The 85,691-nt window shown below is 74.5% G+C and carries 53 protein-coding genes (1 of these 53 running past the window's edge); 24 read left to right on the top strand and 29 right to left on the bottom strand.

The window, feature by feature from the left end; translation table 11 throughout:
* The 9 genes from CHC11_RS30915 to CHC11_RS30875 all read left to right on the top strand — a co-directional run.
* Positions 1-370: alpha-glucosidase C-terminal domain-containing protein (locus tag CHC11_RS30915; protein ID WP_179279089.1), on the top strand; the 370-nt coding region annotated here is incomplete at its 5' end.
* A 2-nt stretch (positions 371-372) separates the two neighbouring features.
* The gene (locus CHC11_RS30910; protein WP_089315377.1) at positions 373-1,809 is read left to right on the top strand and encodes a maltokinase N-terminal cap-like domain-containing protein; all 1,437 of its coding nucleotides are present in this window, start codon (positions 373-375) and stop codon (positions 1,807-1,809) included.
* Between the two features lie 246 nt (positions 1,810-2,055).
* Positions 2,056-2,958, top strand: coding sequence for a C40 family peptidase (locus tag CHC11_RS30905; RefSeq protein ID WP_089315376.1), 903 nt, complete (start codon positions 2,056-2,058; stop codon positions 2,956-2,958).
* A gap of 169 nt (positions 2,959-3,127) precedes the next feature.
* On the top strand, positions 3,128-3,979 hold the full coding sequence (locus tag CHC11_RS30900) for an SAM-dependent methyltransferase (protein ID WP_089315375.1): 852 nt from the start codon (positions 3,128-3,130) through the stop codon (positions 3,977-3,979).
* A gap of 147 nt (positions 3,980-4,126) precedes the next feature.
* Positions 4,127-5,038, top strand: coding sequence for a metal ABC transporter solute-binding protein, Zn/Mn family (locus CHC11_RS30895; RefSeq protein ID WP_245919975.1), 912 nt, complete (start codon positions 4,127-4,129; stop codon positions 5,036-5,038).
* Positions 5,035-5,703 (top strand): metal ABC transporter ATP-binding protein, encoded by a 669-nt coding sequence (locus tag CHC11_RS30890; RefSeq protein WP_089315374.1) that lies wholly within the window; start codon positions 5,035-5,037, stop codon positions 5,701-5,703. The genes CHC11_RS30895 and CHC11_RS30890 overlap by 4 nt, the downstream gene beginning before the upstream one ends.
* Complete coding sequence (locus CHC11_RS30885; RefSeq protein WP_089315373.1) at positions 5,700-6,590, top strand: metal ABC transporter permease; 891 nt, start codon at positions 5,700-5,702, stop codon at positions 6,588-6,590. The genes CHC11_RS30890 and CHC11_RS30885 overlap by 4 nt, the downstream gene beginning before the upstream one ends.
* A gap of 183 nt (positions 6,591-6,773) precedes the next feature.
* On the top strand, positions 6,774-7,832 hold the full coding sequence (locus tag CHC11_RS30880; protein ID WP_089315372.1) for a rod shape-determining protein: 1,059 nt from the start codon (positions 6,774-6,776) through the stop codon (positions 7,830-7,832).
* A 57-nt stretch (positions 7,833-7,889) separates the two neighbouring features.
* Entirely contained in the window at positions 7,890-8,828 is a 939-nt protein-coding gene (locus tag CHC11_RS30875) for an MBL fold metallo-hydrolase (protein ID WP_089315371.1), read from the top strand.
* 7 nt (positions 8,829-8,835) lie between these two features.
* On the opposite strand, the gene CHC11_RS30870 is transcribed toward CHC11_RS30875, so the two are convergent.
* From CHC11_RS30870 to CHC11_RS30850, 5 genes are read right to left on the bottom strand one after another with little or no spacing between them, the layout of a single operon-like run.
* On the bottom strand, positions 8,836-10,785 hold the full coding sequence (locus CHC11_RS30870; RefSeq protein WP_089315370.1) for a hypothetical protein: 1,950 nt from the start codon (positions 10,783-10,785) through the stop codon (positions 8,836-8,838).
* Complete coding sequence (locus CHC11_RS30865; protein WP_089315369.1) at positions 10,782-11,945, bottom strand: VWA domain-containing protein; 1,164 nt, start codon at positions 11,943-11,945, stop codon at positions 10,782-10,784. Before CHC11_RS30865 ends, CHC11_RS30870 begins: the two co-directional genes overlap by 4 nt.
* A complete protein-coding gene (locus CHC11_RS30860; RefSeq protein ID WP_089315368.1) occupies positions 11,942-14,251 on the bottom strand; it encodes a DUF5682 family protein in 2,310 nt (769 codons plus the stop codon). The genes CHC11_RS30865 and CHC11_RS30860 overlap by 4 nt, the downstream gene beginning before the upstream one ends.
* The gene (locus CHC11_RS30855) at positions 14,251-15,405 is read right to left on the bottom strand and encodes an ATP-binding protein (protein WP_089315367.1); all 1,155 of its coding nucleotides are present in this window, start codon (positions 15,403-15,405) and stop codon (positions 14,251-14,253) included. Before CHC11_RS30855 ends, CHC11_RS30860 begins: the two co-directional genes overlap by 1 nt.
* Positions 15,402-18,707, bottom strand: a complete 3,306-nt coding sequence (locus CHC11_RS30850) for a DUF4132 domain-containing protein (protein WP_089315366.1) — start codon at positions 18,705-18,707, stop codon at positions 15,402-15,404. The genes CHC11_RS30855 and CHC11_RS30850 overlap by 4 nt, the downstream gene beginning before the upstream one ends.
* Before the next feature lie 192 nt (positions 18,708-18,899).
* Here CHC11_RS30850 and CHC11_RS30845 point away from each other — a divergent pair, with 192 nt between their 5' ends.
* Entirely contained in the window at positions 18,900-20,009 is a 1,110-nt protein-coding gene (locus tag CHC11_RS30845) for a cystathionine gamma-lyase (RefSeq protein ID WP_089315365.1), read from the top strand.
* A gap of 50 nt (positions 20,010-20,059) precedes the next feature.
* On the top strand, positions 20,060-21,301 hold the full coding sequence (locus tag CHC11_RS30840; protein ID WP_089315364.1) for a tetratricopeptide repeat protein: 1,242 nt from the start codon (positions 20,060-20,062) through the stop codon (positions 21,299-21,301).
* On the opposite strand, the gene CHC11_RS30835 is transcribed toward CHC11_RS30840, so the two are convergent.
* Genes CHC11_RS30835 through CHC11_RS30820 form a run of 4 tightly spaced genes read right to left on the bottom strand, consistent with a single transcriptional unit; the run spans position 21,298 to position 26,487 of the window.
* A complete protein-coding gene (locus CHC11_RS30835) occupies positions 21,298-23,457 on the bottom strand; it encodes a DUF4132 domain-containing protein (protein WP_089315363.1) in 2,160 nt (719 codons plus the stop codon). The genes CHC11_RS30840 and CHC11_RS30835 overlap by 4 nt on opposite strands.
* A gap of 14 nt (positions 23,458-23,471) precedes the next feature.
* On the bottom strand, positions 23,472-23,903 hold the full coding sequence (locus CHC11_RS41695; RefSeq protein WP_179279088.1) for a hypothetical protein: 432 nt from the start codon (positions 23,901-23,903) through the stop codon (positions 23,472-23,474).
* 37 nt (positions 23,904-23,940) lie between these two features.
* Positions 23,941-25,329 (bottom strand): FAD-dependent oxidoreductase, encoded by a 1,389-nt coding sequence (locus CHC11_RS30825; RefSeq protein ID WP_089315361.1) that lies wholly within the window; start codon positions 25,327-25,329, stop codon positions 23,941-23,943.
* Positions 25,330-25,371: 42 nt separating this feature from the next.
* On the bottom strand, positions 25,372-26,487 hold the full coding sequence (locus CHC11_RS30820; protein WP_245919973.1) for an amidohydrolase family protein: 1,116 nt from the start codon (positions 26,485-26,487) through the stop codon (positions 25,372-25,374).
* A gap of 98 nt (positions 26,488-26,585) precedes the next feature.
* On the opposite strand from CHC11_RS30820, the gene CHC11_RS30815 reads away from it, so the two are divergent.
* From CHC11_RS30815 to CHC11_RS30800, 3 genes are all read left to right on the top strand, one after another.
* Positions 26,586-28,031 carry a type I glutamate--ammonia ligase gene (locus CHC11_RS30815; RefSeq protein WP_218826318.1) on the top strand — a complete coding sequence of 482 codons (1,446 nt, stop codon included), beginning with the start codon at positions 26,586-26,588 and terminating at the stop codon, positions 28,029-28,031.
* A 260-nt stretch (positions 28,032-28,291) separates the two neighbouring features.
* Entirely contained in the window at positions 28,292-28,825 is a 534-nt protein-coding gene (locus CHC11_RS42955) for a CGNR zinc finger domain-containing protein (RefSeq protein ID WP_245919972.1), read from the top strand.
* A gap of 85 nt (positions 28,826-28,910) precedes the next feature.
* Positions 28,911-30,266: an FUSC family protein gene (locus CHC11_RS30800; RefSeq protein ID WP_179279087.1), complete on the top strand. Its 1,356-nt coding sequence runs from the start codon at positions 28,911-28,913 to the stop codon at positions 30,264-30,266.
* A 41-nt stretch (positions 30,267-30,307) separates the two neighbouring features.
* Here the strand turns inward: CHC11_RS30800 and CHC11_RS30795 are convergent, their stop codons facing one another.
* Positions 30,308-31,744 (bottom strand): LVIVD repeat-containing protein, encoded by a 1,437-nt coding sequence (locus CHC11_RS30795; protein ID WP_089315358.1) that lies wholly within the window; start codon positions 31,742-31,744, stop codon positions 30,308-30,310.
* A gap of 165 nt (positions 31,745-31,909) precedes the next feature.
* Between CHC11_RS30795 and CHC11_RS30790 the strand changes: the two genes are divergently transcribed.
* Genes CHC11_RS30790 through CHC11_RS30775 form a run of 4 tightly spaced genes read left to right on the top strand, consistent with a single transcriptional unit; the run spans position 31,910 to position 35,390 of the window.
* The gene (locus tag CHC11_RS30790; protein ID WP_089315357.1) at positions 31,910-33,439 is read left to right on the top strand and encodes a peptide ABC transporter substrate-binding protein; all 1,530 of its coding nucleotides are present in this window, start codon (positions 31,910-31,912) and stop codon (positions 33,437-33,439) included.
* Between the two features lie 17 nt (positions 33,440-33,456).
* Positions 33,457-33,999 carry an NADPH-dependent FMN reductase gene (locus CHC11_RS30785; RefSeq protein WP_089315356.1) on the top strand — a complete coding sequence of 181 codons (543 nt, stop codon included), beginning with the start codon at positions 33,457-33,459 and terminating at the stop codon, positions 33,997-33,999.
* 31 nt (positions 34,000-34,030) lie between these two features.
* On the top strand, positions 34,031-34,594 hold the full coding sequence (locus CHC11_RS30780) for a TetR/AcrR family transcriptional regulator (protein ID WP_089315355.1): 564 nt from the start codon (positions 34,031-34,033) through the stop codon (positions 34,592-34,594).
* A gap of 10 nt (positions 34,595-34,604) precedes the next feature.
* Positions 34,605-35,390 (top strand): MBL fold metallo-hydrolase, encoded by a 786-nt coding sequence (locus CHC11_RS30775; RefSeq protein WP_089315354.1) that lies wholly within the window; start codon positions 34,605-34,607, stop codon positions 35,388-35,390.
* Here CHC11_RS30775 and recD2 read toward each other — a convergent pair.
* On the bottom strand, positions 35,381-37,627 hold the full coding sequence (gene recD2, locus CHC11_RS30770; protein ID WP_245919970.1) for an SF1B family DNA helicase RecD2: 2,247 nt from the start codon (positions 37,625-37,627) through the stop codon (positions 35,381-35,383). The two genes, CHC11_RS30775 and recD2, sit on opposite strands and share 10 nt — an antisense overlap.
* A gap of 71 nt (positions 37,628-37,698) precedes the next feature.
* A complete protein-coding gene (mtnA, locus tag CHC11_RS30765; protein ID WP_089315352.1) occupies positions 37,699-38,745 on the bottom strand; it encodes an S-methyl-5-thioribose-1-phosphate isomerase in 1,047 nt (348 codons plus the stop codon).
* A 145-nt stretch (positions 38,746-38,890) separates the two neighbouring features.
* Here mtnA and CHC11_RS30760 point away from each other — a divergent pair, with 145 nt between their 5' ends.
* The 4 genes from CHC11_RS30760 to CHC11_RS30745 all read left to right on the top strand — a co-directional run bounded on the left by CHC11_RS30760 (position 38,891) and on the right by CHC11_RS30745 (position 46,644).
* Positions 38,891-39,682, top strand: a complete 792-nt coding sequence (locus CHC11_RS30760) for a hypothetical protein (RefSeq protein ID WP_179279086.1) — start codon at positions 38,891-38,893, stop codon at positions 39,680-39,682.
* A complete protein-coding gene (locus tag CHC11_RS30755) occupies positions 39,679-41,193 on the top strand; it encodes a DNA polymerase Y family protein (RefSeq protein ID WP_089315351.1) in 1,515 nt (504 codons plus the stop codon). The genes CHC11_RS30760 and CHC11_RS30755 overlap by 4 nt, the downstream gene beginning before the upstream one ends.
* 33 nt (positions 41,194-41,226) lie before the next feature.
* Positions 41,227-44,496 (top strand): error-prone DNA polymerase, encoded by a 3,270-nt coding sequence (locus tag CHC11_RS30750; protein WP_089315350.1) that lies wholly within the window; start codon positions 41,227-41,229, stop codon positions 44,494-44,496.
* A 129-nt stretch (positions 44,497-44,625) separates the two neighbouring features.
* The gene (locus CHC11_RS30745; RefSeq protein ID WP_089315349.1) at positions 44,626-46,644 is read left to right on the top strand and encodes a protein kinase domain-containing protein; all 2,019 of its coding nucleotides are present in this window, start codon (positions 44,626-44,628) and stop codon (positions 46,642-46,644) included.
* Between the two features lie 18 nt (positions 46,645-46,662).
* On the opposite strand, the gene CHC11_RS30740 is transcribed toward CHC11_RS30745, so the two are convergent.
* Positions 46,663-47,592: a Ppx/GppA family phosphatase gene (locus CHC11_RS30740; RefSeq protein WP_089315348.1), complete on the bottom strand. Its 930-nt coding sequence runs from the start codon at positions 47,590-47,592 to the stop codon at positions 46,663-46,665.
* A gap of 74 nt (positions 47,593-47,666) precedes the next feature.
* Between CHC11_RS30740 and CHC11_RS30735 the strand changes: the two genes are divergently transcribed.
* Positions 47,667-48,095 (top strand): PH domain-containing protein, encoded by a 429-nt coding sequence (locus CHC11_RS30735; RefSeq protein WP_089315347.1) that lies wholly within the window; start codon positions 47,667-47,669, stop codon positions 48,093-48,095.
* A 1-nt stretch (position 48,096) separates the two neighbouring features.
* On the opposite strand, the gene CHC11_RS30730 is transcribed toward CHC11_RS30735, so the two are convergent.
* Positions 48,097-48,972: a ribokinase gene (locus tag CHC11_RS30730; protein WP_245919968.1), complete on the bottom strand. Its 876-nt coding sequence runs from the start codon at positions 48,970-48,972 to the stop codon at positions 48,097-48,099.
* A gap of 69 nt (positions 48,973-49,041) precedes the next feature.
* The gene (locus CHC11_RS40695; protein WP_143227391.1) at positions 49,042-49,260 is read right to left on the bottom strand and encodes a hypothetical protein; all 219 of its coding nucleotides are present in this window, start codon (positions 49,258-49,260) and stop codon (positions 49,042-49,044) included.
* A gap of 117 nt (positions 49,261-49,377) precedes the next feature.
* On the opposite strand from CHC11_RS40695, the gene CHC11_RS30725 reads away from it, so the two are divergent.
* On the top strand, positions 49,378-50,181 hold the full coding sequence (locus CHC11_RS30725; protein ID WP_218826317.1) for an SAM-dependent methyltransferase: 804 nt from the start codon (positions 49,378-49,380) through the stop codon (positions 50,179-50,181).
* A 12-nt stretch (positions 50,182-50,193) separates the two neighbouring features.
* On the opposite strand, the gene CHC11_RS30720 is transcribed toward CHC11_RS30725, so the two are convergent.
* From CHC11_RS30720 to rhaI, 14 genes are all read right to left on the bottom strand, one after another.
* Complete coding sequence (locus CHC11_RS30720) at positions 50,194-50,985, bottom strand: aldo/keto reductase (protein WP_089315397.1); 792 nt, start codon at positions 50,983-50,985, stop codon at positions 50,194-50,196.
* A gap of 203 nt (positions 50,986-51,188) precedes the next feature.
* On the bottom strand, positions 51,189-54,380 hold the full coding sequence (locus tag CHC11_RS30715; RefSeq protein WP_089315345.1) for a family 78 glycoside hydrolase catalytic domain: 3,192 nt from the start codon (positions 54,378-54,380) through the stop codon (positions 51,189-51,191).
* An 86-nt stretch (positions 54,381-54,466) separates the two neighbouring features.
* Entirely contained in the window at positions 54,467-56,524 is a 2,058-nt protein-coding gene (locus CHC11_RS30710) for an alpha-L-rhamnosidase-related protein (RefSeq protein WP_089315344.1), read from the bottom strand.
* 92 nt (positions 56,525-56,616) lie between these two features.
* On the bottom strand, positions 56,617-59,562 hold the full coding sequence (locus tag CHC11_RS30705) for a glycosyl hydrolase (protein ID WP_218826316.1): 2,946 nt from the start codon (positions 59,560-59,562) through the stop codon (positions 56,617-56,619).
* Positions 59,563-62,736: a family 78 glycoside hydrolase catalytic domain gene (locus CHC11_RS30700; RefSeq protein ID WP_089315343.1), complete on the bottom strand. Its 3,174-nt coding sequence runs from the start codon at positions 62,734-62,736 to the stop codon at positions 59,563-59,565.
* On the bottom strand, positions 62,733-65,483 hold the full coding sequence (locus tag CHC11_RS30695; protein ID WP_143227390.1) for a family 78 glycoside hydrolase catalytic domain: 2,751 nt from the start codon (positions 65,481-65,483) through the stop codon (positions 62,733-62,735). The genes CHC11_RS30700 and CHC11_RS30695 overlap by 4 nt, the downstream gene beginning before the upstream one ends.
* Before the next feature lie 103 nt (positions 65,484-65,586).
* Entirely contained in the window at positions 65,587-69,309 is a 3,723-nt protein-coding gene (locus tag CHC11_RS30690; RefSeq protein WP_089315341.1) for a glycosyl hydrolase, read from the bottom strand.
* Positions 69,306-73,268: a family 78 glycoside hydrolase catalytic domain gene (locus CHC11_RS30685; RefSeq protein ID WP_089315340.1), complete on the bottom strand. Its 3,963-nt coding sequence runs from the start codon at positions 73,266-73,268 to the stop codon at positions 69,306-69,308. Before CHC11_RS30685 ends, CHC11_RS30690 begins: the two co-directional genes overlap by 4 nt.
* A gap of 64 nt (positions 73,269-73,332) precedes the next feature.
* Positions 73,333-74,748: an L-fucose/L-arabinose isomerase family protein gene (locus CHC11_RS30680; RefSeq protein ID WP_089315339.1), complete on the bottom strand. Its 1,416-nt coding sequence runs from the start codon at positions 74,746-74,748 to the stop codon at positions 73,333-73,335.
* A gap of 13 nt (positions 74,749-74,761) precedes the next feature.
* On the bottom strand, positions 74,762-76,966 hold the full coding sequence (locus tag CHC11_RS30675) for an alpha-L-rhamnosidase-related protein (RefSeq protein ID WP_089315338.1): 2,205 nt from the start codon (positions 76,964-76,966) through the stop codon (positions 74,762-74,764).
* Positions 76,967-76,977: 11 nt separating this feature from the next.
* Positions 76,978-79,521: an alpha-L-rhamnosidase C-terminal domain-containing protein gene (locus tag CHC11_RS30670; protein ID WP_089315337.1), complete on the bottom strand. Its 2,544-nt coding sequence runs from the start codon at positions 79,519-79,521 to the stop codon at positions 76,978-76,980.
* Between the two features lie 147 nt (positions 79,522-79,668).
* Positions 79,669-81,720 carry a bifunctional aldolase/short-chain dehydrogenase gene (locus tag CHC11_RS30665; protein ID WP_089315336.1) on the bottom strand — a complete coding sequence of 684 codons (2,052 nt, stop codon included), beginning with the start codon at positions 81,718-81,720 and terminating at the stop codon, positions 79,669-79,671.
* A 61-nt stretch (positions 81,721-81,781) separates the two neighbouring features.
* Positions 81,782-85,018: a family 78 glycoside hydrolase catalytic domain gene (locus CHC11_RS30660; RefSeq protein ID WP_143227389.1), complete on the bottom strand. Its 3,237-nt coding sequence runs from the start codon at positions 85,016-85,018 to the stop codon at positions 81,782-81,784.
* A protein-coding gene (gene rhaI, locus CHC11_RS30655; protein WP_089315334.1) for an L-rhamnose isomerase crosses the window boundary here: on the bottom strand, positions 85,015-85,691 show its 3' portion. Its footprint extends 490 nt past the window's final position; the window shows 677 of its 1,167 coding nt (coding positions 491-1,167); the start codon falls outside the window, past its right edge; its stop codon occupies positions 85,015-85,017. The genes CHC11_RS30660 and rhaI overlap by 4 nt, the downstream gene beginning before the upstream one ends.

Raw genomic sequence — 85,691 nt, 5'->3', positions numbered from 1 at the left:
CGAGATCCGCCAGCGCCACCCCGTCTTCGGCGTCGGCTCCTACGTCGAACTGTCCGCCTCCAACCCCTCCGTCCTCGCCTTCACCCGCGAGATCACCGAGGACGAGAGCCCGTGGGACGAGATGGACACGGTCCTGTGCGTCAGCAACCTGTCCCGGTTCCCCCAGCCGGTCGAGCTGGACCTGCGGCGCTTCGAGGGCTACTCCCCCGTCGAGTGCATGGGCGGCGTCCAGTTCCCGGCCATCGGCGAACTGCCCTACCTGCTCACCTTGCCCGGGCACGGATTCTTCTGGTTCCAGCTGGTTCCTCCCGAGGACGGCGATCCCGGCGCGGGCGCAGGGCCGGGCACGCGCGCGGGAAGGACCGTCTGACCGTGCTTCCTCCAGAGCAGGACCTCGTCCGGGACCTCGCCGAGTGGCTGCCGCGGCAGCGGTGGTTCGGCGGCAAGGACGGCCCCATCCACGACATCACCATCGGCACCGCCACCGACCTCCGGCACGGCGACCCCGCCCTGCACCACCTCGTCCTCGACGTCCGCCAGGATGGCACCACCGACCACTACCAGCTCCTCCTCGGCGCCCGCCGCGACCTGCCCGACCGGCTCCGGCACGTCGAGATCGGCGGGCCCTGCGGCGACCGGGCCGCGAAGGCCCGGCTGTACGACGCCGCGCACGACCCGGAGCTGACCCGGGTGCTGCTGGACGCCCTGGCGAGCGGGGCGTCCGCGGGCCCGCTGCGGTTCCACCACGCCGACGGCGCCCGCATCCGGACGGACCTGGCGAGCCTGCCCATGACCGCCGAGCAGAGCAACACCTCGCTGCTGTTCGGAGACGAGTACATCTGCAAGCTCTTCCGCCGCCTGTCCCCCGGCGTCAACCTCGATCTGGAGGTCAACCTCGCGCTGACCCGCGGCGGCTGCGCGCACGTCCCGGCCGTCCTCGGCTGGATCGAGCTGGACCCGGGGCCCGGGGCACGGGCTGGCGGGGGCGGGGAGCCGGTCACGCTCGCCCTCCTGTCGGACTACCTGCACACCGGAGTGGACGGGTGGAGCCTCGCGATCGCCAGCGTCCGCGACTGGTTCGCGCACACGCCGCCGCCCGGCGGCGGCGAGTGGGCGGAGCTGGACGCGAGCGCCGCCGGCGGCGACTTCGCCGCCGAGGCCGAACGGCTCGGCGCGGCCACCGCCGAGGTGCACCGGGCGCTCGCCGACGCGTTCGGCGTGACGGTCGTCCCGGCCGGGGAGGTCCGCGCGATGGCCGCGCGGATGAACGCCGAGCTGACCGCCACGTGCCGCGCGGTGCCCGGCCTCGCGCCCCACGCCAAGGCGCTCACCGAGGCGTTCCTGGACCTGGCCTCGCGGGCCGGGCCGCTGCCCGTCCAGCGCGTGCACGGCGACTACCACCTCGGGCAGGTCCTGCGCACCGAGTCGGGATGGACGGTGCTGGACTTCGAGGGCGAGCCGGCGCGGACGCGGAGCGAGCGCCGGGCCCTCGCGCACCCGCTGCGCGACGTCGCCGGAATGCTCCGCTCGTTCGAGTACGCCGCGCGGTTCCTCATCACCAAGGCGGGCTCGGTGCCGAGCGAGTCGGGGCCGCGGCTGGAGACCCGGGCGCACGCCTGGGCGGCGCGCAACCGCGCCGCGTTCTGCCGCGGCTACGCGGCCGGCGGCGGCCCGGATCCGGCCGCGCATTCGGTGCTCATACGCGCGTTCGAATTCGAGAAGGCCGTCTACGAAGTGCGTTACGAGGCGCAGAACCGGCCGGCCTGGCTCGCCGTTCCACTGAAATCCCTGGCCCATCTGACCGCATGATCAAAGACACTGAAGGCCGCCTCCATTTTCGCGCCATGATCACGTAAAATCGGCCCGCTCCCACAATTCCGTGCCGATCAACGGGTACCCGATCCCTCGGCGGGATGATGATCACCTGCCGAAACCCGAACGGAAACGGAGAGCAGAGGAATGTCCACCGCACGCCACTCGCAGGAGACCGGAAGCGCAAGCGGAGCGATCGCGGGCCATAGCGGCCGCGGCCGGGCGGCCGACCGAAAACGGGGCATGCTCCGAACGGCCGTCACGGCGACGGTGACCGGGCTCGCCCTGACGGTTCCGCTGGGTTCCACGGCCTTCGCCGCGCTCAACCCGACGGTGCTGAAGAGTCTGCACCTCGACGCGGCCACTCTGGAGAAGGTCCAGGCGTACGACAAGTACCGGACGCGGGAGACCGTCCAGCGCAAGCGCGCCAAGAAGGCTCTGCGGTTCGCCCGCAAGCAGGTCGGCAAACCCTACCGCTGGGGCGGGGACGGGCCGGGAGGCTACGACTGCTCCGGTCTCGCGATGGCCGCGTGGCGCAAGGCGGGCGTCAGGCTGCCCCGCGTCACCTACGCCCAGTACCGCCAAGTGGACCGGAAGGTGCGGATGGGGGAACTCCGGCCCGGGGACCTCATCTTCTTCCACGGCCGCAGCCACGTCGGCATGTACGTGGGGCACGGCCGGTTCCTGCACGCGCCCCATGCGGGGGCCAGCATCCGCATCGACAGGTTCGGCGCGGCCCGCAAGAGACAGTTCGCGGGCGCGGTGAGACCCGGCGCGCCCGCCTACAGGGAGTGGTCGCCGTCCGTGCGGGAGCTCGTCGAGAAGATCGACCGGATGGGCGCGGAAAAGCGAGCCGACCAGCCCCCTGATAGCGAGCGGACCCCCCAGATTCCGCCACACCGCAGCACATCTCCAAAGAAATCAGACAATCCCCCAATTACCGCCCCCGGACACATCCCGGCGGGAAAGGCCGCGCCACCCGGCGGCCACTCCGCGAGGCCGGACGATTCCGCGGCACAGGCTCCGCGAAGCGACGGACCGTCGAACGAGTCAAAGCCTGAGCCCCGGCCGAGAGCCGTGGCGCACCCGAAGTCCTTCTGGAACGGCCCCGGCATCGAGCCGTGGGCGAAGTACGTCGCTCCCTAGCCCCTTTCCGCCGCCCCGGCGCCGTGCGCGCCGCGCACGGCGCCGGGGGGCGCGTCACAGTCGACCTGGAGGGCCGTTCGCGCCGGAGGCGTTCGCCTGGTGATCCGCGGCCGCCGGTGCGGAGTGGACAGGCCCCCGGCCCGGGTCGCGGCGGGGTAGCGTTCCCCCTGTGAACGATCAAGACAGGCCGTCCCTGGCGGACATCCCCCACGACGTCCCGACGTCCGCCCGCGCCTATGGCTGGCTGCTCGGCGGCAAGGACAACTACGAGGTCGACCGGCAGTTCATCCGGGGGCAGCTCGAGCACCACCCCGCCGGGCTCGACATCACCCGGCAGAACCGCCTGTTCCTGTACCGCGCCGTCCGGTACCTGGCCGCCGAGGCGGGGATCCGCCAGTTCATCGACATGGGCTGCGGGCTGCCCACCGACGCGAACGTGCACCAGGTCGCCCGCGAGTTCGCGCCCGACTCGCGGGTCGTGTACGTGGACATCGACCCGATCGTCCTCGCGCACGGCAGGGCGCTGCTGGCCGGCGACTCCTCGACCACGGTCATCCAGGGCGACATGCGCGACCAGGACGCCATCCTGGAGGATGCCGAGGTCAAGCGGCTGATCGACTTCGACGAGCCGGTCGCGGCCCTGTTCCTGTCGGTCGGCCACCACCTGCCCGACGCCGACGACCCCCGCCGCGTCCTGAACACGATCATGGACCGGGCCGCGCCGGGCAGCCACCTCACCTTCTCCCAGGTCGCCTGCGACGACCCGGTGCGCAGCGCCGAGATGACCGCGCAGGTCACCGGGGCGGGTATCCCGTGGCAGACGCGGACGCCCGCCGAGATCGACGCGCTGCTGTCGGAGTTCGACCCCGTCGAGCCGGGCCTCGGCAACCTGGTCGACTGGCGCCCGCTGGACGTGCAGCCGCCGCTCGCCCCCGTCCCGCCCGAGCTGGAGCAGTACGAGGGCGCCTCCAAGCTGGACCGCGGCATCTACGAGTACGGCGGAGTCCTCCGCAAGCGCTAGAGCGACCGCCTCGAAGGCCGCCGTCCCGGGACCCGGGACGGCGGCCTTCTCCGTGCGAGGCGTTGCCGAAGCGGCAAGAGGACGGGACCAAGGGGACGAGTCATGCTAAGTTGCCACTGAAAATCGTTTTCATTTTCAGGAGCCTCCATGATGTCTGCTCAGCGCGCCCGCGTCCTCGGGGCGGGTGCCGCCCTCACCGCCTCGGCGCTCGGGGCCGCCGCCTGCGGATCGTCCTCCGGCGCCGGGGCCGCGGAGGCGGTCTCGGTCGTGGCCTCGACCAACGTCTACGGGGACATCGCGCGGCAGATCGGTGGTGACGAGGTCAAGGTGACCTCGTTCATCAGCGACCCCGCGCAGGACCCGCACTCCTTCGAGGCGGGCACGCGCACCAGGCTCGCGCTGTCCAAGGCCGGGGTGGTCATCGAGAACGGCGGCGGCTACGACGACTTCATGGACACGCTGCTGAGGGGGTCCGGGTCGAAGGCCCGGGTGCTCAACGCCGTCCAGATCTCCGGGAAGACCGCCCCGGCGGGCGAGGAGCTGAACGAGCACGTCTGGTACGACCTGCCCTCCGTCGCGCTGCTGGCCGACCGGATCTCCGCCGCGCTCGCCGAGGCCGACCCCGAGGACGCGCGGACGTTCTCGTCGAACGCCGCCTCCTTCAAGGCGAGGCTGAAGACACTGGAGGGGAAGGTGGCGGCAGTCAGGGCCGCGCACTCGGGGGACGGCGTGGCGGTCACCGAGCCCGTCCCCGGCCACCTGCTGGCGGCGGCCGGACTGGTCGACCGAACGCCGGAGGAGTTCAGCGAGGCCATCGAGGAGGGGGACGACGTCCCGCCGCGGGCGCTGCGCGACACACTGTCGCTGCTCACCGGCGGGAAGGTGCGGGCGCTCGTCGCGAACGTGCAGACGAGCGGCCCGCAGACCGACAAGGTCCGCGAGGCGGCGGGCGAGGCGGGCGTGCCGGTGGTGCCGGTCACCGAGACCCTCCCGGCCGGCCGGGACTACGTCGCCTGGATGGACGGCACCATCGCCGCGCTCCGGAAGGCGCTGTCGTGATCACCTTGCGCGGCGCGACGCTGTCCTACGGCGAGCGGACGCTGTGGCGCGGGCTGGACCTCGACGTGCGGCCCGGCGAGTTCCTCGCCGTCGTGGGCTCCAACGGGTCGGGGAAGACCAGCCTGCTCAGGGTGCTGCTCGGGCTCCAGCGGCTGTCGTCGGGAACAGTCGCGGTGGACGGGCGCCGCCCCCGGCGGGGCAGCGACACCGTCGGCTACGTCCCGCAGCACAGGGCCGTCCCGCCGCACACCCCGCTGCGCGCCCGCGACCTCGTGCGGCTCGGCATCGACGGCCACCGCTGGGGCCCCTGGCGACCGCGCCGGGACGCGCGCCGCCGGGTCGACGCCGTCCTGGCCGACGTGGGCGCCGCCGCGTTCGCCGACGTCCCGCTCGAACTCCTCTCGGGCGGCGAGCTGCAGCGCGTTCGCGTCGCGCAGGCCCTGGCCACCGGCCCGCGCGTCCTCCTGTGCGACGAGCCGCTGGCCTCCCTGGACGCCGAGCACCAGCGCATCGTCGCCGGGCTGGTGGAGCGGCGCCGCCGCGACCACGGCACCGCGGTCGTGTTCGTCACGCACGAGATCGACCCGATCCTCCCCTTCGCCGACCGGATCCTCGACATGGGCGCCGCCCACGGTGCGCAAACTTCCCTCCAGGAGACGGCATGAGCTGGCAGGAGGCATGGCACGAGATCTTCAACTTCCAGGACTACGGGGCGCTCCTCGGGCTGGTGCGCAACTCGCTCGTCGCGGGGGCCGTGCTCGGGCTGGTCGGCGGGCTCGCCGGGACGTTCGTCGTCATGCGCGACCTCGCGTTCGCCGTGCACGGCATCAGCGAGCTGTCGTTCGCCGGGGCGGCCGCCGCCCTGCTGGCCGGGGCGAGCGTGGCGGGCGGCTCGATCGCGGGGGCCCTGGTGGCCGCCGGGCTGATCGGGGCGCTCGGCGCGAAGGCGCGCGACCGCGGGTCGGCCATCGGCGTGCTGATGCCCTTCGGGCTCGGGCTCGGCGTGCTGTTCCTGTCGCTCTACCAGGGCCGGTCGGCCAACAGGTTCGGGATCCTCACCGGGCAGATCGTCGCGATCGACACGCCGCGGCTGTCGTGGCTGCTGGCGACGTCGGCGGTGGTGCTGGCGTGCCTCGCGGTCATGTGGCGCCCGCTGGCGTTCGCGAGCCTGGACCCGGACGTCGCGGCGGCGCGGGGCGTGCCGGTGCGGGCGCTGTCACCGGCCTTCATGCTGGTGCTCGGCCTGGCGGTGGCCGTGTCCGTGCAGGTCGTGGGCGCGCTGCTGGTGCTCGCGCTGCTCTGCACGCCGGCCGCGGCGGCGGTGCGGGTCACCGCGTCGCCGGTGCTGGCGCCGCTGCTGAGCGCGGCGCTCGCGACGGTGTCGGTGCTGGGCGGGATCCTGCTGTCGATCGGGTCCAGCATCCCGATCAGCCCGTACGTCACCACGGTCTCGTTCCTGCTGTACGGGGCGTGCCGCGCGGTGGGCGCCGTCCGGACCCGGCGGGGGTGGACGGCACGGCGGGGCGCGCGGCTCGGCACCGTCCCAACATGATCTTTTGGCGCCCGCCCGGGATTGCCTCCCGGTCGAGCGCCGCACCGTGCCCCGCGTTCCCGACATTTCGGATCCTGGATCGCCAGGTCGTTGCGATTCGCTTACCCGGGCGTGGGCATCGCCGCGACCTGCACGGGAATCATCTGGACTCTTGCGACGAACGGGGCGATTGGGAGGGGCGCGATGTGGGATTTCGCGGGCCGGGACACCGCTATCGACCTGGGCAGCGCGACCGTGCGGATGCATGTGAAGGGCCGCGGCGTCGTCTGCCGTGAACCGTCGCTGCTCGCCCGGTCCCGGGACACCGGACGCATCCTCGCCCTCGGCGTCCCCGCGCGGGAGATGGCCGGGCGCAACCCCGACGTCACGCTCGTGCGACCCATCCGCGAAGGCGCGCCGACCGAGACCGACGAGGCCGAGTACCTGATGCGGCACCTGGTGCGCCGCCACCACAGGCGCCACTACACCGCGCGCCCGCGCCTGGTCGTCACGGTCCCGAGCGGGCTGACCTCCGTCCACTACCGGGCGCTGCAGTTCTCCGCCTACCAGGCGGGCGCGCGGCGCCTCACGCTCGTGCCGACGCCGATCGCCGCCGCCATCGGGATGGGCATGACCTCCTGCGGGCGGCCCGACATCACGATCATCGCCGACATCGGAGCGGACGTCACCGACGTGGGCGTCATCGCGTTCGGCGGCCTGGTCACCTCGCACACCGCGCACGTCGGCGGGTCGGCGCTGGACCGCGCCATCGCCGCGCTCGTCCGGCAGGAGCACGGCATCGCGCTGTCGCTGGCGGGGGCGGAGGCGGCCAAGCTGGAGGTCGGCGCCGTGCCGCCGCTCGGCCGCCGCCCGGTGCGGCAGACCGTCGCGCACGGGCGCGACATCGCGACGGGCATGCCGCGCGGCGTCGTGCTGACCACCGTGGACGTCGCCCGCGCGATCTCCGGTCCGGTGGCGCGGATCGTGGACGCGATCGGCGCCGGCCTCGCCGGCTGCTCGCCCGAGATCTCCGGCGACCTGCTCGGCGTCGGCATCACGCTCACCGGCGGCTGCGCCCGGCTGCCCGGCCTGGAACGGCTGATCCAGGACCGGACGGGGCTGAGCGCGCGGGTCGGGGACGACACCGGCGACGCGGCCGTGCTCGGCGCCGGCGAGGTGCTGCGGTCCGCCGGGTCCCGGGAGCCGTCCGCCCGCGAGGTCTCACCGCGCCCGCACCTGCTGACGAGCCTGGCGGAGTACTGAACGCGGCCCGCCGCGCGCTGCCGAGGGCACTGCCGTGCCGGTTACACTCCCACTCCCATGAGCGACGCACCCGACCGCGAGGGACCGGGAAGCCCGCGGCTGCAGGAGGTCTCCGACGGGATCTTCGCCTACCTCCAGCCCGACGGCACCTGGTGGATCAACAACACCGGCTTCCTCACGGGCGCGCGGGGGGTGACGAGCGTCGACTCCTGTTCGACCGAGCGCCGCACCCGCGCGTACCTGGAGTCGATCCGGTCGGTCACGGACCGTCCCGTCCGGACGCTGGTCAACACCCACCACCACGGCGACCACACCTTCGGCAACTACCTGTTCTCCGGCGCGACCGTCGTCGGCCACGAGGGCACGCGGGAGGGCGCGCTCAGCTGGGGCATGCCGTTCGACGAGCCGTTCTGGACGAAGGTCGACTGGGGCGGCGTCGAGATCGAGCCGCCGTTCCTCACCTACACCGACGGTGTGACGCTGTGGGTGGACGACCTGCGCTGCGAGGTCCGGCACGTCGGGACGCCCGCGCACACCACCAACGACTCCATCGTGTGGATCCCGGAACGGCGGGTGCTGTTCTGCGGCGACCTGCTGTTCAACGGCGGCACCCCGTTCCTGATGCAGGGCTCCGTCGCGGGCGCGGTCGAGGTCCTGGAGGAGGTCGTCGCGCCGCTGGGCGCCGAGACGATCGTCCCCGGGCACGGACCCGTCGGCGGTCCCGAGCTCATCGATCAGGTGCTCGGCTACGCGCGGTTCGTCCAGGCGACGGCGGCCGAGGCCCTGCCGGCCGGGCTGTCGCCGCTGGAGGCCGCCCGCGAGGCCGACCTCGGCCCGTACGCGGAGCTGACCGACCCCGAGCGCCTCGTGGGCAACCTGTACCGCGCCTACGCCGAACTGGACGGGCACGCGCCCGGTGCGCCGATCGACCTGGCCGCCGCCCTGAACGACATGGTCGCCTTCAACGGGGGCCGCCCGCTCACCTGCCGCGCGTAGCGGCGCGTCAGCGCAGCTCGGCCGCGGTGACCAGGCGGATGTGGGCGCTGGCCCAGGCGCGGGTCATGCCCTGCGGGTCGTCGGCCCCGAGCGCGGCGGTGAGGGCGGCGAGCGTCCCGGCGGAGGTGCGGAGGCCGGCGCGTTCCAGCGTCCCGCCCGCGCGGGCGATGCGCTCCCGCGTCCCGGACGGCAGGCGCAGCAGGCCCCGGTGGGCCGCCTCCGCGCAGGCGGCGAGCGCCTCGTCCAGCGCCCCGGCCAGCGGATCGGGCGGGGCCGCGGGCGGGGCCCCGAGGGCGGCGGTGCCGTCGCCGGGGGCGAGGTCGGGGACGACGAGGCCGCCGTCGGTCAGCACGGCGAACGGGTCGATGACGAGGCCCCCGCGGTCCCTGCGGACGGCGCCCGAGACGAACCGGGGCTCCGCCGCGAGCGCTCCGGCCAGGGCGTCCAGCGCGGCGGGGCGGTGCGGGCTGTAGTCGGCGCAGACGCGCGCCGGGGTGCCCGCCGCGTCGGCGACCACGGCCTCCAGCCGCTGCGCCCCGGGATGGAAGCCGATGTCGCGGACCTCGGCGATCTCGACGACGCGGACCAGCTCCGCCTCCACGCGGGGCCGCACGAGGCGGGGCGGCAGCGCGTCCAGGGCCCGCCCCTCGGCGGCCAGGTCGCGCACGAGCAGCGCGGCGGGCAGGTTCTCCCAGGTGTCGCCGAGCGGGGTGACCGTCGTCCTGGCGATCCGCCCGGCGGCGACCCGGACGACCCGCCCGGCGCTGCGCGAGGCGCTCTCGGACACGATGTTCGCGGCGGCGAGGGACCGCAGCGCCGACCCGAGGACGCGGCGTCCGGCGAGGTCGGCGCCGGTGAGCCGGTCGCCGTCCGGGACGTCCCAGCGCCGTTTCAGCACGAGGACGATGCCGGTGCCGGTGTGCGCGAGGAAGACGTCGGCGGTGCGGGCCGCGGGCGTGCCGCCGACGCGGCAGCCGAGGGCGGCGAGGCGGACGCGGCGCAGCGGCGTGTCCGCGGCCTCCTCCGTGCCGAGCACCTGGGAGCGGGCGGCGCCGCCGCGCACGGCGCGGTGCCGGGCGTGGACCTCGGCGAGAAGCTCCGCGACGCGCGCCGGGTCGTGGTCGGCGCGGCGGTCGTGGTGGGCGGCCAGCTGTTCGGCCAGGTCGCCGAACGCGGCGGCCGGCCAGTGCCGGCCGGCCGCTGCGAGGTCGGCGGCGGTGCGTCCCAGCGCGGTCACGAGGACGGGCCCGGCGTGCGCCGCGCCCTCCAGGAGGACCTGGTCGGCGAGGTCGAGGGCGGCGTCGAGGCCGTCCCCGCCGGCCTCGGCCGAACCGCCGACCTCCAGCCGGACCTCCTCGCCCTCCAGGCCGCGCTCGTCGGCGGCGCGGAACGCCCAGACGGCCAGCACGGTGACCTCGCCGCGCACCGCCGCCACCGCGTCGGTGTGGACGTAGCCGAGCTCGCCCGGCACCAGGAACCGGACCGTGCAGGTCTGCAGCTCGACCCGCGCCACCGGATCCTGCGCGGTGGGACGGCGGATCTTCGCCGAGTACCCGGCGCGGAGGCCGCGGCGCGCGGCGGTGAGGGCGCGCCGCCCGAGGACGCGGGCGAGCGCGGCGTCGTCGAAGGCTCCCGGCGACCAGCCGGCGGTCGGCTCCGGGACCTCGGGGGCCTCCGGCCCGGCGGCGGTCCGCTGGTAGGCCAGCACGAGGCAGATGCGATGGCGGCACGTCCCGGTCGCCCCGCAGGAGCAGCGCGCGGCCTCCAGCCCCGCTCCGGCGGGCAGGGAGGCCGTGGTCCCGTCGGGGAAGGCGCCGTCGATCCCGCCGTCCGGGGAGACGGTGACCTCGGGACCGCCGCCGGCGTCCAGGTCCTTGGCGGCGCGCTTGACCAGCCCGCGGTTGGCGAGGGCGGCGAGCGCGTCCGGGGTCAGCGCGAGCAGGTCGGCGCGGGTCATCGGCCGATCCGTTCCGCGACGAACGCGGCGAGCCGACCCGGCGTCATCGCGCCGACGTGGGCCCCCTCGTCGGCGAGGCGCTGCGCCGTCCTCCGGTCGTAGGAGGGGTTGGCCTCCTCGTCGAGCGCCGCCAGCCCGAGCACGTGGGTGCCCTGCTGGACGAGCCGCCGCACCTCCTCGACGAGCCGGTACTCGTTCCCGCCCTCGAAGAAGTCGGTGATGACCGCGACGATCGACCGGCGGGGGTTCTCCACCAGGCCGGCGCCGTAGGCCACGGCCCGCGCGATGTCGGTACCGCCGCCGAGCTGCACCTTCATCAGCAGCTCGGCGGGGTCGGTCACGTCGGAGGTCAGGTCGACCACGGCGGTGTCGAACGCGACGAGGTGCGTCCTGAGGCCGGGCAGCCCCCACAGGCAAGCGGCGGTGACGGCGGCGTGCACGACGGACCCGAGCATGGAGCCGGACTGGTCGACGAGCAGGATCATCTGCCACTGCTCGACGTGCCGCCTGGTCCGGGACACGAACCTCGGGTTCTCGATGTACAGGCGGCGCTCGTCCGGCCGGTAGTGGGCGAGGTTGGCGCGGACGGTGCCGTGGAAGTCGAAGTTGCGGGAGTTCTTCACGCGGCTGGGCCGCCGCGTGCGGGTGCCGTGGAACGCCTGCCGGACCTCGGTGGCCAGCCGCTCCGTCAACTGCCGGACGACCGCCTCCACGATCTTCCTGGCCAGCGCGAGGACCTCGGGGTTCATCAGGTGCTTGGTCCGCAGGACGGCGCGCAGGAGCGCCTCGTCCGGCTCGATGCGCTCCAGGACGGCCGGGTCGGTGACGATCTCGTGGATCTCGTAGCGTTCGACGGCGTCGCGTTCGAGCCGCTCGATCGTCCCCTTCGGGAAGAGCCGGTGCACGGCGTCGAGCCAGTCGACGGTGGTGAGCTGGGACGGCCCGGTCCCGCCGGTGCGGTCGTCGGACCGGTCGGTCCCGGCGTCGCCGCCCCCGCCGGAGCCGCGCCGCACGCCGCGCCTGCCGAGGTCGGGGTCGCGCCCGTACAGCCAGCCGAGCGCCGCGTCCCGTTCGGCGGCCTCGCCGCCCAGCGCGCCCGTGCACGACTCGGCGGGCGAGCCGAGGACGAGCCGCCAGCGTTCCAGGTCGGGAGGGATCACGATGCCTCCTCGCTGCTCTGTGCGGTGGTCCGGCTCTCCGGATCCGCCGTGAGGCCCGCGGCCGCGAGAGCCCGGTCCACGCGGGCGTCCAGCGCCAGGGCCTCGGCGGTGAGCAGCGGCGCGTCAGGAGCGCGCAGCAGCGCGCGGGCGGAGCCGCGCAGGCCCCGGCGGTCCAGCAGCCCCTGGGCGATGGTCGCGCGCTCGCGGGGCGGGAAGAACTCGAACGCCTGCCGCAGCGCGGGCAGCGCGACGAGGAAGTCGTCCTCGCTCAGCCCGGCGACCAGCTCGTCCAGGACGCCGAGGACGGCGGCGCCCGGGTCGAGCACCTCCTGCCTGGCCAGCGCGAACAGCCCGGCGAGCCAGTCGCCGAACGTCGCGGGGCCCGCCGCTCCGCGCACCGCCCGGGCCGGGTCGCAGGCGTCGCCGAGGGCGCGGGCGAGCCCGAAGGCGGCGCCGCGCAGGTCGGGCGGGGCGCCGCCTTCGGCGGCGACGCGGCGGGCGACGCCGAGCGCCGCCTCCCGGTCGAGGCGCAGCGTGCCGGAGGCGTGCAGCAGCGCGTCGCGGACGGCGGCGAGGGCGCTGAGCCGGCGCAGGTCGGCGGGCGCGGGGCCGCCGCGCACGCCCTCGGCCAGCCACAGGATCCGGTCGGCGCACTCCTCGATGACGGTGCCGAACAGGGGGCTGCCGGCCGTGCCGAGGACGCGGTCGTGCCGCCACAGCCCGAGGACGGATCCGAGCGCGGCGCCGAGCGCGGCGATGTCGGAGGCGCCCGCGATCCCGGCGGAGATCGACTCGGCGATCCGGCCGGACTGGTCCGCGCAGCCGCACAGCGCCGCGTCGAACAGCACGGCGGCGAGGCGCTCCATGTCGGCGCCCGCGGCGCTCATCCGCTCGTCCAGGACGGCCGCCGCGGCGTCGGCCAGCGTCGGCCCATAGGCACCCGCCTCGATGAGCGCGGCGTGGCGGCGCCCGTCGCGGTCGGAGGCGTGCACGGTCCAGCGCTCCTCCAGCACCGGGTCGGCGCCCGTGGCGGGGCCGGACTCGCGGTCCGCGAACGGGATCCGCAGGACGCGCAGGCGGTGCAGGGCCCGGCTGCGCTCCAGCCCGCGCGGGGTCGTCAGCTTCAGCGCGACCGGGCCGTCGCGGTCGAGCCCGAGCCGCGCCAGCTCGGCCGCCGCATGGCCGGCGAGCGGCGGGGCGGGAGTGGCCGGGTGCAGGCGCCCGGCCCGGTCGCCGCTCAGCGCGTCGACCATCTCGGCGACGGCCGGGTGCGCCCCCGGCGCGAGCGCGCCGCGGGAGGTCCACGGGAGCCGCTGGTCGAGGTCGTCGTTCACCAGCGCCGACACCAGGCCGTCGAGCAGGTCGGTGCGGGCCGGCGCGGGGTGGCCGCGCAGGCGGGTGAGGCCGCCGGTGAGGGTGCGGGCGGCGATCAGGTCGGCGGTCGACACGACCTGCCCCCGCTCGCGCAGCCGGGCCACGACCGTCTCCACGAGCGCCCCGGCCGCCGCGTCGGGGCCCTCCTCCCAGAGCCGCTGGTAGTACTCGGGCGACGGCATGCCCGACTGGTAGCCGGTGAACGCGTCGAGGCGCCGGAACGAGTACGGGACGAGGAAGCTGCCGCCGGCGGCGTCGCCGGGCGGCTCGGGCACGCGGGGCCACGCCGTGCCGCCGGACGCGGCGAGCGCTTCGAGGGCCGGTTTGTGGAAGCCGCCGGTCACCACGACGACGGGGCGGTCGCCGGCGTCGGCCTCGGCCGCCCGCACCCACTGCGCCATGTACGACTCGCGGGCGGTGTCGTCCTCCCCGGCCTCCGCCTCGCCCCTCAGGAGCCCGAAGTAGGCGTCGAGCCGCTCCCCCGCCCCCTCGGCGTCGATCTCGAACAGGTGGTCCCAGAGGATGTCGGTGTTGTCGACGGCGAACTCCCGGCACAGCCGCGCGGTCACCTCGGCGTAGCGGCGTTCGGCGTCGGCGTAGCGGTTGCTGCGGCCGGCGAGCGCCGGGTGCCAGGCCGGCAGGTCGATGAACCGCAGCTCCGCCCCGGCGGCGCGGCCCTTGTTCAGCGCGACCCATTCCGGGGAGTAGGCGCAGAACGGCGACCAGGACGCGTGCACGCGCTCGGCGTCCCGGTAGTAGCTGAAGACCGCGACGGGCGGCTCGTGGCCGAGGAGCAGCTCGCCGATCCGGTCCCCGAAGTCGGCGGGCCCCTCCACCAGCACGTACGCGGGCCGCAGCCGCCGGATCGTCTCCCGGACGAGCCGGGCGCAGGCGGGGCTGTGGTGCCGGACGCCGACGAACGTGACGCCCATCAGCCGGGCAGCAGGTGCCGGGCGGCGTGCAGCGCCTTCCACTGCTCCCCGTCGCGGCGGGGCGCCTGCTGCTCCAGGTAGCGGCGCAGCCGGGCCAGGTCCTCGGGGTTGTCCTTGGCGGCGGTGCCGGCGAGGCACTCGACGATGTCGGCGGCTCCGCCCTCCTCGCCGCGCAGGAACCAGCCGCGCACCCCGACCTGGTGGGCGACCGACACCGCCTCGGCGGTGCTCATCACCGCCGACAGCCGGTCCATGGACCGGCCCTCCTCGGTGGTGGCGTCGCGCAGCTCCCGGAACACGGTGACGAGCACTTCGAGGACGTCCCGGCGCGGCGCGACCTCGACGCCGCTGTGCTCCAGCAGCCGTCCCGCCTCCTGCTCGACCAGGTCCAGTTCGGTCGCGAAGTCGGCGATCGGGAACACGGTCTCGAAGTTGAACCGCCGCTTGAGCGCGGCGCTCATCTCGTTGACGCCGCGGTCGCGGGTGTTGGCGGTCGCGATGATGTTGAACCCGTCGCGCGCGAACACCATCGCGTCCGCGCTCTGCCCCCCGTGGGAGGAGGGCGCCCCGCTCCCCGCGGAGGCCGCGCGGGACAGCTCCGGGATCGCCAGGACGCGGTCGGACAGCGGCGACAGCAGCGAGTCCTGCACCTCCAGCGGGCAGCGGGTGATCTCCTCGAACCGGACGACCCTGCCCTCGGCCATCCCGGTGAGCAGCGGCGCCGGGACGAGGGAGCGCGTGGACGGCCCCTCCGACACCAGCAGCGCGTAGTTCCACGAGTACTTGATCTGGTCCTCGGTGGTGGCCGCGCCCCCCTGGATCGTCAGCGTGGAGGTGCCGCTGACCGCGGCCGCGATCAGCTCCGACAGCAGCGACTTCGCCGTCCCGGGCTCGCCGACGAGCATCAGCCCCCGGCTGGTGGCGAGGGTGACCAGGGCCCGGTCGATGAGGGCGGTGTCGCCGACGAACTTGCGGCGGACGCCGAGCGTCTCGTCCCCGACGATGAACCGCCGCGCGGCCGTCAGGCCGAGCGCCCATCCGGGCGGCCTCGGCCCGGGGTCGCTCTCGCGGAGCCTCTCCAGCTCGCCGGCGAACCGGATCTCGGCCGGGGGCCGCTGGTGGCCGGCCGGGGCCCGGCCGGTGGTGTCGCTCACTTCTCGGCCGCCTCGGCGAGGGTGGTCAGGTCGGACAGGATCTCGGACGCCGTGACGGGGTGCAGCTCGCCGAACGTCAGCGAGGTGCCCTTGCCGGGCCAGAAGTCGGTGGGCTCCGTCGCGAGCCAAACGTAATCGAGGACCTGGTGGTCGCCGGTGGCGTCCACGGCGCCGACCGAGATGCCGGGGTCGAGGCCGACGACGACGTAACGGCCGTCGGCGACGCGCCGGGAGATCCACCGCTCGCCGCCGGCGTCCAGCGGGATGCCACGGTCCCAGCCCAGCTTGACCAGGCCGAGGACCTTGCCGAAGGGCACCTTGAGCCCCTCGAACCGCTCCAGCCGGCCGCCGCCGCGCTCCTGCTCGGTCAGCGTGTGGACCGCGCGGGTGAGCTGCGGGAACGGCTGCGTGATCTCGTAGTCGGCGAAGACCTCCGACCACGCCTTCGCCATGTCGCCGAGATCCAGCGGGTGGGCGATGCCGACGCGCGCCGACTCGGGGAGGGCGAACGCGTCGTCGCCGGCGTCGGCGAACGTCCGGTCCTCGGCGATGCGGAACGCGGCGGTCGTGCCGCCGTCCTCCGACAGCCAGACCAGACGGCGGGCGATGTGCCGGACGAGCGGGTGCCGCACGATGTACTCGCCGAACTCGGCGAGCGTCCAGCGGCGCCGCGTCACCATCGCCTGCTCCAGCCTGCGGAGCTGGTCGGCGGCGACGGTGCGGACGTCCTTCTTCAGCCCGGCGAACGCCTTGTGGGCGGCCGGCGCGAGTTCCGGGTCGTCCTTGGCGCCGGGCTTGGGGAGGGACTTGCGCTGCCTGCCGTCCTCGTCGGCGACGAACGGCTTGAGCTGCTCGTCGAACCGGACGAGGAAGCGGCGCGGCCCGTAGTCGAGGGTCATGCCCCCCTCGGCGTCGAGGCCGAGGTCCGGGACGAGCCGGTCCGCGAGCTGGTCGGTGGTCAGGTCGAGCCGTCTCGCGACCTGCCGGATCCTCTCCTGCGCCTCCGCCTGCAGGCCCTTGAACTTCACCTTCTGGGCGATGCCGTGCAGATGCATCAGCGCCACGTCGGTGCCGATCTCGGCGAGCACGTCCAGGCCGTGGACGGCGTTCTTGTGCCCGCCCTCCCCCGGCCACGCCCGGATGACCGGAGTGAGGAGCCGGACGGTGTCGTCGTCGCCGGTGCGGCCGAGCTGCCGCAGGGCCCAGGCGTCCTTGGACGGCTTGCCGGCGTCGAGCCACTGCCGGAACAGCGCCCACCCGAACTCGGCCACCGTGCCCGGTGCGCACGCCTCCGCCAGTTCGTCCATCCCGTACGGGGTCGGGAGGGCGAGCAGCCCGACCAGGTGGCCGACCGCGTCCCGGGAGAGGGCGCGGTCACGGCCCCGCAGCAGCACCTGCGGGAGCGGCGTCGGATCCACCCATGCGCCGATCCTGGGAGGCTGGTCGAGACCCGTCTCCACCGGCGGGGTGGACAGCAGCGTCCGGATCGCCTCGGCGGCCTCCTCGCCATGCGCGTCGCGGGCCGCGGCCACCACGCCGTCGAGGCCGCGCAAGTCCTGCACGTACCGCAGGGCGGTCTCGGCGTGCCGCCAGTCCTTGGGCTTCTCGCCGAGCGCCGCCGGGACGAGCAGGGGCACCGCGCCGAGCCCGTGGCGGCCGAACCACTGGCGGGCCGGGACGAGGAGCGCGCCGCGCCTGACGAGCCCCTCCGCCATGAACATCGCCACGTCGCCGTCCAGGTACGGCATCAGCGGCTCGCAGCAGGTGTCCGGGAACGCCTTGGCCGTGCGGAGCGCCGGGGGCAGGGCGTCGAGTCCGTAGCGGGCCGCGAGCGGCCGCATCCACACGTGAGCCCACCGGACGCCGTAGCCCTTCCAGCGGGGCATGAGGGGACGGATCAGCTCCTGCGGCCCGTACACCATCAGCTGCACGTTGCCGGAGTCGTGGCCCGCGGACTCGTAGGCCTCGACCAGCGCCTCCCAGTCGGGGTCGTCCGGCTTCTCGGTCTTCGGGTCCCAGTTGAGCCACTCCTGCAGCTCGCCGTCCCGCCACGCGAGCCGCGGCTCCGGAACCGTGAGGCCCTTCAGCACGGGGCGCCGCGGGCGCAGCCACGGCGGTTCGGTGAGCACGGCGGGCAGCTCTTCGGGCGCCGCCTCCGCAACGCGGTCGGACCCGGCGGCGACGCGCCGGACGGCGGCGGCGGCGTCCTCCGGAAGGCCGGGCAGCGCCGCGGCGACCAGTTCGGGGTTGGCCTCGACATGGGAGGCGAGCAGGTCGTGGGCGCCCGCGCGGGCGAGCAGCCGCAGCGCCCGCAGCGGGAACCTGCGCGCGGCCTCCCCGAGGGCGGCCCGGACGTGCCTGTGGTCGAGCCGGTCGAGCAGCGCCTGGAAAGCCTCGTCCGTCGGCAGGATCGCGATCGCCTCGAAGATGCGCTTGCGGTCCTCGGACTCCAGGTGGTCGCGGTCCGCCTCGGCGAGAAGGAAGGGCAGGACGCCGGGGCCGATGCCGTCGGCCATGCTGGCGAGCAGGGCCCGGGTCGCCTGGCCGTAGTACAGGCCGCGTGCCGGGTACGGCGCCGCCAGCTGCTCCGGCTTGCCCAGCGCCGGCATCACCGTCCACAGCAGGTCATGGCGGCGCGCCTGCGGGGGCGGGGCCGCGCAGCACTCGTCGACCCAGTCCTCCCGGGTCGGGACGAGGTAGGACACCAGCCAGCCCGCGCACCAGCCGGACCTGTACGCCGCGAGCCGCTCGACCGCGTCGGCGTAGTCGGCCTCGGACGCGACGGCCAGCAGCCCGCGGACGCGCCGCGCTTCCTGCTCCGGGACCCTGAGCGCGTACTCGTCCGCGATGCGGCGGGCGCCGACCGAGGTGCCGCGCCAGCTGCCGCCGCCGCCGCCCTGCCTGACGGCCTGCGTCCGGCTCAGCTCCACCAGCGCGCACGCCGCGAACGCGACCCCGTGCTCACCGACCCATGCGTCGACGTACGCCCGGTACACCTTGTCCTGGTGGTGGCCGCCCACGCCCATCGAGGTGACGGCCGCGACCGCCGCCGCGCCGGACGGATCGGCCCGCCCGTCCAGGTGCCGCCGCGCCGCCTCGGCGAGCTCGGGCTCGCCGGCTCCGTCCTTCAGCAAGGCCTCGACCGCTCCGGCCGTCCCCTCCACGAAGTCGTGGACGTCGCGCGCCGCCGATCCGTTCACCTTGATCTTGGGACCGGGCGCGCCGCCGCGCCGCGCGTGCAGCGAACGCCGCCACGCGTCCGGGACCACCAGGTCGTCCTCGCCGGGGAGCTGATCTTCCATGCCGCCCAACCGTAGAGGAGCGCGCCGACAAATCCGTAGGATCCGGTGAATGATCGACACGGGGGACCGCATCGAGGAATCGGAGACGGCCCGCGGCATGGCCGACTCTCTGCGCAACCCCTGAGGGGGCCGCCCGGTCGCGAGGTTCCGCAGGTGGGACGATGGGGGCCGGACTCGCCGGGGAGGGTGCGCATGGAGATCGGGGACGGGACGCTGGCCGTGGGCGCCGGGCGGCCGGAGGCGGAGAACTTCGCCCCGGCCCTGCCCGGGCCCGTGTTCGCGGCGCACTACCACCTGACCGGGGAGGCGAGCGGGCCCTACACCTACGGGCGCGACTCCAACCCGACCTGGACGCTGCTGGAGCGGGCGATCGGCGAGCTGGAGGGCGGCGCGGAGGCCGTCTCGTTCTCCTCGGGGATGGCGGCGGTCGCGGGCGTCCTCCTGTCGCAGGTCCGGTCCGGCGACGTGGTGGTCCTGCCCGATGACTGCTACCACACGACCCGCGCGTTGAAGGAGCGCCTGGAGTCGTACGGGGCGGTGGTCCGCATGGGGCCGACCGCGGGCGACGCCCAGATCGGGCTGCTGGAGGGGGCGCGGCTGGTCTGGCTCGAAACCCCGTCCAACCCCGACCTGCACGTGTGCGACATCCGGCGGGTGGCCGAGGCCGCGCACCGGGAGGGCGCGCTCGTGGCGGTGGACAACACCCTCGCCACCCCGCTCGGGCAGCGGCCGCTGGACCTCGGGGCCGACTTCTCCGTCGCCAGCGACACCAAGTCGCTGAGCGGGCACGGGGATCTGCTGCTCGGGCACGTCGCGACCCGCGACCCGGAGCTGGCGGAAGCGGTCCGGGTCTGGCGCAGGACCGTGGGAGCGATCCCCGGGCCGATGGAGGCGTGGCTGGCGCACCGGTCGCTCGCCACGCTCCAGCTGAGGCTGGACCGTCAGGCGGCCAACGCGCTGGCCGTGGCCGAGGCGCTGCGGGGGCGTCCGGAGGTGTCCGGGCTCAGGTATCCGGGGCTGCCGGACGACCCGTCCCACGAGGTCGCGGCCCGGCAGATGCGCCGGTTCGGCTGCGTCGTGTCGTTCGCCCTGAGGGACGAGGCGTCCGCCGAGAGGTTCCTCGGCTCGCTGCGGCACGTCATGCAGGCCACCAGTTTCGGCAGCGTGCACAGCTCCGCCGAACGGCGCGCCCGGTGGGGCGGCGACGCCGTGCCACCCGGCTTCGTGCGCTTCTCGGCCGGCGTCGAGGACACCGACGACCTGGTCGCGGACGTCCTGCAGGCGCTGGCGGCGATCGGGTAGCGCGAAAACCGGGTGATCGGCGCGGGCGGCCGGCGCTAGCGTGGCCGCCCATGAGCGACGCGCGGGCACTTCTGGAAAGCGGCGACATCGCCGGCCTGATCCGGCATCTGCGGTTCAACGCCGAGGCGATGGAGCCGGGCGAGGTCGCGCGGCTCATGGAGGGCGCGGCGGCGCTGTCCGGCTTCGACGACATGCGGGAGGCGGCCGCGGCGTTGGCCGTCCGGCAGGAGCCGCAGCAGCTCTACGACTTCGGCTACGCCTGCGTCGAGCGCGGCATCGCCTTCCTGGCGGTCCCGGCGCTGCGGCGCGCGCTGGAGATGATGCCGGACGAACCCGTCCTGCTCATGGAGCTCGTGTCGGCGCTGGAACGCGAGAACCGGCACGCCGAGGCCGTCGCGGCCCTGGAACCGCGCGTGGACGCGCTGGACCCGTGGCCCGCCCGGTACCTGCTGGCCTACAACGCGCTGTTCTCCGGGGACCTCGACCGCGCCGCCCGCGAGGCGGCGCGGCTGCCCGCGCCGGACGAGGACTGGGTCCCGGCCCGCGACCGGCTCGCGCGAATGGTCGCGCGGGCGCGGGCCGCCGGCCCGCTCGACTCCCGCGACCTGCGAGGCTGGCACTTCGCCCTGGGCGGCGGCGTCCTCGCCACGATCTCGCCCTACGGGTTCGACGACGGCATGACGGGGCGCTACGCCTACACCTCCGACAGCTTCGCCCTGTGCCGGCGGACCCTCGACCGGCTGCGGCTGGTCCTGGAAGCGGCGGGGCGGCGTCCCGTGTCGGTCGGCCTGCTGCCCGACCGGTCGAGCAGGATCGTGGGGCTCGCCGCGGCACGGCTGTTCGGGCTGCCCGCCGAACCGTTCGCCCCGGGGCGCCCCGGGGCGCTCGTGGTCGCCTACGACCTGAACGAGACGGACGCCGACGGCCTGCGGGAGCGCACCGAAGGGCAGGTGCTGTTCGAGCACGCGTCCTGCTGGACCGACCCGCCCGTGGTGAGCGCCGACGTCACCGGTTTCCTGCACCAGGTGGCGGTGGCGCCCTGGGGCGAGCGGCTGCGGGTCACGCCCGGCGGCGAGCCGGAGACCATGCCGCCGGACGAGCGCCCCGAACAGGAGCTTGCCGCCGAGATCGTCGCCGCCGCCCCCCTGCCGGACGACGGCGACGACGGCGCGCCGCCGGACCCCGACGAGCGCCTGGCGGGCTTCGTCCGGTCGGTCGCCGGCCACTGGCTCACCGGGCCGAGGGACATGGTGCGCTCCCCCGGCCCCGTGCCGAGCAGCCGCTTCGCCTAGGACGCGGTCAGGCTGGTCAGGTCGGCGAGCAGCTCCGAGACGAGCACCGGGTCGACGCCGGCGAGACCGTTCCCGATCGTGCGGGACGGGTCGCCGGGCGCCGCGCCGATCCAGACCCGCTCGATCTTCTGGACGGGGTGCAGGTCGACGTAGCCCACCGCGATGCCGGGACTCAGGTCGACCACGACGGTGACGCCCGGCGCGAGCGTGCGGGAGATCCAGTGCTCGATGCCGTTGTCCTGCGGGGCGCCGCGCCTCCACGCCGTGCGGGTGAGGCCGAGGAGCCTGCCGGTGGGGACGGTCGGCCCCTCGAAGCGTTCGAGCCTGCCGCCCTCGCCCTCGCCGTCGGCGAGAGCGAGGACGGGACGTCCGAGCTGGGGGAACGGCTGCAGGATCTCGTAGTCGGCGAACACCTGCGACCAGGCGGCCACGGAGTCGCCCAGCAGCACCGGATGGGCGATCCGGACGTCCGCCGCGGCGGCGGGCTCGACGGCCTCGTCGTGGAGGTCGGCGAACGTCCGGTCCTCGGCGAGCCGGAACGCCAGGTCGCCGCTCAGCCAGACGAGCCGGCGGGCGAGATGCCGCATCAGCGGGTGCGCGACGAGGAACGCGCCGAACTCGCCGCGCGTCCACGCGCGGCCCGTGACCATGGCGGACTCCAGCCGGGCCACCTCGGCGGAGGCGACCGCGCGGACGTCCTTCCGCAGCTCCGCGAACCGCCGGTAGGCGGCCGGGGCCAGGTCGGGGTCGTCCTTGGCGCCGGGTTTGGGCAGCGCCTTGCGGCGGGCGCCGCCCTCGTCCGACACCTGCGGCTTGAGCTGCTCGTCGAAGCCGACGACGAAGCGGCGCGGGCCGTAGTCGAGGGTGAGGGCCCCGTCGGCGTCCAGGCCGAAGTCGGGGACGAGCCGGTCGGCGAGCTGCCCGGCCGTCAGGCCGCGCCGCTCCGCGATCTGCGCCAGCCTGCGCTGCGCCTCGCCCCGCAGCCCCTTGTACCGGGACTTCTGCGCGATGCCGTTGAGGTGCGTCAGGGCGAGGTCGGTGCCGATGCCGACCAGCGCTTCGAGCCCCTGGACGGCGCTGCTGTACCCGCCGCTGCGCCCCGGCCACTCCCTGACCAGCGGCGCGAGCCGCCGGACGACCACGTCGTCGCCGAAGCGTCCGAGGGCCGACAGCACGAACCCGCTGCCCTTGGGCATGCGCGCCGCCTGCCATGCCTCGAACTGCGCCCAGACGAGCGCGGTCAGCGACTCCGGCTCGCAGACCTGGGCGGCGCCGTCCACGACGCCGGTCGCGTCGAGCCGGCCGCCCGGGCTCACCGTCAGGGCGAGCAGAAGGGTGCGGGCCGCCTCGCGGGGCAGTTCCCCGCCGTCCCGCAGGACCGGGCGGGGGAGGGCGTCGGCGTCGAGCCACTTCGGCAGGGACGGCGCCCTGACCGGCGGTTCGACGGGCGCGGTGCCGGGCGGCGCCGCGGCGAGGAGCCGGGCGACCGCCTCGGCCGCCTCGTCGCCGTGGACGCGTGCGGCCCCCACGACGTCGCCCTCGATGAGCCGCAGGGCCTTGACCGCGCCCCGGCGCGGCCCGACGCGCTTGCCCAGCGCGTCCGGCACCAGGTACGGGACGGCCGCCAGTCCGTGCCGGTCGAACCACGCGTGCGCGAGCTTCTGAGCCGATGTGAGCCGGTAGAGCCAGTCGGCGACCAGCCGGGCCACCTCGGCGGACAGGAACGGCAGCACGACCGTGCCCGTCCCGTACGGGTTCTGCTTGGCCAGCCGGACCGCCACGTCCCAGGCGGCGGTCTCGAAACGCGCCACGATCGGCTGGAGGGAATGGCCGAAGTCCCAGGTCACGTGCGGCTCCCACCCGGCCAGCAGCGGCCGCGCGAGATGCTCGGGCGCCTGCGCGAGGAACCCCGCCCGCGTGGGCTCGTAACCCATGCGCCCGTCGCGGAACTTCTCGGCGGCCTCCTCCCACTCGCCGTCCTGCCAGGACCCGTAAGGACGGACCGCGGCCCAGCTCTCGCGCTCGCCGGGCGCCCAGACGACCGCGCGGTCGTCCGGCGCGGCCAGCCCGGGGACGATGACCGGGTCGTCGCCGGACGGCAGGGGCGCCGGTTTGCGCGCCCACGGCGGGTCCAGCAGCGCCTTCGGCAGATCCATGGGGGTTCTCTTCCTCAGCTGAGCGTCGCCAGGTCGGCGAGGATCTCGGACACGGTGACCGGGTCGAGGTCGGCGAAGGACCCCGTGGCGCCGCCGCCGAGCCACCTCTGCTCGGGACGGCTCGCCCCACCGCACACCCTCCAGGTCGCCTTGCTCCCCACCTGCGGGTAGTCGGCCGTGATGTCGGACAGCCCGGCGAAGGCGCAGGCGGCGAACGGCAGGCCGTTCTCGGCCAGTTCGGGCGCCGTGCCGGGCAGCGCGAGGACGTCCTCGACATCGGCTCTGGAGGCCTCCACCAGCGCCCGCGCCCTGCCCGCCGCCGCGGCGTCGATCCGCGCCCGCGGCCACGGGCCCGGACGGTCCCGGCGGGGATGGGCGATCCGCCGCCACACGTCCGGCATCTCCCAGATGCTCTCGCCGGCCGCCACCGGCCCCGCAGTCGCCATGAGGTCACACCGTAGGGGAGATCACCGACAGAGCGGATCAGGACTCGGAGCGCATGTCCCGCTCGACGGCGTCGGCGGCCTTGCGGGCGGCGACCAGGACGGGGTCCCAGACGGGCGCGAACGGCGGCGCGTAACCGAGGTCGAGGCCCGTCATCTCCTCGACCGTCATCCCGTTCCACAGCGCGATCGCCAGGCCGTCGACGCGCTTGGCGGCGTTCTCCTCGCCGACGATCTGCGCGCCGAGCAGCCGCCCGGAGCGGCGCTCGGCGATCAGCTTGGTGGTCATCGCGGCGGCGCCCGGGATGTAGCCGGCCCGGGTGGTGGACTCGACGGCCGCGCTCAGCGTCTCGAACCCGGCCGCGGCGGCCTCGGCCTCGTTCAGCCCGGTCCGCGCGACCTCCACCCGGCAGATCTTGGAGACGGCCGTGCCGACCACGCCGGGGAAGGTGGCGTAGCCGCCGCCGATGTTGATCCCGGCGACGCGGCCCTGCTTGTTGGCGTGCGTGCCGAGCGCGATCGCGACCGGCGCGCCCGACACCAGGTGGCGGGTCTCGACGCAGTCGCCCGCCGCCCACACCCGCTCGGCGCGGGTGCGCATCCGCCGGTCGGTGACGATCCCGCCGGTCGGGCCGGTCTCGATCCCGGCGCCCTCGGCCAGCCCGGAGGCCGGCCGCACGCCGAGCCCGAGGACGACCAGGTCGGCGGGCAGCGTGTGGTTCCGCGTCCGGACCGCGGTGACGTGCCCGTCCGGGGAGGTGTCGAAGCCCTCGACCGGCTCCCCCAGGTACAGCCGCACGCCGATGCCGCGCATCGCGTCCGCGACGATCGCGCCCATGTCCGGGTCGAGGGTGCGCATCGGCTGGTCGGCGAAGTCGACGAGCGAGACCTCCAGGCCGCGCATCACCATCGCCTCGGCCATCTCCAGGCCGATGTAGCCGCCGCCGACCACGACGGCGCGGCGCGGACTCCCCTCCTCGACGGCGCGGCGGATCGCCACGCCGTCGTCGAGGATCTGCACGCCGTGCACGCCCTTCGCGTCCACGCCGGGCAGGTCCGGGCGCGCGGGAACGGCGCCGGTCGCGATCACGAGCTGGTCGTAGGGCTCCCAGCGCTCGCCGCCCCCGTCGAGGGAGCGGATCCGCACCCGGCCGCCGCCCGGGTCGATCTCCACGGCCTCGGTGCGCAGCCGCAGGTCGATGCCGCGCTCGCGGAACTGCGCGGGCGTGCGGGCGACGAGCGCGTCCAGTTCCTCCACCACGCCGCCGACGAAGTAGGGGATGCCGCACGCCGAGTAGGACGCGTGGTGCCCGCGCTCCACGGCGACGATCTCCAGCTCGTCCGGGCCGCGCAGCCTGCGGGCCTGGGACGCGGCGCTCATCCCCGCGGCGTCGCCCCCGACGACGAGCAGGCGTTCACGTGCGGCCATCCCGGTTCCTCCCGACTTACCCGTTCCATCCGAAAGATCAGCTCACCCCAGACCGTAGACCCGGCGGGCGTTGCCGGACGCGACCAGCCCCGCGACCCGCTCGGCGTCGCGGGCCGTCCAGGCGCCGTCCTCCACGCCGCCGGCCAGGAACCCGGCGAGCCCGCGCCGGAACAGCAGCGCCCCGAGGTGGTAGAGCTCGGCCAGCCCGAAGGCGTCCGAGGAGTGGAGCACCTTCCCGAAAGGCGCCAGCTCCAGCAGCTCGGCGATGAGCACGGGCGAGCGGTGCCCGAGGTTGTGGGTCGCCAGGCCCGCGTCGACGTACACGTTCGGCAGCACCTGCGCCAGGTACCCGGCGTGCCGGTGGAACGGGTAGTTGTGCAGCAGCATCGCGGGGACGGGGTCCATGGCGCGCAGCAGCTCGACGAGCAGCAGCGGGTCACCGCGGCGCAGGTCGGCGTCCGCGTCCCCGTAGCCGACGTGGAACTGGACGGGCAGCCCGGCGTCCACCGCGCACCAGACGAGGAACCGGTGCAGGACCTCGTCGCACACGCGCGGCGGGGCGCCGGTGCCCTCCGCCGCGAGCATCAGCCGCCCGGCCGCGCCGGCGACCTCCGCCTCCGACGGCCGCGCGCCCGACAGCTCCAGCCCGGCCCGGTAGGCGGCGATCGACTTGGCCCCCACGGCGTCCGCGGCCTGGAGCCGGGACCGCACCTCGCCGGCGAACCGCCCCGCCTCGACGCCGTCCGCCGCCACCCGCTCCGCGACGGACTCCAGCCGGACGATCTGGTGCGCCTGCGCCCCGGCCAGCCGGCCGAGGCCGGGCGGGTCGAGGATCACCTCCGGTGCGTAGCCGGTGTCGACGCAGAGCGCGTCGAGCCCGGCGGCGGCCAGGAACCGCCGGTTGACCTCGGCGGCGCCCAGCTCGGCCCGGCGCGCCAGGTACTCGTCGGGCTCGGCGTGGGCGCCGAGGTCCAGGACGGGCGGGCACCAGCGCCGCAGCGCGAACCCGACCTGGGTGTCGAACATGCTCACGCCGGGCGGTCCCGCGGTCTCCGCCTCGGTGAGCATCTCCTCGAACGCCGTCCTGCCGAGGTCCTTGCCGAGGACACCGTGGCAGTGGTGGTCGACCAGCCGCAGCGACTCCAGATACTCCAGCACGGCTCTCGCATCCTCCCGGAAACACGACTGCGTTCTCCCTACGATGCCCTTACGGAGCGTGTTCACCTCCGCCGCCGTCCGACCAGGAGCCAGCAACCGTGGAACCCACCTCTCAGACCGCCTTCCAGGGAAACGACGCCGGAGGGCAGGCCCTGGACGGGCGGGAGCGCGCCCGGCTCGGCGCCCGCGCGGCCGAGGCGGCGCGCAGGCTGGCCGGCGAGGGCATCGTGGCGGTCGCGCTGACGTGGGTGGACGTCAGCGGGATCACCCGCACCAAGACCGTCCCGGTGGAGCGGCTGGAGCACGCCGCGGCGTGGGGCGTCGGGATGTCCCCGGTGTTCGACGTGTTCCTGCTGGACGACTCGATCGTGTCCGGGCGCCACATCGGCGGCCCGAGCGGGGACCTTCGGCTGCATCCCGACCTGGACCGGCTCGTCCCGCTGGCCGCGCTGCCGGGCTGGGCGCACGCGCCGGCGCTCCGGTACGGCCAGGACGGATCCGTCCACCCGCTGGACGCGCGGGCCCTGCTGCGCCGCGAGGCGGACCGGCTCGCCGGGCGCGGCTTCGCGGTGCAGGCCGCGTTCGAGATCGAGTGGGCGGTGTCGGACGGCGGCGGCGAGGAGTTCTCCCCCGCCTGCAGGGGCCCCGCGTACGGGATGACGCGGGTCACCGAGCTGGCCGGCTATCTGCGTGACCTTCTGGAGTCGCTCAAGGCCACGGGCGTGACGGTCGTCCAGCTGCACCCGGAGTACGCGGCCGGGCAGTACGAGGTGTCGGTGGCCGCCGAGGACCCGGTCGGCGCGGCCGACACCGCCGTGGTCGTCCGGGAGACGATCCGGGCGGTGACGATCCGGCATGGGATGGCCGCCTCGTTCTCCCCCAAGGTCGAGGCCGAATCGGTCGGCAACGGTGCGCACGCCCACCTCAGCCTGTGGCGGGACGGCACGGCGGACGGCGCGGTGAACGCGATGGCGGGCGGACCCGGACCGTACGGTATGACGGCGGCCGGGGAGGCGTTCGCCGCGGGCATCCTGCGCCGGCTGCCCGCGCTGCTCGCGGTCGGCGCGCCCTCGGTGGCGAGCTACCTGCGGCTGGTCCCGTCGCACTGGTCGGGCGCGTACGCGTGCTGGGGGCTGGAGAACCGGGAGGCCGCGCTGCGGTTCGTGACGGGGGCCGAGGGCGAGCGGGCGACCGCCGCGAACCTGGAGGTCAAGTGCCTGGACGCCGCCGCCAACCCGTACCTGCTGCTGGCGGCGCTGCTCGCGGCCGGGCGGGACGGCCTCGGCGCCGATCTGAGGCTGCCGGAGCCGGTCGAGGTGGACCCGGCGGGCCTGGCGGAGGAGGAGCGCGCCGCGCGGGGCATCGCCCCGCTCCCCGCGTCGCTGGCCGAGTCGGTCGCGGCGTTCGAGGCCGACGCCGTCCTGCGCGAGGCACTCGGCGAGGCCGTCACCGACACGGTGGCGGTGGTGCGGCGCGGGGAGATCGCCCTGCTGGACGGGGCGACGCCGCAGCAGGTGGCCGCCGCCACCCGCTGGCGGCACTAGCGGTGCTTCGGCGCGTCGTCGCGTCCGGCCGCCACGACCGGGCCCGGCTCGAAGCCCTGGACGCGCATCTGCGGCCTCCCGCAGGCGCAGCGGGTATACGTGACCACTCCCTCGGAGGTCAGGTGCCGCGACAGCACCTCGTGGACATCGGACTCAGGCCAGCCACAGCGTGGGCATTCCACCGCGCATCCAGGGACGTCTGTAATGGTTATAGGTAAGATAACAGTTACTGATCGGCTGCGGGACCGGAGGCCCGGGTAATGCGCATCACCGGATACAAGAGCCACGGGGTGGCGGCCGCCGCCGCGCTGGTCAACGCCGTGACGAGCGCCGACGGGGACGACTCCCCGGACGCGCTGCGCCGCGTCCTGCGGGAGAACCAGTTCTTCTGGCAGGAGTTCGAGGACGCCGACGCCGCCGACTTCCGGCGCTGGGGGCGCGTCCTGCGCCCCTTCTTCGAGGCGGGCCGGCCGGAGGAGGCGACGGCGATGCTGAACCGGCTGATGCTGGAGATCCCCATGCACCCGCACCTCGCCGACCACGAGCCGCACGGCCTGCACATGCACTACGCGCCGCCGTCGTCCCGGCTGGTGGAGCGGTTCCGCGCGACCACGCTGATGAACCTCGCCGAGCTGATCGTCGAGCACGGGCTCGGCCGGACGGGCGTCTGCGCCGCCGGCGGCTGCGACCGCGTGTACGCCGACACCTCGCGGGCGGGGCGGCGCCGGTTCTGCTCGGAGGCGTGCGCGAACCGCACGAACGTCGCCGCGTTCCGCGCTCGCCGGCGGGAGTGAGCCGCGCCCCTCGCCACCCTCCGCCGTTTTTGTGATCTTTGTCCATCCCTGTGACCTTTGCCCGCCCGCGGGAATGACAGACCGCATGTCGCTCGTGTTCTTCCGCCGCCGTGCCGGCGAGGGTGATCGCGGCGGCCGCTCGCCGCTGCGCGTGGCGACGGAGGTGCGGTCCACCGCGTACCGCATCGCCCGCCTGACGATCACCGCCACGCTGTCGTTCGTGCTGGCCCTGGCACTGCTGCCGGCCGGCGGGCCGCAGCCGCTGCTGGCGCCGCTGACCGCGCTGCTCGTCGTGCAGTTCTCCGTCTACCAGACGATCAAGGCGAGCGTCCTGCGGGTCGCCGCCGTCACCTCGGGAGTGCTGATCGCGGTGCTGGCCGCGGGGACCATCGGGTTCTCCTGGTGGACGCTCGGCCTGACGATCCTCGCGGCCCTGGTCATCGGGCACGTGCTGCGCCTCGGCGAGCACGTGCTGGAGGCGCCGATCTCCGCGATGCTGATCTTCGCGCTGGGATCGGCGAGCGAGGCGGGCGCCGCCGACCGCGTCCTGGAGACGCTGATCGGCGCCGCCACCGGGCTGGCGGCGACGCTGCTGGTGCCGACGGTGCGGGTGCGGCCCGCGGAGGAGGCCGTCCAGGACGTCGCCGAGAAGCTGCGGAAGCTGATCGCCGACATCGCCGACGGGCTGCGCGGCGAGCGCACCGAGGGCGAGGCGGCCCGCTGGCAGGCCGAGGCCGAACGGCTCGCCCGCGACCTCGGCCGCACCGACCGGGATCTCGGCGCCGCCGAGGAGAGCGTCCGGCTCAACCCGCGGACGCGGGCGCGGCGGCTCATCGACGCGGGCGTCGCGCTGCGCAACGCCATGGAGACGATGGAGCACTTCACGCTGTCGCTGCGCGGGCTGACCCGCTCCCTGGCCGACGACGAGCGGCTCGGCGACCGGGGCCGGCTGCTGACCGACGACGAGCTGCGCCGCGAGCTCGGCGACGCGCTGGCCGGGATCGCCGCCGGCGTCGCCTCCTACGGCCGGCTGGCCCGCTCGGACCTGACCCGCGACGCGCGGCCGTTCCTCGCCGAGCACGAGCTGGAGGTGCGGGTGGACGTGGCCCGCGAACGCCGCGCCCGGCTCACCCGGCGGCTGCACGAGCGGGCCGCGGCCGGCGACCTGTGGCCGCTGTACGGGGAGGTGTCCATGGACATCGACCGGCTCATCGAGAACCTGCGCGTCGAGCACCGGACCCGCGCCCGCGAGCACTGGCGGCGGCACCGCGGCGCCTCGCGGCACCTGCCCGCGCGGCCCGTCCAGGTCGTCCAGCAGGCCGGGCAGCAGCTGCGCCGCGCGGCCGGGTCCGCGGTCGCCGCGGCGGAGCGCGGCGCGCGCGAGACCGAGGCGCGCTACAACCGGCCCGAGCAGGGCGAAGACCCGCCCCCGGGGGGATAGGGACGGGCCTTCGCGCGGGGCAGGAGACCCCGGTGGGACGGTCAGCGGAAGGTGGGCTCCAGCACGTCGACGCCGCGGGTGTTGTCGGCGACGTAGACGTACTTGCCGTGCCAGTACGGCTGCCAGGACGCGGCGTCCGCCGGGCGGTAGTAGGCGACCTGCCGCGGGTTCGTCGGATCCCTGACGTCCAGGAACCGGGTGCCCTGCGAGTAGAACGACTGGGCGATCACGCCGTCGCGCACGTCGAAGTAGTGCGCCGAGCAGTCCGTGCTCCCGGGGTCGCTGCCCTCCTTGCCCGCCACGCCCCACGTCGCGACGGTGTTCAGGCGGAACTTGTGCTCCGGCGTGGACCGCCAGCCCTCACCGCCGTACGAGCCCTTCAGCGACGCGATGACGAGGAGGCCGTCGTTGGCGCAGCCGTCGTTGAACGTCTCCTCGGTGACGTACAGCAGCTTCCCGTCGCCCCACCTGCGCGGGTCGGCGGCCTGGTTCCGGGTCCGCCCGACCGCCCGGTAGCTGTTGTGCATGAAGGTGGAGTTGGTGGTGGCCTCGTCCAGTCCGCCGCCCGCGTACGGGACGGGGTCGACCGCGGTGGCCTTGCGCCACTTCTTCGCCACCGGGTCGTAGTGGCGGCCGGTGGTGTGGTAGCCGCGCACGCCGCCGCGCCCGGACGCCCAGGCGACCCCGTCGGAGTCGACCTGGATGTCGTGGGTGTAGTCGGTCTTGCCGTCGTTGCGGCCCGTGTCGATGGGGTCCTTGTGGACCTTCGGCTTGCCCGGGTTGCGGACGTCGGTGACCCAGACAGGGCGCCCGCCCCAGTCGGCGGGCATCCAGCTGGCCTTCGCGGGGCCGCCGGTCCACAGGTACCTGCAGTCGTTCACGCAGGTCGTCGTGTGGCCCGCGGGCACCGTCACGTAGGTGATCTGGCGCAGGCTCTCCGGCTTGGAGGCGTCCACGACGTAGATGCCCGACTCGCCGGTGGCGGTGTTGCCGCCGAACGCGCGCGGGTCCCGGGACAGGTAGATGATCTTGCGCTCGGGATCGAAGTCGGTGTCCTCGGTCTCCCACATGCCGGGCATGTTCAGCTGCCCGACCAGCTTGGGGACGCGGGGGTCGGCGCTGACGTCGTAGGCCTTCAGCCCGAACTCGCCGGTCGCGTACATGATCGTCCGCTTGTGCCGGCCCCGGCCGTAGTCCATGAACATCAGGGAGATGGCGCCCTTGGCGTCGGAGACGCCGCCGACGCGCCGCACGCCCTTCACCGCCTCGGACTTCGTGCTCGCGGGGGCAGCCCGGTGGTAGTGCCCGGCGTGGCCGCCGGCGCCCTCGCCCGCGGTGGCGGCGGCCTGCGTGGTCTGGGTCTTCTCCGGCTCGGGCGGGCAGGCCCAGGCGCTGCCGGCCGTCAGCGCCACTGACGCCGCGACCGCGACGCCGCCCTGCAGCAGGCGTCGGGAGGGAAAGGACGTGCGGGGGAGCATCGCGCCTCCACGGAACGGATCTTCGCAAGCGCCAGTGTGACCGGCACCGCGCACTTGATCAACGGGTCGGTGGGTCACGAAATGGACTCAGCACCGTAAGGACTGGTGAGACCTGACACGGTGGTCTACCCTCCCCTGGGGTCGCCCAGCTCCCGGGAGAGGCCAGTGAAGAGCTCAGCCCGCACCGCCGCCCTGGTCGCCGGCGCCGTGGTGGTGCTGGTGGCGCCGGTCGCGGCCCTGAAGGCGTGGAGCGAGCCCGCCGACCCGCGGATCTCGGTCGGCGCCGCGGCCCCCGCGACGCTGCTGCCCGGCGACGTCCGCGACTCCACCGGCCGGATGATCGCGAACGCGGTGTGGACGGGCCTGGTCTCCTACGACCCGAGGACCGGCGCGCCCGCGAACGCCGCCGCCGAGTCGGTCACCAGCCCGGACCGGGGCGTCTGGACGGTCCGGCTCCGTCCAGGTGCGACCTTCCAGGACGGCTCGCCCGTCACGTCCCGCTCGTTCACCGGCGCCTGGGCGGCCGTGCTGCGCGAGCGCTGGGCCGGGTCCCGGCTGTTCACCGAGGTCGCCCGCGTCAAGGGCGCCCGCGCGGGCGAGGATGGGGTGCCGGGCCTGAAGGTGAAGGACGACCGGACCTTCGAGGTGGCGCTGGACCGCCCGCTGAACGGGTTCCCCGCCCTCCTCGGCGACCCGGCGTTCTTCCCGATGCCGGAGAGCGTCCTCGCCTCGCGCGACTGGACGTCCTACGGCCGCGCCCCGGTCGGCAACGGGCCCTTGCAGGTGAGGTCGCGGAGCGCGCGGGAGATCGTCCTGCGCCGCCGCTCGGGCGAGGGCCGGTCCGTGGTCGTCAGGGCGATGCCGGACGCGAAGCGCCAGTACGCCGCGGCCGGCGCCGGCGACCTGGACGTCGCCACGCTGGTGCCGCCGGACCGGCACGAGTCGATGGAGGCCGACTTCGGCGACCGGCACCTCGCCGTGCCCGGCCGCGACGTCACCTACCTGGCGTTCCCGGCCCGCGTGGAGCGGCTGTCGTCCCCGACCGTCCGGACGGCGCTGTCGATGGCGATCGACCGGTCCGCCGTCACCGAGGGGCCGCTCGGCCACCAGTACTCCCCCGCCGACTCGCTCGTGGCGCCGGGCATCCGCCCCGGTCGCCGCGAGGGGCAGTGCCGGCTGTGCGTCCACGACTCCAGGGCGGCGGCCGCCGCGCTGGCCGACGCGGGCGGGCTGGAGGGCCCGCTGAACCTCTGGTACGAGGCGGGCCGGGGCGACGACGCGTGGGTGAAGGCCGTCGCGGACCAGCTCGGCCGGGAACTGAAGCTCGACGCCCGCCCGCATCCCGTCGCCGGCCTGCGCGAGGCCGTGGACTCCCAGCAGGTGGACGGCCCCTTCGTCGTCCACACCACCGCCGCCTACCCCGCGCCCGTCGCCGCGCTGGCGCCGCTCCTGGACGCCGGAACCGGTCTGGCCGACGAGTACGCGACCGGCCTGCTCGCCGAGGCCGAGCACGCGGCCACCCCGGACGAGGGCGTGATCCCCGCGCGCCTCGCCGAGAGCGCCCTGCTGCGCGACATGCCCGCGATGCCGCTGTGGTCGCGCCACGACCACCTCGTCTGGTCCGAGCGCGCCCGCGGCGTCACCGCCGACGCCTTCGCGGGCCTGCGCCTCGACCGGCTGACCGCCGGGGACTGACGCGTAACCTGACGATCATGACGAACGTGCTGATGCTCTGCGGGAGCCTGCGCAAGGGGTCCACGAACGAGGCGGCGCTGCGCACCGCGCGGGCCGTGGCGCCGGACGGGCTGGACGCGACGCTCTACGCCGGCATGGGCGATCTGCCGCACTTCAACCCCGACGACGACCGCGAGCCGCTGGACCCGGCCGTCGCGGGCCTGCGCGCGGCGATCGGCGCCGCGGACGCCCTGCTGATCTGCACCCCGGAGTACGCGGGCGCGCTGCCCGGCTCCTTCAAGAACCTGCTCGACTGGACGATCGGCGGCGGCGAGATCTACGAGAAGCCCGTCGCCTGGCTGAATGTGGCGTCCCCCTCCGCGCCCACGGGCGGCGGCGACGCGCACGCCTCGCTGCGCAAGGTGCTCGGCTACGCGGGCACCGAGATCGTCGAGGCCGCGTGCGCGCGGGTCCCGGTGACCCGGCCGGACGTGGGCGAGGACGGCCTGGTCCGCGCCGCGGAACCGCGCGCACGGATCGCCGGGGCGGTGGAGGCGCTGCACGCCGCACTCCGCCCTTGATTTAGTAGACCAGTCTACCTAGTATCGCCTCATGACACCTCGGGGCGAAACGCGCGAGCGCGTGCTGCGGACGGCGGCGGAGCTGTTCCAGCGGCAGGGCTACCACGGCACCGGGCTCAACCAGGTCCTCGCGGAGAGCGGGGCCCCGAAGGGCTCGCTGTACTTCCATTTCCCCGACGGCAAGGAGCAGCTCGCGTCGGAGTCGGTCGCGCTGTCCGGCCGCGCGGTGGGCGAGGCGCTCGCGGGGGCCCTCGTCGCCGCGCCGGACGGCCGGGCGGGGCTGGCGGCCCTCGGCGACCACTTCGCGCGCGCCCTGCTGGAGTCGGGCTTCGGCAAGGGCTGCCCGGTCGCGACGGTGGCGCTGGAGACGGCCGCCGAGAGCGAGACCATCCGCGCCGCCTGCGACGGCACCTACACCGAGTGGCAGGACGGCATCGCGATGGCCCTGCGCGGGTGGGGCGTGCCGGACGAGCGCGCCGATCCGCTGGCCGCGCTCGTCCTGTCGTCGGTCCAGGGCGCCGTCATGCTGGCCCGCGTCCGGCGGGACGTGTCCGTCATCCACGAGGTCACCCGCCAGCTCGGCGACCTGATCTGAAGGAGTGTCCATGCGCGTTCACCATCTCGACTGCGCTCCCATGCGGGAGATCGAGCCGGCCGACGGGCCGGAGAGCCCGCTGCGCCCCGCGCGGGCCGCGGGCCACGTGCTGCTGGTGGAGACCGACTCGGCCGGGCTCGTGCTCGTGGACGCCGGGATCGGGCTCGGCGACATCGAGCGCCCCTCCGAACGGCTGCTGGACGACTGGGTGGAGATGGCGGGGCCGACGCTCGACCCGTCCGCGACGGCCGTCCGGCAGGTCGAGGGGCTCGGGTACGCGGCGGCCGACGTCCGGCACGTCGTCCCCACGCACCTGCACCGCGACCACGCGGGCGGGCTGAGCGACTTCCCGGACGCGGCGGTGCACCTGTTCGAGGCGGAGCTGGCCGACGGCGGCAAGACCCCGGCGCAGCTCGCCCACGGCCCGAAGTGGGTCGCCTACGCGGACGCCGAAGGCGACACCTGGCACGGCTTCGAGGGCGTCCGGTCGCTGGCGGGCGTGTCCGAGGACGTCCTGCTGGTACCGCTCGGCGGCCACACGCCGGGGCACGCGGGCGTGGCGGTCCGCGACGGCGCCCGCTGGCTGCTGCACGCGGGAGACGCGTACATGTACCACGGGGAGGTCGACCGCCCCGAGCCGGTCACGCATCCGCTGATGGAGCTCGTCCAGATGAGCGGCGAGGTGGACCGGGAGCTGCGGCTGGCGAACGTGGCGCGCCTGCGCGAGCTGGCGCGCGGCGGCGAGGTCGAGGTCTTCTGCGCCCACGACCCCTGGGAGCTGGCGCGCTACCGCTGAGCAAGGCGGTGGGCGAGGGCGGTGTGGCGGCGGCCGGCGCCGGCGGTGCGGACGGCGGCGGCCAGGGCCCGGCGCGAACCGACGAGCACCACCAGCTTCTTGGCCCGGGTGATGCCGGTGTAGAGCAGGTTGCGGCGCAGCATCATCCACGCGCCGGTGGTGAGCGGGATGACGACGGCCGGGTACTCGCTGCCCTGCGAGCGGTGGATCGTGATCGCGTACGCGTGGGCGATCTCGTCCAGCTCGTCGAAGGCGTAGTCGACGCTCTCGTCCTCGTCGGTCACGACCGTCAGCGACTGCTCTTCCAGGGACACGGACGTGACGACGCCGACGGTGCCGTTGAAGACGCCGGCCTCGCCCTTGTCGTAGTTGTTGCGCAGCTGGGTGACCTTGTCGCCGACGCGGAACACTCGGCCGCCGTAGCGGCGCTCGGGACGGGCGTCGTCGTGCGGGGTCAGCGCCTCCTGGAGGAGCGAGTTCAGCGCGCCCGCCCCGGCGGCGCCCCGGTGCATGGGGGCGAGGACCTGGACGTCGCGGCGCGGGTCGAGGCCGAACCTGCGCGGGATGCGGTTGGCGACGACGTCCACCGTCAGCTCGGCGGCCTCGTCCTGCTCGTCGCAGGGGAACAGGAAGAAGTCGGGGTAGCCGCCGGTGCGGGGATGCTCGCCGGAGTTGACGCGGTGCGCGTTGACCACGATGCCCGACTGCTGCGCCTGCCGGAAGATCCTGGTCAGCCGGACGCGCGGGACGACCTCGGCGCCGAGCAGGTCGGCCAGCACCTCGCCCGCGCCGACGGACGGCAGCTGGTCGACGTCCCCGACGAGCAGCAGGTGCGCGCCGCGCGGGACGGCCTTCACCAGCTTGTTGGCCAGGATCAGGTCGACCATGGAGCACTCGTCGACGACGACCAGGTCGGCGTCCAGGGGGTTGTCCTGGTCGAACTTGGGGTCGCCGCCCGGCTGGAGCTGGAGCAGCCGGTGCACGGTCGCGGCCTCGTGCCCGGTCAGCTCGGCGAGCCGCTTGGCGGCCCGGCCGGTCGGCGCCACCAAGACGATCTTGGCGTGCTTGGCGGCGGCCAGCTCCACCACCGAGCGGACGGTGAAGCTCTTGCCGCAGCCGGGGCCGCCGGTCAGCACGGCCACCTTGGACGTGAGCGCGAGCTTGACGGCGTCCTCCTGCTCGGGGGCGAGCGCCTGGCCGGTGCGCTGCCTGAGCCACGGCAGCGCCCTGTCCCAGTCGACGCCGGCGAACGCCTTCAGCCGGTCGGCGGGGGCGTCGAGCAGCTCCAGCAGCCCGCGGGCCAGGGAGCGTTCGGCCCGGTGGAAGGGGACGAGGTACACCGCCGGGATCGTCGCGGCGTCCTCGCCGTCCCCGGGGATCGGCTCCCGGACGACGCCCTCCTCGCCCGCCAGCTCGTCCAGCGCCGGGACGATCAGCTCCCGCCCGACGCCGAGGATCTTCTCGGCCGCCGTGACGAGGTTGGGCTCGGGCAGGAAGCAGTGCCCGTCGTCGGCCGCCTCCGACAGCGTGTACTGAAGGCCCGCCTTGATCCGCTCGGGGCTGTCGTGCGGGATGCCGACGGCCTGCGCGATGGTGTCGGCGGTCTTGAACCCGATGCCCCACACGTCCGAGGCGAGCTGGTAGGGCCGCTTGCGGACGGTGTCGATCGAGGCGTCCCCGTAATGCTTGTAGATCCGGACGGCGAGTGACGTGGAGACGCCGACGCCCTGCAGGAAGACCATGACCTCCTTGATGGCCTTCTGCTCCTGCCAGGCCTCCCCGATCCGCTTGGTGCGCTTGGGGCCGAGGCCCTGGACCTCGACGAGCCGCTCCGGCTCCTCCTCGATGACGCGCAGGATGTCGGTGCCGAAGTGCCCGACCATCCGGTCGGCCATCACCGGGCCGATGCCCTTGATCATGCCGGAGCCGAGGTAGCGGCGGATGCCCTGGATCGTCGCCGGCAGGACTGTCGTGTAGGAGTCGACCTCGAACTGCTTGCCGTACTTCGGGTGCGAGCGCCACCGCCCGACCAGGCGCAGGCTCTCCCCCACCTGCGCGCCGAGCAGCGCGCCCACGACGGTGAGCAGGTCGGGCCCGCTCTTGGCGGTCGCGACGCGCGCGACGGTGTAGCCGGTGTCCTCGTTGGCGTAGGTGATCCGTTCCAGCACGGCTTCGAGCTCGGCCGGACGGGGGGCGGCACCACCGTCCGCGCGGGGAGGGATCGGGGAGGTCGGCACGCCCACCATGATGGCCGAGAAACAGTGGCGACCCGACCCTGCCGCGACCGCACCGCGGCGAAATCGCCGAGCTAGTCCCGGGCCCGGCGGGGTCCGGCGGCGGCCGACGGCGTCGCGCCCGCCGCGACCTCCAGCACGCCCGTCTCGGTGACCAGCGCGGTCACGAGGCGGGCGGGCGTGACGTCGAACGCGGGGTTGTACGCGCCCACGCGCTCCGGGGCGGTCCGCGCGCCGCCCCAGGCCAGGATCTCCCCGGCGTCGCGCTCCTCGATCGGCACGCCCGCGCCGTCGGGCAGCGCGAGGTCGACCGTGCTCCATGGCGCGGCGACCACCAGCGGGATCCCGGCCTCGCGGCAGGCCAGCGCCACGCCGACCGAGCCGATCTTGTTGGCGGTGTCGCCGTTGGCGGCGATCCGGTCGGCGCCGATGACCGCGACGTCCACCAGTCCCCGCAGGATGGTGCTCGGCGCGGCCCCGTCCGCCTGCACCACGCAGGGGATGCCGGCCTGGTCGAGCTCCCACGCGGTGAGCCGCGCGCCCTGCAGGAGGGGGCGGGTCTCGTCCGCGTAGACGATCTCGACGCGTCCCCGGCCGTGCAGTTCCCGGACGACGCCGAGGGCCGTCCCCCAGCCGGCGGTGGCGAGCGAGCCGGCGTTGCAGTGCGTCAGGACGCGCAGGGGCCGGTCCCCCGTCCGGGCGAGGATCCAGTCGGCGCCGAAGGCCCCGATGGCCCGGTTGCCGCGCACGTCCTCGTCCAGCAGGGCCTGGGCCTCGGCCGCCACCGCGCCCGCGCCCCGCGCGACGAACGGCAGGACCCGGTCCACCCCGGCGGCCAGGTTGACCGCCGTCGGGCGGGCCTTCCGGACGCGGGCGATCGCGGCGTCGCGTCCGGCGCCGTCCCAGCCCTCGCGCGCGGCCTGGCGGACCGCGATGGCCACGCCGAACGCGCCCGCCACGCCCAGCGCGGGGGCGCCCCGCACCACCAGCCGCCGGATCGCGTCCACGAGCGCGTCGACGTCCTGTACCGCGAGGAACTCCACCCGGTGGGGCAGGACGGTCTGGTCCAGCAGCCGCAGGGCGTCGCCCGTCCATTCGATGGTCGGCACATCGGTCGTCATGTCTCCATCATGCACAAAAATGCCGTGAAGCCCGCCCCCATCGGGCTTTCGGCCCTACCGGACTCCGCCGCGTGACCTGCGACAACTTGACAGATGTCGAACTTGTGTTCGAGATTTGTGCGGGAGGTTGCGAGAGGAGGGAAGCGTGCCGGAGGCGGCCCTGCGGGATCTTGCGGCGGCGCTGGAGGACACCGGCCCGGCGGCGCTCCAGGGCGCCGGACCGGCGGTGCCGGTGCTGCCCGCGCTGCGGACCGTGGTCCCCGGCGGCGGGCTGCGTCCCGGCTCGGTCGTCGGGCTGGACGGTCCCGGCGCCGCCTCGCTCGGCCTCGCGCTGGCCGCGGGCGTGTCCCGGCACGGCGGCGAGGACGGCGCCGGCGGCTGGTGTGCAGTCGTCGGCCTCCCCGGCCTCGGCGTGGCCGCCGCGGCGGCCATGGGCGCCGCGCCCGAGCGGCTGCTGCTCGTCGACGAGCCCGGCGACCGCTGGCCGGACGTGGTCGCCGCCCTGGCCGAGGCCGTCGACCTGGTCCTGCTGAGCCCGCCGGAGCGTCCCGGCGCGGCCGCGGTCCGCCGGCTGTCGGCGCTGGCCCGCAAGCACGGCTGCGTCCTCACGCTGACCGGCGCGTTCGCCCGCGACTGGCCCGGCACCCGGCTCCGCCTCCGCCTGGAGGACCCGGTCTGGGAGGGCCTGGCCGAGGGGCACGGCCGGCTCACCGGCCGCCGCGTCCAGGTCGTCGCCGAGGGGCGCGACGCCCCCGGTCCCGGCCGCCGCGCGAGCCTCTGGCTGCCCGCGCCCGACGGAAGCGTCCGGCCGGTGGAGACGGCACGGCCGCCGCTGGAGCTGGTGCCCGGCGCCGTGGCCGCGGGCGCGCCCGTCCACCCGCGGCCGTCCGGGCCCCCGCCGCTCGTGCGGGTGCCGGTCGAGGAGGGGATCGCGTGACCCGGGTCCTCGTGGCGTGGTGCCCGGACTGGCCGGTCACCGCCGTCGGGATCGACGCGGCGACACCGGGCGCCGTGGTCGTGCGGGGGCAGGTGGCGGCCTGCTCGGCGGCGGCGCGCGCCGAGGGGGTGCGGCGCGGGCAGCGGCTCCGCGACGCGCAGCGGCGGTGCCCCGAGCTGGTGGTCCGCGAGCGCGACACCGACGCGGAGGGACGGCGCTTCGAGGCGGTCGCGCAGGCGGTGGCGGAGCTGACGCCGCGCGTGGAGGTGGTGCGGCCGGGGCTGTGCGCGATCCCGGCGCGCGGCCCCGCCCGGTTCTACGGGGGCGAGGACGCGCTGCGCGTCCTGGTGCAGGACACGGTCGTCGAGGCCGGCCACGACTGCGGGTCGGGCGTCGCGGACGGGCTGTTCGCGGCCGAGCTGGCGGCGCGCGCGGGGCAGGGCGGCATCGTGGTGCCGGAGGGCGGCGCGGCGGCGTTCCTCGCGCCCTACCCCCTGTCGGTGCTCGACCGGCCGGAGCTGGCCGACCTGCTGCGGCGGCTCGGCGTCACGACCCTCGGCGACTTCGCGGCGCTGCCGTCCGGGCACGTCGCGGGCCGCTTCGGGACGGAAGGGGCCCTCGCGCACCGGCTGGCGCGGGGCGAGGAGCCGCGCCCGCTCGCACCGGTCCGCGCCGCCGCCGACCTGTCGGTGCGCGGCGGCTTCGACCCGCCCGCCGAGCAGGCGGAGCGGGTCGTGTTCGCGGCGAAGCGGCTCGCGGCCGAGCTGCACGACGGCCTCGCGGCGCGCGGGCTGGCGTGCGTCCGGCTGGAGGTCGCGGTCGGGTTCGCCGACGGGCACGTCCTGCGGCGGCTGTGGCGGCACGACGGGCTGTCGGCGCTGGCCGTCGCCGAGCGGGTGCGGTGGCAGCTGTCGGCCCACCGGCCGGCCGGGCAGGACGGGGACGGCTGGGGCGGCGTGACGTGGGTCGAGCTGGCGCCCGACCAGCTCGTCCCCGACCTCGGACGCCAGGAGGGGCTGTGGGGGCGCACCACCGTCACCGACCGCATCGCGCGGGCGGCCGACCGGATCCAGGCGCTCCTCGGCCACCACGGGATCGCGCGGCCCGTGCTGGTGGGCGGGCGCGGGCCGGGCGAGCGGGTCGTCCGCGTCCCGGTCGGCGACCTGGCCCCCGCCGAGCCGCGGGAGGGGCCGTGGCCCGGGAGCGTGTCCGGGCCCGCGCCGGCGGTCGTCCCGGCGGCGCCGGCTCCCGCCGAGCTGGCCGACGCGTCCGGCGCGGCGGTCGTGGTCTCGGCGCGGTGCGAGGTGTCCGCGCCGCCCGCGACGCTCTGCGTGCGCGGGCGCCCCGCCGCCGTGACCGGCTGGACCGGCCCGTGGCCAGCGGACGAGCGCTGGTGGGACCCGGCCGCCGCGCGCCGCCGCGCCCGGTTCCAGGTCACCACCGACGACGGCGCCGCCTACCTGCTCGCCGTCGAGGGCGGACGCTGGCACGTCGAGGCCGTCTATGACTGAGCGGCCGTCCATGACCGAGCGGCACTTCCGCTGATGGGGTGGCACAATCCGCCGATCCCGTGGCGGGAGTTCGAGGAGCGGCTGTCGTGGCGGCCCGGCGAGCGCGCGCCCGAACCGCCGCCGGAGCCGGCCGGCGCGCCCCGCCGCGCCGGGGCGGAGGTGCCGTGGGCGGAGCTGCACGTCCACTCCTCGTTCAGCTTCCTGGACGGGGCGAGCGACCCCCGCTCGCTGGTCGCCGAGGCGGCGCGGCTCGGCGTGCGGGCGATGGCGGTCACCGACCACGACGGCATGTACGGGGCGGTGCAGTTCGCGCAGGCCGCGCGCGAGGCCGGGATCGGCACGGTGTTCGGCGCGGAGCTGGGCCTCGGCCTGCCCGGGCCGCGGACCGGCGAGCCCGACCCGGCGGGCCGGCACCTGCTGGTCCTCGCCCGGGGCGCCCCCGGGTACGCGCGGCTCTGCTCGGCGATCACGTCCGCGCAGCTCGCGGGCGGGCGGAAGGGCCGTCCCGTGTACGACGCGCAGGCGCTGGCCGGTGCGCACGGCGGCCACTGGGCCGTCCTCACCGGCTGCCGGAAGGGTCCGGTCCCGGCCGCGCTGGAGGCGGGCGGCCCGGACGCGGCGGAACGGGAGCTGCGCGACCTGGTCGGCGCCTACGGCCGCGAGAACGTGTTCGTCGAGCTGATCGACCACGACCAGCCCGACGACGACCTGCGCAACGACGCCCTCTTCGAGCTGGCGCGCCGGGCCCGGGTGGACGTGGTGGCGTCCAACAACGTGCACTTCGCCGCGCCCGGCGCCGACGCGCGGCTCGCGCAGGCCATGGCCGCCGTCCGGGCCCGGCGCGGCCTGGACGACATGGTCGGCTGGCTTCCGGCGAGCGGCACCGCGCACCTCCGCAGCGGCGCGGAGATGGCGAGGCGGCTGGCCCGGTTCCCCGGAGTCCGCGAGCGGACGGTCGCGCTGGCGGACGAGTGCCGCTTCGACTTCGACGTGGTCGCCCCCCGGCTCCCCGACTGGCCCGTCCCCGGCGGGCACGACGAGGCGAGCTGGCTGCGCCGCCTGGTGAAGGAGGGCGCGCTCCAGCGGTACGGGCCGCCCGAGCGGGAGCGGGTCTCCGGCGCCCACGAGCAGATCGCCCGGGAGCTGGACGTCATCGAGCAGCTCCGCTTCCCCGGCTACTTCCTCATCGTGCACGACATCGTGGAGTTCTGCCGGAGCAAGGGGATCCTGTGCCAGGGGCGGGGGTCGGCGGCCAACTCGGCGGTCTGCTACGCGCTGGGCATCACCGGGGTCGACGCCGTCCGGCACGGCCTGCTGTTCGAGCGGTTCCTGTCGCCCGGACGCGACGGCCCGCCCGACATCGATCTGGACATCGAGCACCGGCGCCGCGAGGAGGCCATCCAGTACGTCTACGACAAGTACGGGCGGGAGCGCACGGCGCAGGTCGCGAACGTCATCAGCTACCGCCCGCGCATGGCCGTCCGGGACGCGGCGCGCGCGCTCGGCTTCTCCCCCGGCCAGCAGGACGCGTGGTCGAAGAGCATCGACCCGCGCGACCCGGTCGGGACGGAGGCCGGCATCCCGGCGCCGGTGAAGGAGCTGGCGGACCGGATGCTGGCGCTCCCCCGCCACCTCGGCATCCACTCCGGCGGCATGGTCATCGCGGACCGGCCCGTCGGGGAGATCTGCCCGATCGAGTGGGCGACGATGCCGGGCCGCAGCGTCCTGCAGTGGGACAAGGACGACTGCGCGGCGGCCGGCCTGGTCAAGTTCGACCTGCTCGGCCTCGGGATGCTCGCGGCGCTGCACGACTGCTTCGACCTGGTGGCCGAGCACCACGGGCGCCGGCACGACCTCCAGTCGATCCCCCCGGACGACCCGGAGGTCTACGACATGCTGTGCGACGCCGACACGGTCGGGGTGTTCCAGGTCGAGTCGCGGGCGCAGATGGCGACGCTGCCCCGCCTGAAGCCCCGCGAGTTCTACGACCTGGTGGTGGAGGTGGCGCTGATCAGGCCGGGGCCGATCCAGGGCGGGTCCGTGCACCCCTACCTGCGGCGGCGCAAGGGACTGGAGCCCGCCGACTGCCCGCACCCGCTGATGGAGCCGGCCCTGTCCCGCACGCTCGGCGTCCCGCTGTTCCAGGAGCAGATGATGCAGCTCGCCGTCGACTGCGCGGGCTTCACCCCGGCCGAGGCCGACCAACTCCGGCAGGCGATGGGCGCCAAGCGCGCCCCCGAGCGCGTCGAGCGGCTGCGGCGGCGGCTGCTCGACGGGATGGCCGAGCGCGGCATCCCGGCCCCCGTCGCGGAGAGCGTGTACGAGAAGATCCTCGGCTTCACCGGGTTCGGGTTCCCCGAGTCGCACGCGCAGAGCTTCGCCCATCTGGTGTACGCGAGCGCCTGGCTGAAGCGCCACCACCCCGCCGCGTTCACCGCGGCCCTGGTGCGCAACCAGCCGATGGGGTTCTACAACCCGCAGAGCCTCCTCGCCGACGCCCGGCGGCACGGTGTCGTGGTCCGGGGCGTGGACATCAACGCCAGCGACGTCCATCCCACTCTGGAGGAGCCCGTCGAGGTCGGCTCCGACCATCCCCACGCGCCCGCCGCGCCGCAGCCGGCGATACGGCTGGGGCTGTCGGGCATCCGCAACCTGGGTGACGGCACCGCCGAGGCCGTCGCGCGGGGACGCCCCTACACGAGCATGGAGGACCTCGCCCGCCGCGTGCCGCTGTCGACCGGCGCCCTGGAGGCGCTCGCCACCGCGGGCGCGTTCGACCGGTTCGGCCTGTCGCGGCGCGAGGCGCTCTGGGCGGCGGGCGCGCTGGCGGGTTCCGGACCGGGGCGGATCGAGGGCGTCACGCCGGGCGCGTCCGCTCCCGCCCTCCCGGCCATGACGCCCATCGAGGAGACCCTCGCCGACCTGTGGGCGACCGGCGTCTCCCACACCCACCCGGTCGCGCACGTCCGGGAGGCGCTGGACGAGCTGGGCGCGCTGCCGTCCGCGCGGCTCGCGGGGACGCCGGGCGAGACCAACGTCGTCGTCGCCGGGCTCGTCACCCACCGGCAGCGCCCGCCGACGGCGGGCGGCATCGTGTTCATGACCCTGGAGGACGAGACCGGCATCATCAACGTGGTGTGCCCGCCGCAGGTGTTCCAGCGGCACCGCGGCCTCGCCGTCGACTCGCAGGCGCTGCTGGTCAGCGGCCGCCTGGAGCGCGTCGACGGGGTCACGAACGTGCGCGCGACCCGGCTGCGCCGCCTTCCGGTCCCCGGCCGCGTCCGGGCCCGGAACTTCCACTGAGACGAGATCGGGCGGCCCGCGCTAGAACCTCACCGCTTCCTCTGTCATCGTATGGAGGCGTTGGGGCCGCGTGCCGCCGTGGGGCGGCCGCCAAGACGTGGCTCCGCGGGGGCGAGAAGGTGAGACTCCATGGACGCGACCTCCCTGGGTGAGCTGCGGCCGGACGACCCCAGCCGGATCGGCCGGTACCGGATCGAGGCCAAGATCGGCGAGGGTGGGATGGGCGCCGTCTACCTCGGCCGCGACGCCGACGGGCGGGCCGTGGCCGTGAAGGTGGTCCGGGCCGAGCTGGCGGGCGACAGGACGTTCCTCGCGCGCTTCCACGACGAGGCCGCCAACGCCCAGCGCGTCGCGTCGTTCTGCACGGCGCAGGTCCTGGAGCACGGCGAGGACCTCGGGCTCGCCTACATGGTGACCGAGTACATCGACGGGCCGTCGCTGCTCCAGCACGTCAGCGCGAACGGGGCGCTGTCGCCGGGGATGCTGCACGGCGTCGCGGTCGGCGTGGCCGCCGCGCTCGTCGCCATCCACAGCGCGGGCCTGGTGCACCGCGACCTGAAGCCGAGCAACGTGCTGCTGTCCATCTCCGGTCCGCGCGTGATCGACTTCGGGATCGCCCGCGCGCTGGACATGGCCTCCTCCCACACCCGGACCGGGCAGGTCGTCGGCACGCCCGGCTGGATCGCGCCCGAGCAGATCACCACGCAGCAGGTCACCCCGGCCGTGGACGTCTTCGCCTGGGGCTGCCTGGTGGCGTTCGCCGCCAGCGGGCGCAACCCGTTCGGGCAGGGCTCCTTCCAGATCATGGCGGCCCGCGCCGTGCACGCCGACCCCGAGATCGGCGATCTGCCGCCGTCGCTGGCCGGGCTCGTCCAGGCGTCGCTGCGCAAGGACCCCGCGCAGCGGCCGAGCGCCCGGGACCTGCTCCTGGCGCTGGTCGGCGGATCCGGCGAGGCCGCCGTGACGACCGAACTGGGCGAGATGTGGACCTCTCCGCCCGCGGGGACCCCGGTGGTTCCGCCCGCCGCCGGCCCGTCGGCCACGTCCCAGGACGTCCCGGTCCCGGTCCCGCAGCCCCGGACCGAAACCCGGACCGAGCCCCGGACCGAACCCCGGACCGAGCCCGTGCACGAGCGCCGCACCGACCCGCCCACCGCGCGGGAGTTCCCGGCGCCTCCGGCCCGGGGCCGAAGCCGGGGGACGTCGCGGCGCGGCGTGTTCGCCGCGTCGGCCGCGGCGGGGCTGCTGGTCGCGGGGATCGTGGCGGGCGCCGTCTACTTCACCGGCCGGGAGTCCGGCGGCGCGCGGAACGCGGCGGCGGGCTCGGCGGCGTTCCCGACCGCGCCGATGTTCGTGCGGATCGACACCGCGGCCGGGTGGCCGAGGTCGTGCCACGCCGACATCGGCGTCTACCGGCCCGGCGACGCGTCCGCGAGGACGCTGGTGGGCGGGCCGACCTGCGACGTCCTCCCCGAGAGGTCACCGGACGGCAAGCGCGTGGCGTTCACCAGGGTGGGCGACAGGAGCGCCGAGGCCTGGGTGATGAACGCCGACGGGTCCGGCGCCCGGAAGGTGACCGGCATCGTGCGCGGCACCCGCGTGACGTGGTCGCCCGACGGCACCCGCCTGGCCTACATGGGCGAGAGGGACGGCGTCCGGCAGATCTTCGCCGTCGCCGTCGGAGGCGGCCCGGCCACCCAGCTGACCACGGACGGCTCGCTCAAGGACGACCCGATGTGGTCGTCCACGGGCCGGCTCGTGTTCTGGAGCAGGCGCGACGCCGACGTGGAGCAGGTCTACACCATGGACGCGGACCGGCCGGGCGGCGCCTGGACGCGGCTGAGCAAGGACGGCGTGCGCGCGGTCGACCCGGAATGGTCCCCCGACGGCTCCAAGGTCGCCTTCGTGCGGGGCCCGGCCACCGAAAGCGACATCTGGATCATGAACGCCGACGGGTCCGGCGCGCACGCGCTGACGTCCGGGGCCGCGCGCGACATGGACCCGGCGTGGTCGGGCGACGGCCGCTGGCTCGCCTACGTGCGCGGGGCGGTCACCGACCCGGTGATCCGCGCCGTCCGCGCGGACGGCACCGGCGACCGAGCCGTCACGCCCGGGGGCAGGGTGCTCGGCCACCCGAACTGGTCGTGACGGCCGCGGTCCCGGCGCTCAGCCGGTGATCATGTCGAGGCGGCGCAGGATGACGCCCTCGCGCAGCGCCCACGGGCAGATCTCCAGCTCCGGCAGCTCGAACAGGTCCATCGCGGCGTCGGCGACGATCGCGCCCGCGAGCAGCTGGGGGGCGCGCCGCTCGGACACGCCGGGCAGCTCGGCGCGCTCGGCGGAGGGCATCGCGGCGAGCTTGTCGGTCCAGTCGGTGAGGGCCTCGCCGGCGAGGACGCGCCGCTGGTAGGGGCCGTCGGCCGTAGGGGCGGCGCCGCCGATCCGGGCGAGCTGCTTGAACGTCTTGGACGTGGCGACCGCGTGGTCGGCCGCCCCGTACCGGGCGAGGTCCCCGACCCGCCGCGCGATCTCCGCGCGGACGTGCCGGCGCACGTTGCGGACCTCCTCGGCGGGCGGCGGGTCGGCGGTGAACCAGTCGCGGGTGAGGCGCCCGGCGCCGAGCGGCAGGGAGAACGCCGCGTCCGGCTCCTCGTCGATGCCCGAGGCGACCTCCAGCGAGCCGCCGCCGATGTCGACCACCAGCAGCCGCCCCGAGGACCAGCCGAACCAGCGCCGGACGGCGAGGAACGTCAGCCGCGCCTCCTCCTCGCCCGACAGCGCCCGGATCTCGATCCGCTTGTCCTCGCGGATGCGCGCCAGCACGTCCTCGCCGTTGGAGGCGTCGCGGACGGCGGAGGTGGCGAACGCGACCAGGTCCTCCACGCCCTTGTCCTCGGCGACCTGCAGCGCCTCGTCGACGAAGTCGCGCAGGATCCTCTCGCCCTCGTCGGAGAGCCGCTCCCCGTCCTCCAGGTGATCGGCGAGCCTCAGGTCCGCCTTGTGGGAGTACGCGGGAAGGGGCCGCGCGCCCTGATGAGCGTCCACCACCAGGAGATGCACCGTGTTCGAACCCACGTCCAGCACACCGAGTCGCATGGCCCGACGCTATCGGACCGAATCGGACCGATCCATGGCGCGGGCAGGCCCCGGCTGCGGCTAGGGTCGGCGGCATGGAGGCGGGTCAGGAGCGGCGGTGGCGCGTACCGCCAGGTCATGTGGTGGTCAAGTGCGCCGCCGCGGCGGCCGTCACGGCGCTGCTCGTGCTGTACTCCCACGACCCCCAGTTCCGGTTCCTGGCGGGCGCGGCGGCGATCGGCCTGAACGTGCTCGCGCTGCGCGACCTGATCGCCCCGGTCCGCCTCGCCGCCGACGGCGCGGGTCTCACCGTCGTGACCGGCTACGCCGGGCGACGCCGCCTGCGCTGGGACGAGGTGGTCTCCATCCGGGTGGACGAGCGGCGCCGGCTCCTGCTGCACACGCGGATCCTGGAGATCGAGACCCCCGACGACCTGTACCTGCTCAGCGCGTTCGACCTGGGCTCGGAAGTCCACGACGCCGCCGACGAGCTGTACCGGCTGCGCGCCCGCACCGACCGGTGACCTAGAGGGCGGGCAGTTCGTCCGGCCTCGGGAACGAGCTCTGGGCGCCGGGGCTGCGGACGGCGGCGGCGCCGGCGCGGGTGGCGTAGCGGGCCGCGTCCCGCAGGGAGTCGCCGCGCGCGAGGCGCAGGCACAGCGCGGCGGTGAAGGCGTCCCCGGCACCCGTGGTGTCGACCGCGTCCGATCGCGGGGAGGGGATGGCGGCCGTGCCCCGGCCGTCGGCGACGACGACGCCGTCGGCGCCGACCGTGACCGCGACCGAGCGGGGCCCCGACCCGGCGAGCGCCGCCGCCATCCGCCCGGGGTCGCCGCCGCCGCCGAGCAGGAAGGCGGCCTCGTGCTCGTTGACGACCAGGGGGTCGCAGAGGGCGAGCAGCCCGTCCGGGACGGGCGCGGACGGCGAGAGGTTCAGCACGACCCGGCGGCCCGCGCGGGCGGCGACGCCGGCGGCGGCCTCCACCGCGGGCAGCGGCACCTCCAGCTGGAACGACACGACCGGGGCGCTCTCGATCAGCGCGCGGGCCGCCTCGACGTCGGCGGGGCCGAGCCTGGCGTTGGCGCCGGGCGAGACGATGATGCTGTTGTCGCCGTCCGGCCCGACCGTGATCAGCGCGACGCCGGTCGGGACGCCCGGCGTGGCCGCCAGGTGCGCGAGGTCGACGCCTTCGGCGGCCAGGGCGTCGCGCAGCAGGGCGCCGTGCCCGTCGTCGCCGACCCGGCCGACGATCGCGGCCCGGCCGCCGAGCCGCGCCGCCGCGACCGCCTGGTTGGCGCCCTTGCCGCCCGGATGCGTGGCCAGGTCGGACCCGAGCACGGTCTCCCCCGGCACGGGCCGCCGCTCCACGCCCACCACGAGGTCGGCGTTGAGCGATCCCACCACGGCGACGTCACACCTGCGCTGTCCCACCGGTAACCGACTACACGCGCGGGGGCGTCCGCGCAACCGCTACCCCGAGCGCAGCTCCGCCAGGTCGACGACCTCGGCGAGATCGTCGACCGACGGGTAGTAGCCGCGGCCGACGGGCACGCCGTCCCGCGTCACCAGCAGAGCCGTGGCCCCCCGCACGCCGGCGAACTCCGCCCACACCCGGTGCGCGCCGGTCAGCCGCACCGCCGTCACCCGCAACCCGCCGGGCCCCGTCCAGGTCCCCCGCTCCTCCCCCATGCACGGAACGTTACGCTCGGATGCGCACAGTCACGATCTTGGGGGGTCCGCCGGCGATTACCGGCCGGAGTGGGCGTTCGTGTTGCCGCGCGGTGGCGGTTGTCCGATCATGACCCGGTGACCGACTTCTCGGACGGCGCCTCCGCCGGTCTCGACACCTCCTCCCCCAACGTGGCGCGGATGTACGACTACTGGCTCGGCGGCAAGGACAACTTCGCCGCCGACCGGGAGGCCGCCGAGCGCGTGGTGAAGATCTCCGAGGGGCGCGTCGTGCGGGGCGTCCGGCTCAACCGCGCCTTCCTCGGCCGCGCGGTGCGGGACGCCGCCGAGGCCGGCCTGCGGCAGTTCCTGGATCTCGGGTCGGGGCTGCCGACGCGGGAGAACGTGCACGAGGCCGCGACGCGGGCCCGCCCGGACGCGCGGGTCGTCCATGTCGACAACGATCCGGTCGTGTGCGCGCACGGCCGCGCGCTGCTCGCCGACGCGGGGGACGTGGGGTTCGCCGAGGCCGACCTGCGCCGGCCTGACGACGTCCTCGGCCATCCGGTCGTCGCCGGCCTGCTCGACTTCTCCGAACCGGTGGCGCTGCTCCTGGTGTCGGTGCTGCATTTCGTGGACGACGCCGAGGACCCGCACGCGCTCGTCGCCCGCTACCGCGACGCGCTGGCGCCCGGCAGCCGGCTGATCCTGTCGCACCTGGCCTCGGACGCCTTCCCCGAGCGGATGGCGGAGGCCGAGCGCGTCTACGAGGGCGCCAGCGCGCGGCTCGGCGCCCGTCCCCGCGCCCGGATCCTGGAGTTCTTCGACGGGTTCGACCTGCTGCACCCGGGGCTCACCGGGCCGCGCGAATGGCTGGACGGGGGCGTCAGAACCGACGGAGAGCGGTTCGCCGGGCTCGTCGGCGTCGGGGAGCTGCGCTAGTCCTGGAGCCGGTTAGTCCGTCTCGAACGTCGCCGGGTCCGGCCCGAAGCGGACGCCCTTGTCCATCTCGCCGAGCGTCTTCATGTCGTCCGGCGTCAACTCGAAGCCGAAGACGTCGATGTTCTCGGCGATCCGGGACGGCGTCGCCGACTTCGGGATGACGACGTTCCCGATCTGCAGGTGCCAGCGGAGCGCGACCTGCGCGGGGGTGCGGCCGTGGGCCTGGGCGATGCGGTCGAGCGCGGGGTCGTCCAGCAGCCCGTGCCCCTGCCCGAGCGGCGCCCACGCCTCGGTGCGGATGCCGTGGTCCCGGTGGAAGGCGCGCATCCCGTCCTGCTGGAAGTACGGGTGCAGCTCGATCTGGTTGACGGCGGGGACGACGCCGGCCTCGTCGATGACGCGCCGCAGCGTCGGCACGGTGAAGTTGGAGACGCCGATCGACCGGACCCGCCCGTCGCGCTTCAGCCGCTCCAGCGCCCGCCAGGTCTCCAGGTACAGCTCGCGGCCCGGCATCGGCCAGTGGATCAGGTACAGGTCGAGGTACTCCAGGCCGAGGCGGCGCAGGCTCGCCTCGTAGGCGCGCATCGTGTCGTCGTAGCCCTGATCGCTGTTCCAGACCTTGCTGGTGACGAAAAGCTCCTCGCGCGGCAGTTCCGACGCGCGCAGCGCGCGGCCCACGCCTTCCTCGTTGCCGTAGGCGCTGGCAGTGTCGATGCTGCGATAGCCGTTCCGCAGGGCGATCGTCACGGCGCCCTCGGCCTCGTCGTTCCCCACCTGGAAGACCCCGAAGCCGAGCTGCGGCATCGCGGTCCCGTCGATGAGATCCACGTTCGGTACGGTCACGGCGTCCCTCCTTCCTCGACTGGTCCGCCGTGCGCTCTCCTGCCCGGAGACGTGCCGTCAAACATGACCGGGCCCGCCGCGCACCCGGCCCGCGCCTGGCGGCCACCGCCCGCTCGGCGCGGCGGCCGCCCGGGCCGGGTTCGCGGCGGACGTTCATCCGGCCGTCACGACGCCCCCTCGAACGTCCAGTCGCCCGAGCCGACCTCGAACACGGCGCGGCCGTCCCGGACGCCGATCCAGGTGGCCTCCTTCGGCGCCTTCGGCCTCGCGGAGCCGCCGAGGAGCGGGTACTCCACACGGGCCCGCGTGCTCGGCGGGACGGTGACGTCCAGGCGGAGCCTCTTGCCCGCGCGGCGCCACGACGACGCGGCGTGACCGCGCGGCGTCTCGTAGGCGGCGGCGGCGCGGGTGACGTCCCCGACGACCGCCGGCCGGACGAGGAGCGTCGCGAACCCGATCGAGTCGTCGGTCTGGCCGAGGCCCGCGAGGCCGGCGTGGAACCACTCGTCGATCGCCCCGAGCATGAAGTGGTTCTGCGAGGCGCCCGAGGTGGGCCCGTCCCAGTTCTCGGTCAGCGAGGTCGCGCCGTGCACGACCTGGTAGCCGTAGCTGGGGTTGCCGGTCTGCGTCGCGACCGCGTGGATGACATCGTCGCGCCCGGCGGCGGACAGCACGTGGAACACCGACGGCAGCGCGATCTCGCCGACCGTCAGGTGGTAGCCCTTGGCCTCGATGCTCCTCACCAGGTGGGCGAGGACGGCGCCCCTCCTGTCCGCCGGGACGACGCCCATGTCGAGGGCGAGGGCGTCGCAGGCCTGGCTGCCGGACCCGTAGGTGTCGCCGGTGGCGTACTTCGCGTTGAACGCCGAGCCGATCTCGCCCGCGAGCGTCCCGTACCGCGCGGCGTCGGCGTCCTTTCCGACGACCTCGGCGATCCGTGCGAGGGCGGTGACGGCGCGGTGGTACCCGAAGGTGGCGGTCACCCCCTTCGGGGTGCTGCCGTCGAAGGTGATCCAGTCGCCGAGGCCGTAGTCGAGCAGGTGCCCCTCCGCCTTCGCGGACAGGTAGTCCACGTAGCGGACCATGTTCGGGTAGTAGGTGCGCAGCGTGGCCTCGTCGCCGTACGCGCGGTACATCTGCCAGGGCGCGAACACGATGACGTTGCCCCAGTTGGGGTCGTCCCTGAACCCGCCGGAGAACACCGTGAACTCGGGCGCGATGTCGGGGACGAGGCCGTCCTCGGTCTGGGCCTCGGCGATGTCGCGGACGAGTTCGCCGTAGTAGGCGGTGACGTCGTAGTTGCGGGCGACGGCGGGGAAGACCAGGTTGGCCTGCTCCAGCCAGCCGAGCTTCTCGCGGTGCGGGCAGTCGGTGAGGACGGAGTACATGTTGCTCTGCACGGCCCGGTCAATGATCTTGTGGATGTCGTTGAGGAGGCCGTGCGAGCTGGTGAACGATCCCGCCCTGGCGTTGTCCGCGCGCAGGACGATCCCGGTGACCGTGCCGTCGTCCGGCTCTCCCGGCAGCCCTTCGAGCTGCAGGTAGCGGAAGCCGTGGTAGCAGAACCGGGGATGCCATGTCTCGGTGCCGTCGCCGGAGAGGGTGTAGGTGTCCCAGATGGGCGAGCCGGTGGTGTGCTGGCTGACGGTCCCGTCGGCGTTGAGGAGCTCACCGGGGCGCATCGTCACCTTCGTCCCGGCCGGGCCGCTTACGCTCAGCTGCGGCCAGCCCGCGAAGTTGGTGCCGAGGTCGACGACGTGGACGCCGTCCCTCGGACTCGTGATCTTCTTGGTGCGCAGGGTCTCGACGGGGACGATCGGCGGCGCCATGCGGGCGGCGAGCCGGGCGGTGGGCGCGGCGACGGGCACCGCGGCCGTCCAGTCCCGCCGGGTGCGGCGCGCGTCGTGGTCCTCGCCGCCGTACCAGTTGGTGAACGTGGTCGCCCCGAGGGCCGTGCGCCAGGACGCGTCGGACGCCACGACCTCGCGCGACCCGTCGGTGTAGGTGATCTCCAGCTGGCCCAGGAACGCGGGTCTGCCGTCCGACCGGGTCAGCTTCTCGTAGCGGCCGGGCGTCGGCGGCACGTGCGCCATGCCGGTGCCCAGCTCCACCTCGACGGTGTTGCCGCCGCGGCGGAGCAGCCTGGTCACGTCGTAGGTGGTGTAGACGATCCGCTCCTTGTACTTGCTGTAGGGCGGTTCGAGGACGGCGTCGCTGACGGGCCGCCCGTTCACGGTGACGTCCAGGACGCCCAGGGCCGTGGCGTAGAGGCGGGCCGTGCGGACGCGCCTGCCGATGGTGAACTCGCGCCTGAAGACGGGCAGGGCCTCCGGCTGGCGGCGCAGCGGCGGGGGCGCCTGCTGTCCCTTCACCTCGGCGGCCGTGTCGAACGCCGCGCCGTCGCCGGAGGTCTGGACGGTGAAGTCCTCCGGGAAGTTGGGGGTCCTGCCGTCGTCTGTCGTCTCGTCGGTGCGCGGGTAGAGCAGGATCCTGTCGAACCTCTGCTCCCTGCCGAGGTCGATCTGGACCCAGATGGGAGCGTCGAGGGCCTGGTCCCGGCGCTCCAGGCTCGTATAGCCGAAGGGCGCGGCGTCGCTGGTGAGGCTGCCGTCCGTGACGGCCCTCGGCTCCCACTGGCCTCCGACGGTGTAGCTCTCCGACGCGGTGACCGGCGCCTTCGCCGCCAGGTTCGGGCCGGACTCCCCGTCCAGCACCTGGACCTCGGCGAGCTGGAGCCGCGACACCTTGTAGGGCCAGCCCTCCTTGAGCGGCAGCCCGAGCCGGGTCACGTTCAGCCGGACGTACCGGGCGGTGCGGGCGGCGAACGCGACCGTCGCGGGCGCGGGCTCCGGGTCGGCCGACCACACCGCGTTCCCGATCCACGCGGCCGTCCAGTCGGCGGGGGCGAGCAGGCCCATCTCGAAGTGGGACGGCTCGCTCCACGCGGACGCGCGGCCCTGCCCGTCCCACACCCGGACCTGCCACGAGGCCCGCTGCCGGGACTTCAGCGCGCGTCCCGCGTACACGGCCGAGACGGCGTCCCCGGCGACCTTGCCGGAGTCCCACAGGTCGGGGCGGGCGAGGCCGGCGTCCGTGCCGGCCACCCGCACCTGGTAGGCGGTCTGGACGGCGTCGCGCGGCCCGGCGGCGAACCGCCAGCCGAGCGTCGGCGCCGTGTCGTCGATGCCGAGCGGGGACGGCAGGTGGTCGACCCGCAGGCCGGTGGGGCGCAGGGTCCGGTGCGGGGCGGCCGCGGGCGCGGCGAGGGCGGGCGCCGCGACCGCGCCGCTCGCCGTGACCGCCGCGGCGGCGACCCCGCCGGCCTGGACGAACCTTCTCCGCGACAACTCGTTCATGCTGGGCTCCTCAGGGGTGGGTGGAGCGGGAGGTGAAGGGGGTGGGAGGTGAAGGGGGTGGGAGGTGAAGGGGGTGGGAGGGGCGGTCATGCGCGCTCGCTCCGCAGCCGGTGCGAGCCGCGCAGACCCTCGATGTACACGTACTCGCCGTCGGAGTGGACGCCCAGTTTCAGATCGGCCGCGGCCCGTGCGCGGGTGCCGTCCCAGACGAGGCGTCCGTCGACCCGCACCTCGATCCGGGCTCCGAACGTCGGCACGCCGGCGCGTCCGACGGTCCGGCCCGGAGCCTTCAGGTGGGCGGAGTAGGCCCCGCCGGCGACCTTCCACGAGGCGTCGACCGCGCCGACCGGCGTGGTGATCCGGCCCTGCGCGAACGTGAGGTCGGCGGGGTGCGGGACGAAGTCGAACGACCGCCCGCCCGTCCCGGTGGGGTTCAGGCCGAGGACGGAGAACGTGAGTGCCGGTGTCGGGCCCGTCGCCCAGGCGTGTGCGAGGCTGACGTAAGAACTGCAGAAGACGCACCCGTCCTGCGGGTTGCGGAACGACTCCCAGAAGGTGCTGCCGGTCCCCTGCGGGTGGTCGAGCATGTAGCCCCACTGGCGGCGGATGATGTCCACACCGGCCTGGTCGGCGGCCTGGCCGCCGGCGGCGAAGTGGGCGTTCACCTCCATCGATCCGGAGAAGACGCCCGGGTTGCCCTTGTTCTCGGGCGCGGTCGAGGTGACCTCGTTCCAGTTGCCCTTGAGGGACGCGCTGATGCGGCGCGCCTGCCTCTGGTCGGCGAGGCCGTACCAGACGGCGAGGGAGTTGTCCGCCTGCGGGTGGACCGCCGAGTCCGGATAGAACGTATAGGCGCCGGCCGCCTCGTCCCAGAAGTTCGCGTTGACGGCGGTGCGGAGCGCGGCGGCCCGCTCGGCGTAGGACGCGGCCAGTGCGTCGTCACCCTGCGCCTTGGCGAGCTGGGAACCGGTGTCGAGGACGCGCCACATCAGCACGTTGGCGATGAGGTTCTCGCCCTTGGCCAGGATCCGGACGGAGTCGGACGTCCCGGTGATGGACACCAGCCCCTTGCCGTCCATCTTCCGGGTGATGAAGTCGACGCCCGTCCGGTACTGGTCCCAGACGCCGGACAGCCAGCGCGTGTCACCGGTGTACCGGTAGTAGTCCCAGCTCGCGGCGAGGGTCCACAGGTGGTAGGTGTCCGAGCCGTACTTGTTCAGCTCGGGCCCGGCATAGGGCAGTTCGCCGGTGTCGCGCTGGTGCCGGTACACGGTGGTGAGCGCGTTGCGGGCGGACTCGGTGTCGGCGAACGCCGCGTAGGCGCTCGGGATCTCGATGCCGAGGTCGCCGGGCCAGACCGTCCGGTCGCGCTTGGCGCCGTCCACGAGGATGGTGTCGCCGACGCCGATGTCGCCGGAGTTGTCCCACAGCGCCGCCGGGGGTTCCCAGACCCGGCCGGCCTTCGGGGAGATCGTGTTGAGCTGGACGGTGTAGGCGCCCGCGTACCAGACGCGGTTGAGCAGCTCGTCGCTCGAATAGAAGTAGTTGGCGTACCTGGACGGGTCCTTCATCGTCGGCGCGGGGGTGTAGTACAGCGACACCTCGTCCAGGTCGACCCGGCCGCCGGAGGCCAGGAAGATCGTCAGGTAGCGGAAGCCGCCGCGGAGCCGCTCGGCGGGCGTGGTGTAGGACGTGGCGCCGTCGACGTCCACGGACAGGGCGCCGTCGCGGCTGCGGGGGCCTCCGGTGGACGCGTCACTCGTCGTGTCCACGTAGGCGGACGACTCGGAGAACGCGACGCCGACCTTCTGCGGGCCGTCCGACCCGGCGAAACGCAGCGTGGTGAGCCCGCTGACCTCCTTGCCGAAGTCGAGCGTGACCGACGATCCGGCGCCGGTCAGGCTGGTCGTCCGGCCCTTCAGGACCTCGTCCGGGCCCGCCACGGTACCGCTGGACCTGAAGACGGACACCGGGTGGAGCGTCCGTGACGAGGGAGAGAAGTTGTACCGCCGCCACGGGGCCGGATCGCGCCCCGGCTCGGCGCGGGCGGTACCGAGCGGGGCGGCTTGGGCGGCGGTCAGGGCGGACAGTCCGAGAGCGACGGCGACTACGCCGCGGCGGCGCCTGGATACGCTGGTGCGCATGGATTCCTCGCGATTCCGGTCTTGAGCGGGACGTGGGATGAGGGGTCCACCGTGCGGGAGGGCGGGCCAACGCCCTCCCGCACGCTCGGGGTTCAGCGGGCCGGGACCACCGCCTCGCCGTAGGGGACGAGCCGGACGGGCCCGATCAGCCCGTACCTCTGGCGGGACGCGCTTCCGTAGACGCCGGGGTCGCAGGCGCGGAGCCGGTTGTTCAGCGTCGTGGCGACCTCGACCTCGATCGTGTTGGCGCCGCGCCGCAGCCAGGGGCCGACGTCCACGACCGGGACGATCACGCTGACCGGGAGCCGGTGGCCGTTGACGGTGACGCGGCAGGTGTCGAGGACCTCGCCGAGGTCCAGCAGGGCGCCGCCGCCCGTCCAGGTCACGGTGGTGGTGTAGGTGCCGATGCCGGAGACGTCCGCGAGCTCGGGGAGGTCGGGCCACGCCTTGAGGCCGTCGAGCTCCAGGTCGTGCCGCTTCACGCCGTCCGGTGCCATGTCCTCCACCCGGAGCCGCCAGGACGTGAGGGTCTGGACCTCGGGCACGGCGCCGATCTCCGTCCGCACGGTGCGGCCGCCGGGCAGCGTGGTGGAGTAGGTGCCCGCGGCCCGCGCGCGGGCGATCAGGCGCTGCCCCTCGACGCGGAGCTCGGCCTGTGAGGCGGTGGCGGACGGGGCCTCCCCGCCGCGCGCAAGGATGATCACGGTGGCCTCGGAGGGCTGCAGCGCCACCCGAAGCGTGACCGTGTCGCCGTCCTCGCGGTAGACGGCGATCCGCTCGGTCTCGCCCGTCCACAGGTCCAGCCGGTACGGGACGGCCTCGCGGTCGGACCGGGTGAAGGTGACGTCGTGGTCGATCGCGGCGACCGGCGGCTTGACGGTTTCGGCGTGCTTGCCGTTGCACAGGTAGAAGTAGTCGGCGCGGCCGTCCCGCCGGTGGGCGGTGAGCAGCGTGGACGCCTCCGCGTACGCGACCGCCGGGCGCAGGCCGAGGTCGGCCAGGGCCCCGGGCACGTCGGCCTCCGCGCTGACGACGCGGACGCGCGGCTGCGCGAACACCCGCGTGAGGACGGCCCGCAGCCGCTCGTTCTCGCCGTCGCGCGCCAGGCCCGGGACGGTCGCGGCCGACCAGTCGCCGAGGAACACCAGCGGCAGTCCTGCCGTCGTCAGCCTCAGCATGGTGCGGGCCGTGTCGAGCGGCAGCGTGCATGCGTTGCCGGCGAAACGGTCGCCCTCGACGAACAGGACCTTGTAGGCGGGGCCGTCCGGGGCGAGGCGACCGCCGGACACGGTCGCGGAGGGGAGATCGAGCAGCGGCGCGCTGATGAGCTGCTGCGTCCAGCCCAGCGGGACGCCGCTCTTGGTGAACCACCCGGCGCCGATGCCGGTCTTGGTGTAGCCCTTCTGGCGGAACACGGCCACGTCGATGCGGCTCTCGCCGGCCTGCATGGCCAGGTGGATGCGCGACAGGTATCCGGCCACGTCGGGGACGTGCCGCCACGTCGGCTGGCGCGGCCCCCACGACTCGGAGAACCCGATGCCGCCGTTGTAGGGGGTGAACGCCGCGAATCCCGGCCACTCCGCCCCTGGGGCGGTGGCATAGGAGAAGCCGTGCAGGACGGTCTGGTTGAGCCCGGCCGCATAGGCGCCGCCCATGGTGCGGAGGACCTTGCCCCACGTGGTGTTGTAGGCGCCGCCCTGGTAGGCGCCCGCCTCGCAGGAGAGGATCTTCCTGCCGCCCATGTCCCGGCCTCCGGCGAGAGCGCGGTAGTCGTCCAGGTTCTTGAAACCGAGCGACTCGCCCTCCGGGACGTCCAGGATCGCGGCGGTGTGGATGGCGTCGGTCTCCAGCCCGTACGGCTGCGCACGGTACTCCAGCCCGAGCGAATGCGCCCATTTCGCGATCGCCGCGAAATGGAACTCGTTGAACAGCTCGGACACCGTCTGCCAGAAGTCGTGCCGGACGTGGGAGGTGGTCGCCGCGTCGTAGGCGAACGCGGTGCTCTCCCTGAGGCGGACGACCACCGGCAGGTACGGCATCAGGTCGTAGCCGCGGCGCCGCCTGAACTCGGCGGGCAGGTCGGGCGTCCAGTTGAGCGCCGCCGTCTCCAGCTCGATCGAGTCCTCGAACAGCGTCGCGCCCGCCCGCCTGATCAGCCTGCGGACGTCGCGGGTGAGGAGGCGCGCCTCCCAGAACGCGGTGACCGCGCGGGTCCCGGCGCGGCTGAAGTGGTCGACGACGCAGGCGTCCGGGGACGAGTGCGGGCCGGACTCCGGCCGCTGCCCGCTGCCGCGCCGCCAGTAGGCGAACAGCAGCCAGTCGCCGCCCTCCGGGGCCGTCCAGGTGATCCGCTCCCCCGCCGCCTTGGAGGTCAGGTCGGTGAACGACGCGGGATCGAGGCCGGTCTCCTTGCGGGTGCTGTTCGCGGCGGCGGTCCGGACGGCGTGGACGGCGACGAGGTGCCGCTTCGTCACGCCGCCCTCGGGCTCGGTGACGGGCTCGGGGACCGGGCCGTCATGGGTGGTGCCGCCCGCGACGGTCACCGTCCCGTACGCCAGTTCCTGGACGGCGGCCTCGTCGTCCGGCGTGATCGTCGGGACGGCGGCGGGCCAGGCCGGGCCGATCGTCAGGTCGACGGTCACGCCGCGCCGGGCCGCCTGGTCGAGCGCGGCCTCGACGCCGGCGTTCCAGGCCGGGGTGCCCCAGCCGTGCCCCGCCGGGTCCAGGACGGACTTGTCCCGGATGCTGTGGTGCACGGCGACGATCTCCGCGCCGCCGAACCCGGCGTCCGCGATCTGGTCGATCTCGCGCCGGATCTCCGCCGGGTCGACCAGGCCGTCCGGCCACCACCAGCGAAAGCGCGGCCGCACCGCCGCGGCGGGACGGGCGAACCCGGCACCCGCCCCCGTCCCCGGGGCGGTCTGGGCGGCCGCCTCGCCGCCGAGGACCGGGGCCGCGCCCGCCACGACGGCGGCGGCAGTGCCCATCTGCAGCACGCGCCTCCGCGTGACCCCCTGCCCGTTGCGTTCGTGGTTCACCTATCTTCTCCTGATCACTGTGGTGCGGCCGGAGCCGACCGGGCCGATGGCGAGGAGCCGGCCGGTGGCGTCCCGACCCGTGGCGCGGGGGGCGCGGGCATGGGGTCCGGTGACGCGGAACGCGCGCGGGTCGTCGTCGCCGAGCTCGACGACCACGCGGGCGGACGCGCCGGGCGGCACGTCCACGTCCAGGCGGTACCGCTCGCCGCTGTCGAGCGCGACGGAGACCGGGCCGCGGATCGTCGGGACCCGCCCGGAGATCCGGCTCAGACCGCCGGGACGCGGCCGGACCTCGATCTCGGCGGCTCCCGGCGCGGTGATCCGCACACCGAGGACGTGGCGCGGGATGACGTTCGCGGGCGCCGAGCCCCAGGCGTGCGAGAACGTCATGTTGGGCTTGAGGGACGGGTCCCACGCCTCGGCCACGATGGTCGCGCCCAGATCGTCCAGCATGTGCAGCCAGGAGCTCATGCCGGAGGCCGTCATCAGCCCGATCGCGGCGTCGGCCCGGCCGGTGGCGAAGAGGGCGTCCAGAAGGAACTGCGCGCCGTAGACGCTGACCTTCATGCCGCCGTCCGCGAGGGTTTCGCCCAACGCGCGGACGACGGAGTCGGGCACCGTGCCCGGCCCGGCCACACCGAGCGCGACCGGGTAGACGGTGGCGTGCTGCGCACTGTGGGTGGTGCCCGCCCCGTCGATGAACCGCCCGTTGGACGCGTCGAGCAGCTTCTCCCGCATCGCCTTGGCCAGCGTGTCGGCACGTCCCCGCCAGGTCTTCGCGTCGGCCGTCCTGCCCAGGGCGTTCGCGATGTCGGCCATGGCGGTGAACGCGGCGTACTGGCACGCGTTGACGACCGTGTTCACGTCGGTGAACACGTAGCCGTCCCGATTGGACGTGGGCCAGTCGACCAGGTCCTGGGTGGGCGAGGCGGGCTTCTTGTGGACGAGCCCGTCGTCGCCGAGGTGCGCCGTCAGGTGCTTGGACACGAGGATGTCGTAGTCCGCGGCGAGCTGCTCCGGGTCACCGGTGTGCAGGTAGTCCTGCCAGGCCGACATGACGCTCATCAGCCGGTACTCGGTCGGCCAGGTGGGGTTGCGGGCCAGGTAGGCGTCGGACGCGCGGGCCAGCGCGAACGAGCGCTGCACCGCGTACTCCGACGCCTGGTTGACGAGCGCGTCGCCCTCGTAGGGCCCGCGTTCGCGTGTCGGCGTGTCGGTGTAGAGGTCGCCGCGCGTCGCCTCGATCGAGTACCGGCACAGCTCGTACACGCGGTCCAGGTCGGGGCTGGAGCTGGAGAACGACGCGTCGGAGTCGCGCCAGGCGGCCCGCCAGGCGCGTCCGGTGACGGCCTGCGACAGATCGAGGGCGTCGTCGCAGATGAGCTGCGCGTAGCGGAACCCTCGGTAGCCCCAGTGCTCGATGGTCTGCTCGCCGTCGCGGAGGGTCCAGACCTCCCGGTAGGTGACGCCGGCGCGCAGCGCGTGCCTGACGGTCCCGTCGGCGTTCAGCTCCTCGCCGAGCCGGACCTCGACGGTCTGCCCGGCCTTGCCGCGCACGGACAGGCGCAGACCGCCCGCGATCTCCCGGCCGAGATCGACGAGCCAGGTGCCGGAGGACACCTTCCGCACGGACGCGGGTTCGGCGTCGTACAGCCCGACCGGTTCGACCAGCGCGGGCTCCAGCCCGTCGATGGCCGCCTTCACCACCGCCGGTTCCCAGCCGGAGTCGTCGAAGCCGGGTCTCGTCCAGCCCGCCGGCTCGTGCCGCATGTCCCAGAACTCCTGGGGGCCGGTGTAGAAGCCGGAGCCGATCGTCCCGGCGTCGCGCAGCAGCCCCGCCTGGCGGCGCGCCTTCCACGCCGGGCCGCTCCGGACGGTGGTGGACGTTCCGTCGGCGTAGGTGACGACGAGCTCGGCGAGGAAGCGCTTGTCCTCGGGGGTGAACGCCAGGGCGGCGAGCGCGTTGCGCCGGCCCGGCTCCAGCGCCCCGGTCACGTCGAAGGAGTGGTACTTCGGCGCCGCCGCCCCGCCCCGCATGGAGGCGAAGCCGGCCACCTCGCCGTTCACCCAGATCTTCGCCGGGTACTGGCGGATGGGCGCCGGAGACTGGGCGGCGACGTGGAGCACGGCGGCCGCGATCGGCTTGCCCTTCGGGACGAACTCGGTGCGCAGCAGCGCCCAGGAGTCGTCGGGCGCCCCGGCGGAGGACAGCGTCGACTGCCCCTTGCCGAGGGTCAGGGCCCCGCCGGCGACGGTGCCGGCGCCGAAGGTGCCGCGGCCGTCGGTGAAGTCCTCGTCGACGACCGCCTTGCCGTCCGGGCCGGTGAAGGTGACGCGGTCCCACACGTTGGCCTCGGTGGAGCCGTTGCGCATTCCGACCGTGCCGGTCCGGTACGTGGCGTCGGTGGCGGTGTCGACCTCGGCGCCGTCGATGGACGTCCGGAAGGTGGACCCCGTCATCTCGACCGCCACGTCGTACCAGCGGCCCGTCTCGACGGGGAACGGCAGCCGCTTCTCCTCCAGCACCTGGTAGGTGCCGTTCACGCAGACGTGCTTCTTCAGGACGCCCGGAGAACCGGCGCGCAGCTGCCACAGGTAGTTGGCGCTCGTCCCGGACGCCCGGAACCAGAGGCTCGCCGCGACCGAGGTGATCTGCAGCCGGGCCGTGAGGACGCCGTCGCCGGGTGCCCGCGCGGCCGTCGTCCAGATCGGCTCGGCGGACCACTCGCCGACGCCCGTGGCCAGCAGGGCGGGCTCGGACCAGCGGGACGCCCTGTGCCCGTCGAACGTCCGGACCCGCCACCAGTACGCCGTCCGCGGCGAGAGCGCCGGGCCGCCGTAGGGCACGGCGACGGACGCCGCCGACGCGGCCCTCCCGCTGTCCCAGGCGTGCGGGCCGTGCTCCAGGCGGGCCGGCGTGGTGGCGAACTGCACCTGGTAGTGCGTCTGCCTCGTCCCCGGGCCCAGGTCGGCGACCTGCCAGCTGAGCCTCGGCCGGGCCGTGACGCCGAGCCCGTCCGGCATGAGGGAGGTCAGCAGCCCGGACGGCGTCCGGGCCGCCGGGGACGCCGCCGCGGTGCCCCCGGCGGAGCCGAGGACGACCGTCCCCGCCACCCCGGCCACCGACGCCCCAAGGAAGCCCCGCCGGCTCATACCGCTCGATCGGTCGGTCATCGAAGGGCTCCTCGGAGGTGGTCGGAACGGAAGGTGAGGCGCCCGGATCCGGCCTCGAAGACGGCGTAGCCGTCCTTCATGCCGGTGAAGCGGGCACCGCCCGGTCCGGAGACGTGCACGTCTCCGGCCGAACGCGCGGGGACGTGGATCTCGGCGCGGACGTTGACCGGGATGTCCGTGTCGAGCGAGAAGCCGTGGCCGGCCCGCTTCCACGAGACCCCGACGTCTCCGCGCTGCAGCGGGACGGTTCCGGACGCGCGGTCCAGCCCGGCCAGCGGTGGCCTGATCCGGACGGCGGCCGAGGCGGGGGCGGTCACGGAGACGCCGAGCAGGGTCCGCTGCACCTCGACCAGCGACGTCGCGCCCCACGGGTGGGAGAGGCTCTGCCCGGTCTCGGGGGCGTCCCACGACTCCCAGGTGAACGTGCCGCCGCGCGCGAGGATGTTGCCCCAGCCCGGCCCCTTCGTGTCGGTGAGGCGGGTGACGACGTCCGCGGGACGCCCGCCGAGCGCCTCCAGGAGCCGGTGCGCGGTCATCGGCCCCATCTGCATGCCGAGCCCGGCGATGTGGGACTCGACCCTGTCCCGGCCCTCGGCGGGGGCGACGCCGTAGGCGAGCGCGTAGGCGTTGGCGATCTGCGAGGCGTGCGTGCTCTGGGCGCCGTCGCCCTTCAGGCCGTCGACGTAGACGCCGTCCGGGCGCCGGAGCCTGGCGTTGATGTTGCCGGTGAGCGTCCCGGCGTCCTTGCGCAGCGCCTGGGCGTCATCGGCCTTGCCGAGCGCGTCGGCGGCTCGGGCGGTGGCGTTCAGGACGTCCACGCCGAGCACGTTGACGACCGTGCGGGCGGCGGTGTCCATGTCGTGCCCGTAGCGCATGGTCGCGGGCCAGTCGATGATGCCGTACCTGTACTGCCCGGAGCCCCCTTCGAGGTCGGTGACCAGGCCCGTCCCGTCCGCGATGTGGCGGCGTACGTAACCGGCGACCGCGCTCATCACGGGGTACGCCTCCGCCAGGGTGGACGCGTCGCCCGACTGCTCGTAGTAGTCCCAGATCCAGCCGGGGAACATCTCGGTGTAGTCGGGGATGTCGCGCTTGCCGTCGCCGTTCGGGTAGACGGCGTTGAGGCGCCCGTCCGGCCAGTAGCGCGCCTGCGACGCGATGAACTCGCGGATCGCCTGCCGGGTCAGCCGCCGCTCCCCGTAGGCGCCCATCATCGCCAGCGAGGTGTCGACTGAGTCGCCGAGGAACTGCCCCTTCTCACGGGTCGGCGTGTCGAGGAACTGGGACTGCGACCCGTACAGCGCCGACCGCGCCATCAGGTCGTAGGCCGCGTTCACCCCCTCGTCGGACGTACGGAGGCTGCTGTTGCGGGTCACCTCGTCGTGCTGGAGGACGGCGGAGACGTCGTCCGCCTCGGCCCCGGAGTCCGGTGCGATCTCCAGGTAGCGGAATCCGACATAGGTGAGGGGCCGGAAGGTCTGGTCGCCGTCGCGCTGGGTGTAGCCGTAGCCGAGGTCGGTGTCCTGGTTGTCGTCCTTGGATCGGGAGACCGTTCCGTCGTCGTTGAGGACGTAGGAGGCGTGCATGTCGACGTGCCGCCCGGCGACGCCGTTCCGGAACCGCACCACCGGCACGGCCGGGACCACCTTGCCGAAGTCGGCGACCAGTGCGCCCGAGTCCAGCCGCACGACCTTCACCGGCCGGAGGGTCCGGTACGAGAGCGCGGTCTCCTGGCCGTGCAGGTGCTTGAACCCGGACGCGGGGTGCACACCGACGACCTGGGGGTCCTGCCAGGCGGACGCGTCGTGGCCCGGCTCGTCCCACCCGAGCGGGGCGGCGGTGCCGTCGATGTCCTCGACGTAGTCGCCGGCGTCTCCGTTGCGCTTCGGCGCCTTCTTCCAGGGGGCGCGCGTCACCTTCCACGTCCCGTCGGTGACGACGACCTGCCGCGTCCCGTCGGCGTGGTCGATGACCAGTCTGACGAGCAGGCCCGGCTCGCCCTTCGGGCGTCCCTGCCCCGATCCGTACCAGTGGTAGAGCGCGCCGATCGTGGCGGGCCGCCCGGCCTTCACCTTCGAGGTGACGTCGACGGTCTTGTAGAAGCCGTCGTCGGCGTACTCGAAGGCGGGGCCGTGGTCGACGGTCTCGCCGTTCAGGTGCAGTGCGTACTGCTGACCGGCCGCGATGTGCACGCGGGCGCGCACGACCTTCGACTCGCCGACCGTGAAGTCCTTGCGAGCGAGGGTGTAGTCGTCGGCCTCCGCGCTGGTGCGCCGGATCCAGGTGGCCTGCCAGTCCCGGTCGGAGAGCCCGGTGTCGAACGCGGCCGGCCGCGCCCACGGAGAGCGCTTTCCGGAACCGTCCCAGGTCCGGACCGTCCACGTGTAGGACGTCTCCGGCGCGAGCGACGGTCCTCCGTACCTCACGTACTCCTGGCTGCCCGACCGGACCCGCCCGCTGTCCCAGACCGCCTTGCCGGACGGCCCCCGCACGGTGATCTCGTAGGCGCTCTGCACCTCCCCGGGGTCACGGTCGCGGGGCGTCCACCCGAACAGCGGCGCCCCCTCCACGCTCAGCGGGCGGGCCTGGTCCCCCACGGTCAGCCCGGCCGGGGACTGGGGCGCGTGCCCTGCCTTCAACGCGGCCTGCGCGGTACCCGGCAGTCCGGTGACGACCGCCGTCACGGCGGCGACGGCGACGAGGACGGCGCGGCGATCGGCGGAGCGCGTCACATCACGGCGAATCACGAGAAGCAACCTCCAGTTCGTTGCTGCGACTTGCAGAACCCGCCGGGCAGGGCCGGGGCGGACCGTGCCCGCCTTGGGCGTCGTCCGCCCCGGCCCTTCCGGCCTACGGCCGTACGGAGAACCCGCTCATCTGGACGTTCGCGCCGACGCCGTCCCAGCTCCTGGTGATGTCCAGGCGCACGTAGCGGGCGCTGACCTTGGCGAAGGCCGTCGTCCCGCCCTCCTTCGGCGTGTCCGTGGCGGTGGCCACGGTGCGCCACGTCCGGCCGTCCGAGGAGACCTGGACGCCGTAGTCGCGCGGCCCGTAGTTGGAGCGCCCGCCCACGACGACCGAGCCGAACTCGACCGGCGCGCCGAAGTCGACGCCGTAGCGCACCGGGTCGGCGGGGGTCGGTCCCTGGCCGGCGGCGCGGCCCCACGACACCCAGAACGTGCTCGGCGAGCCGTCCACGGCGAGCTTGGCCGGGTACCGGTCCTGGCCGGCGTCGGCGACCACCCGCGGGAACGGCGTGCCGCCCGGGTTGAGGGCGAGGTCACCGGAGTGCCGCAGGGTCACCGCCGCGGCGGCGGACGGCCCGGCGTCGCTGCGCGCGGTCACCTTCAGGGTGCTCGCGCCGGACGCGATCCCCTTGTCGCGCAGCCCGACGGGGACCGTCACCGAGCCGCCGGCGGGCACCGTGACGCGGCCCCGCTCCGGCTGGGCGCTGATCCCCTCGGCGGCGGACGCGGCGACCGTCACGTTCGCCGCGCGCCCGGAGGCGTTGGTGACCAGCACGGTCGCGCGGTTGTAGCCGCCGTCCGCCAGCGGCAGCTCCGGTTCGAGGGCCTCCACGGCCAGCACCGGCCGGTCGCCGCCGGACGGGGTGAGGGTGGCGGGGCCGAACAGCCCGTAGTCCATCGGCGCCCGCGACGAGGCCCCGGTACCGGGCGCGGCGCGGACCGCGTTGAGCAGCGTGGAGGCGACCCGCACGGTGATCGTGTTGTCCCCGGGCCGCAGGTACCGGCCCACCTCGACGTGCCGCAGGTCCGCCTGGTTCAGCGGCGGAAGGTCGTGCCCGTTGACGTTCACGCGGACGGTGTCCACCGGTGTCCCGAGGTCGAGCGCGGTCCTGTCGATGCCCTTCCAGCCGTCGTCCAGGGTGACGTGCGCGGTGTAGGTGCCCACGCCCGAGGCGTCCGCGAGGTCCACGGGGTGGCCGTTGGCCTTGGTGATCGCCGACCAGGCGGGCAGCGCGCCGTCCGCCCCGGCCTTCACCGTGACCGGCCCGAGCACCTTGTGCGCGGTGTCACCGGGCCTGCCGGAGGGCCCGGGGCCCCAGGAGTCCACCGACAGCGACCACTCGTCGAGCCTCACCGGCTGCGGGACGGCCGCCGCACGCTGTCCACCCGGCGGGCGAGGGCTGGGCGGGCGGCCCGTGAAGGTGGAGTCGTGCCGCGGCGTGACCGCGATGACCGTGGCGTCGTTCCCGGCCAGCCGGACCGGGACGGTGACGGTGCCGTGACCGGACGTGTAGTCGCTGATCGGGGTGATCTTGCCGGTCCAGGTGTCCAGCCGGTAGGGGACGCCGTCGCCGGTCAGGGTGACCTTCTGCGCGGTCGCGGTGTTCGTCTGGTTGTACAGGTAGTAGTAGTCGGTGGAGCCCGCCTGGCGGCGCACGTCGAGGATCGCGCCCGAGCCGTCGTGCGGCGTGGCGGCCGGCGTGACGCGCAGGCGCCGCAGCGCGTCCGGCGCGTCCGCCTCGCTCGCCACCCGCACCACGCCGCGCTGCCGGAGGAGGTCGGAGACCACCGACCTCAGCCGCGCGTCCTGCCGCGCGGCGTCGCCGTTGCCGGGCACCGCGCTCGGCACTTCCCCGACGATGACGACGGGCAGTCCCTGGCGCGCCAGCCGCAGCAGCTTCTCCGCGGCGTCCACCGGCATCGTCTTCTGGTCGTTCAGGAGCACCGCGTGGTAGGCGGAGCGGTCACCGAACAGGGCACCCCGGGAGAAGGAGGCGTCCTTGCGCCGGAGCAGCGCCGGGCTGAGGTACTCGTAGGTGTATCCGGCCGATGCCAGCGCCGAGGAGCTCTGGATCAGCTTGTTCGACCCGCTCCCGGTGGTGCCGGTGCCGTTCATGCCGAAGTCCTGCCAGTACACGGCCAGGTCGAACCGGGGCTTGCCCTGCCGCAGCACGAGCTGCATCCGGGCCAGGTTGTCGTTGACCGCGCGGTAGTCGGTCCAGTTCGGGCCGCCCTTGTCGCCGAACGCCTCCGAGTAGGAGGTGTTGCCGCCGTAGGTCATGCCGGGCCAGGCCGACTGCGGCCCGGCGCCCGCGGGCCCCCTGCTCAGGTACGGGAAGCCGTGCCAGACGACCTGGTTCACGCCGCCGGCGAGGCCCCGGTAGACCGCCTGCAGGTTGGAGGCGTCCGATCCGGCGCCCGCCGTCGAGCCCCATACCGAGCCGGAGAAGGCGCAGCACTCGTCGGACACCACCGGCTGCCCGGACACGTGCGCGCCGGTCGCGACGACCCGGTAGTCCTGCACGTTGCTGTAGGCCCCGACCGACTGCCCGAACGCCAGTGACTCGCCCTCGGGCACGTCGACGTGCGAGGCGGCCTCCGCGACGTCCACCGGGATGCCGTAGGGCTGGATGCGGGTGCTGATGTGGTGCTCGTGCGCCCACTCGCGCAGCACGTCGAGCCGGTTGCGGATGTAGAGGTCGCTGAGGGTCTGCCGGTAGTCGGTGCGGACCCGGGCGCCGACGCCGCCGCCGAAGTCGAAGAACGGCCGGTCGGTGATGCCCTGGTCGCCGGCGCCGGCGAGGGCGGGGAGCACCTCGACCGGGGAGTAGCCGCGCCGCTTCGTCCACTGGTCGACCAGCTCGGACGTCCACTTCTGGGTGGTGCCCAGTTCGAGCGAGTCCTCGAACAGGTCGCTCTCGCCCATCTGCGCGAGCAGCTTCCGCACGTCGGGGGTGAGGATGTGCTCGTCGTAGAAGTCCGTGGTCGCCTTCGCTCCGGCCTCGCTGAACGGGTCCAGGGCGTAGTTGGTGCCGGTCGCGGTGTAGCCGGACAGGGACTGCCCGCTGGGCGCCTGGTAGAAGGCGATCAGCGCGTAGGTGCTCTTGTCGTCGCCGGGGAAGTCGACCGTGAGGCCGCCCTGCGCGTCCACCTTCGAGGTGACGTCGGTGACGCCGGCGCGATCCAGCATCCGCGGGCCGCCGGAGGTGGCGCAGGCCGCGTCGGAGCACCTGGCGACGAGCGCGGCGATGAGCGTCTTCTTCGCGCCGGCGGGCGGCGCGACGTTGAAGTTGGCCGGCAGCGCACCGGACCTGCTGGTGCCGCCCTTGCGGAACTCGTGGGAGAAGACGACCTGCTGCTGCGCGCTCGGATCGTTGACGTCGTTCACGGTGGGAACGGTCGCGGGCCAGCGCGGGCCGATGGTGAAGTCCAGGCCGAGCCCCCTCGCCTTGGCCGCGGCCAGCATCGTCCGGGTCTTCTGCGCCCACAGCGGGGTGCCCCAGCCGTAGGTCTTCAGGAACTCCGGGGAGTTGTTGCCGGCGCCCTCGACGCTGAACGGGGCGACCTCGGCTCCGCCGCCGCCCGCCTTCCTGATCTGTTCGAGCTCGTCGGCCAGTTCCTTGTCGTCGGTATGGGCCAGCGGCTGCCACCAGCGGTACTTGGGCCGCACGGACGCCGGGGGGTCGGCGAAGGTCGCGCGGGTCAGGGCCGGGACGTCCGGCCCGGACGGCGGAGCGGCCTCGGCCGCGCCGGCGATCGCGAGTCCGGACAGGGCCAGGAGCCCGGCCGCCGGCAACGCGACCAGCCGTGCCTTGGAGTGAGTCATGCGGCGTAGCCCTCCAGCTCGATGACGCGGCTGTAGTTGTGGTCGTTGGAGTCGTGGACGAGGAGCCGGAGCGCCGACGCCCGGACGGGCGCGAAGGTCTTCTCGACCGTCCCGGCGGTGCTGCCGGTGACGGTCGCGACCGTCGTCCACGTCCCGTCCACCCGGGCCTGGACGTCGAAGTCGCGGATGCCGGTCTTGGCGGCCGGGTGCGCCGGGTCGTCGAGCGTGAAGACCTTCACGCGGCCGACGCGGCGCGGCTCGTCCCAGGTGGCGGTGAGGGCGTCGGGGAAGTCCCCGGCGGTGTCGTCGTTCCAGCCGCCGACGCCGTTCAGCCAGGCGCCTGAGCCGGTGCCGCCGTCGTTGGTCCACGCGGGCGACGAGCCGCTGTGGGTGCTGGAGGCCGACATCTCGGCGACGCGCACCAGATCGCCGGTGACGCGCACCGGCGCTTGGACGCTCTCGTCGTCGACGGTGAGGGTGACGGTGCCGTCCGTCGCGCCGCCGGTGCGGCCGATCTTGACCGGGACCTCGGTGGAGCCGCCCGCGGGGACCGTGACCCGTCCCGCGGCGGCGGCGGTGAAGCCGTCCGTCGCGGCCGCCTTCACCGGGACGGTGACGGCGTGCCGCTCAAGGTTGGTGACGCGGAACGCGGCCTTGGAGGACTCGCTGTCGATGACGGGGATGTCGGCGCCGAACGGGGGTTCGACGGCGAGCTGGGTCCGGTCCTGCCGCACGGAGCCGGGGGTGCGGACGGTGAACGTCCAGGACCCGGATCCGACCTCGTACACGGCCCGCCCGTCCTGGACGCCGAGGGACCGGGCGCCCGCCGGGGCCTTGGCGCCGGACGCGCCGAGCAGCGGCACCTCCACGCGCGCGGGGGCGCCCGGCGGGACGGTCACGTCGAGCCGCAGGTCGTGCCCGGAGCGGCGCCACGCGCTGGAGACCGTGCCGCGCGGCGTGCGGTAGTCGGAGGAGGCGCGGGTCAGGTCGCCGACGACGGCGGGCCGGACCACGAGCTCGCCGAACGCGACCGAGTCGCCGGCCTGGCCGATCCCGGCGAGTCCGGCGCCGAACCACTCGTCGATCGCGCCGAGCATGAAGTGGTTCTGGGACCCGTAGCCGGTCGGGCCGTCCCAGTACTCGGTGAGCGCGGTCGCGCCGTGCACGACCTGGTAGCCGTAGCCGGGGTCGGTGACCTGCTGCGCGACGGTGAGGATGACGTCGTCGCGCCCGGCCGCCGACAGCACCCGGAACAGCGCGGGCAGGGCGATCTCACCGACCGTGAGGTGGTACCCCTTGCCCTTGACGGAGGCGACGAGGTGGTCGAGGACGGCCTGCCGCTGCGCCTGCGGGACGATGCCGAGGTCGAGCGCGAACGCGTCCCCCGCCTGGCTTCCCGAACCGTAGGTGTGCCCGGCCTCGTCCAGGTACTCGGCGTTGAAGGCGCCCGCGATGTCGCCCGCGAGCTTGCGGTAGCGGGCGGCGTCGTCGTCCTTGCCGAGCAGCCCGGCGACGGAGGCGAGCGCGGCGGCGCTGCGCTGGTAGCCGTAGGTCGCGGCGATCCCGCGAGGCGTGGTCTTGTCGACGGCGGCCCAGTCGCCGAGGCCGTAGTCGAGCAGGTTCCCCTTCGCCTTGGAGGTCAGGTAGTCCAGGTATCGCTGCATGTTGGGGTAGAAGTCGCGCAGCGGGCGGGTGTCGCCGTAGGTGCGGTAGTGCTGCCAGGCGGCCAGGATGATGGCGCTGCCCCAGTTGGGGTCGTCGCGGACGCCGCCGGAGAACTGGACGTACTCGGGCGCGATGTCGGGGACGAGCCCGTCGGAGGTCTGCGCCTCGGCCATGTTGCGCAGCAGCGCCGGGTAGTAGGCCGCGACGTCGTAGTTGCGGGTGACGGACCCCTGGACGAGCTGGGTCTCCTCCAGCCAGCCGAGCTTCTCCCGGTCGGGGCAGTCGGTGAGGATGCTGAACATGTTGCCCTGGATCGACCGGTCGATGATCGTGTGGATGCCGTTCAGCAGCAGGTCGGAGCTCTCGAACGATCCGGCGGAGGCGTTGCCCGCGCGCAGCACGACGGCCGACACGGCGTCCGCGTCCGGCGCGGACGGCAGGCCCGCCACCTGGAGGTAGCGGAAACCGTGGTAGACGAAGCGGGGATGCCAGGTCTCGGTGCCCTCACCGGCGAGGGTGTAGTGGTCCTCGATCGGGGGCCGCCGCGCGCCGCCCGCGATCATCGTGCCCTGCTCGACGAGGCCGTCCGCGCCGAGCCGCTCCCCCGGCCTCAGCGCCAGCTCCGTTCCGCGCGGACCGCGGACCCGGATCTGCGGCCAGCCCGCGACGTTCTCTCCGAGGTCGAAGACGTAGGTGCCCTTCTCCGGCTGTGTGACCTTCACGGTCCTGCGGCGGCCGACGGGCACGATCGCGGGTGACATGCGCGCGGTGAGCGCGATGCCGGGATCGGGCGCCTCGGCCGCCGGGCGCCAGGACGCCAGGTCCGCCGACGGCTCGTCCCAGCCCTCGCGGGCGAGGCGGGCGTCCTCGTCCTCACCGCCGTACCAGTGCGTGAACGTGGTCGGGCCGAGGTCGGTGCGCCAGGACGAGTCGGTCGCGACCCGGGCGGTCGTCCCGTCCGCGAGCGTGACCTCCAGTTGGGCGAGCAGCTTCGGCGCGCCCTGCGCCCCGACGTACTTGGTGTAGCGGTCGCTGGTGGACGTGACGTTGTAGGTGCCGTTGCCGAGCCGGACGCCGATCGCGTTGCCGCCGCGCCGCAGCAGCTTCGTGACGTCGTAGGCCGCGTACTCGGCGCGTTTGCGGTAGTCGGTGTTCGGCGGTTCGAGGACGGCGTCGCTCACCGGGCGGCCGTTGACGGTGGCGTCGTAGATGCCGAGCGCGGTGATGTAGAGCCGCGCGGACCGCACCTTGTCCTTCAGCGAGAACTGCCGGGCGAGCAGGGGCAGCCGGGGCAGGTCCGTCTGGTAGGCGGGCGGGGGCTCCTGGCCGGTGACGGTCTTGGCCGTGGTGAACGGGCCGTCCGCCGACTCCGCGGTCCGCAGCGTGTAGTCGACGGGGAAGTTCGGCGTCTCGCCGTCGCTCGTCATCAGGTCCGTGCGCGGGTACAGCTTGACCGTTGCGAGGTCCCTCACGGCGCCGAGGTCGAGCTGCAACCAGAGGTGGTGGCCGGGGTCCTGCGAGCCGTAGGCCGGGCTGGTGTACCCGAACGGCGCCTTCTGCGTGGTGAGGGACCCGTCGGTGACGAACTCGGGCATCCACTTGCCGGGGTACTCGCGGACCTCGGACGCGGTGACCTTCGCGCCCTTCGCCACGTTCGCCCCGGACGGGTCGAGCGCCTCGATCTCGGCGAGCTGGAGCCGCGACAGCAGCGAGCCGCCCTCCTTGACCGGCAGGCCCAGCTTCGTCACGTCCAGCCGCAGATGGCGGGCCCTGGTCCCGGCGGGCAGCGCGACGGTGGCGGGAGTCGGCGCCCGGTTCAGCCAGCGCTCGTCGCCGATCCACTTGGCGGACCAGTCGTCCTTGGCGAGCAGGCCCGTCTCGAACCGGGCGGGGGTGCTCCAGCCCGAGGCGTGCCCCGAGCCGTCCCAGACCCGGACCCGCCACCACACCTGGCGGCGGGAGGTGAGCGCCGTGCCCCGGTAGACCGCGTCGGCGGCGCCGGAGGAGACCCTGCCGGAGTCCCAGAGGTCGGCGCGGCCGAGCCGGTCCCGGGACGTCGCCGCGACGACCTGGTAGGCGGCCTGGGCGGAGCCGCGGCCCGGGGCCGACAGGCGCCAGCTCAGGGTGGGGGTCGTGTCGTCGATGCCGACGGGGTCGTCGAGCGCGTCGGTCCGCAGCCCGGTGGCGCGGAGCCCGGAGGCGTCCGCGCGGGCGGGAAGGGCGGTGACGGCGGTGAGCGAGAGGCAGAGGGCGACACCGCATGCGGCACCGCGTCTTGGGGGGATTTCGGGCATGACGGGACATCCTTCGGAACTGCGCGGGGGTGGGGGGTGGCGGCGTCGCGCCGTGAGGGTTCCGTCAGGGGTTCACGTGGACCAGTTCGATCTCCAGGAGGTCGGCGAGGGCCTTCAGGTCGGCGACGCGGTGGCCCGTGCCGAGAGCCCAGTGGTGGGAGATTCCGGTGGCCGACCACGCGTCGGTCCACTCGCCGGGATCGCAGCCGAAGTCGACGCGGGAGGTGGTGTTGCCGATCCGCAGCAGCGGCCCGTCCACGGTCTCGCCCTCGGACGCGGCGAGCGCGAACCGGCCGTCGCGGCGCTGGATGATCCCGATCGCGGTGACCGGGCCGTGCCTGACGTCGAACTCGACGGACACGCCGTAGCCGCGCTTGCCGTGGTAGACGCCGAGGCCGCGCAGCAGCGGGCGGCGGGCGCTGATCGCCAGGTGCGCGGGCCCGTCGTGGCCCATCTCGACGTGGCCGCGCTGGAAGTCCAGCGCCTGCAGTTCGGTGAAGGAGCCGCCCGCGCCGAGCCGGTCGGCGACCAGCATCGCCAGGGAGGTGCGCAGCTCGTACTCCCCCGCCGCCGGGATCCCGCGCGCGGTGAGCAGCGACGCGCCGAGGATCATCCCGGCGCCGAGCCGCTCGTGCACCTCGCCGTCCAGGCCGCGGTGGTAGTAGGCGAGGCTGTCGAGCCCGAAGTCCTCGACGAGGCGGTCGAGGCCGACCGAGACGCGGGCCGCCCAGGTCAGGTCGCCGTCGTCCACGGACGCGTCCAGCTCGAAGATCTTCTCCGCCTCGGCCTTCTTGGCGGCCGTCTCGGCATCGGTGACCTTCTCGACCCGGACCCGCAGGTCGTCGAACTCCAGCACCTCGACGTGCCCGCCGAAGTTGGCGCTGACGAGCGTGAGGTCGGTGGAGACGTCGAGCATGCCCGGGTACAGGTGGCCCATCAGCCCGTGCCGGCCCCGCCGCAGCGCCGCGCGGACCCCGGCGGCGCGCACCCAGCGGCCGATCCGCGCCCAGGCGCGCTCGTCCTCCAGGTAGCCCGACACCGAGCGGAACGGGACGCCGCAGCGCGCGAACGCGTTCGCCATCTCCGGCAGCGGGCAGGCGCCGCAGTAGGCGAGCCACTGCCCGGTGTCGAAGGTGGCGTGGTCCATCGACTCGGTCGGCTGCAGGTTGATCAGCAGGACGGGCGCGTCCGCCCGCTGCGCCACCGGGACCAGCATCGTCGCGGTCATGTAGGTGGTGAGGAAGCCGACGATGATGTCGCAGCCCGCGGCCCGCAGCCGCTCGGCCGCGGCCGCGCCCTCCTGCGCGTCGGAGATGAAGCCGACGTCGACGACCTCGGCGCCGAGCCCGCGCATCCGCTCCGAGACGCGTTCCGCGGACCGCTTGAGCTGCGGGAGCAGGTCGGGGAACTGCGGCCAGTAGGCGCCGAGCCCGCCGGCGACGAGGCCGACCTTCACCGGCGGCGCTGTGGTGTCTGCCATTGCTTGTCCTCTCCTAACGGGCCGTGAGGGTGTGGCGCCCGGCGGACGCCCCGTCCACGTAGACGTGGCCGCCGTCGCCGGACACGCCGGGCGCGGTGGCCCTGCCGCCCGCCCAGACCGTCCGGCCGTCGAGGGTGACCCGGCGGGTGGACGGGGTGATCGGGACGGCGAGGCGGCCGTGCGTGCCGCGCGGGGCGGTGACCGTCAACTGGAAGCCGCGGCCGGTCCTGCGCCAGGACGCGGCGATGTCGCCGTGCGGGGTCGGGACCGTGCCCTCGGCCCACGTCAGGTCCCCGGTGAAGGGGACCACGGACCAGGACTCGTACCCCGGGGCCGCGGGCCGCACCCCGAGGACCCGGGTGCTGAGGGTGACGGTCGGCTGCGCGGCCCAGCCGTGCGCCAGGCTGGAGAACTGCTTCAGGTTGGGCGTGCCGTCGGGCTGCAGGTGCTCCCAGAAGGTGGACCCCGGGTCCTGCTCGAGCTGGTGGCCCCAGAAGCGGCGGATCAGCTCCAGGCCGGACGCGTCGCCGGTCTCCAGCCGGGCGTCGGCCTCGAACCCGCTCGGCAGCGGCGCGTAGAACGGCGGGAGGGCGGCGTTGGGGGTGGACTGGGAGACGGTGAGCGAGCCGATGTCCGTCCAGTTGCGGGCGCGCAGGTAGGCGAGGGCCCGCTTGGCGCGGTCGCCGCCGGCGATGCCCGTGAGGACGGCGGTGACGTTGCCGTCCTGCGGGTAGGCGCCAGGGATCTCCCGGGACAGGCGGTACGCACCGGCCTTCTCGTCCCACAGCTGATCGTTGACGGCCCGCTTCACCGCGGCGGCCCGGTCGGCGTAGGCGGTGGCGGAGGCGTCGCCGCGCGCCTTCGCCATGGCGGCCATCTGGTCGAGGTTGCGGGCGTAGAGGGCGTTGACGTAGGTCTCGTGGCCGCAGTCGGAGTACCCGTAGTGGCCGCACGAGCCGGAGTCCTGGAAACCGATCAGACCGCCGTCGTCAGCGGCGCGGACCGACTCCAGCCAGGCGGTCGCCCGGGTGAGCTGGGGCCACCAGCGGTCCAGGTAGGCGCGGTCGCCGGTGTACCACCAGTGCTCGTACATGTTGGACACGAACCAGGTGACGTACTCGCCGTAGGTGCGCAGCTCGTTCTGGTTGTGCTGCCCGACGAGGCTCGCGGCCGGCATGTAGCCGTCCGGGAGCTGCTGCGCGGCGAGCGACGACAGCGAGTTGGCGACCGAGCCCAGGTCGTAGGTGCTGACGTAGGCGACGGGCGCCTGGACGGCGAGGTCGCCCTGCCAGACGATCCGGTCCCGCTTGCCGCCGTCGTAGATCACGGAGGTGCGCGGGTCGGCATGCGGGACCTGCGCGTCCGCGTGGTCGCCCTCCCCCGGCTGGTAGGGCCACTTCTTCGCCGTGTTCGACGCGCCCGTGTTGATCTGCACGGTGTAGGCGCCCGCGTACCAGATCTTGTTCAGTTCGTCGTCGCTGGAGAGGAAGTGGCCGCGGTAGCCGTCCAGGTCGCGCTGGTCCGGCGCGGCGGTGAAGTCGAGGGAGATCTCGTCGACGTCGACGTGCCCCGGGCCGTCCAGGAAGAGGGTCGCGTACCGGAAGCCGCCGCGCAGCTCCTTGTCGCGGACGGTGCCGGGCACGCTCACCCCGTCCAGCGGGAGGGCGTGGCTGTCGGTGTCCTGGGTGTAAGGCTGGCCGGGGAACCCGTTCCAGATGTTGGCGGTGTCGCAGCCCGGTGCGATCTTCCCTTGGCCGTCGTTGGCGTCCGGAGCGAGCGCCATGTACTCGACCGATTCGGAGAAGCAGGCGCGCAGCCTAGGCCGGTCGTCGGAGGCGCCGTTCACCCGGACCTTGAGGTGCCCGGCGACCTCCTTGCCGAAGTCGACGATCAGCAGCGGGGAGCCCGCCCGGTCGGCGGCGCCGCTGAGGCGGACCGCGCCGCCTCCCCGCCTCAGCGCGCGGCGCGGGTCGCCGTCGATCGCGCCCTGGCGCGGGTCGGCCTTGAACACCCTGACCGGCGAGACGTCCCGGCCGGAGGGGGCCAGGACGTACGGCCGCCACTGGCCGGGGCGCGGCGTGTAGGAGGCGTCCTGCCAGGGCCCCTTCGCGGGAGGCGAGGCGACGGCGGGGACGGCGAGCGCGAGGGTGCTCGTGACCGAGAGGGCGGCGGCCGCGGCCGCGCGGGCGAGGGAGCGCCGGGCAGTGGGGGAAGCCATGATCACTCCAGTCAGCGGGACGCGGTCAGGATGGACGTGCCGGTGAGGCCGGGCACCTGGACGAGGCCGTCCCGGACGGTGACGCCGGGTTTCACGGCGGCGCCGTGCCGCCAGACGACCGTCCCGCCGGCCCGGACCTCGGACGCGACCCGGACGGGGACGCCGGCCGTCGCGGTGGTCCCGCGCGGCGCGTCGACGCGCAGCGTGAACGTCCCGCCGTCGCGCTTCCAGGCGGCGGTGATGTCGCCGTGCGGCGTCGGCACCCGCCCCTGGGCCCAGCGCAGCCCGCTCGCCGGGTGCGGCAGGACGGTGAACGTCCGGAAGCCGCCGGAGGCCGGGGCGACGCCGAGGACCTGGTTGGTCAGGAACGAGGTCGGCGCGGCGGCCCACCCGTGCGACAGGCTCGTGTACGACCCGAGCTGCGGCGCGCCCGCCCGGCTGACGTTCTCCCACAGCGTCCCGGGCTGCGCCTTGCCGAGCATCGGGTACCAGGTGCGGCGCAGCAGCGACATCGCGCCGGCCGTGTCGCCCTGGGAGGAGTGGGCGAGCAGCGACTGGGCGGACACGAACGGGCTGATGTACTGCGGCACGGCACCGCCCGCCTTGTCCACGGTGAGGTCGCCGTGCGGGTCGGCCAGACTGCCGCCGAAGAACCTCAGCACCGACGCGGCGCGGTCGCCCGTGGCGACGCCCGCGACGACCGCCATGGCGTTGCCGTCCTGCGGGTGGTTCCCGTCGGACGGGCTGACCTTGTAGGCACCCGCTGCCGGGTCCCACAGGCGGTCGTTCACCGCCTTGGCGGTGCGGGCCGCGTGCTCGCGGTAGGTCCCGGCGAGCCCGGTGTCGCCCTTGGCCTCGGCCGCCTGCGCGGCCTGGCCGAGCACCTTGACGTACAGGGACGAGACGTAGGTGCCTCCGGCCTCGTTGCCGTAGCCCCAGGTGCCGCCGGCGCCCTTCATGGTGAGGAGGCCGTCGTCGCCCGCGTTCGACTCCAGCCACGCGACGTTCTTCTTCATCGCGTCGTACCACTTGTCGAAGAACGCCTGGTCGCCGGTGTAGAGGTAGTGCGTCCAGTAGTTGTGGACCCACCAGGCCGCGTACTCGCCCCAGCCCATGTTGTAGCCGAACTTGTCGGTCAGGTAGAGGCCGGGGATCTGGCCGTCGGCGGCCTGGCCCTTGGCCATGAACCCGACGGCGCCGGCCGCCGGACCGGCCTGCCCGGTCGACAGGTAGGCCACCGGGTCGGCGACCGCGTTGTCCCCGCCCCAGATCATCCGGTCGCGCTTGGCGCCGTCGCTGATGACGCTGTCGCCCTCGCCGACGATGGCGTCGTTGCGGACCGGGCCCTCCTGGCCCGGGTAGGGGCGCCCGGTGGCCGGGTCGATCGTCGACATCTGGACGGTGTAGGCGCCCGCGTACCAGAGCCGGTTCAGGGTGTCGTCGCTGGACAGGAACGCGCCCTTGTAGCCGTCCAGGTCCGGGTTGGCGGGGTCGGCGGTGAACCGCAGCCGCAGGTCGGACAGCCGCACCTCGCCGGGGCCGTCCAGGAAGACCATGAGGTAGCGGAACCCGCCGCGGATGACGGGGTCGCTGAGCACGGAACGCCCGTTCTTGTCGTGAGATGGCGACCGGGTTTCCAGGTAGTGGGTCTCGGTGGCGAGGCCGACCGGGTCCTGGCTGTAGTCGGAGGCGGTCGTGAGGTATTGCGCGCTCTCGCTGAACGCCAGGCCGATCCTGGGCGAGCCCTTGCGGACGTCGGCGGTGACCTGGATCTGCCCGCCGACCTCCTGCCCGAAGTCGTAGACGACGTAAGGGCGGCCGTACTCGTTGGAGCTGAGCGTCGTCGTGCCGTGCCGGAACGCGCCGGACGGGTTCCGCACCGTCCCGCCATAGGGCGCCGCGGGGGCCCGGCCGTCCTCGTACAACGTCCACACGGCGTGGATGCGAGCGCCGGGGCCCGGCTTGTCGGTGTTGCGGAACGTGACCCGCAGGTCCTTGGACGAACCGACGAGGGGCGCCGGGACGGTCACGTCGTAGTGGACGAGGCCCGCCTTGTCGCCGCTCCATACCCCGGCTTGGGCCGGGTCCGGTGCGCGCTCGTGGACGACCGTCCCGTTCACGAGCACCTCGTAGTGCGCCGTGGCACTGCCGGCCTCCTCGACCCGGAGGGTGACCGCGCGACCAGGCGTGACGCGCAGGCCGTACCCGAAGGCCGCCGCCGCCCCGCCGCCCGTCTGGCGGGTCATGACGCCGTCGGCCTTCGCCGCGGTGGAGGACCCGGCGTCGAGGTCATGGCCCTTCTCGGACGCCCCGGAGGCGGCGGTCACGTGGTCGCCGTTGACCCCGTACGACTCCGCGGCCCGCACGGGACGGACGTTCCGGCCGGAGGGGGCGAGCACGTAGCGGTCGGCGCGGGTGAGGGACGGAAGGCCGAGCGGGTCCCGGGGAGCGGCGGACGCGGGGGCGAGCGGGACGGCGACCAGGGCGGCGGCGCCCAGGGCCAGGGAGGTGACGGCGGACACGTGGGAGCGCGCGAACTTCTCAGCCGGCGGCATCGTTATCCCTTCGGGTTCACTTGGTCGAGCGGGCCCAGCAGGGACGGCCGGCGGCCCGGTGGGGACGGCGCGGACGCGGCGGGGTGAGCGCCGCGGCCGCGCGGTCCGGGCCGCCGGCCGGCCTTCTTGCGACGGGGCGGTTCCTCCTCAGCGCAGGAACGCGGCGGCGACGCCGGCGTCCACGGGGACGTGCAGTCCGGTGGTGTGGGTCAGGTCCCCGCCGGTGAGGGCGAAGACGGCGGCGGCGACGTGCTCGGGCAGCACCTCGCGCTTGAGCAGCGTCCGCTGGGCGTAGAACTCGCCGAGCCTCTCCTCCTCGACGCCGTACACGGCGGCGCGCTTGGCGCCCCAGCCGCCGGCGAAGATCCCCGAACCGCGCACGACCCCGTCCGGGTTGACCCCGTTGACGCGGATGCCGTGCTCGCCGAGCTCGGCGGCCAGCAGCCGCACCTGGTGCGCCTGGTCGGCCTTGGTCGCGCCGTAGGCGATGTTGTTCGGCCCGGCGAACACCCCGTTCTTGGACGAGATGTAGACGATGTCGCCGCCCATGCCCTGCTCGACCATGACGCGGGCGGTCTCGCGGGACACCAGGAACGAGCCGCGCGCCATGACGTCGTGCTGGAGGTCCCAGTCGGCGGCGGTCGTCTCCAGCAGCGGCTTGGAGATGGACAGGCCGGCGTTGTTGACGACGAGGTCGACGCCGCCGAACGCCAGGACCGCCTCCCGGACGGCCGCGGTGATCTCGTCCTCGGAGGTCACGTCCACGCCGACGGCGATCGCGACGTCCGGGGCGCGCAGCGCGGTGGCGCCGATCTCCGCGGCGACCTTCTCGGCCGCCCCGAGGTCCCGGTCGGCGACGACGACGCAGGCGCCCTCGGCGGCGAGGCGGCGGGCCGTGGCCGCGCCGATGCCGGAGCCGCCGCCGGTGACGAGCGCGACACGCGAGGCGAGGGGCTTGCTCGCCGGCATCCGGCGCAGCTTGGCCTCCTCCAGCTCCCAGTACTCGATGCGGAACTTCTCCGCCTCGTCGATCGGCGCGTACGCCGACAGCGCCTCCGCGCCGCGCATCACGTTGATCGCGTTGACGTAGAACTCGCCGGCGACCCGCGCGGTCTGCTTGTTCGCCCCGAAGGAGAACATGCCGACGCCCGGCACCAGCACGATCGCCGGGTCCGCGCCGCGCATCGGCGGCGAGTCCGGGCCGGCGTGCCGGTCGTAGTAGGCGGCGTACTCCTCGCGGTAGGCGGCGTGCAGTTCCCCGAGCCGCGTCCTGACGTCGTCCAGCGGCGCGTCCGGCGGCAGGTCCAGCACCATCGGCGCGACCTTGGTGCGCAGGAAGTGGTCCGGGCACGACGTGCCGAGCGCGGCGAGCCGGGGGTGCTCGGCGCGGGACACGAAGTCCAGCACCGCCTCGCTGTCGGTGTAGTGCCCGACCTGCGGCCGGTCCGTGGACGCCAGGCCCCGCACGAGCGGGAACAGCGCGGCGGCGCGGGCGTGCCGCTCGTCCTCGGGCAGCACCGGGTGGACGACCTCGCCGAACGGGTCGGGCCTGCCGTGTTCGGCGATGTAGGCCTCGGCGGTGCGGATGATGTCGAGGGAGTTGGCCTCGCACTCCTCGCTCGTCTCGCCCCACGCGGTGATGCCGTGCCCGCCGAGGACCACCCCGATGGCGCCGGGGCTGGCGCGCTTGATCTCGGCGATGTCCAGGCCGAGCTGGAAGCCGGGGCGCCGCCACGGCACCCACGCCACCCGGTCCCCGAAGATCCGGCGCGTCAGCTCCTCGCCGTCGGCGGCCGTCGCGATCGCGATGCCGGAGTCGGGGTGCAGGTGGTCGACGTGCGCGGCCTCCACGAGACCGTGCATGGCGGTGTCGATGGACGGCGCGGCGCCGCCCTTGCCGTGCAGGCAGTAGTCGAACGCCGCGACCATCTCGTCCTCGCGCTCGACGCCCGGGTAGACGTCCACGAGGGCGCGCATCCGGTCCAGCCGCAGGACGGCCAGGCCCTTCTCGGTGAGGGTGCCGAGGTCGCCGCCCGAGCCCTTCACCCACATCAGCTCGATGTCGCGGGCCGTCACGGGGTCGGTGACCGTGGCCTTCGCGGACGCGTTGCCGCCCGCGTAGTTGGTGTTGCGCGGGTCCGAGCCGAGGGTGTTGGCGCGTTCCAGCAGGCGCTCCACCTCGGGTGGAGTGGCGGTCATCGGATGTCTCCTCGTGTGCGTGGCTTCATGGACGTGCGTGGCCTCATGAACGTGCGTGGCCTCATGAACGTGCGTGGAAGGTGTAGGAGCCGGACGCGGCCTCCAGCCGGACGACGCTCCCGCCCGCGCCCTGGCCGGTGCCGAGGACGCGCACGCCCCGGGCGGCGGTCAGCGGCCGCCCGCTCTCGCTGACCCGGTCCGCGGCCGCGGCGGGCAGTTCGATCTCGGCGGTGGCGCCGACGGGGACGCTCACCCGCAGTTCGAACCCGGAGCCGGACTTCGTCCAGCGGACCGCGACCGGGCCGTGCGGGGTGGCCGTGGAGCCGTTCACCGAGGTCAGGTCGCCGACCGGCTGCGGCGCGATCCGCACCCGGTCGAATCCGGGCGCGGCCGGCGTGATCCCGGCGAGGTCCTCGGTGAACCACTCGCCGATGGCGCCGCCGAGGAAGACGTGGTCGCGGGACCGCGAGTCCAGGTCCCAGCGCTCCCACAGGGTGGTGGCGCCGTTCGCGGTCCAGTACCCCCAGCCCGGATAGGTGCGCTGGTCCGCAACGCGGTAGGCGAGGTCGCCGTGGCCGCGCCTGGTCAGCTCGGTCAGCAGGTACTTGGTGCCGAGCGCCCCGGTGTTGAGGTGGTCGCCGCGCTCCTGGACGTCCCGGACGAGCCGGTCGGTGACGGCCTTCTGCGACTCCTGCGGCGCGAGGCCGAGGGCCAGGGCGAGCAGCGCGTTGGTCTGCCGGTAGCCGGGGTCGGACTTGGTGACGTAGGCGTCGCCGCGCAGGAACGCCTTGTTGAAGGCGTCCTTGGCGCGGGCGGCGGCGGCCCGGTAGCGGGCGGCGTCGTCGCCGTGGCCGAGGACCTCCGCCACGTCCGCGATGATCGTCGCGTTGGAGTAGGTGTAGGCGGTGCCGTGCAGCCGCCCGTCCTCGGGGGTGTTGCCGTTGTACCCGGGGGCGAGGTAGTCGTTGAGGCTGCTCGGGTAGAGCCCCTCCCCGTCGGCGCGCTTGAGCCATCCGTCCAGGTACGCCCGCATCGCCGGGTAGGTCGCGGCGAGGACGTCCCGATCGCCGTACCGCTGGTACATCTGCCAGGGGATCTCGGTGAGGGAGGCGTGCCACGGCGGCGCCTGCCCGTAGTAGCCGAGGCCCCAGCCGTTGTCGGGCACGATGCCCGGGACGGTCCCGTCGGGGCCCTGGCTGTCGCGTTGGTCGGTCATCCACTTGGCGAACAGCCGGCGCAGGTCGAAGCGGCCCATCTCCATCTCGGCCATGAGCTGCGCGTCGCCCGTCCACCCGTTCTTCTCGTACATGGGGGTGTCGGTCGGGATGCCGTGCCAGTTGTTGACGACGGTCTGCCGGGTCACGGTCTCCAGCGTGTTGAACAGGTCGTTGGAGCTGCGGAACGAGCCGTTCGAGCGCAGGTCGCTGTGCACCTCGCGGCCGTCGAGGTCGTCGGCGGTGGGCGGCTCCCCCGGCCAGCCGGTCACCTGGACGTACTGGAAGCCCTTGTAGCTGTAGCGGGCCTCCCACGTCTCGGTCGTCCCGCGCCCGGCCAGGACGTACTCGTCGGTCTGGAAGCGGCCGGTGACCAGGCCGTTGCCCGCCTGGACGGTGCCGTCGGAGTTGAGCCGCTCGCCGTACTTGAGGCTGACGGTCGCGCCCTTCGGGCCGCTGGTCCTGATGCGGGCCCACCCGGCGGTGTTGTGGGGCATCTTGAACACGTAGACGCCGGAGGCGGGGTTGGTGACCGCGACGGGCCGAAGGGTGCGGGCGACCTTGATCGGCTCGTGCTCCTCGGGCACCACGGTGGCGGTCGGGGCCGTGACCGTCGCCGCCTGCCGCCAGGAGGAGGCGTCGAAGCCGGGACGGTCCCAGCCGGGCTTCTCCTCGCGGGCGTCGTAGGTCTCCCCGCCGTAGAGGGAGTCGTAGCGGACGGGGCCCTCGGCGTAGCGCCACTGCCCGTCGGTCGCGATCGTCTGGGTGCCGCCGTCGTCGTAGGTGACGACGAGCTGGGCCAGCAGCCGCGGCTCCCCCGTCCACGGGGCGGCGTTCCAGTTCCAGGCGTTATTCTGGGTCATGCCGTAGAAGCCGCGGCCGAGCCGCGCCCCGATCACGTTGCCGCCGTGCCGCAGCATTCGGGTCACGTCGCGGGTGACGTACTCGACGCGCTTGTCGTAGCGGACGAACCCGGGCTGGAGGACCTCGTCGCCGACGCGCCGGCCGTTCAGGCTCAGCTCGGCGTAGCCGCCGGCCGCCGCGTACAGCCGCGCCTTGGCGATCTTCTTGCCGGGGACGGTGAAGTCGCGGCGCAGGAGCGGCTCGGGGAGGGTGGGCTTCTCGGGGTTCACCTCGCCCCAGGGGGCGCCGCCCCAGGCCGCCAGCACCTTCGCCTCGGGCCAGGCCGCGTCGTCGTAGCCGGCGGCCTTCCAGTCTCCGGCGGGTTCCTCGTTCGCGGCCCGCCAGGCCGCGCCGGTGTCGAACTGCTTCGGGTCCTGCCCCGGCAGTTCGAGGCGTCCGAGCAGCCCGGCGGGGCTGGCCTTGCCGTTGGTCGCCTTGACGGCGACGACATTGCGGCCCGCCCGCAGGTGGGCGGTGACGTCGACGACGATCGGGCGCCGCCAGTTCTCCGCCACCGGGTCGGGGTCGCGTCCGCCGACCTCGGCGCCGTTCACCCAGGCGGTGAAGCCGTCGTCGGCGGTCATGGCGAGGCGGGCGCCCTGCGGGACCGCGGCCAGGTCGAACGCGCCGCGGAAGTAGCGCGAGCCGGCGGGCGCCTGCGTCTTGGGGTCGCCCTCGGGGTACCAGATCCAGCTGGTGCCGCGCAGGTCGGGCGTGGACGCGGCGCTCTCGGGGGCGCCGATCCAGGAGCCGCGCCAGCCGTCCGCGCCGAGCGCGGTCTCGAACCAGGTCGGCGCGCTCCAGCGCGTCCAGTGCCCGCGGGCGTCGGCGACCTTGACCCGCCAGGTGTAGCGGGTGGCCGCCTTGAGCGCCGGGCCGCCGTAGCGCACGTCGTAGCCGCGGGCCGACGCGACCGCGCCCGAGTCCCAGACGGCGCGGTCCCCGTCGGCGGTGGCGACGGACACGCGGTAGGCCGTCTGCCGCTGGCCGCGCTCCCCCGCGCTCAGCACCCATCCGAAGCGCGGCTTCGCGGCCGAGACGGCGTTCGGGGTCGTGGCGTGCTCGGTCTCCAGGCCGCCGAGGCGCAGGGCGGCGGTCTCCACCGCGTGCGCGGGGACGGCCACGGCCAGGACGAGCCCGGCGGCGGCGACGAGGGCGACGGGGCGGCGCGCCATGCTCATGCGCCCCAGCCGGCGGCCTGGCCGTCCTTGCGCTCCTCGGCGATCCGCTCGTAGTAGCCGGACGCCTTGTAGGCGGCGACCGGGTCCGGGTGCAGGCCCATCTCCTCGCGCAGCTCGGCGAGCAGCGCCCGGACGTCGGTGTTGTAGGCGTCCATGAAGACGGCGTTCGCCTCCAGGACGTCGCCGGACCGCTGCGCCGACCGCAGCGCGGCGGTGTCCACCAGCAGCGCCTTGGCGGTGGCCTCCTGGACGTTCATCACCGAGCGGATCTGGCCCTGGATCTTCGGCTCGATGTTGTGGCACTGGTCGAGCATGAACGCCACGCCCGTCTCGGCGTCGTAGCCGCCGCCGCGCATCACCTCGTGCATGATCCGGAACAGCTGGAACGGGTCGGCGGCGCCCACCATCAGGTCGTCGTCGGCGTAGAAGCGGGAGTTGAAGTCGAACCCGCCGAGCTTCCCCTCGCGCAGCAGGAACGCCACGATGAACTCGATGTTGGTGCCGGGCGCGTGGTGTCCGGTGTCCACCACGACCTGCGCCTTCGGGCCGAGCTTCAGGCAGTGCGCGTAGGAGGCGCCCCAGTCCGGCAGGTCGGTCATGTAGAACGCCGGCTCGAACAGCTTGTACTCCAGCAGGAACCGCTGGTCGTCGCCGAGCCGCTCGTAGACGGCGG

The sequence above is a fragment of the Actinomadura mexicana genome (assembly GCF_900188105.1).
GTDB lineage: Bacteria > Actinomycetota > Actinomycetes > Streptosporangiales > Streptosporangiaceae > Spirillospora > Spirillospora mexicana.
This window is presented reverse-complemented; position numbering and strand designations above follow the sequence as displayed.

What these genes read in the sequence shown, in the direction of transcription:
- CHC11_RS30905 (WP_089315376.1), top strand. Translation starts at nt 2,056, where the DNA reads ATGCTCCGAACGGCCGTCACGGCGACGGTGACCGGGCTCGCCCTGACG.
- CHC11_RS30895 (WP_245919975.1), top strand. Translation starts at nt 4,127, where the DNA reads ATGATGTCTGCTCAGCGCGCCCGCGTCCTCGGGGCGGGTGCCGCCCTC.
- CHC11_RS30885 (WP_089315373.1), top strand. Translation starts at nt 5,700, where the DNA reads ATGAGCTGGCAGGAGGCATGGCACGAGATCTTCAACTTCCAGGACTAC.
- CHC11_RS30880 (WP_089315372.1), top strand. Translation starts at nt 6,774, where the DNA reads ATGTGGGATTTCGCGGGCCGGGACACCGCTATCGACCTGGGCAGCGCG.
- CHC11_RS30875 (WP_089315371.1), top strand. Translation starts at nt 7,890, where the DNA reads ATGAGCGACGCACCCGACCGCGAGGGACCGGGAAGCCCGCGGCTGCAG.
- CHC11_RS30870 (WP_089315370.1), bottom strand. Translation starts at nt 10,785, where the DNA reads ATGACCCGCGCCGACCTGCTCGCGCTGACCCCGGACGCGCTCGCCGCC.
- CHC11_RS30860 (WP_089315368.1), bottom strand. Translation starts at nt 14,251, where the DNA reads ATGGGCGTCACGTTCGTCGGCGTCCGGCACCACAGCCCCGCCTGCGCC.
- CHC11_RS30850 (WP_089315366.1), bottom strand. Translation starts at nt 18,707, where the DNA reads ATGGAAGATCAGCTCCCCGGCGAGGACGACCTGGTGGTCCCGGACGCG.
- CHC11_RS30845 (WP_089315365.1), top strand. Translation starts at nt 18,900, where the DNA reads ATGGAGATCGGGGACGGGACGCTGGCCGTGGGCGCCGGGCGGCCGGAG.
- CHC11_RS30840 (WP_089315364.1), top strand. Translation starts at nt 20,060, where the DNA reads ATGAGCGACGCGCGGGCACTTCTGGAAAGCGGCGACATCGCCGGCCTG.
- CHC11_RS30835 (WP_089315363.1), bottom strand. Translation starts at nt 23,457, where the DNA reads ATGGATCTGCCGAAGGCGCTGCTGGACCCGCCGTGGGCGCGCAAACCG.
- CHC11_RS41695 (WP_179279088.1), bottom strand. Translation starts at nt 23,903, where the DNA reads ATGGCGACTGCGGGGCCGGTGGCGGCCGGCGAGAGCATCTGGGAGATG.
- CHC11_RS30825 (WP_089315361.1), bottom strand. Translation starts at nt 25,329, where the DNA reads ATGGCCGCACGTGAACGCCTGCTCGTCGTCGGGGGCGACGCCGCGGGG.
- CHC11_RS42955 (WP_245919972.1), top strand. Translation starts at nt 28,292, where the DNA reads ATGCGCATCACCGGATACAAGAGCCACGGGGTGGCGGCCGCCGCCGCG.
- CHC11_RS30800 (WP_179279087.1), top strand. Translation starts at nt 28,911, where the DNA reads ATGTCGCTCGTGTTCTTCCGCCGCCGTGCCGGCGAGGGTGATCGCGGC.
- CHC11_RS30795 (WP_089315358.1), bottom strand. Translation starts at nt 31,744, where the DNA reads ATGCTCCCCCGCACGTCCTTTCCCTCCCGACGCCTGCTGCAGGGCGGC.
- CHC11_RS30785 (WP_089315356.1), top strand. Translation starts at nt 33,457, where the DNA reads ATGACGAACGTGCTGATGCTCTGCGGGAGCCTGCGCAAGGGGTCCACG.
- CHC11_RS30780 (WP_089315355.1), top strand. Translation starts at nt 34,031, where the DNA reads ATGACACCTCGGGGCGAAACGCGCGAGCGCGTGCTGCGGACGGCGGCG.
- CHC11_RS30775 (WP_089315354.1), top strand. Translation starts at nt 34,605, where the DNA reads ATGCGCGTTCACCATCTCGACTGCGCTCCCATGCGGGAGATCGAGCCG.
- mtnA (WP_089315352.1), bottom strand. Translation starts at nt 38,745, where the DNA reads ATGACGACCGATGTGCCGACCATCGAATGGACGGGCGACGCCCTGCGG.
- CHC11_RS30750 (WP_089315350.1), top strand. Translation starts at nt 41,227, where the DNA reads ATGGGGTGGCACAATCCGCCGATCCCGTGGCGGGAGTTCGAGGAGCGG.
- CHC11_RS30745 (WP_089315349.1), top strand. Translation starts at nt 44,626, where the DNA reads ATGGACGCGACCTCCCTGGGTGAGCTGCGGCCGGACGACCCCAGCCGG.
- CHC11_RS30740 (WP_089315348.1), bottom strand. Translation starts at nt 47,592, where the DNA reads ATGCGACTCGGTGTGCTGGACGTGGGTTCGAACACGGTGCATCTCCTG.
- CHC11_RS30735 (WP_089315347.1), top strand. Translation starts at nt 47,667, where the DNA reads ATGGAGGCGGGTCAGGAGCGGCGGTGGCGCGTACCGCCAGGTCATGTG.
- CHC11_RS40695 (WP_143227391.1), bottom strand. Translation starts at nt 49,260, where the DNA reads ATGGGGGAGGAGCGGGGGACCTGGACGGGGCCCGGCGGGTTGCGGGTG.
- CHC11_RS30720 (WP_089315397.1), bottom strand. Translation starts at nt 50,985, where the DNA reads ATGCCGCAGCTCGGCTTCGGGGTCTTCCAGGTGGGGAACGACGAGGCC.
- CHC11_RS30715 (WP_089315345.1), bottom strand. Translation starts at nt 54,380, where the DNA reads ATGAACGAGTTGTCGCGGAGAAGGTTCGTCCAGGCCGGCGGGGTCGCC.
- CHC11_RS30710 (WP_089315344.1), bottom strand. Translation starts at nt 56,524, where the DNA reads ATGCGCACCAGCGTATCCAGGCGCCGCCGCGGCGTAGTCGCCGTCGCT.
- CHC11_RS30700 (WP_089315343.1), bottom strand. Translation starts at nt 62,736, where the DNA reads ATGACCGACCGATCGAGCGGTATGAGCCGGCGGGGCTTCCTTGGGGCG.
- CHC11_RS30690 (WP_089315341.1), bottom strand. Translation starts at nt 69,309, where the DNA reads ATGACTCACTCCAAGGCACGGCTGGTCGCGTTGCCGGCGGCCGGGCTC.
- CHC11_RS30685 (WP_089315340.1), bottom strand. Translation starts at nt 73,268, where the DNA reads ATGCCCGAAATCCCCCCAAGACGCGGTGCCGCATGCGGTGTCGCCCTC.
- CHC11_RS30680 (WP_089315339.1), bottom strand. Translation starts at nt 74,748, where the DNA reads ATGGCAGACACCACAGCGCCGCCGGTGAAGGTCGGCCTCGTCGCCGGC.
- CHC11_RS30675 (WP_089315338.1), bottom strand. Translation starts at nt 76,966, where the DNA reads ATGGCTTCCCCCACTGCCCGGCGCTCCCTCGCCCGCGCGGCCGCGGCC.
- CHC11_RS30670 (WP_089315337.1), bottom strand. Translation starts at nt 79,521, where the DNA reads ATGCCGCCGGCTGAGAAGTTCGCGCGCTCCCACGTGTCCGCCGTCACC.
- CHC11_RS30665 (WP_089315336.1), bottom strand. Translation starts at nt 81,720, where the DNA reads ATGACCGCCACTCCACCCGAGGTGGAGCGCCTGCTGGAACGCGCCAAC.
- CHC11_RS30660 (WP_143227389.1), bottom strand. Translation starts at nt 85,018, where the DNA reads ATGAGCATGGCGCGCCGCCCCGTCGCCCTCGTCGCCGCCGCCGGGCTC.